A 113,265-nucleotide genomic window follows, 5' to 3' on the forward strand; every position below is an offset into this window, starting at 1 on the left:
GAGCGACGTACCGGTAACCCTGCTCCTGCCTGCTGACATGCCGTGGTGGTGCTCGGCGGGGACGGGTAGGAACCCGCGCGTACTCCAATAATCTCGGCCTTGACGTCGGCCAGCGCGGCCGTCAGGTTCTGCTCACGGGCGTTCATGCCGCAGCCCCCTTGCCGGAACGCGAGCGCCGGCGGCTCACGGACCGCGCCAGCGGGACGACGTTGAACAGCTCCGGGGCGTGCGCCTCGATCACCTCAACGGCGACACGGGCCACGTCGTCCGGGAGGCTGCGGTACTCCGGGGCGGCGAGGATGTCCCGCGCCGCGTCCAAGCGGGCCGCGCGCTCCATCTCGCTCTCGCCCTCCACCCCGAGCCACAGCTCAACCGGGGTGCCAAGGGCCAGTTCTACGAAGTCCTCAGCGGTTACGGCCTCTTGTCGGCCGACGTACAAGCGCATTGACGTTCTCCTCATCGATGGGCAGGGAGAACCGCGGCGGCGGGCGACCTTGCTGGGGATTCCCGACGCCACGGCAACGCCACACCTTGGAGCGTGGTGTGTATTACCTACCACTCACGTTGGCAGATCGATTCCGGGCCGTCAAGCGCTCTGTCTTTGAACCCGAACCGCCGGTCTGTCTCGCGGTGATGACTCAACCTTCGCCAAAGGGAGGGGAGTTCGGGAGCGTGCACTTGGGGGTGCACTCGTGCACCCCCAAGTGCAAACCCCCTGCACCCCGGCACTGACCTGCGTAGAGTGACGTTGAGTCAAGCTGGTACTACGGCCGCTCTCTGGGGGTGCGATGGCAGACCGGAACGCCAGGCTGGCCGCGCTCATGGAGGAAGCCGACTTCTCACACAAGTCGCTTGCTCGCGCCGTGGTAGCCGCCGCCGCTCGGTCGGGTGAGGACATCACCTGTGACCACACGTACGTGACCAGGTGGCTCAAGGGCTCCATCCCGCGCGGCAGCATGCCGCAGTTCATCGCCGACGCAATCGGGCGCAAGTTGGGGCGTCACGTCACGATCGACGACACCGGGATGGGCGAGGCGGCAGTGTCCGCGATAACGCCGGAGTTGGGGCTTGACTTCGCGGATCAGCCGGAGAGCACAGCCAAGACCGTGACCGATCTGTGGCGCGCCGACCTGGCCGACGCTGAGGCACTGGTTCGGACACTGCCCGATTCAGCGGCTTGGAACGCTGCGTCTCTGCGTTGGATCGTGGCACCGCCGGACGGAGAACTGACGCGAGCGGGCAACCTTGCGGTCGGCGCCATAGACGTGGCAATGGTGCGCTCAACAACCGACGCGTTCAGCATGCTTGACGGGAAATTCGGCGGTGGCCACGCCCGGCGGGCGCTGATTCAATACCTGCACACGGATGTCCGGCCGATGTTGGACGGGACATATTCCGATTCCGTGGGCAAACAGCTCCACTCTGCTGTTGCCGAAGCGCTCTTGCTCGCCGGATTCATGTCGTACGACAGCGGATTGCACGGCATAGCGCAGCGCTACTTTATCCAAGGTCTACGTATGTCACAGACTGCCGGTGACAGGATTCTCGGCAGTAGCATTCTCTCTGCGATGAGCCATCAGGCCACGTTCCTGGGGCGATACCGGGATGCCGCGACTCTCGCCCGTGCTGCATACACAGGACCGGCCGGCAGCCTGGGGCCGACGATGACGGCGCACCACATCGCGATGGAAGCGCGAGCCCTCGCCCGCCTCGGGGATGAGCGCGGCTGTGACCTCGCTCTTGCGGAGGCGGAGCGCAAGCTGAGCCAGAGGACAATCGACAGTGATCCGCCATACATCGCCTACTTCGATGAGGTGGAACTCGCAGCCGAGATGGGCCATTGCTTCCGTGATCTGGGGCGCTCCATCGAAGCAACGGAGCGCGGCGCGGGCTCCATCTTCGGCGACGGCCTCAACAACCGAAGTGACTTCTTTGCGACCATGGTACAGGCGGAGTCATACATCATTCACGGCGAGATCGGCCGTGGTTTTGAGTTCGCGCTGAGTGCGCTACACCTTGGCGAGGGATTGAAGTCGGCGCGCTGTGTTCAGTACGTGCGTGAGTTCCAAGGGCGCGTCTCCGACGGGATGAGGCGAGCCGCGGAGTTCCGCGAGTTCGAAGAACAGGCCCGCGGCTTCCGCCTCTGGCAACAGACCACCTAATGGCCCTAGAAAGGCGCCCAGTCTCGGCGAGAGCCACCCGAGCGCAGGCTTTCCACCCGCTTCTCAACTTCCTCGGCCGCTAGCTGATTGGTGCTCGCGTTCTGCGAAAGCCAAGTAACCATCAGCAATTCGCGGACACTCCGAAGAATGTGGTATCCAGGCCACTCACGCACGTCGAACCCGTATCCGGCAACAAAATCGGCATACTCAGCCTCTGAGTGCCAACCAAAGCTGTCGTAGTACATGGCCGTCTGCATGAGGTCCCACTCGCGCGGCCCTGTAACGAAACCGTCCAGGTCGATGACCTTGGGGGTGCCGGTCCCATCATGGAGGACGTTGCCGACGTTGAAGTCTCCATGCAGATGACCGGCCGGAAGCGCGAACTTAAGCTCGCTGTACTTGGTAGCCAAATCGTCGGCCAAGGATCGGAGAAATGCGCGAGTAGCGTCCGGAATTCCAGCCCTTTCCAAACGCTGCGCTACCTTATCGAAAGGCTTTAGGTGCGGCAGAGAGAAAGGCGGCGGCGCCAATTCGTGAAGGTGTCGTAGCAGAACACCCATCTCGCCTGTACTCGCGTACTTTTCCCCGTCAGCGAGCGCTTCCCAGAAGGTCACGGGGTGACCATCGATGACAACCGGCTGTTTGGCCGCCGTGACGAGTCGAGCCGCCGGATAGTCCTCGGCAGCGAGCCATTGTGCCACGGCGACTTCCCGGCGCACGGAGGGAAGTCGATCGGGACTACGGCCGACCCGGGAGACGATACGGCCGTCGTCTACGCGGAACACTGCGTGATCCCCGAACCGCAGCATCTCGATCCCGTCCGGGTCCAAGTCAGCAATCTCGCACGCCTTGCGCAGGATGGCCGCTGCCGCATCCGCGTCGAATTCGGTCCGCTCGGTTGTTGTCATACCGTCCTAGCCCCCCGTCCGACCGGCAAGGATCGGACTTCCCGCCCTTTCCCGGCGCCCTTACCGATGAGCCCCTGCCCCTCCATCTGCGCGACGGCGGAACGGACGGCGGTCCGCGATGCGCCGAACCGCTCGCACAGTTCCTTCTCGGTGGGGAAGCTGTCGCCGACCTTGACCCCCTCGACCTTCAAGAGGTCGGTCACTCTCTCGATCAGCGGGCGACGGTCCCCGGTCCCCACCACGTACCAGCCGGCGCCCTGTACGGATTCGATCAGCCCTTCGGTCTTGAGCACTCCTAGGGCGCGTTCGATGGTGCTGCGACTGACGCTGTGGTCGCTCATGAGCCGTGCTTGAGACGGCAGAGCTTCTGTGATCTCGCCCTCTTTGATCTTCTGGCGTAGAGAATCAGAGACCTCCAAGTACGTACCTCGCGGACTCGCCTGCGGCACGTGGCCTCCCCTTCCAGTTACGTCGTGGCGGCTTTCTCTACCAGCGTCCCACTCGCCTGGTTGACCGACACCTAGTGTCCCACCTGTCCGGCTGTCCGGTTAACGCTCTCACCTGCACAAACACCCCGGACAGTCGGAACGGAGGCTGTCCGGGGTGTCCGGTCAGAGACGGACTCAGATGCCACGTACAAGTCGAGGCCTGGGGTAGGACCGATCCGCCGCGTCGATATGGGCGCATGCCCTCCCCCTGTTGGTAAGGGCTGCGCCGGTCTCCCTGGCGAGGGCTGGGAAGAACTGTTGCCCCTCCGGCGATTGGCCCGACGTGACCCAGTCGTAGCCCGGTCCCTCACGCAAGGCCCATCGCACGAGTCGGCGCCCGAGGCCCTGCCGCTGCCACTCAGGGATCATCGAAATCTTCGCGATCACTCCACGTCGGCACTCGTGACAGACGTTCCAGATCAGGATTGCGTGATCAAGGCCGTCCCGATCGACTACCCGCAGAACCCGGTGATCTGCCACCCCGCTGTTTGGGTAGTACAGGAAGAACCTCTCATCCCTCGGATTGTGTACCTTGATCCACCACCAACTGAACTCGCCTAAGCCCTCAGGCATTTGACCTCCATGAGTCCGTCTGCGTAGACCGTACGCTGCCTGGCTGACAACGAGTGGTCAGCCAGGGTCCAAGCGGCTGTACCACCCTGGAAACTGGGTGGTACAGCCATACCCCGGCTCACCGTCATCGCACTCACCAGGAAACAGTCGCCGTCGACAAGAGCGGGCACCCCGGCGGAGCCGGCAAAGAGCGTAGGAGCTGGAGGCGACTTCCGTTCTGTTGTGCTCTCGCGGGTGAGTGACGAACTGAGTCACAACGCGTGCGTACTCCGACGGACTCCCACGAACACTCGCAAAAGGTTTCCCCAGGTCAGGGCATGCGCTCTCGCAGCACGCACAAGCGATCAAATTACTTACTGGCAATGAGCGCAGGCAGCTTCTGATGAAGCTCGGCCAGCTTGGACAGCACAAGAGTGCCGCAGCGGGTGACGGCGCCAGATGTAGCCAGCTGAGCAGTCACGTGCTTATCGGCCATTACTACGTCGCAGTACGGGATAGCTAGCGCCATGGCATCGGCGTCATAAAGATCGTTGCCGGTCCAGGCCTTGTACGAGTTGCGGAAATTGCGCTCCATCAGGGTGACGTTGACAGCGGCGCTCGGGACGTCCTCCACGAATGCCGTGAGCCAGTCCGCACCTTGGTCAACGAACTGCTCCGCGGTCATGCCGTACTCCGGCGCGACTACTTTCACAAAGTCCAACAGCTCCCACACAATGTGCCGGGCACGAACGATGCGGTCTAGGCGGGGGCGCATGCTGGGATCAGCGGCCAGCATGTCGGCGAGCTGCTGCTCATGCGCAACACGCTTTGCATGGTGAGCGAGCACAAGATCAGGTCGGTATCCAGCCGCTCGCAGCTGAGCGATCTCGTGTGGAGCAGGGCCGATCAACAACATCATCTCTGCCAGCGCTCGGCCGCAGGTGGTCATCTCGTGGATCAGCTCAGGATCGACATTCGTCGCCTGCCCATCCGATCGGCGGAGGGTCAGCCGACGAGTGTCACCGACGGCAAAGAACATCCCGATCCCAAATGCGTCCAGAGGCGTCGGTTGCGGCAAGGCCTGTCGTGATGCCAATGCAACGCGCATCTGATGAGTGACCATGTTCTTCACACCGGTGAGCGCAACGAAACCACTGATTTCTGCAATAACCTCGGCAAGATCTGTGCGCTGCCGTCGCTGCGAGATCTTGCTTATCTCCTGGAAAAGGCTGCTCGTCAGGGGTACCAGAATTTTGCCTGCCTCAGCCCAGGCGCGCAGGTCTTCGTAGATGGGGCGATCCCTCTCAGAGCCAGGCCTGCCGAGACGAGCCTTGGCCAAGGTGATCCAGTCCTTCGTGTCAAGGTAAACCTTGACTTTGCGTTCGTGGCTGGCCCCGAGCAGAGGGAAGTTGTCGGCCTCACCTATGTAGCGAAGGGTCAGCGGCAGCGCCGCGGCATCAAACCCGAGGGAGTCAGCGGCGGCGCCCAGCTGTGGTGAGATCTTGAGCAAGGTTGCTTCCTGATGTGCGAACCGGGTAACGGCTCAGCCATTGTCCCGATCCGACCCGGGGCCCTGCACCTGATTTGCGTGGCAGGAGTGAGTGACTAACTGCGTGACAACGGGGGCGAACACTCGTGTACGTCCACGGACACTCAGGGACTGTTCGCACACCTCAGCGCCACGCGCGTGCCTGCACCATCGGGCACCAAGATTGCTTCGGGACGAAGAGGTCGTGGGTTCAAATCCCGCCACCCCGACGCCGTAGTACCAGGTCAGGGGCCTGATCCGCATTGCGGGTCGGGTCCCTGAGTGGTTTCTGGAGATCGGTTGGGAGAAATCCGCGGGAAGATCTTGGTCGGCTTCTCCCGGAGGGTGACCGGCGAGCTCGGGTGAGGTTCGGCTGTTGAGTCCACTCGGACCTGCACGTTCGCGAATCCGGCCCGCAGCTGACAAGGAACACCGTGCCCCTCCGCCTCAACGGCCATGAGGATCACGGCCCATGGCAGTCCGTCACTCAGCGCGTCCCCACGACCACGCGCGAGCACTCGCCCGGCGCGGGTGAGCGTTGCGGGAGGATCGTGGACGGACTCGCGAACGGCTCGCCGAGGAATCGGGCGTCGCCGTAGGGCTGGTCCGGTGGGTACGTGGGCCGGGACATCGACTCCTTCGTCGCCTCACTCCTCGACAGTCGCGTCGATGTCGTGGCCGGCATCGGCTGCACCCACCTGCGTGGCCTGGGAAATCCGAAGGACAACCGAGCCCCGTTCCGGGAGGGCCGCCTCGACGTGGGCAGGGCACGGTTCCGTGGCGTGCTGCGGTCCGAGGAAGCCCGGTCCGACCCCGATCGCCTTGCCGGGCATGCCCAGCAGTCCCAGGTCGCGGGTCGCGGTGCTGTCTCGGTCCGGACGGCTACAGAGCGCTGTTCGCCGCGCTGCGTGCCGCTCGGGCCCGCAATACCCGGGTGGTCGTCACACACGCCGACGAGCGGGCCTGGTCGATCCTGGACCAGGCAGGTGTCGCCCGTGTGCCGGCGGCGCAGCCGGGCAGTGGCTCCTGATCGTGCGTTCAGGCCGTCCCAGCCGGACGTTCCTCGTGGGTGTGGCCCGGACGGGGCCCGGGCACCCGGCCCATCTCCAGGGTGAAGGGCACCGGGTCGCTTTCGGACCCCCTGATCATCTCGTGCATCTCCCACACGCCGGAGCCGTCTCGGACGAACTCGGCCACGGTGGTGGCGGTGCAGTCGGCGACATGCGTGAAGTCGTCGGCCAGCAGTTCCGTGTAGCGCTGGACGACCAGCACCCCGGCGTTGTGGATGTCGCCGAAGGTCCGGCGTCCGCCGTCCTGGTGGATGACCACCCCCACCACGACCCGCCCGTAGGCGGCAGCAAGGCGGTCGAACTCCAGCACCATCACCTCGACGTAGCCGAAGCCCTGGCCGGTCTGGCTGTGCCGGGCCATGTTGATGGTGCCGTCGGGTGACCGGCTGTCGTAGTGGACGATGTACTCCGGCCGTCCGTGGGGATCGTCCGCGGAGTAGGTCGCGGCGACGATGTCGAGATGCCGGGCCGGTTCCCCGAAAGGACTCGGGTCCCATTTCAGCCGCACCTCGACCTTGCCGAGTCCCTCGCCGACACTGCTCGCCACCGGTTGTCGCCTCCCCGTACCGGACCGCTGAGGGCCCAGTCGGGCCCCACCCGTGAAGTATGGCCTGTGACCAGCTAATTGATGCTTCCTTGATGCCCTTCTCGACGAGCGGTGCGGAGGGACGGGACGGGGGTCGCCCCTGACGGTGTTCAGGTTGCGTATGTTTCTGCCCGATGGCCTGGCGTCCCGGGCGGGACGCGTACGACGCTGGGCACGGATGCGTTTCGGACAACGGGAGTCGGCCGTGCGGGCACGTGATCTGGCGGTGGAGTACCAGTCGGTGAGCGTCGACAGCGACGCGCTGGAGGCGGCGCGGCTGATGGCCGAGCACAAGCTGCCGGCACTGCTCGTGCTGGACGGGCGCGGGGAGCCGAAGGCGATCCTGCCGGCCTCCCAGATGGTCAAGGTGCTGGTCCCGGCCTATGTCGTCGAGGACCCCGCGCTCGCGGCGGTGGTCGACGAGCAGCACGCCGACCGGCTCTGCCAGGCGCTGGCCGGCCGCCGGGTCGGCGACTGCCTGTCGAACACGGCGCCCGCGCCGCCGATCGCCGACCCGGACGACACCGCGCTGCAGGTCGCCGCGCTGATGGCCCGGGTGCGCAGCCCCCTGGTCGCCGTCGCCACGAAGGACAAGGCCGGCACACATCTGCTCGGCGTCGTCACCGCCTCGCACCTGCTGCACGAGCTGCTGGGCAAGGCGGGCGCGGCGAGTACGCCGACCCCTTGAGCGGCCCGCGCCGGCGGCCGGCTCAGGCCAGGGCGAAGTACCGCAGCCACAGGTACAGAGCGCTGATCAGCACGGTCACCGCCGTGACGACGAGGCCGTACCTGGTGAACTCCCAGAAGGAGATGGGCTGCCGGTTGCGTTCGGCGATGCCGAGGACGACGACGTTGGCGCTGGCGCCGATCGCGGTGGCGTTGCCGCCCAGGTCGGCGCCCAGGGCCAGCGCCCACCACAGCACGTGGTGGCCGCCGGCCGCACCGCCCATGTCCTTGACGAGGTCGGCGGTGATGGGTGCCATGGTGGCCACGTAGGGGATGTTGTCGACGACTCCCGACAGCACCGCCGAGCCGCCCAGCAGGGTGAGCGTTGCGCCGAGTTCCCGGCCGCCGGTGGCGTCCGCCAGGGCGCGGGACAGCTCCCCGATGACCCCGCTCTCGATCAGGGCGCCGACCATCACGAACAGGCCGGCGAAGAAGGCGAGGGTGGGCCACTCCACCTCGCGCAGGACGTCCCGGGTGTCCACCTTCGACACGGCGACCAGCAGGCCCGCGCCGAGCAGGGCGACGACGCTCGGTTCGTAGTGCAGCACCGGGTGCAGGACGAAGCCCGCGACGACGAGCGCCAGGACGGCCAGCCCCTGCCACAGCAGCCGTGGGTCGCGGATCGCCTCGCGTTCCGTCAGGGCCATGACCTGCGCGGCGCGCTCCTCGTCGTAGACGAACACTGCGCGGAACATCACCCGGCACAGCGCCAGCAGCACCACCGTCAGGACGGCGGCGACCGGGGCGAGGTGTACCAGGAAGTCGTTGAAGGTCAGTCCGGCGCGACTCGCGATGATGATGTTGGGCGGATCGCCGACCAGGGTCGCGGTGCCGCCGATGTTGGAGGCGAACACCTCGGCGATCAGGAACGGCGCGGAGGGCAGGGCGAGCCGCTCACACACCAGCAGGGTGACCGGGGCGACGAGCAGCACGGTGGTGACGTTGTCGAGGAGAGCGGACGCCGTCGCCGTGATCAGTATCAGCATCGCCATCACCCGGAAGGGCCTGCCCCGGGCCCGCTTGACCGACCAGATCGCCAGGTACTCGAACAGGCCGGTCTGCCGGAGCACGCCGACGATCGCCATCATCCCGAGCAGCAGGAAGATCACGTTCCAGTCGATGCCGGTGTGCTCGGAGTAGAACGCGGCCTTGTCGTCGGTGGCGCTGATGACGAGCATCAGTCCGGCGCCGCCGAGGGCCGCGGCCGTCCGGTGCACGCGCTCGCTGATGATCAGGACGTACGCGCCCACGAAGACGGCTACGGCCGTCCAGCTCTGCCAGTCGCTCATACGGCGGTCTTTCTCTCCACTTCGGCCGGCGGGTCTGCGTGGTCGGGCTCGTCGTCGGAGAAGGCCACGCCGAGGCCGAGTTCGAGTTCGAGTGCGATCCGACCGATCGGCGCCTCGTCCGTGTGACCGGCGGCAGTGGGTCCCGCGGCGGTGGGTCCCGCGGCGGTGGGTCCCGCGGCGGTGATCAGGAGTGGCACGACGGGCAGCGCGAGGCCGTCGTTGACGCCGCTCTCGACGTCGAGGAACTCGCGCAGCCTGGCCGGGACCTCCTTACGGCCCACGATCGCCGAGGCGAACACCGGGCCGGCCGGCGCCAGGACCGCGCCCACCAGGAAGGAGGTCGTCCGGTCTCGGCCCACCAGCCAGTGGGTCACCAGTGCCATGAAGACGAACGCCGGCGGCATCCCCAGGCCCAGTGCGCGGGCCGGGCCCACCCGGTTGGCCCGCAGCTTGGCGAAGGAGACGTGCCGGCCGCCGGAGAGCAGTACCGCGATCAGCAGCGCCACTCCGAAGACGGCGACGAATAGCACCGGTCACACCCCGATCGGAAGAGAGAACACCTCTGTTCGCCGACCAGGCTTCCCGGCACACCGGTGGGAACCCTACCCGTTCTTGATGCGTCTTTGACAGAACGCTTACCCGCACCGTCGCGGACGCCAGGTTGCCGGTGCCCGGCAACGAGCCCCGCACGCGTGGCTACTTGGCGGCCGTCGACGGTGGGGGGCGGCCACACCGGCTGCCACCGTTTCGTCCCTGTGTTCCGTCGTCGCCGTTCGGAGGTCGGGCGCACCGGCGTCCGCAGATCAGTCCTGCTCATGCGGGAACCCGCTCCGGTGGGCCCGTGCCGTCCGACGCCGGTCCCGGCGTACCAGTGCGCTCGTGCACGCCGCCACGACCAGTACGGCGGCGGCGACGGGGATCAGGAAAGACGTCACGGGCTCTCCTTCCGCGCGGCCGTGTGCCCGGTGCCGTGGGCGGCGGCCCGGTCGATCGCCGTCTCCACGGCCGCGATCCGGTCGGCGAGCAGTGCGAGAGCGGAGACCGCGCGGGTGAGCGGGTCGCTCTCCGGGCCGCCGAGGGACTGGCCGCGGACGTACGCGGTTTTCACTTCGCTCCACCGCACGGCCTGCTCGGCGGTCAGGGTGCCGCGCAGCTCGGCCAGTTTCAGCAGGCCGGCCTCGGCACCGGAGGTGAGGGTGCGGGCGTCGGCGGTGTAGTGGTCGTCGAGGACGGCGGCGAGTTCGGCGCGGTCCATGACCGGCTGGATGCGCTGGGCGATCCTGTTCATGGTGCGGTAGGAGCCCTGGAGCCGGAAAGGCGGTTCGGTGCGGGTGGCGTCGGACTGGGCGGCCGAGGCGATGTAGGCGGCGTTGACCGCGAGGACCGTCTCCCGGGCGGCCAGCAGATGGCGCAGCACCGCCAGGATCCGCTCCAGCTCGGCAGGCGGGTACGGGTGCAGGAGGCGGTCCGCGCGGGCCGTGGGGTCGCCCTCCGCCCTGCGGACCAGCAGGTCGAGGTCGGCCCGGTCGCGACCGGCGAGCGGGGCGAGGTCCGGGTTGGCGGTCAGGGCGTTCTCGATGAAGCTGAACGCGAAGGCGTCCTCCCTGCCCGTCAGGACGTCGCCCAGGTTCCACACGTCGGCGCGGTTGGCGAGCATGTCGGGGACCTGGAAGCGGTCGCCGGACCCGGTGTAGGGGTTTCCGGCCATGCAGACGGCGAAGCGCTTGCCCCTGAGGTCGTAGGTGTGCGGCTCCCCGTCCCGTACGCCCTCGATGCGGCGGGTGGCGTCGCACAACGGGATGAACCTCTGGAGCAGTTCGGGCGAGGTGTGCTGGATGTCGTCCAGGTAGAGGAGGGTGTTGTTCCCGGCCTCCAGCGCGAAGTTGATCTTCTCGACCTCCCGGCGGGCCGTGACGTTCGGAGCCTCGGCGGGGTCGAGCGAGGTGACCGCGGGCCCGAGCGCCGGGCCGTCGACCTTGACGAGAAGCAGGCCGAGGCGGTCGGCGACGTACTCGACGAGGGTCGTCTTGCCGTAGCCCGGCGGGGAGACGAGCAGCAGGAGACCGCCGGTGTCGGTGCGCTTCGTCCCGCCGGTGGTGCCGAGCTGCCCGGCGAGGCTGTCCCCGATCAGCGGCAGGTAGACCTCGTCGATGAGCCGGTTGCGGACGAACGTCGACATCACCCGCGGCCGGTGCTCGTCCAGCCGGATCCGCGTGCGCTCGGCGGCCACCAGTGCCGTGCGGCGCCGTTGGCAGGCGCGCTGCGCGGGCATCTCGTGGGTGCGGAACTCCCTGGTGCGGGCGAGGAGTTCATCGATCCGGACGGTGAGCGTACGGCGGCTGATGCGCGGGTGGGTGCCGAGCAGCCCTTCGACGGTCTCGGTCAGCGGTGCGTCGGATTCGTAGCGGGGAAGCTCCGGGCAGAGCTCGGCCGCCACCGCCTCCGCGAGGTCTCCGGCGTCGACGTCCGCGCCGGTTGCCGTGGTGTACGACGTCAGCCACCCCTCGACGAGTTGCCGGCGGTCGGCCAGGGGGCCGAGGGCCGCGAGGTCGTCGTCGTACGCCGACGTACCCACGGCACGGCGGAACTTGTCGAGCAGCGTGCGGGCGCCGGTACTGATGACGAACCCGGCGGGCCCGGTGGTGAGTTCCTCGAAGAGGTAGCCGGCGGCGGTGGTCGCGGTCGGGTTGCCGATCGCCGCCGCCAGTTCCTCTTCCAGGTCGGCGATGGCCGGGGCGAGGCCGAAGGTGTCGCGTGCGCGGGCCAGGGAGCAGGCCCGGGTGGTCCAGGCCGTGCGCTCGCCGGGGGTGGTTCCGTGCGCCCAGAACAGCTGGGCGGCGGCACGGGCGGCGGGCCGGTGGCGGAGCGGGCCCGCGCCGTCGTGCAGACGCAGCAGGGCCGCGAGGATCAGTGCGGCGTCGTGGTCGTGGACGCCTCGCTCGTACCCTTCGTCGTAGGCCGCCTCCGCCGCCTGCCGGACCAGGTCGGGCAGATCGGCCTCCGCGAGCGCGGCCGGGCCGTGCTCGTCCAGGAGCCGGGAGGCGAGGTGTTCGGCGCGGTAGACCTCCGGGGACTCCGAGGGCAGCGGGCGGTCCCAGAAGGGGCGGGTGGCCGCGAAGTCCGGGTCGGTGACCGGCGCGCGGTAGTCGGTGCCGGTGACGGCGAAGGCGAGGCCGTCGCCGTGCGGGACCAGGGTGAGTTCCAGGGGCTGGGTGTTGACGGCGAAGCGGTGGGTGCCGAGGCGGAGGGTACGGCCGTCGTCGGCGTACAGGTCACCGCGGTCGCGCAGGGCACGCAGGGCTTCCTGGCGGGCTGCCCTGAGGCGGCCGTCGAGTTCCTCCGCCTTTACCTGGTCGCCGAGTTCGCGGAGTTCGCCGATGGTGCGGCGGATCTTGGCGGGCAGCGGGTCGGAGGTGAAGTACGTGGTGACGGCGTCCGTGTCCGCGAGGGTCGCGGCACGCCGGGTCACCGTGCCGAGGACGCGGGCGGCGGAGTCGGCGAGGCGTTCGGCGCGGCGGGCGCGGGCGTCGGCGAGGCTCTGCTTGCGGGCGGCGAACGCCTCGTGGACCTCGTCGCGCCTTTCGGCGAGCGTGCCGAGGAAGTCGTCGAACTCGGCGAACCGCGACTCCAGGTCCTCGATGTGCACGAGAACCCGGGCCAGTTGCTCGTCGCACGTCTCGGGGCTGCCGGCGGCGGCGAACGCGCCGGTGACGGTCTGGCCGAGCAGGGCGGACTCGGCGGCGAACGCGGCGCGACCCTCGTGGTCGAGGAGGTCGCGGCGGCGGCCGTCGAGGGTGGCGCGGGCGCGGTTGAGACCGCCGAGGATCTCGGCGATCCGCTCCAGGACGCCGGTACGCACGGTGGCGTCCCCGCCGTCGAGCCCGGAGACGACCTCGGTCACCGTCCGCAGCCCGTCGGCGAATTCGTCGAGGTGCGCGGAGACCGGCGCGGCCTCGGCGACCGTGCCGATGGCCCCGGCGTCAGCGGTGAGCCGCTCGACGTCTGCCCGGTGCTCGGCGAAGGCGTCCTCGCGGGCGAGGTGGGTGACGGCCCGCCGGCCGAAGGCGGCGAGGTCGGCCTCGGTGGCGGTGGCCAGCTCGTCGATGCGGGCGGTGTCCGCGTACCGCATGTCCCGGACGGTGAGCAGGTGCCCCTGGGCATGTCGGAGTTCGGTCAGGCCGGCAACCCAGCCTGCGGCGCCTCGCGGGGCCTCGCCGCGCAGACGTCGTACGACCGCGGCGATCCGCGTGTCGGCCTCGGTGAGCGCGGCGGCGGCCTGCCGGGTGAGGGCCTGCACGGTCGCGAACTCGGTCAGCACCTGTTCTGCCGTGGCGCGGACCTGTGCGAGCGGCTCGTTCAGGTCGCCGAGTTCCGGATCGCCCAGCCAGTGGTGGATGTCGGCCGCGCGAACACACGCGGCGGCCAGTGCTTCGTACACCTCGCTCGTAGGCGTCGACTCGGCGACCGCGCGGGTGATGGACAGGCAGTCGGAGATGCCCCGCACCAGGTCGGCGTTGCCCACCCGGGCGAGCGGACCGGTGCCGAGTGGCCGCGCGGCCTCGTGGGTGTCCGAGACGTACGGGGAGTTCCACAGCTGGAGCGGGTGCACGCGCCGGGCGTCGTCGCCGTCGGCGTGCAGGACCGTCAGCGTGCCGTCCTCGAACAGGGCCCAGCCGTGGCCGGACAGCGGGGCGGCGACCTCCTTGCGGATCAGGTTGTAGGGCAGCAGCAGGCTGCGGCCCGTGACCCGCGCGTGGAAGGCGTACAGCACGTCCTCGCCGTTCGGCGAGCGCACCTCACGCTCGAACTCCAGGTCCGCGATGTCGAGGTCGTAGGTGCGGTGGGTGCCTGTGGCCAGGCAGTAGCCTCCGGGGAAGACGACGCCCTGGTCCTCGGGCAGGCGGCGGCAGGCCAGGCCGATGCCGTCCAGGCGGACGACGTTCCCGGTCAGCGTGTTGAAGACCAGGTGCCGGTCGGAGTCCTCCTTGTAGGGGCGGATCCGCAGCAGGACCAACGGGCCCACGCGGGCGTAGGCGATGTCCGCGTCGCCGAGGGACTGCAGCGGCTCGTCGACCGGCTCGGAGTGGATACCCTCGGCCGTCTCGGTGTCGTTCTCGGCCTTGACGGTCAGCGTCCCGCCGAGCGTGTCGACGAAGACCTCGCCTTCGACGGAGACGTGCGGGTGGCGGCCCAGGACGTGGTCCTCGCGGGTCGTCGCGGTCCACTCGACGTCGTGGGACGGTGGCGGGACGTGGTCACGGTCGCGGTCGCCGCGCGCGTCCACGAACGACGCCCGGCCGTCGTCGGTGAGCGCCCAGCGCAGGACGCGGGTGTCGACGGCCTGCTCACCGGTCTGGAAGACGGCGAACAGCTTGCCGTCCACCCGGTGGAGCCGGAGCAGCCGGGCCTGGCGGTAGTAGCGGTGGAGGTCGGCCGTCTCGCGGACGAACGCCGGGTCGTCGAGCAGGCCGGGGACGGTGTCGTCGGGCAGCCGGTTCAGGCGCCGGTCGTAGAGCGCGAAGACGTCGCCGACCGCGTTCCCGTTCCCGGGCGCGGGGTTGTGGCCGAGGAGGAGCGTGTCGCCCACGGCGACGAGGTCGCGGGGCACACTCGCGTGCCCGGTACGCAGCTGTCCGGTGCCGGCGAGTTCGAGGCGCGTCGAGCCGAACTGCTCGGTGCGGCGGACGTTCAGGGCCTCGGCGCGGCGGGCGAGTTCGCCGGCCTGGGCGGTGAGCCGGGCCCGCAGCACCTCGTAGGCGCCGGCGTCCGGGGCGTCGGCGCCCGGAGTTCCGTAGGCGCCGGTGTCCGGCTTGTCGGTCCCCTGTGCCTCGTACGTCCCGGTGTCCTGACCGGTGCTCATGGATCCCTCTCAGCAGATCGAAGGAGATACACGGTCCGGAGCCGCCGTCCCCTGTGCGGCGGCTCCGGACCACGAACCGGTCAGCCCCTGGCACTGCCGTTCAGGGCGGCGAGCGGGGTGTCGGCGAGCCCCAGTTCGCCTGCCCTGTCGAGCAGTTGCTGGAGCTGCCCGGGGTTCGCGGCGCCCGACGTCATGAGCTTCGTCAGCAGCGCGGACACGGTCAGGTCCCGGATGCCGGCCGCCGAGACGGAGCCGAGGGCACGGCCGAGGTCGTCGGGAAAGCTCGCGGATCCGTCCAGCCAGGGCCCGGCGAGCGCCTGCGCGGTGTCGGAGTTCTGGACGAACCCGTCGACGCTCTTGCCGAGCGAGATCGCGGAGACGAGCCGGTCGAAGAAGAGGGACTCGCCGCCGACGATGTCGATGTCGGCGTTCTCCAGGCCGGTGGCGAGCACCGTGGCCTGCGCCTCGGCGATGTGCCGCTGCGCGTCCAGCCCGGCGAGCCGGATGTCCTTCTCGGCCGCCAGCCGCAGCCGGTACTCCTCGTGGCCGCGGGAGGCGTCGTCCAGGGCGGCCATGGCTGCCGCCTTCTCGGTGAGGCCGGCGGCCTCCGCCTTCAGCTTCTCGCCGATGCCCTCGGCCTCGGCGAGCGCCTTGGCCCGGGTGCCCTCCGCCTCGGCGCGCAGCCGTGCCTCGGACGCGGCGGCCTCCGCCCGCCCGGCCTTCTCAGTGACGTCGGCCTCCTTGTCGCGGACCTGCACGGCAGCCAGTCCCTCGGCGGCGGCCTCGGCACGCACGCCCTCGGCGAGCCGCAGCTTGGCCTGGGCGTCCAGGTCGGCGGTCTTCAACCGGGCCTCGGCGAGCGTCAGTTCCTCCGCGGCGCGGTGCACGGCGGCCTGCTCGGCAGCCTCGGCGGCCTTGATGTCCTTGACCAGCTTCTCCTGAGCCTCGGCCTCGGCGGCGATGACGACCGCCTGCCGCTCCCGCTCGGCCTCCTCCACGGCCCGCAGCTTCTTGATGGCCTCCTCCTGCTCGGCGACCGTACGGTCCACGGCCACCCGCTCCCGGACGACCTCGGCGATCTCCCGCTTCTCGGCCTCGACCTCCTTGTCGGCGGCGATCCGGGTCAGCTGGGTCTCCCGCTCCCGCGCGATGACCTCGAGGAGGCGGTCCTTCTCGACCCGCTCGCCCTCGACGGCGATGACCCGCTCGCGGTTCTTCGCGGCGACGGCGATCTCCCGGGCCTGGTTCTCGCGCTGCACACCGAGCAGTTCCTCGGTCTTCAGGAACGCCCCCTGCGCCCGCAGCCGCTCCTCCTCCACCACCCGGGCGGTCTCGGCCTCCTCGCGGGCCCGCACGGTCTCGATCTCCCGCTTCTGCTTGATCTCCGCGTCCGTCTGCCGGCGCTCCAGCTCCAGAATCGCCTCGCGGGCGTCGACGTTCTGCCGGGTGATCTCCTTCTCCTCGGTGCGCTGGGCCTCGTTGGTGCGCACGTGCTCCACGGCCGTCAGCTCGGTGATCTTCCGGATGCCCTGGGCGTCGAGGACGTTCGCCGGGTCGAGCTGGGACAGCGGCGTCTGCTCCAGGTAGTCGATCGCCGCGTCCTCCAGGTGGTAGCCGCTGAGGTCCACGCCGATCAACTCGATGATCTTGTACCGGAGTTCCTCGCGCTTGGTGTAGAGGTCGGTGAAGTCCAGCTGCTTGCCGACGGTCTTCAGCGCTTCGGAGAACTTCGCGTGGAAGAGTTCCTGGAGCGTCTTCTGGTCGCTGGCTCTCGCCGTGCCGACGGCCTGGGCGACCTTCACGACGTCCTGGGCGCTCTTGTTGACCTTCACGAAGAACGAGATCCGGATGTCGGCACGGATGTTGTCCCGGCAGATCAGCCCGTCCCGCCCGGCTCTGGTGATCTCGATGGCCTTCACCGAGATGTCCATCATCTCGGCCTTGTGCAGCACCGGCAGCACGATCTGCCCGGTGAACGTCACGTCTACCCTGCGCAGCTTGGAGACGATCAGCGCCTTGCCCTGCTCCACCTTGCGGAACAGCAGGGAGACGACGGCGACGGCGAGCAGGCAGACGGCGATGAGCACGCCGATGCCCATGGTCATGGGAGTCATGGCATACGTCCTTGAGGCGTAAGGGAGTTCGAGCGTTTCCGGCGCGAAGGAGAGAGAAGAAAAGGGCGCCGGGCGGGGCGTGGCTCAGGCGGCGCGGGCCCGCCGCGCACGCGAGGTCGCCACGGGTTCGTCCGGGTCGTCCTGCGCATCCGAGAAGAACCGGTGCAGCGGGCGCACGAGCAGGCGGGTGGCGGTCCAGGCGATGAGCAGCGCTCCTGCGGGTACGGCCAGGCGCAGCGGCCCGGCGACCGGCCCCGGGGGCCCGACGGCGGTGAGCACCACCACGGCCGAGACACTCAGGGTCCAGCCGAGCACCGTCAACAGTGAGAGGGCGACCGCCACGGGGACCCCGTCCATGCGCCACGCCCGCAGATCCACGTCCGCGTCGAAGCTGCCGGCGTCGGCCAGATGCGCCAGGGCCAGCAGCCAGAAACACACCACCGCCACCATGGCCGTGGTCGGGAGAATCGTGGGCAGGCCGGTGGCGGCCACCAGAAACGTCCGCATGCCCCGCCCCCTCTCGGCCCGCGCCGCTCGTGTCCGTGGGGGCCGCGGAATCAGATCCTGGTTCCGGTGCGGTCACCTGCCGGTGTCCGGCACCGGAACCATCCGCGGTGCTCCCCGCGACCCATGTTCCACGACCGGAGCCACCCCGCGCATTGCCGGTGTCCGGCAGTGTTCATTAGGGTCTGCATGCCGGTGACCCGCTAAGAAACCGTCAGCGGCGCGTCAAGATTTCGGGGGACCACGTGACGGACCGACAGATACCTGAGCGGTATCTCGACGGCTATGCCCGCATACTGGCCGAGGTCTGCGCCACCGGCCGACGCCTCTCCCGGGACGAGATCGCCTCCCGGCGCGCCCTGGGAGAACAGGCGGCCGAGGCAGGTCACGGACTGCGCGCCCTGGTCAGCGCCCACCTCACAGCCGCCCGCACGGCCTGGCCGGCCGCCACCGGCTCGGCAGACGAGGCGCTCGCCGCCGTCCAGCAGGCCGTCGACGCGTTCGCGGAGGGCTTCGAGCGCGCCCAACTGCTGGCGGTGCGTCAGGAGGAGGCGGCCCGGCGGGAGTTCATCGACGACCTCCTCTACGGCCGCAGCAATCTGGGCCGGCTCTCCGAACGAGCCGAACGCTTCGGCCTCCGCCTGTCCCACGCCCATGCGGTCGCCGTCGCCCAGGGCACCACCGCCTACGGTGAGGGCGACCCGGTCCCGAGACAGGTGGAACAGGCCGTCATCGCCCGGTTCGGCGACCGCAGCGTCCTGCTCACCACCAAGGACGGCCGGCTGCTGTGCATCGCGCCCGGCCACCAGGCCGATGTCCTCACCCACTTCGCCAAACAGGCGCACGTCGCCACCGACGGCGGCCGGGTCGCCATCGGCCGCCCCCAGCCCGGCCCCGGCGGGGTCGTCCAGTCGTACGAGGAGGCGCTCAACGCGCTCGAAATGGCCGAGCGCCTCGACCTCGACGAGCCGGTCCTGCGCGCCGCCGACCTGTTGGTCTACCCCGTCCTCACCCGCGACCGGCAGGCCATGGCAGACCTCGTCCAGGGCACCCTGGGCCCGCTCGTCACCGCCCGCGGCGGCGCCGGGCCCCTCCTCGACACCCTGACCGCCTACTTCGACTCCGGCTGCGTGGCCACCGAGGCGGCCCGGCGTCTCTCCCTGAGCGTGCGCGCCCTGACGTACCGCCTGGATCGCATCCACAAGCTCACCGGGGCGAACCCCGCGGACCCGACCCACCGCTACATGCTCCAGACGGCGGTCATCGGGGCACGGCTGCTGGACTGGCCCGCGACGGCTCTGTGACGCCCTGGGCGCCGGGGACGAACGAGGGCCGACCTCGGCAAAGGACCGCTCCGCGAGGACGCGGCAGGCCGACGGCGCCTGATGGCTGCTGGTCGTTCACATGACCACGACCCCGGCCTCAGGGTGAGCCATGCTGATCGAACCGAACGAGGACATCGCGATCCGCCACGTCATCGACCGCCTCAGGACCGCTTACGGCGACAGCCGCACACCCGACGAGATCGAGACCGCGGTCGCCCCACGGCGTACACCTCTTTCAACAGCCTGCCCGTCCGGGCCTGCCTCCCGGTGCTCGCGGAAAGGCGGGCTCGCCGGATCCCTGGTGAGGATTCCCCCACGCCCGAGCACACCTGACGCTCCGGCAGACCGGACGGGGCCGAGCGACACCTGCAACAGCCCGGGCGCACGGGCCGCCCTCGATGCGACCGCACGGCGCGCCGCATCCCGCCCGGAGGCGACCTTCACCCCGCTTGCACATTCAGGCCCGGCAGAGCGGTGCGCGCGGTGCACCCGGCAGGCGCAGCCGTTCCGGAGTCCACCTGCCGCACCTCCACGATTCGTTCACATGTACGCCGACGCCTGAGAGTTGTACTCTGCAAAAGTGGAGGGGGACAAGTATCGCTTCGGAGATTTCGAGCTCGACGTGGCCGGGCATCTCCTCCGCCGTGCCGGTGAGCCGGTCCATGTCGAACCCCGGGCCCTGGACCTGCTGTGCCATCTGGTCGAGCACCGGGACCGGGTGGTGCCGAAGAACGAACTCCTCGACGAGATATGGGGAGACCGCTTCGTCAGCGAGGCGGCGCTCACGACGGCGCTGCGGACCGCGCGCCTGGCCGTCGGGGACACGGGCAGTCGCCAGGACCTGATCCGCACCGTCCACCGGCGAGGCTACCGGTTCGTGGCCACGGCGACGGTCCTCGGGGACGAAGTGCCCGCCGGCGCCTTGGGGCAGGCCGACTCCGCCTCTGCGCCGACCGACGGGCCGAGCGGCCCCGACAGCCAGACGATCCGGTTCTGCCGGGCCGCCGACGGCACCCGCATCGCCTACGCCACCGTCGGCTCGGGTCCTCCCCTGCTCAAGGCCGCCAACTGGATGTCGCACCTCGACCTGGAATGGACGACCCCGGTGTGGTCCCACTGGCTGGGCGGTCTGGCACGCAACCGCCGACTGGTCCGCTACGACGAACGCGGCTGCGGTCTCTCGGACTGGACCGTGCCGGGCTTCACGTTCGACGACTGGGTGGACGATCTCCACACCGTGGTCGAGGCCGCAGGGCTCGACCGCTTCCCGTTGCTCGGGGTGTCCCAAGGCGCCGCGGTGGCCGTGGCCTACGCCGTGCGCCACCCGGAACGGGTGAGCCGGCTCGTCCTCGCCGGAGCGTACGCCCGGGGCCGGCAGGTCCGGGCCCGGACCGAGGCCGAACGCGAGGAGGCGGCCCTCGACCTGGACGTTGCCCGCGTGGGATGGCTCCACCAGGACCCGAGGTTCCTGCGGGTCTTCGCCTCCCAGTTCCTGCCTGAGGGCACACCGGAGGACTGGGCCGAGTTCACCGCCTACCAGAGGCAGACGACCTCACCCTCCAACGGGGTCCGCTTTCTGGAGGAGTTCGCCCGGATCGACGTCTCCACGATCGCCCACCGGGTGGCCTGTCCCACGCTGATCATCCACTCCCGCGACGACGAGCGGGTACCGGTGGCTCAGGCCGGCGAGATGGCCGCGCTCATTCCCGACAGCCGACTGGTCCTGCTCAAGAGCCGCAACCACCTGCTCACCGCGTTCGAGCCGGCCTGGGACGAGTTCCTCGCCCATATCGACGCCTTCCTGGCGGAGTAAGACGCCTTCGTGGCCGAGCAAGACGCCTTCGTGGCCGAGTAACCGGACGGTGGAACCGGCGCGTGTGCGCTGAGGACGCCCTCAGCCTGCCCTCAGGGAAGCCTCAGACCTCCCCCAAGTCCCGGCACCGCGACCGGCCCGATTCTTGGAACACGCCGGGCCGAGCGGCACTCGACCGAGAACGCGCTCCGTCCCGGCACCCAGAAAGAGCCACGACGCGAGAGATCGCGCGAGAACGCGCGAGAAAAGGACAGAACATGCGAGTCGACAACACCAGGACGTCCGGCCGGGCCCGGAGTCGACGGGGGCTGGCGCTGCTGATCGCCTCGGGGGCCGCGTTGGGCTCCCTGCTGCTGGGCACCGTTCCCGCGCAGGCCAACGACACCACCAAGGAGGTCTCGGCCGACGGCCAGTCGATCACGTTCGCGACGAGCGACAGCAGCCGGAACGTCAGCGGGGACGTGACGTTCGTGGTGTACGCGGACGGCAACTGGTCCATCACCGGGACCGCCCACAACTCGAACCTCCTCGTCCGCACGTTCCACTGGACGTGCGACCTGACATGGGACGCCGCCGAGGTCACGCACGCGACCGCGAAGAAGGCCGTGCCGGGCAAGACGACCCGGACCGTCAGCTCGGCGGCCTACGACCCCGACATCCAGGGCGACTTCGCCGCCATCGCCGACCACGGCAGGGCCGACTGCGACATCGTCATCGGCTGAGCGCCTCCGCCCGAAGTCCGGTGCGTCGTCTGCGGAACCGCTGTGGCTGGTCGCGGAGTTCCGCATGCCGCTCGAGGGAGCTGCCGGACCGCACCGGGCTTCACCGGACCGGCTCGGCGCACCGTCAGGCCGTGGAATGAAACCCGGAGCAATGCGGCCGGGAAGTCGGTCAGCGCGGCGCGCCCGGGGGCGAGCCTCCCGGCCGAGCCGTGTCCGGCACCGGAGCCCGGATCGCCGATGCCACCCCTGACAGGGAGCCGCTCGCCCCGCAGCTGAGCCCGGCCCGCGCGCAGCCGGCCGGGCTCACCGGCGAAGGTACAGACCATTGGCCGAGAACAGTGTCCCGACGGTCGGCGCGCCGCCGGACGACCCCGCGGGCGCAGGGGTCCGCTCGGCGGGTGCGGGACGCGACCGGACGGGATCCCCGTCCGCTCACCCCTCGGCGAGGAAAGCGTCGAGGTGGTTGAGAAACGTCGGCCAGGCGGGATCGTCGGCGGTGAAGAGGTGGTTGCGGCTTTCGAGAAGGATCAGCCGGCTGTCGGGAATGCGCGTCGCCAGCTCCAGTGCCTGCGCGACGGGGACTCGCGCGTCGTCGCGGGCGTGGACGATCAGGGTGGGGCAGGTCACCCGGTGGGCGATACCGGAGACGTCGATACGGCTGAACTCCTCCAGAAAGCGCAGGCCGTTGGCCGGCGAGGTCGTCTGCCGCTGGTAGGCGGCGAACGCGTCCCAGTCCGCAGGCATGGCGTCGGCGAGAAACTGGGAGGCGAAGTAGCGCAGGAAGCTGCTGTCCTGGGAGCGCCATCCGGCGCGGGCGATGTTCAGATCGACCTGGGCGGCGTCCCGCTCGGCGTCACCGGCGGCCCAGACCAGCTGCCCGCGGGCATAGGCGGAGGTGAGGACCAGCCGGCTGACCCGCTCGGGGTGGCGCGCTGCATAGGCGACCGCCACCGCGGCGCCCTGAGACACACCTAGCAGCGGGAAGCGGGCGAGGCCGGTGGCGTCGGCCACGGAGTCGAGGTCGGCGACGAGGTCGTCGAGGGTGAAGCTGCGCAGCGTCCGCTCGGACAGGCCGCAGCCTCGTTCGTCGTAGCGGATGAGTTGCCGGCCGCGGGTGAGCCCGTCGAACCAGTGCGCCCACATCGGTGTGGTCCGGTCGAGGTCGAGGTGCGTCAGCCAGTTGGCCGTCTTCACCAGGGACGGCCCCTCGCCGGTCAGCGCGTACGCGATACGGGTGCCGTCGGCGGACCGGCAGAAACGGATGACCTCGTGGTCCGCCTCTGTCGCCGGCCCATCGGCAGGGGCAGTGGGCGGCGTGCCGGGGACGGCCGTGGCACGCGCGACGAACCGGTAGCCGTCCGGCGGCACGGCGCGGATGAGCCGCTGCCGCCGGTCGTCGTCACCGATCGCGAGACGGGCGGTGCGCAGCCAGTCGGCGAACACCTCCCGGCCGGCCTCACTCCCGTGCCCCATCCGGTCGAGCAGTTCCGCCTCGGGTACGACACGGTCGCGGCACCCGACAAGATGGCACAGCAGCTCCAGGGCGCGGGAATCGACGTCGACCGGCTGCCCGTCACGGCTGAGCCGACGGCGTTCCTCGTCCAACGCGTACTGCCCGAACCGGTAAACCGCGCCGCTCACTCTCCGACTATATAACTGCACTTCGCAGTAAGGGAGTTGATGAAACGGCGCGCCGGAGAATACGGCCACCGCTCAGGAACGCCCCGCTTCCCGGTCCCGCAGCTCACACCGCAGGATCCTGCCGGACGCCGGCACCACGAACGCCTTGGGCACCTCGTTGCCCTCCTCGTCGGCGCCGCCGATCACAGCTGCGTCGGCCACTGCGGGGTGCTGCACCAGGACGGCTTCGAGTTCGGCCGGCGCCACCTGGTACCCCTTGTACTTGATGAGTTCCTTGACCCGGTCGACGATGAACCAGTTGCCGTCCGCGTCGACCGTGGCGTCGGTGTCCTCCGGGCGTCCGAGGTAGCCCTTCATCACCTGCGGTCCGTGGATCCACACCTCGTCTGGCTCACCCGCGACCGCGTCCTGTCCGGTGGCCGGATCGACCAGCCGGGCCCGGGTCGACGGGAGCAGACGCCCCACGCTCCCGAAGGGCTCGTCGCGGGCGCCGTCGGCGTGCAGATGGCTGACGGGGGACAGCTCGGTCATGCCGTATCCCTGCCCGACCTCCGCGCTCAGCCGGGCGGCCACCGCCGCCTGCACCCCGGCGTCGAGCGGTGCCGCCGCGCAGACGACATGCCGCAGCTGCGACAGGTCCAGGCCGTCCACAGCGGGGTGCTTGGCCAGTGCCGGCATCACCGGCGGAGCGACGTTATCCCGCCACCCCGACAGCCGTAACACCAGGTCAGGCCCGGTACTGAGAGATCAGTACCGGGCCTGATTTGCGTTGCGGCCTTGTTTTGGGAGCCATTTGGGAACCGTCTTCAGAGAGTGGCTCCCCGGCGGTCGGTCAGACCCGCTAGGGCCGCCCACGCGTACGACCTCCACCTGACGAACCACACCGCCCAGCTCCTTCAGCCTCGCGCGGCAGGCCGGTGGGCCCAGTGGTGGTCCATCTCCATATGCCCGTTGAGTCAGGTCTGTTGGACCCACCGTCGGACGTTTGCCATAACTACCGGCGCAAGCCGCTCAGCACCAGGCTGACGCCGCCCTGCGAAGCATCGCGCGAGATGCCTTCGCCCTGCAGCAACTGCTCCGGCCATCCGCGCGGTCCCTCGTAGCGTTTCTTCCCGGACGACGTTCCCTCCCCGTACAAGACTCGCTCGCCGACCAGTTCACCGGTCGAGGACTTCGTCGCGTTTCCACTTGGAATCCGTGGCCCTCCCCCAGAGAGACCCTCACGCATAGTCACAGGGTGATTACGAAGTGGAATATGCGGGTGATCAAGTGGCTGATGGGCAAGAAAATGTCACCCTACGTTTGCCGGGAATGTCCGGTGCCCTGTGTGCTGGGGAGCCTCAGGGGCGAGGGGGTGGGGAATGACTACTTACCGTTTCAATCCGCCGCCGGGTTGGCCTGTGCCACCCGCGGGATGGATGCCGCCGCCGGACTGGCGGCCCGACCCCACGTGGCCCCCGATGCCGGCGGGATGGCAGCTGTGGGTTCCCGAGGCCGGCTCCGACACCGACGCCCTCGCTGCCGGGAGCACGACCGCGGTGCCGGCGCCTCGGAAGGGAGGGCTGTTCGGGCGCAGGCGTTCGGATGCGGTGTCCGAGGCCGAGGAGCTGCGGGCGTGGATCGCGAGGACACAGGGGCTGGATGCCGCGCAGGTCGCCGGTCTTGTGCGGCAGGTCGAGGCGGAGGCCGCGGCACTGCGTGATCGGATGTCCGCCGAAGCCGCCGAGGAGGCCGAGGGGATCCTCAAGGACGCCCGTGAGACGGCGAAGGAGATTCTCAGCGACGCGCGTCGGACGGCGAAGGAGACCGAGCGAGTCCGTAAAGACGCCGACCGGCATCGCAAAGACGCCTTCGACGCCGAGCGGCGGCTTGCCGAGCTGCAGGGCCGGATCGTCAACGCCGACGAGACCGCCATGCTGCAGGAGGCCGGGATCTATGCCTACCGGCATGCGCTGCACGACGCGATCGCCTACCGCAGCCGGCTCGACACGCTGCAGAACGAGATCAAGGCGCTCACCCGTGCGGGCCGCGCCGTCCAAGCAGCCACGGACTGGACGGTCAACGGCTCCAAGCGCGAGGGCCAGAAGATGGTCCGCGACTTCTCCAAGCTCATGCTGCGCGCCTACAACGCCGAAGCCGACTACGCCGTGCGGTCCATGCGGCCGCACCGGCTGAGCTCCCTCGTCGACCGTCTCTACAAGAGCCGCGAGACGATCGCCCGGCTCGGTGCCACCATGCACATCCGGATCACCGACGAGTACCACAACGCGCGCGTACGGGAGTTGGAGCTGACTGCTGACTTCCTGCAGAAGAAGGACGAGGAGAAGGAAGCCCAGCGCGAGGTACGCGCCCGGGAGCGTGAGGAAGCGGCGGTCCAGCGGGAACTCGACCGGCAGCGCGAGAAGCTGAACAAGGAACTCGGCCACTATCAGTCAGCCCTTGACCGCCTGCGCGAGCGCGGTGACGAGGCGGGTGTGGCGGAGATGGAGGCCAAACTGGCCGAGATCGAGAACGCTCTACAGGACGTCGAGTCCCGCGCGGCGAACATCCGCGCCGGTTACGTGTACGTCATCTCGAACATCGGCGCCTTCGGCGATCGCATGGTGAAGATCGGCATGACCCGTCGGCTCGAACCTCTGGAGCGGGTCTACGAGTTGAGTGGCGCGGCCGTGCCCTTCCGGTTCGACGTGCACGCGCTGATCTTCAGCAAGGACGCGGTCGGCCTGGAGACGGAACTCCACCGGCAGTTCGCCTCGAAACGGGTCAACCAGGTCAACAGTCGCAAGGAGTTCTTCTACGCCACCCCGGCGGAGGTACGCGACGCACTGCAACGGTTCGCCGGACAGCACCTGATCGAGTTCACCGAGGAACCCCAGGCGCTGGAATGGCGGGCCGGCAGGCGAACGAGCGGAGCCGGTACGCCCGTCGCAGGCGCAGCATGAGCTGCCACCAGGCATCACTACGATCACCGTCATGGATTGGCTGGAGCGGGCCGCGAAGTTGAGGCAGTGGAGTCGGGACGGGGTGCGGGCGCCGCACAAGCCGTTGCTGCTGCTGTACGCGCTGGGCCGGTTTCAGGCGGATGCCGCGGACGAGTTGCCGTACAGCGCGGTAGAGGCGGATCTGAAGCAATTGCTGGTGGAGTACGGTCCGCCGCGCGGGACCACGCCCGCCTACCCCTTCCATCATCTGGTCAGCGACGGGGTGTGGGAGGTGCGGACCGATCGCGGCGCCGGCAGCCCGGGCACCGGAGTGCGGGAACTGCGGGCCAGCCGGGCCACCGGACGGCTGGCCCCGGACCTTCAGGTGGCGCTCCAGCGGGAACCGTCGCTGCTGGGCCGCATGGCAAGGGTGCTGCTTGATCTGCACTTCCCGGCGTCACTGCACCAGGACCTGTGCGACGCGGTGGGCCTGGAACTGGAGCTCGCGGAGACCGATGCTCTGGCAGTGCCCGGGAGGCGGCAGCGGGACCGCCGGATGCGGGAGACGGTCCTGACCGCGTACGAGTACCAGTGCGCCTTCTGCGGCTACGACGGCATGATCGGCTCGGCGCCCGTCGGGCTGGAGGCCGCGCACGTGCGCTGGTGGGCGTTCGACGGCCCGGACGAGGTCGACAACGGGCTGTGCCTGTGCTCGCTGCACCACAAGCTGTTCGACAAAGGCGTGCTCGGTATAGGCGACGGCCACCGCATCCTGGTCTCACAGAGCTTTGTCGGCCGCAGTCAGGCTGCTCGTGAGCATGTCACCGCACTCGCGGGCCGTCCGCTCATAGGCCCTCAACCCGGCATGCCGGCCATCGCGGCAGCGCACCGCGCCTGGCACACCAGCCAGGTCTTCCACGGCAGCCCGCGCCTCGTGGCCTCCTGACGTGTATCGCACCGGCATACCTGCCTGTTTGCGAACGTGCCAGGCTGTCGTCAAGGCAACATGGATCGGCTCCAGTTGCTCGTCAAGGGGGAATGGTGGCAGGGCGCTCGCCGACACCGGCTCCAAGGCCGTCTCTGTGCGTGGACATCTTCATCGAGCGTGGCTGGGGAGACCTTCGCAGGGCCCGTGACGGCCCGAGGTTCGGTCACGGCCTCCCCGTCGTGGCTGCCAACCGCGTCACGGTGAGGGCGATCATCGGCCTGTGGGAGGCCGGGGAAGCCGTCGAAGACATCGCGTACGACTACGACATGACGCCTGAGCAGGTGGACGCGCTGTGCCAGGCAGTGGTGCACCTTGCCGCCTGAGTTCTTCCTCGACCGGAATCCCGGTCGTCGTGTGGCGGAGGGATTGAGGGCCTGCGGGTGGACGGTTCTCCGCATCGGGGATGCCTCCGCGAGCGTTCCTGGGTTCCCCCCTCGAATGACGGGCGGATCAAGACCCGGGACCTGGAGATCCGACCTGTCCTGGAGCGCGAGGCCGTGCTGTTCTACCTGGACAACCAGCAGCTTCGCAGCGCGGAGAAGGGCGGTCCCGCCGCGTACGCCGTACGGCACGAGCGTATGGAGCGCACATGGCTCTGACGGGCGGATGCCGCTGGGGACACCCGGGTAGTCGAATCTCGTCGGCACGTGGCGGATACGGGTGCGGAGCGCGGCGGCGTGGAAGGCCGGCTCGGCGCGGGCCAGTGGGGGCAGGGCGAAAGGTGGGCCGCCTACTGAGGACGCTGGCATGATGCGGGCTTGTGGGAGCGGGAGACGGCAGTGACGAGGCGTACGTTGTCGGTCTGTGCAACCGGGTGCTCGGGGAGAGCGCGCTGACCCAGCACACGTTCGACTGGCTGCGGGGCGACCCCGGGGTGGGTGGGCGGCGTGCCAAGTTGCCGGTCGACGCGTACTGGCCCGGGCATCGACTCGTCGTCGAGTACCGGGAACTCCAGCACGACCGGCCCACGCCCCACTTCGACAAGCCCGACAGGCTCACTGTCAGCGGGGTCCACCGGGGCGAGCAGCGGGCGCTGTACGACGCCCGGCGTGAGACGGAGATTCCCGCGCACGGGCTGCGGCTGGTCGTGATCCGGCCGGCCGACCTCGACGCGGACGGGCGGGGACGGCTGCGTCGCCGTGACCAGGAGTCGGATCTGGACGCGCTGAAGAAGATCCTGGCCCGTGCCAGCGACGAGGACCGGGTCACCGACGCCTTCCGTACCTGGCTTCTTGCCGAGGGCTGGACTCCGGTCGATCCCACCGACCGCTGGACCGATCTCGAAGCCGTGCGTGGCGATGAGCGGCTGATCTGCGAGGCCAAGGGCCGCACCAGCGAGAAGGGAGTCGACGCCGACACCGCCTACGGGCAGTTGCTGCGGCGGATGACGAGCCAGGAGCCCCATGTCCGGTACGCGCTGGTGGTGCCGTCCTCGTCCGTCGTGGCCGTCGAGCGCGTTCCGGCGCAGGTCCGCGCGCTGTTGCGCATCGACGTGTACGAGGTGACGGACGGCGACGCGGTACGCCGACGGCCGGTGTAGGGGTTCCCGGCCCGGACCCGCAGCGGACCTACGTTTGAGTAAGCCGTGTGCCGTGAGTGAGCCCGCGTACTCATGAAGCGCCGGACGGCCTCCGCCAGCCTTGTTCTCACACCGACCGAGCACATCGCCGAAGGAGCTTCCACCATGGGCAAGCGCACACGGGCCACGGTTCTCGCTTCCGGACTGGCCCTTGCGGCCGGGCTGCTGTCCGCCTGTTCGTTCTCGACGGCGGACGCCATCTGCAACACGGGCGAAGACCCGGTCATAGCCGTGGGCAGCACCGCCGGGGCCTGCGTGAAGAGCGGCGAGGCCGCGCCGAAGGGGTATCTGCGCTACCCCGCGGGGAAGGTGCCGCAGCACGTCGGGGACAAGTGGGACACGTACTGGGAGTCCCACACGCTCGACAAGAACGGGAAGATCGTCCCGGCCTCGTAGTCGAGCCGCTAGGCGATCTCGTAGTCGATGCGCGGTGCATCCAGCGGTGCATCCAGCCGGATGCGGGAGGAGTTCTACGCGGACTCCAGGCCGTCGCCCTGGTCCTTGGCCCACCAGAGGAACGCGGCGGAGTGCTGCTGGTTGGCGAAGCCGTCGCCGACGAGCGTGTGCAGGAGGTCGTTGCTCCAGAGGATGAGGCGGCCGAGGGTCCAGTTCACCGACTCGGGTGCCGGCAGTTCGAGTCCGTAGACGGTACGGGCTATCTCGCGCTTGCCGCCTGCCTCCGTCGTGTACTTCAGGATCGACAGGAAGCGCTCGGGCTGCACCACGCACAGGACCCGGGTGAGGAGCGCCTCCTTGAAACCGGTCATGGCGAACGGCTTCGTCCCGGTCAGCAGTTGCTGGAGCCGGTCTTCCAGGGGTTCGTCGTCCGGTCCGTAGAGGAGGTACTCGACCGTCTGCCGGGTCGACTCCCCGGCTGCCGCGTCGCCCATCGCGTTCCAGGCCGAGTTGAAGGTGGCCTGGTTGCCGGGGTGGGCTCCGACATCGGAGTTGGCGAAGTCCTTGAGGACTCTGGGGTCGCAGCCGTACAGCCCGTCCCGGGAGAAGATCTGCTGGTATCTCGCCCAGTACTCGGCGACCCGGGCGTCGAAGTCGGGCCGGGTGGCCAGGTACTGCGCCTTGAGGCGGGCGGCTCGCTCCAGCCGCCCGGGGGTGACGTCGTCCGGTCCCGGAAAGCGGGCCTTGAGGTCGTCGAAGGTACGGGGCAGCTCCTTCGGGGCGGGGGGCTCACCGTGCTCCCACGCATAGCCGCACCGGTGCTTCACGACCCGTCTCCCGTCGTCGAGCACACGAACCACTTCGATGTCCTCGTCGTCACTGCACAACGGGCACATGGCCAGTGCCATGATGTCCCCCCCACTCCGTCGCTCTGTCGCTCTGTCGCGCTGTCGCGCTGTCCCTCTGGCGGGCTCCGCATCGCGGGCCGGTACGTGCCTGACCTACCCCAGGGCAGCATCCTCGTATCCGGAGGGCGCCGTGCCAGCGGTGGCTAGAAGAGGCCTGCCGAAATGTGCTGGGCCAGGTTGTCGTGGATCTCGCGCAGCCATGGGCTGCGAACGGCCGGCAGGCGGGCCAAGGTGCGCTGGAAGGTTCGCGGGTCCGCCCGGAACAGCTGCCGGGGACGCGGCGGGAGCGGGTTGTCACGGAGGACGTCGTAGGGCAGGCCGCCCGACGCCGGGACCGGCAGGTCCGGCTGGGGGAAGGCCATCCACTGCCACACCCCCAGGGGGATCGGCACCGGATGGGCCGATGCCGCCGGGCCGTCGGTTGTCCAGGTCCGGCCTGTCTGCGGATGGACCGGGACGAGGAGGATGTCGACGTCCGGGTCGGGGGCGGGCAGACCCGGGCCCGCGAGCGCGGCGCGGCGCCGTGGCTCTCCCGTGGGCAGCAGGGCGTCGAGGGCGCGCCGGAACACATCCGCGGCCAGACCGTCGGGTACGGTCACCGGCCGGCCTTCGGAGGCAGCCAGCAGGTGCGCGAGCGCTCGGCCGACTGCGGCCTGCCAGCGCGGGCTCCATGACCAGAAGTGGTCGGACCCGCGCCGTCCGCCCCAGGTCGCGACCGGCTCGAAGGGGGGTGTGCTCATGTCTTCCGCCAGCAGCTCCGGCCAGGACAGTGGTGGGGCGTCGACGCCCTCGACGGGACGGCGGCGCACGGCGTCCGGGGCGAGCCACAGCGCCTGCCAGAGCGAGCAGTCGTCGACCCTGGTCGCCACGGCCAGGCCGCACGCCTCGCACGCCGTGTTGAGACCGTCGCCGCCGTCGAGGCCGCAGCAGGCACCGCTGACCTTCCCGGGAATCAGCCTGGTTCCGCGCGTGTCACCGGGTGCGATCACGGTGACGCCCGGTGGACCGTCGGACAGGGCGGGCACGGGCGCATGGATTCCGCGGGCCTCGGCCTCGTCCGGGGTGACCACGTCCCACGGCCGCCACGGCGGTCCCCACGGGTCGGGGTCCACGGCGAACGTCCCCGGCTCCATCAGTACCGGCAGCTGGATCCCGTTCCCGTAGCGCTGATGGGCGTGGGCCGGAAGGCAGACCTCGGACAGTGGTGCCGTCAGCTCGGCATCACACCTCGCGCAGACGAAGACGACGAACAAGAGCCCTCCGCAGGGGAATCAGCCGCATCGTCGCACCTCGGTCGCGTCCGGCCAACGTGTTTTCCGTCCGGCGCCGGTGGCCGTCGGCCTGCCCGCAGCGCCGTGCGCGTCACAGTCGGCGCCCTACCGCCCTACCGCCCATCCGGCGCCGTACCCGCGTACACCGTCGCCCACCCCGAAAACCCGGCCACCTCGGCGACGTCATGAGTCCGCCACGCGTCCCCGCGCGCCCCGCCACCGGCGGCGGATCTGCGGGACCAGCCCCCTCGGGAATAGCCTGGGGAGGAGAGCGGTACCGGATGGAACGGGCCCTCCAGCGGCATTCCCTTCGCCGATGGGGAGGTAGAGCGATGGCCTGGAATCTGAACGGCACGTATCTGGAGAGTTGCAACTGCGACGTGGTCTGTCCCTGTACCACCTCGGGGCTCACCGCGCCGGCCGATCACGAGCGCTGTCAGGTGACCTTCGCCTTCCACGTGGACAGCGGGAACGTGGACGGCGTGGACGTCTCCGACCACAGTGTCGCCGTCGTCGTCGACGCGCCCCGGGTGATGGCCGAGGGCGGCTGGCAGGTGGCGCTGTATCTCGACGCGGCGGCCGACGACAGCCAGGCCGATGCCCTGGGCCGGGTCTTCTCCGGCGAGGCCGGCGGGCCGATGGCCGCGCTCGCCCCGCTCATCGGCAAGGTGCTCGGCGTGCAGCGCGTTCCCATCGAGTACCGGGACGACGGCCGCCGCCACACCGCGCGGGTCGGCGACGTCATCGACATCGAGATCGAGGACCAGGTCGCCCCGCAGTTCGGCGAGGACGGTCCGGTCATGCACCTGACCGGCATATTTCACCCCGCGAACAGCACGCTGACCGTCGCCCGGTCCACCCGGGCGCGGGGCGGCGGCGTGTACGGCCGGTCCTGGGACTTCTCCGGCGGCAACGCGCACTCGGCGCCCTTCGCGTGGTCCGCGTGACCGGTCGGCCGGTCACCGTCGGCCGCGGGACGGCCCCCGCCGGGCTGCTCCTGGTCGCCGCGGCGGCTGCCTGGGTCTGGGTGGTGGCACGCTGGGGCGGCATGGCGGCGATGCCGGGCACCATGGGCCTGGGCCTCCCCGCCTTCCTGGCCGTGTGGACCCTGATGATGGCCGCGATGATGCTGCCGGGCACGGCGCCCGTCGCCGCGCTCTACGCACGCACCATCACCGTGCACCGGACGCCGCGCATGGTCGTCTTCACGGTCGCCTACCTGCTCGTCTGGGCCGCCGCCGGGCTGCTGGCGTACGGGCTGGTCAGCGGCCTGGGCCGGGTGGCGAGCCTGCCCACCTCGACGGGGACCGCGGTGGCCGCGGCCGTCTTCCTCGTCAGCGGCGTCTACCAGCTCACGCCCCTCAAGGACCGCTGCCTGGCGAGGTGCCGCTCGCCGGTCGGGCAGCTGCTGCGCTACGCCTCGTACCCGGGGCGCTCCCGTGACCTGCGTGCCGGAACCCACCACGGGGCCTTCTGCCTGGGCTGCTGCTGGTCGCTGATGGTGCTGCTGGCGGCGTTCGGCGTGATGAACCTGTGGGCCATGGTGGGCCTGACCGCCGTGATCAGCGCCGAGAAGCTCGCCCCGGCCGGCCACCTGGTGGCCCGTGCCGTGGGGATCGCCTCGCTCGCGCTGGCCGTCGCCGTCTTCTGGTTCCCGCAGCTGGCTCCGGGACTCACCGGCGGCGGTGCGGGTATGGCCGGGATGTGATGCCGGGACGTGGTGCCGGGGTGTGAGGGCCGTGGTCTGAGGCAGCCGTCTCAGGCCGTGGCCTGAACTCGGCGGCTTTGGCCAGAACCAGTACCGTTTCCCCTGCGTCGTACGGCATGTGTGCCGATGGCCTGACCTGTGGGGGGACCACATGAGCGCCGAGATCTACTTCAGCAACAACTACCGGGACCTGTGCGAGCGGAACGGGACCGGTGCCGGGTTCCAGTTCGAGTTCTCCTGCTCGCGCTGTTACGACACCTGGCGTTCGCCGTTCGAGCCGTACACCGGGGAGCGGGCCGCCACCTGGCTCCGCAAGGGCGTCGACGTGGCCTGGGGGCTGCTCGGCCGTACCGGCACCGGGCTGACGTCGGCGGCCGACGGGCTGGCGGGGGCCGGGTACGGGCGCTCCCGCGACGAGGCGTTCCAGCGGGCCATCGACAACGCGCAGGGGCACTTCAACCGCTGTGCGCGCTGCACCGACTACGTGTGCGGCCGTTGCTGGAACGCGGCCCAGGGCCTGTGTCTGCGCTGCGCTCCGGACACGGCCGCCGAGGCCATGGCGGCCCAGCAGCGCGGCCTCAACGACATGGCCTCGCAGCGCGCGTACGCGGCGGGGCAGCAGGCCGGACAGGGCTACGACCCCCACACGCCCCGCCAGTTGGTCTGCCCGCAGTGCCGCACCGAGACGCACGGCGCCGCGTTCTGCTCCGGCTGCGGTTACCAACTGGCCCAGTCCGACCGGTGTTCGTCCTGCTCCGCGGTCGTACCCAGCGGGTCCGCCTTCTGCCCGGGGTGCGGTTCACGCAGGTAGCCGACCGGCGCCGCGGCAGTGGGTGAGCGGGGTCGTCGTCGTGCGTTCGAGCCAACGGGCGTCGATCTCACGGCCGTTCGGGAGGGTGTGGCGTGGCGGTCCGTCGGCCGCCACGAAGCCGGCCTTCGCCAGGGCCCGGCCGCTCGCGGTGTTCTCGGGTTCGTGTCCGGCGCGCACCGTCCGCATTCCCAGGTGGCCGTGGCCGAGGACCGCGGCGGCCCGGAACAGTTCCGCGCCGAGCCCGAGGCCCCGGGCCTCGGGCGCCAGCCAGCCGCCGATCTCCCCGGTGTCGGGGTGCAGCATCGTGCAACCGGCGTACCGGCCGTCGTCCAGGCGTACGCCGACCAGCACCTCCGCCCCGTCGCCGACGTGGGGTTCGAAGGGCCGGGCCAGCAGGTTCTGAAGGAGCCGAGACGTCGGTGGCGCCCCAGTCCCACCGGTGTCACCGATGTCGCCGGGGCGCAGCCTCAGCAGGGCCGCGCGGACGTCCGCGTCGGCGACGATGATGTCGCCCCAGCCGAGCCATCGCTGGGCCTCGGGGTCGGAGGCGGCAGCCGCGGCGGCGGCGAGGTCCAGCGTCGTCTCCGGGGTGTAGAGCAGCAGGCGCTCCGTGCGCAGGGTGTGCCGCCGGTGCCCGCACGGGCCGGGCAGCGGAAGCCTCGGAGCGGCCGTCCGCCCGCGCCGGAACCGTGACCAGACCATGCGACTCGCTCCCCCCGTCACCCCAGCACCCACGCAGCCGCGGCGGAGTCTACCGCCGGCCACACGGCCACCCCCGGATGCCGTGGCACCACTGGCCTGCATACCCTCCAGGGGTATATAAACAGAGGGCCGCGGTCGGCTGCGAAGGGTGGACACCATGCATGCGGTCGGGCACGCGCTCTCCATCGCCGGGTCGATGACCTGGGAGATCACCTGGGCGCTGATCCTCGGCTTCGCCCTCTCCGCGGTGGTGCAGGCGGTGGTGCGCCGGGAGACGGTCGTACGGCTGCTCGGCGACGACCGGCCCCGTACGCTCGCGCTCTCCGCGGGGTTCGGCGCCGCCTCCTCGTCCTGCTCCTACGCCGCCGTCGCGCTCGCCCGCTCCCTGTTCCGCAAAGGCGCGAACTTCACCGCGGCCATGGCCTTCGAGATCGCCTCCACCAACCTCGTGATCGAACTGGGCGTGATCCTGGCCCTGCTGATGGGGTGGCAGTTCACCGCGGCGGAGTTCGTCGGCGGCCCGGTCATGATCGTCGTCCTCGCCGTGCTCTTCCGCGTGCTGCTGCGGGAGCGGCTGCTGCGCCAGGCACGGGAGCAGGCCGAGCGCGGGCTGGCGGGCTCGATGGAGGGGCACGCGGCGATGGACATGTCCGTGGGCGGCGAGGGCGGTTTCGCGCGCCGGCTGTTCTCCCGGGCCGGGTTCACGTCCGTCTCCCACATCTTCGTCATGGAGTGGGCGGCGATCCTGCGCGACCTGGTGGTGGGGCTGCTGATCGCCGGCGCGATCGCCGCGTGGGTGCCGGACGACTTCTGGCAGAGCTTCTTCCTGGCCGGTCATCCGCTCGCGGCCAAGCTGACCGGGCCGCTGATCGGGCCGGTGGTGGCCATCGTGTCGTTCGTCTGCTCCATCGGGAACGTGCCGCTGGCCGTGGTGCTGTGGAAGGGCGGCATCAGCTTCGGCGGCGTCATCGCCTTCATCTACGCCGACCTGCTGATCCTGCCGATCCTCAACATCTACCGGAAGTACTACGGCGCCCGGACGGCCGCGTTCCTGCTGGGCACCTTCTACGCCTCGATGGTGGTGGCCGGCTATGTCGTGGAACTCGTCTTCGGGGGCCTCGGGCTGATCCCCGACCAGGCCGACGCGAAGATCCCCGACGAGGGGATCAGCTGGAACTACACCACCTACCTCAACATCGCCTTCCTGCTGCTGGCCGCTGCGCTGGTCGTACGGTTCCTGCGCACCGGCGGCCCGATGATGCTGCGGATGATGGGGGGTTCGCCGGAGAGCGAGGACGGCCACTCCCACGGGCAGCACGCGGACTGAGGGGCCGGGGAAGGGGGGAGAACGTCCGGGTCGGGCCCGTTCGCCCCACATTCGCCGTGGCGCGTCACCGCATTCGCCGTGGCGCATCACCGCGCAGAAGGAGATCACGTGGACCGCAGCCAGGACCTCGCCGTCGCGCCCGCCGTGCGTGCCGTCTACGGACCGCAGGACCTCAGCTCCGCACCGGCGTTCGCGGGCGGGTTCATCAACTTCGGCCACTGGGCCCGGATCCCGCTCGACCGTCCGCTGACCGCCGAGGACCGGGTACGCAGCCAGCGCGACCTCTACCGCCACCTGTTCGGCGCCCTCGACGGGGCGGACGCCCGTGCCGTCGAGGTCGGCTGCGGGCTGGGGGTCGGCGCCGCGCTCGCGCTGGAGGAGTTCGGCTTCGCCGCCGTGACCGGTCTGGACATCCACCCCGAGCAACTGGAACGGGCCCGCCGGGCCAACGCGGACCTGCTCGCCCGGGCGCCGGAGCGGCTCGGTTTCGCGCACGGGGCGGCGGAGCGGATGCCGTTCGAGGACGGCCGCTTCGACCGGCTGTACTCGGTGGAGGCCGCCCAGCACTTCCGTGACCTGACCGCGTTCGTCCGGGAGGCCGCGCGCGTGCTGCGCCCCGGCGGCCGGCTGGCCGTCACGAGCTTCTTCCTGCCGGCCGGCGCCGAGGACGCGGGCGGCGAACTGGCCGCACGCCTGGAGAGCTTCGCGTCCGGCCTGGACGTGGCCCACCCGCTGGGGACCCTGCTCGACGCCCTCGGCGGCGCCGGCCTGACCGGCGTACGGGCCGAGTCGATCGGCGACCACGTCTGGCCGGGCCTGGACCGCTTCCTCGCCGGCATCGACCTGCCCGTGCAGTGGCCGCGGAACTTCCTGCCGGCCTACCGCGACGGCCTGCTGGACTACTACGTCGTCACGGCGGACCGCCCGGCAGCCGACGCCTGACCTCCCGACGGCCGACGCCGGACGGGCGACCGTCCCGGCGCCCGAAGCCCGACCACCGCGCCTGGCCGACCCCCGCGGCCATCGCACCGCACCGCGCTGCGCCCGCTCGGGTGGCTCTGTGGTGCGTGCCGCGTGGCTGTCCGGCCGCGACCGGGCCGACTTGATGATCATCGGTCCGTGACGACCTACGACGGCGCTCGCACCGCCGGCCACCCACGCCGCACGGCGCCCGCCGTCGCAGCCGCCTCCGGGCACCCGGCCCTCGCCCGCATCCCCGCCCGCGCCCTCGCCGCGGCCCTGGCCCTGCTCTGCTGCTGCCTGCTGACCGGTCTCCCGGCTGCGGCACCCGCCGCCGCGCTGTCCCGCCCCCGAGCCGTGCCGCGCCCCACGACGGAGGCCGAGGCCCGCACGGACGCGTACCTGGCGTCGCTGCGGACGGCGGGCCCGGACCGGGCGCAGGCCCTGCGGAGGTTCTTCCTGAGGCTGCCCAAGGGCGGTGACCTGCACAACCACCTGTTCGGTGCGGTCAGGACCGAGTACCTGATCGCGCTCGCCGCCGCGGACGGCCTGTGCGTCGAGACGGCGACGCTGACCGCCGTCGTACCGCCCTGCGGCCCCGGCACCCGGCCGGCCGACGATGTCCGCGTCGACCGGGGCTTCCGCGAGGCGATCCTGCGGGCCTGGTCGATGTACGGCTTCCCGCCGGACCGGAGCGGGCACGACCACTTCTTCGCCACGTTCGACAAGTTCGGGCTGGTGCCCGCGCTGCACCCGGGCCAGGTGCTCGCCGAGGTCGCCGACTCGGTGGCGGCGCAGCACCAGTTCTATCTGGAGACGATGGTCAACCCGGCCTCCGACCGCGCCGAGCAGCTGGCCGACGAGGTCGGCTGGGACCCCGACCTCGCCGAGATGTACGCGAGGCTCGTGGCAAACGGCCGGCTCGACGAGGTGGTCGCCGAGGCGCGCCGGGCGACGGACGACGCGGAGGCCGGGTTCCGGGCCGCCGCCCGCTGCGGCACCGACCGGCCCCGCCCCGGCTGCCGCCTCACCGTGCGCTACGTCTACCAGGCCTTCCGCGGCGAGTCCCGCGAACGCGTCTTCACCCAGCTGGCCCTCGGCATGCGGCTCGCCGAGACCGACCCCCGCTTCCTCGCCGTCAACCTCGTCCAGCCCGAGGACGGGCCCGTCGCGCTGGCCGACTACACCGTGCAGATGCGCATGGTGAGGTTCCTGCACTCGGTCTACCCGAGCGCCCATGTCACTCTGCACGCGGGCGAGTTGCGGCCCGGCCTGGTCGACCCCGAGGACCTGCGGTTCCACGTCCGGGAGGCCGTGGACATCGCCGGCACCGAGCGCGTCGGCCACGGCGTCGACCTCCGGCACGAGGACGACTGGCAGCGGACGGCCCGCACGATGGCCGCCCGGCAGACCGCCGTCGAGGTGCCGTTCACCAGCAACGCCCAGATCCTCGGCGTGCGCGGCGCCGCGCACCCCTTCGACACGTACCGGGCGTACGGGGTGCCGGTCGTGCTGGCCACCGACGACCCCGGTGTCTCCCGCACCGACATCAGCCACGAGTACCAGTACGCCGCCGAGACGTACGGCCTGACGTACCCGGAGCTCAAGGACCTGGCCCGGGCCTCCCTGCAGTACGCCTTCCTGCCCGGCCGGAGCCTGTGGCAGGGCAACCCCACGCGCGACGGGTACCGGCCGGTCGCCGCGTGCGCGGGGCAGCTGCCCGGCAGTGGGCGGGCGCCGGGCGCGGAGTGCCGGGCCCTGCTCGACACAAGCGTGAAGGCCGCGGTCCAGTGGCGCGAGGAAGTCGCCTACGCGTCCTTCGAGCGCACCTTCGGTCGGGCCGCCACACGGCCCTGAAAAGCGGGTCGCGATGCGCCGTGTGTCGGCTGCGGCACCGTCGTGGCCGGTCGCGCAGTTCCCCGCGCCCCTGACGGGGCGCTGGCCGGCACCCTTACTCTGCACGGGTGACCACCGACACCCCCGAGCTCACCCTGCTGACCCGAGTCGCGTGTCGGGGGCGGGAGATCACCGCGCCGCGGCTGCGCGGGCTGCTGGCCTTGCTCGCCGCGGAGCTGCGCGCCGGGTGCAGTACCGGGCGGCTGGTGGAGGGGCTGTGGCCGGACGAGCTGCCGGAGCGGCCGGGCAAGGCGGTGCAGATCCTGGTGTCGCGGCTGAGGTCGCAGCTGGGTGCCGAGCTGGTCGTGAGCACGCCGACGGGGTACCGGCTGGGGCTCGGCGAGACGCAGGTCGACAGTTCCGCGCTGCTCGTGCACGAGGCTGCCGCCGCCGAACGGGCGCGGGCCGGCGACCACGAGGGCGCCCTCGCGCGGGCCGGGGCGGGGCTGGCGCTGTGGGACGGGAACGTGGGCGCCGGGGCGGGCGAGGAGCTGCACGACCCGGTGGCGGCGCTGCGGGCCGAGCGGCTGCCGGCGTACCGGGCGCTGGTGCGCTCGCACGCCCTCGCGCTGGCCCGGCTGGGCCGGTGGGCGGAGGCCACCGCGCCGCTGGCCGAGCTGAACCGGGAGCTGCCCCGGGACGAGGAGGTGCTCGCGGAGCTGCTGCGCTGCGAGGCGGCCGGCGCCGGGCGGGCCGTGGCGCTGACCCGGTACGACGGCTACCGGCGCCGGCTCCGGGACGAGCTGGGCAGTGATCCGGGGGCCCGACTCCGGGCCGTGCACCAGGAGTTGCTGAGCGCGGACGCGGCACCGGTCCGGCACGGGGTGCCGCACGAGCCGAACCCGCTGCTGGGGCGGGACGCCGACATCGCCGCCGTGGCCGGGCTGCTGCGCGGCGCCCGGGTGGTCACCGTCGTCGGCCCGGGCGGGCTCGGCAAGACCCGGCTCGCGCACGCGGTGAGCCGGGCGGCCGAACAGCTCGTCGTGCACTTCGTCGCCCTGGCCGGTGTCACCGACGAGGACGTGGCCGACGAGGTCGCCTCGGCAGTAGGCGGCGGGGAGGGCGGCCGACTCCCGGGCGGCGGCAAGGACGCGGTGAGCGGGATCGTCGCCGCGCTGGGTCCGGGCCCCGCGCTGCTGGTCCTCGACAACTGCGAGCACGTGATCGCGGGTGCGTCCGCCCTCGTCCAGGCGCTGGTGTCACGGTCGAGGGAGCTGCGCGTCCTGGCCACCAGCCGGGCCCCGCTCGGGCTGACCTCGGAGTCCGTGTACGCCCTGCCGGAGCTGTCCCTGGCGACCTCCGTCGAGCTCTTCGGGCAGCGGGCGCGGGCCGCCCGGCCCGGCGTGGAGCTGCCCGCGGACCGGGTCGCCGAGATCTGCCGCCACCTGGACGGGTTGCCGCTGGCCGTGGAACTCGCCGCGGCCCGGGTCCGGGTGCTCTCCGTGGCCGACATCGCACACCGGCTGCGGGACCGTTTCGCGCTGCTGCGCGGCGGGCCCCGGGACGCCCCCGAACGGCACCGCACGCTGCGGGCCGTGGTCGAGTGGAGCTGGAACCTGCTGGAGCCGGAGGGCCGGGCGGCGCTCCGCGCGCTGTCGGTGTTCCCCGGGGGCTTCGACGCGGACGCGGCGGCATACGTGCTCGGCGACACCGTCGGCGAGGGCGGCGACGGGGACAGGGACGGCGGCAGGGACGGGGACGGCGGCGGGGGCAGGGACAGGGACAGGGATGGCGGCAGGGACGGGGACGGGGACGGGGGCGCGACGGAGTTGCTGGAGCAGCTGGCCGACCAGTCCCTGGTCAAGGTCGGCGAGAGCGGTGCCGGGGTACGTTTCCACATGCTGGAGACGCTGCGGGAGTTCGGCGCCGCCCGGCGGGCGGAGGCGGGCGAGGACGAGGCCGTGACGGGCGGGTTCCTCGCCTGGGCCCGGGACTTCGGCCGGGCCCACCACGCCGGGATGTACGGCACGAACGCGCCGGCCTCCTTCGACCGGGTCCGCGCCGAGCAGGACAACCTGGTCCTCGCGCTGCGGCACGCCCTGGCCCGCGCCGACGGGCCGGCCACCGCGGCCGTCACCGCCGTCCTGGCCTCCCTGTGGTCGGTCGGCAACAGCTACACCCGGTTCGTCACCCTCGCCGCCGAGACCGGCGGGCCGCTCTCCCACTTCCGGCCCGGCCCCGGGCACCCCGAGGACGTGGAGACCGCCCGGAGCGCGGCGGCGGTGTGCGCGGCCGGACTCTTCATGGGCTACGGCCCGCACGCCGTACGCCAGCTCGTCACGCTGCGCCGCCTGCCGCCCGCCCCGGCGGACACCGTGCCGCGGGCGCTGGCCGCCGTGCTGTGCGCGGTCCCGGAGATGCGCCCGCCGCAGTACGCGCGGCTGGAGGAGCTGTGCGACGCCCGCGAGCCGCTGCTGGCCGGCCTCGCGGCGGGCGTCGCCAGCTATCTGTGGGAGTCCGCGTACGAGACGGAACGCGCGCTGCGGTACGCCCGCCGGATGCTCGCCGCGGTGGGGCCGCTCGGCAACCCGATCACGACGCTGCTCAGCCACGGGCGGATCGGCGAGCTGTGCCTCAAGACGGAGCGCGGCGCGGAGGCGTACGAGCATCTCCGGGCCGCCGACGCGCTCAGCGGGGCCGGTACCTGGTCGGACGCGATCGGCGTCCGCTACGGGCTGGTCTCCGCCTGTCTTCAGCGCGGGGAGGTCGAGGAGGCGGAGTACTGGCTGGGCCGCGCCGCCCCGGACCGGCAGCCGGAGTCCGCACAGGCCTTCAGTCCCGAACTGCTCCAGGCCCGGGCGGAGATCGCGCTGGCCCGGGGGCTGACCGAGGTCGGCCTGGGGCTGTGGCGGCAGGCGGCGGCCGGGATCCGCGAGGCCGGTGCGCTGGCCCCGGACGACCCCTTCCTGGACTCGTGGTCGCTCCAGGTGCAGGCCGCCGCGCTCGCGGCGCACGCGCAGCACGGCCGCCTCGAACCGGTGGCCGAGCTCGCCGGGCACCTGCGGGAACGGCTGCTCGGGATGCTGTCGGGCGACGCTTCCGGCGCCGGGGACCTGCTGGAACTGCCGGTCTACGGCTCGGTGCTGCTCGCGCTCGGCCACGCCGGGCTGGCCCGGGGCGACACGGCCGCGGTACGGCTGCTGGCGCTGGCGGAGGTGCTGCCGGTGATGCGGGACCTGCCCACGCTCTCCTCGGCCCGGTCGCGGGAGGCGGCCGAGAAAGCGGACGGGGCCGCGTACGCCGACGCGAGGTCGGGGTACGCGGCCCTGGGGCGGGACCAGCTGCGGGCGGCGGCCCGGCAGGCGCTGCACGAGGTCACTGCCGGGGCTCACGGCTGAACCGGGCCTTGGACCACAGGTAGCCGAGCACGCTCAGCCCGAGGCCCCAGCCGAGGGCCAGCACCGCGTTCTCCGTGCCGATCCCACTGCCCAGCAGCAGACCGCGCAGGGTCTCGATGAAGGGCGAGAACGGCTGGTACTCGGCGAACCAGCGGAACCAGCCCGGCATGGCGTCCACCGGCACGAACGCGCTGGACAGGAAGGGCAGCATCACCAGCGGGGTGCCGATGTTGCTGGCGCCCTCGGCGTTGGGGCTGATCAGGCCGATGCCGACGGCGAGCCAGGTGAGCGCGAGGCTGACCAGGGCCATCAGCCCGGCCGCGGCGAGCCACTCCACCGGCGAGGCGTCGGGCCGGAACCCGATGGCGAGTCCGATGCCCAGCACCAGGACCAGGGCCGCCATCGTCTGGATCACGCTGCCGACCACGTGTCCGATCAGCACCGAGGCGCGGGAGATCGCCATGGTCCGGAAACGGGCCATGATGCCCTCGGTCATGTCGGTGGCGACGGACACGGCGGTGCCCAGCGAGGTCATGGCGGCGGTCAGGAAGAGGATGCCGGGGACGAGGTAGGCGACGTACTCGGACCGGTCGGCGTGGCCGCCGGTGAGGCCGGCGCTCATCACGTTGCCGAAGACGTAGACGAACAGGAGCAGCAGGATGACCGGGGTGAGCAGGAGGTTCAGGGTGAGGGAGGGGTAGCGGCGGGCGTGCAGGAGGTTGCGCCGCAGCATGGTGAGGTTGTCGCGGAGGGCGTAGGAAGCGGTGCTCATCGGACGGTCTCCTTGTCGGTCGAATCGTCGGTCGAATCGTCGGTCGGATTGCCGGTCGGATTGCCGGTCGAGTGGTCGGGCGGGCGGTGGGTCGAGGCCACGGGGTTGCCGGTCAGGGCGAAGAACACGTCGTCCAGGTCGGGGGTGTGCACGGAGAGTTCGTCGGCCTCGATGCCGGCGGCGTCCAGCCAGTCGAGGATGGCGCGCAGCTCCCGCTGGGTGCCGCCGCTGGGGATCTGGAGGGCGAGGGCCTCGTCGTCCCGGGTGGTCTCGCGCAGTTCGGTCGCCGCCCGCTCGTAGGCCGCCGGGTCGGAGAACCGCAGCCGTACGTGGCCGCCGGGCACCAGCCGCTTCAGTTCTTCGGCGCTGCCCTCGGCGACGAGCCGGCCGCCGTTGAGCACCGCGATGCGGTCGGCGAGCTGGTCGGCCTCGTCCAGGTACTGGGTGGTGAGGAAGACGGTGGTGCCGCCGGAGACCAGTTCGCGGATGATCTGCCACATGGTGTGGCGGGAGCGCGGGTCGAGTCCGGTGGTCGGCTCGTCGAGGAAGATGATCCGCGGGCGGCCGACCAGGGTCATGGCGATGTCGAGGCGGCGCTTCATGCCGCCGGAGTAGGTGGAGGCGGGCTTCCTCGCGGCCTCGGTGAGGTCGAACCGCTCCAGCAGGCCGGCGGTGACCTGCCGTCCCTCGCTCTTGGAGAGGTGGTGCAGGTCGGCCATGAGGAGCATGTTCTCCTCGCCGGTGATCAGCCCGTCCACGGCGGAGAACTGGCCGGTGACCCCGATGGCGGCCCGTACCTTCTGGGCCTCGGCGGTGAGGTCGTGCCCGGCGATCCGGGCGGTGCCGCCGTCGGCGGAGATCAGGGTGGACAGGATGTTGACCGCCGTGGTCTTGCCGGCGCCGTTCGGTCCGAGGAGCGAGAAGACCGTGCCGGCGGGGACCCGGATGTCGATGCCGTCGAGGACGGTCTTGTCCCCGTAGGCCTTGCGCAGCCCGGTGGCCGCGATCGCGAGTTCGCGTTCGTTCGTCGTCATGCCGCAGAGCTTGCGGCCGGGGCGGTTCAGCCCGGCTTCAGCCCGGTTTCAGCGGGGCCGCACTCGGTTCCATACATTTCCCATAGGAATGGTGGCTAAGGTCCCCCACCATGGATTCCACCGTTCCGATCGTCGTCGCGGGAGCCCTGGTCGGCTTCGCCGTAGGGCTCACCGGCATGGGCGGCGGGGCCCTCATGACGCCGATCATGGTGATGGTGTTCGGGGTGAATCCCACCGCGGCCATCGGCAGCGACCTGGCCGCGTCCGTGTTCATGAAGCCGTTCGGCGCGGTGGTCCACCAGCGGGCCGGGACCGTGCGCTGGGACATCGTGCGCTGGCTGCTGCCGACCGCCGTCCCGGCCGCCTTCGGCGGGGTGTTCCTGCTCCGGGCGCTCGGCGACGGCGCCGACCTGGAGCAGCGCGTCAAGTACGTCGTCGGTACGGCGCTGATGCTCGCCGTCGCCGGCATGCTCGCCCGCATGTGGCTCGACCGCCGCCGCACCGCCGCGGACGGCGCGGCCGGGGAGGACGCGCACGTGCCCGTCCGGCCGGTGGCCACGCTGCTCATCGGGCTGGTGGGCGGGGTGATCGTCGGGATGACCTCGGTCGGCTCGGGCTCCCTGATCATCGTGATGCTGATGCTGGCCCACCCGCGGCTGAGGGCCAACCATCTCGTCGGCACGGACCTGGTGCAGGCCGTCCCCATGGTGGCCGCGGCGGCCCTGGGCCATCTGCTGGTCGGCGACGCCGACCTGGGGCTCGCCGCGACGCTGCTGATCGGCGCCGTCCCCGGGGTCGTCCTCGGCTCGCTGGTCTCCAGCCGGGTCTCGGGCTCCGCGGTGCGCTGGGCGCTGGTCGTGCTGCTCACCGGCTCCGGCCTGTCGATGCTGAAGGCGTCGTCCACCGTCATCCTGCTCGGCTGCCTGGCCATGGCACTGCTCGCCACGGCCACCGTCGTACGCGACCGGCGCTCGGCACGCTCCACGGCGGCGGAGACGGCGGAGACGACCGGGAAAGCGGAAACGGCGGAAACGGCGGGAACGGCCGGGATGGCGGGCCTGCCGGGCCCCAGGTGACCGGGGGCTCCCGACTCGCGAGGGTCACCGCTCCCGCGCGACCATGGGCAGAAGTCGAGTCGCCCCCTAAGGAGCGGGCATGAGACGGAACCGACTGCTCACCTCGGCCGCGGCACTGGGCGCGGCCGTCGCGCTGGGCCCGGCGCTGCCCCACACCGCGGCGGCCTCCCCCGGCCGGAGCTGCTCCTACGTGGTGTCGGGCTACCGGCCGACGCTCGCGTACGGCGACACCGGAGCCGCCGTCAGGCAGGCGCAGTGCCTCAGCAACGCGTGGGGCGGACAGCCGCCCCGGGTCGCCGCCGACGGGGTCTACGGCACGGTCACGCAGCGGAAGATCGAGTGGATCCAGACCTGCCACGGCCTGCCGGCGAGCGGAGTCGTCGAGGGCCGCACCTGGCACGTGCTGTACCACCCGGCCCTGGACTGCTACGTCCCCTACCCGTCGGCCTGAGCCGCCCGGGCCGCCTGCCCCGCCGCCCCTCCCCCGCGGTTCCGCCCGCTCGCCCGTTAGGGTGTTGTTAAAGAAAGCGCAAAGAACCAGCGGGACGAGACGACGAGACAGGGGAGACAGCCGTGGGGGCTCCACGCCTGAGCAGGACGCCGTTGCCGGGAATCGGGGTGCGTTATGACCTCGCGACACGTGAGCAGGGCCGGGTGTCCGTGGTCGCGCACCGGGACGGCTCACGGATCCTGAGCGCCTACCACCGGGACGACCCCGACGCCTGCGCGCTGTCGCTCAGGCTGTCCTCGGGGGAGACGGCGGCGCTCATCGACGCGCTGATGCCGACGCACCACAGCCCGAACCTGCTCTCCACCACCGACCTGGGGCTGGTGGCCGAGCGGATCGAGCTCTCCGCCACCTCGTACTGGAACGGCCGGCTGCTCGGCGAGACGCGGATGCGGACCGAGACGGGGGTGTCCATCGTCGCCGTGCTGCGCCGCGCCGAGGCGGTGCCCTCCCCCACGCCCGGTTTCCGCCTCGCGGGCGGCGACACGCTCATCGTCATCGGCACCCGTGAGGGCGTCGACGCCGCCGCCTCCATACTCGGGCGGGAGTGAGGCAGCCGTGCACGACTCCTCCGTCTTCCTGATCGAGTTCGGTGCGATCATCCTCGGCCTCGGCCTGCTGGGGCGGCTCGCCGGGCGCCTCCGTTTCTCGCCCATCCCCCTCTACCTGCTGGCCGGGCTCGCCTTCGGCGAGGGCGGGCTCTACCCGCTCGGCACCAGCGAGGAGTTCGTCGCGATCGGCGCCGAGATCGGCGTCGTACTCCTGCTCCTCATGCTGGGCCTGGAGTACACCGCCAGCGATCTCGTCTCCAACCTCAAGACCCAGTACCCGGCGGGCCTGGTCGACGCGGCGCTCAACGCGCTGCCCGGTGCCGCCATGGCCCTGCTGCTCGGCTGGGGCCCGGTGGCGGCCGTGGTGCTGGCCGGCGTCACCTGGATCTCCTCGTCCGGGGTGATCGCGAAGGTGCTCGGGGACCTGGGGCGGCTCGGCAACCGGGAGACCCCGGTGATTCTGAGCATCCTGGTCCTGGAGGACCTCTCCATGGCCGTCTACCTGCCGATCATCACCGCGCTGCTGGCCGGCGTCGGACTCGCGGCGGGCAGCCTCACCCTGGCGGTCGCCCTCGGGGTCGCCGGACTGGTCCTGCTGATCGCCGTCCGCTACGGCAGGCACATCTCCCGCTTCGTCTCCAGCGACGACTCGGAGAAGCTGCTCCTGGTGGTCCTGGGGCTGACCCTGCTGGTCGCGGGCATCGCGCAGAAGCTCCAGGTCTCCGCCGCGGTGGGCGCGTTCCTCGTCGGCATCGCGCTCTCCGGCGAGGTGGCGGAGGGCGCCCACCACCTCCTCGCTCCCCTCCGCGACCTGTTCGCCGCGGTCTTCTTCGTCTTCTTCGGCCTGCACACCGACCCGTCGAGCATCCCGCCGGTGCTGCTGCCCGCGCTCGCCCTGGCGGTCGTCACCTCGCTCACGAAGATCGCCACCGGCTACTGGGCCGCGAAACGCGCCGGCATCTCGGTCAAGGGCCGCTGGCGGGCCGGCGGCACCCTGGTCGCCCGCGGCGAGTTCTCCATCGTCATCGCGGGCCTCGCCGTCACCGCCGGCATCGAACCCTCCCTGGGCCCCCTGGCCACGGCCTACGTCCTCATCCTCGTCATCGTGGGCCCCCTCACCGCCCGCTACACCGAGCCCCTCGCCCGCCGCCTCACCCGCCGCCCGGAACCGGAACAGCCCCTCGCCGTACCGGCCCCGGCCACCCCGGCCGACGACCAGGACGCGGTCAACCGGGCGTGACCGCGTTCTTCGGGGAGCGGTAGGGGCGGGGGCGGTCCCGTGGGTGTCAGTTGTTCCAGGTCTCGTCGTACGGGTCGGCCGGGGTCGGGATCGGCTTGGCCTCGGTGACCTGGAGGTACGGGATCGGGCCGTTGTTGACCGGGTCGTGGGTCCGGCGGGCGGTGTAGGTGCCGGTCACCTGGAGCCAGGCGTCCGGCTGGAGCACCGGCGGGATCTTCCCGGTCAGGGCCACCTTCACCGGCTGGGCGTCCGCCGCGCAGCAGTTGAGCGCCATCCGGACGAGGTACGGGGTGCCGGCCGAGTCGACGGCCACGAAGCCGGCGATCCGGACCTGGTGGCCGGCGAGCGAACGCCCGTGGTCGTAGACGGCGCGGCCCGCGTAGTCGACCAAGTTGAGGGGTATCGGGTCGGACTTGGGCAACTTGTTGTAGCCGTACGGCTGTTGCAGGGCCGTACCGGTGCGCATCGCGCTGTAGGAGCCGAGCGCGGGGGGCGCGATCAGGATCAGGGCGAGGAGGGGGAGGACCAGCAGCCAGGAGATGCGGGGTTCGCGGTGGACATGCCCCTCGGTCGCGGCCTCCTGCCCGGCCGCCTCTGCGGCGTCCGGTACGGCTCCCGGTGCGGCCTCCTTGCGGGTGCGGGCGCGCTGCCACTCGTACCACGCCGTCGCCAGCGCCGAGACGATCAGGACCACGCCCGCCGCCAGCAGCAACGGCTGCAGACCCGCCTTGACGTAACGGAGATACAGGTCGGTCAGGCCCGCGTGCAGCAGGGCCGCGCCCACCAGGAACATCACCGCCGCCTGTGCCTGCCGGTTCACAGCAGCACCGCCCCGGTCAGGACCGCGCCCGCGATCGCCGCCACGAAGGTGGCCGGGGCGAAGCGCAGGGCGAAGCCGCGGCCGAAGGTGCCGGCCTGCATCGCGAAGAGCTTGAGGTCGATCATCGGGCCCACGATCAGGAAGGCCAGCTTCGCGGTGAGCGAGAACTGGGTGAGGGAGGCCGCCACGAACGCGTCCGCCTCCGAGCAGATGGACAGCAGCACGGCCAGGACCGACAGGGCGAGGATCGCGACCACCGGGTTGGCGGCAGCGGTGCGCAGCCACTCCGCCGGGGCCACCGCCTTCAGCGTCGCCGCGGCCATCGCGCCGAGCACCAGGAAGCCGCCCGCCTGCATGGTGTCGTGCCGGACCGAGGACCAGAACGCCTCGCCCTTGGTCTCGCCCTCGTGGTGCGCGTGCGCCGGCAGCCGCAGCCAGTCGGTGCGGCCGAGCCGCTGCCACAGCCAGCCCATCGCGCACGCCACCAGCAGGCTGCCGGCGAACCGCCCCACCACCATCTCGGGGTTGCGCGGGAACGCCACCGCCGTCGCCGTCAGCACGATCGGGTTGATCGCGGGCGCGGAGAGCAGGAACGCGATGGCCGCGGCCGGGGTCACGCCCCGGCGGACCAGGGCACCGGCCACCGGCACCGACGCGCACTCGCAGCCCGGCAGAACCACCCCGGCCAGGCCCGCGACCGGTACCGCCAGGGCGGGGTGACCGGGCAGGGCGCGGGCGAAGAAGGACGGCGGGACGAAGACCGCGATCGCCGCGGACAGCAGCACGCCGAGGACGAGGAACGGCAGCGCCTGCACGACCACCGCCACGAACACCGTCATCCAGCTCTGCATCACCGGCTTGGACAGCGCGCCGCGCACCGGGCCCTGGAACACCACGACCAGCAGCAGGAGCAGGGTCAGCGCCAGCGGCGAGTTGAGGTGCCAGCCCTCCCGGTCAGGCGGGGTGCCGGTACCGTCGGCGCCGGGAGTCCCGTCCGCGGGCGCGGCGCCGGGCGGGGCGGCTTTCTCGGTGATGGCCACGGGTCGGATACCTCCGGCACTTCGGTCAGATCCGGGATTATGCTCCCTTCCCTTCCCCTACGGGCGGTCAGGGGCAGCTGTTCACTTCGTTGCTGGAACCATGCGTTGCGTTGAGGCAGTCTTTTCCCTCGTGGCGAGCGTTCCGTATCAGGCGTATCAGGGTGGTGGGACTCGGGCGCCCATGGTGGTGTGCGGGGACGACGGGCTCGCGCACCGGCTGGCCGCCGAGTTGCGCACCGTGTACGGAGAACAGGTCACCCTTGTCGTACCGCCGAACGTGCGCGTCGCACGGCCGCCGGTCGTCGGACGCGCCCGGGCCGCCTCGGCCGCGCTGTTCGACCGCGTGGTCAGTGCGACCGTGGGGCGGACGGGCGGCAACGGGGGCGGGGCCGGTGGCGGCGGTGGTTCCGGCGGTGGCGGTTCGGTCTCCGGGGTCGGCGAAGGGCCGCGCGGGGAACGGGTGCTGGAGGCCGACGAGGCCGGTGAGGCCGTGCTCGCCGAGGCCGGGGTGGAGCGGGCCGCGGCGCTCGCGCTCGTGTACGACGACGACGAGACCAACATCCGGGCCGCCCTCACCGCCCGCCGGCTCAATCCGCGGCTGCGGCTCGTCCTGCGGCTGTACAACCGGCGGCTGGGACAGCACATCGAGGAACTCCTCGACCAGGCCGCCGCGTTGGCGGTCGGAAACGCGGACGGCGGTGACGGCGGTGACGGCGGCGGCGCCGGGGGCTCGGTGGGGGACGCCTCCACGATCGTGCTGTCCGACGCCGACACCGCGGCGCCCGCGCTCGCCGCCACCGCGCTCGCCGGGCGCGGCAAGGTCATCCACACGGACGGCCTGGTGCTGCGGGCGGTGGATCTGCCGCCGGGTGCCGACGCGGGGCAGGACGCCGCCGAGCGGGGGCTGTTCCCGCTGGCGCTGCTCTCCCCCAACGGCACCGGGCCCGAGCCGGCCGAGGGCGGCCGGGAACGGGGGCCGCTGCTGCTGCCGGACGGGGAGCAGGTACGGGCGTCCGCGGGTGAGCGGGGCGTGATGGTGCTGGAGCACGTGTCGTCGTCGGCGGGGGCCGCGGAGCCGGCCGGGCGCGGGGTCGGGGTCGTACCGCCGCTCGCCTCGCTGTTCTCGCGGCGGCTCCGGTGGTCGCTGGCCGGGATCGTGGGGTGCGTGGTCGCGCTCGCGGTCGCGTTGTCGGTGGTGACGCACATGCATCCGGTACGGGCCTTCTACTACACGCTCCTCGACCTGTTCGCCATCGACAATCCCGCGATCGGGGCACCGCTCGGCCGGCAGCTCCTGCAACTCCTTTCCGGTCTTGTCGGGTTGCTGCTGCTGCCGGTGCTGCTGGCGGCGGTGCTGGAGGCGCTCGGCACCTTCCGGACCGCTTCCGCGCTGCGCAAGCCGCCTCGGGGGCTGGGTGGTCATGTGGTGCTCCTCGGGTTGGGGAAGATCGGTACGCGGGTGCTGACGCGGTTGCGGGAGCTGCACGTGCCCGTGGTGTGCGTGGAGGCCGATCCCGAGGCGCGCGGTCTCGCGGTGGCGCGGCGGCTTCGGGTGCCGGTGGTGCTCGGGGACGTGACCCAGGAGGGGGTCCTGGAGGCCGCCAAGATCCATCGGGCGCAGGCGCTGCTCGCGGTGACCAGCGCGGACACGACGAATCTGGAGGCCGTGCTGTACGCGCGGTCCGTGCGGCCCGACCTGACGGCGGTGCTGCGGCTGTACGACGACGACTTCGCGACCGCCGTGTACCGGACCCTGCGGGCGGCGCATCCGCGGGCGATCACCAGGAGCCGGAGTGTCTCCTACCTGGCGGCGCCGTCCTTCGCGGGGGCGATGCTGGGGCGGCAGATCCTCGGGGCGATCCCGGTGGAGCGGAAGGTGTTGCTGGTGGCGGTGGTGGAGGTGGGCGGGCATCCGCAGTTGGAGGGGCGGACGGTGGAGGGGGCGTTTCGGGCGGGGGCGTGGCGGGTGCTGGCGCTGGAGGGTCGGCAGGGGGTTGCGGCGGGGGAGTACGTGATGCGGGGCGGGGACCGGGTGGTGGTCGTCGCCACCCGCCGAGGCCTCGCGGAGCTGTCCGGCCGCCGCCCCTCCCCCACCTGACCCGCCCGGTTGAGGGCGGGGCCCCACCCTTTCCCCGCCACGACGGTGCGATTCGGCGGTGCCGAACGACCGCGACCCGCCATCGGACTGACGGCCGGTCGCGGAGTGACGCGCCGTCGTGGTTGCTCGCGCAGTTCCCCGCGCCCCCTACGGGGCGCACCCCGCCGTAGTCCGCTGACGCGCCGTCGTGGTTGCTCGCGCAGTTCCCCGCGCCCCTGACGGGGCGCACCCGTCGTGGTTGCTCGCGCCCACGCGGCGGAGCCGCATATCGGGCACAGCCCCGCGCCCCTTACGGGGCGCGGGGGTGATGGGCTCGCCTCTTGGCGGGGCGAGTCGGGTGGGTGGGTGGGAGAAGGTGGGGTCAGTCTGTCGGGGTGCTGGCCGTAGGCGTGAGGTGGCGTTCGGCGAATTCCATTTCCAGGCGGAGTTGCTTGATGCGTTCGTCGACGACCAGGGAGCCGTGGCCGGCGTCGTAGCGGTAGACCTCGTGGGGGGCCGAGCGGGCCGCCAGGCGGTTGACGTAGTTGTCGATCTGGCGGATGGGGCAGCGGGGGTCGTTGAGGCCGGCCGAGATGTAGACCGGGGCCTTGACGTCGTCGACGTAGGTGAGGGGGGAGGAGGCGGCGAACCGCTCGGGGACCTCTTCCGGCGTGCCGCCGAGCAGCGTGCGGTCCATCGCCTTCAGGGACTCCATCTCGTCGTGGTACGCCGTGACGTAGTCGGCGACCGGGACGACCGCGATGCCCACCGCCCAGGAGTCCGGCTGGGTGCCGAGGCCCAGGAGCGTGAGGTAGCCGCCCCAGGAGCCGCCGGTCAGGATCAGGCGGTCCGGGTCGGCGAGGCCGGACTCGACCGCCCAGTCCCGGACCGCCGCCACGTCCTCCAGCTCGATCAGGCCCACCCGGTGCTTCAGCGCGTCCGTCCAGGCCCGCCCGTACCCCGTGGAGCCGCGGTAGTTGATGCGGACCACCGCGTACCCGTGGTCCACCCAGGCCGCCGGGCCGGCCGCGAAGCCGTCGCTGTCGTGCCAGGTCGGGCCGCCGTGCAGGTCGAAGACGGTGGGGAGGGGGCCGGTGGCCCCGGCCGGCTTCTGGATCAGGGCGTGGATGGGGCCGCCGGGGCCCTCCACCCACGCGTCCGAGACCGGCACCGACGGCGGGCACTTCATGCCCGGCGGGTCGAGGACGACCGCGCCGGTCGTCGAGCGGACCACCGGCGGCTCGGCGGCCGACGACCAGAGGTACTCGACGGTGCCGTCGGGGCGTGCCGTGGCCCCGGAGACGGAGCCCGGCGGGGTCGGGATGCGCGCCAGCTCGCCCGTGGCCAGCTCGTAGCGGAACAGGTCGCTGCGGGCCTTGTGGCTGTGCGCGATGAGCAGCGCGCCGCCGTCCGGGTACCACTCCGCGCTCACGTCGCCCGGCAGGTCGAGCGTCAGGTCCGTCTGCGTGCCGGAGACGACGTCCCAGACCAGGGGCTCCCAGCGGCCCCGCCGCTGGTGGCCGATGAGCAGCCGCGGGTCGCCCTCGACGGGGGCGAAGCCCAGCACCTCCAGGCCCAGTTCCTCGGTACCGCCGTCGGTGTCGTCGAGCTCGGCGACCGTCGACCCGTCCGGGCGGAGCACGCGCAGCGCCGAGTGCATCGCGTCGCCGTGCTCGGTGTGCTCGATCGCGATCAGGGAGCCGTCGTGGGAGAGGTCGCCGACCCCCGCCGACTCGGCGTGCCGGTAGATCTCCAGCGGCTCCTCCCCCGCTCTGACCAGGTAGATCGTCGTACCCTCGTCGTCCGTCGAGCGGCCCACGACCGCCGTACGGCCGTCCCGGCCCAGCGCGAGACCCGAGGGGTAGGACGGTTCGAGACCCGGCGTCGCCTCCTGGTCCGCGCCGCCGCCGAAGGGCTGACGGCGCCAGACGCCGAACTCGTCGCCGTCCTTGTCGTCGAACCACCAGATCCACGCGCCGTCCGGGGAGAGCAGCCCGTCCGTCGTGCCGTTCGGCCGGTTCGTCGCCTGGCGCTGCTCTCCGCTCGCGCGGTCCCAGGCGTACAGCTCGTACGTCCCCGTCGCGTTCGACACGAACAGGGAACGGTCGGGGGCGTCCTCCGCCCAGTCCGGCAGGGAGACCCGAGGGGCGCGGAAGCGCTTCTCCCAGTCCGGCATGTCGCTCTCACTCATGGCCGCAGTCATGGCCCCATAGTGCCCGTCCCCGCCCACAATGCGTCGAGCGGTGCCCGCGGCCTGTGGACAACTTTGCGAAGCTCCAGGTGGACATCGGTGCCGGCAGAGCCGCCCGAACGCGCCCACCCCGCCCGTAAACCGCCATGAACCGCCCCGTACCGTGGACGGCGTGTACCGCTTTCTGCTGACACCCCGCTGGTGGGGCATCAACGTCTTCGTGCTGCTCGCCATCCCGTTCTGCATCTTCATGGGGTCGTGGCAGCTGAGCCGCTTCGAGGCGCGGGTCGAGGCGCATCGCAGCGCCGACAGGCAGGTCGAGACGGCGAAGACGGAAGCCGCGCGGCCACTGGCCGACCTGCTGCCCGTCGACCAGTCGACGTCCGGCAAGCGGGCCACCGCCACCGGCCGGTACGCCAGGCAGCTGCTCGTGCCCGACCGCCAGGTCGACGGGAAGAACGGCTTCTACGTCCTGACCCTGCTGCGCACCGACTCCGGCAAGGCCCTGCCCGTCGTACGCGGCTGGCTGCCCGGCAAGGCGGATGCCGCCCGGGTGCCGGCGCCGCCCGCGGGCGAGGTCACCGTCACCGGCGCGCTGCAGGCCTCCGAGACACCGGGCGACAACGGCATCAGCAACCAGGGCGGCCTGCCGTCGGGGCAGACGGCGGCGATCAGCGCGGCCTCGCTGGTCAACCTGGTGCCGTACCCGGTGTACGACGCGTGGATCACCCTGGAGAAGGCCGACTCGGGGATGACGGCCGTACCGGCGACCGCGCCGGACAACTCGGGGCTCGACCTGAAGGCGTTCCAGAACCTCGGCTACACCGGTGAGTGGTTCGTGTTCGCGGGGTTCGTGGTGTTCATGTGGTTCCGGCTGCTGCGCCGTGAGGCGGAGTTCGCCCGGGACGCGGCGCTCGGCCTGGTCCCGGACCTGGAAGAGGAAGCCCGGCAGCAGCCGACCGCCGTCTGACGGCCGCCGCCGGTCCCGCCGGTCACTGGGCCGTCAGGACCCCGGTCCAGTAGACCGTCCCGGCGCACGCGTTCGTCACCGTGGCCGAGCCGGTCGGGGATCCGGCCTGCGGGGTGTACGAGACCGCGACGCTGCCGTCGGCCGTGCCGCCGTCCTCGGTGAGCAGCTGGGTGGTGGTGCCGTCCGACGTCCCGGAGGTGGTCGTACCGGCGCTGCTGCTCGCGCCGTCGGAGGGGCTCGGCGAGGCCGTGCCGCCGGTGGTGCCGCCGGTGTCGGTGGTGCCGCCGGTGCTGGTGCCGCTGGTCGGGCAGGTCGCCGAGGGGACGAAGCCGAACTTCTCCGCGTAGGCCGCGCCGGGCGCCAGGACCAGGCCGGTGAGCTCGGTGGTCGGGTCGGGCAGCCCGGCCGCCGCGTCGCCCGAGATGTGCCGGGCGGTGAGGACCTTCGTGCTGTCGGCCGCGCCCTGCGCGAGGACGCCCACGCTGCCGGGGCCGCCGACGGTGCAGCTCGTCGTCGAGACGTTGACGACGCGGAAGGTGCCGTAGACGACACCCGCCGAGTCGGGGGCGTCGACGCTGGAGGTCGGGGTGGAGAGCTGGGCCGAGGTGCACACGGGGGCGCTGCTGGCGGCGCTCGCGGTGGGGACGACCTTGGTGCCGGAAACGGCTCCGGTGCTCTCGTTCCGGCCGCCGTCCTTGGTGCCGCCGGGGCTCTGGTCGGCGGCCTGGCCGCCGCTGCCGCCCGCGGTGCCGGCACCGCCGTCGGGGTTCTTGCCGCCGGTCGCGCCGCCCTGCGCCTGGGAGGCCTGGCCGGCCATGGAGGTGTTGGGGTCGGTGCCGCCGGCGTTGGAGACGTGGATGAGGGCGGGGATCGCGGTGCCGATGAACAGGGCCGCGGCGGCCATGCCGACGGCGGCCTGCCGCTTGCGGGCCCGGCGGGCGGGCACCGCGCGGCGCAGGTGGTCGAGGCTGCCGTCGCGCGGCGCGAGGTCGTCCACGGCGGAGTGCAGCAGCCGGCGCAGGGCCAGCTCGTCCGTCTCCAGCCCGTCGAGGATTTCAGGGCCGGAGCCGGGGCCGGGGCCGCGGTCAGGGTCGGGGCCGTCGGCTCCGAAACCGGGGCCGAGCCCGCTCCGGAGCCCTTCAGGGCCCTGTTCCAGGCCCTCGGGACCCTTTTCGTCGGGGCCGTGGTTCACAGTTCCGTTCCCAGCGTGCGATTGCGTGTGCTCTTGCTCGTGCTGCTGTTCCGGCGTCGGCTCGTGCCAGGCGTAGGGCTCGTGGCGATCATGTGAGTCGCCTCCCTCGGGGCTGTCCGTCATGCCGCCGACTCCATCGCCACTCGCAGTGCCGCGATCCCGCGCGAGCCGTACGCCTTCACCGAGCCCAGCGAGATGCCGAGGGTCTCGGCGACCTGGGCCTCGGTCATGTCGGCGAAGTAGCGCAGGACGAGGACCTCGCGCTGGCGGCGCTGGAGGCCCTTCATCGCCTTGATCAGGTCGCGCCGCTCCAGCTGGTCGTAGGCGCCTTCCTCGGCGCTGGCCGCGTCCGGCATCGGCTTGGAGAGGAGCTTGAGGCCGAGGATGCGGCGGCGCAGCGCGGAGCGGGAGAGGTTGACGACCGTCTGGCGCAGGTAGGCCAGGGTCTTCTCCGGGTCGCGGACGCGTTTGCGGGCGGAGTGGACGCGGATGAACGCCTCCTGGACGACGTCCTCGCAGGAGGCGGTGTCGTCGAGGAGGAGCGCCGCGAGGCCGAGGAGCGAGCGGTAGTGCGCCCGGTAGGTCTCGGTGAGGTGGTCGACGGTGGTGCCGGCCGCCTCCGTCGCCTCCTCGGCGCCGTCGCGCTGGCTGGGTATGCGGGTGGGCCGCGCTGCGGGCATGGGCGCGATCACCGGCATGCCGCCGGGCGCGCCGGGCATGCGGGGGCGCAGGCCGGCGCGGGGCGGCCGTAGGGCCGTCGCGCCGCGGGGCGCACTGAGTTCGAGTACCTCTGCCACGTCAGTTGGACACGGCTACCCCCCGTGGGGTTGTACGTGCCGGGCATCACTTTTGCGTCGGTCGCGCCGGACGGGCGTACGCCGAGGCCGCCGGACGGGCTCACCCCGGGTCCACCGGCCGCACGCGCACCGGGCCCGACGGCCGCGCGCACGCCGGACCCGACGGCCGCACGCAGGCCGGATCGGCCGGGTGGGCCGGCCGGCGCGGTGGGCGCCGTTCTGTGCGCGTCCGGCAGCACACCCGACGGTGCGTCAATTGCCGCCATGCGTCCCGCTCTTCCCTTATATCCCATTATGAACGGGCGTCCCCACGCCCCGATCACAGCGTCCCCACGCCAGGATCATGCGTCTCCGCGCCCCCAAGGCCCGGTTGCGTAAGCGCCCGGTAAGTGGGCGACCGCAAAGACGCTCCCCGCCGCCCGCATGGTTGCGGAGGACGGGGAGGAAAATCTTCGAACGCGGACGGGTACCGGTTCAAGAGGTTCGGACCATGCTCCGGGACACATTTCTTACACGGATCCTACCCGTGGGCCCGCTCCCACCCAGGGTCCGTCACAGGACGTTTGCCGTGGTCACCGGGTGTTCACACGATGTCCGCCGTACCTGAACGGCCGGTCAGTTCCGCCGCCACCAGCTCGGCGATCTGCGCGGTGTTCAGAGCGGCCCCTTTGCGAAGGTTGTCCCCGCACACGAAGAGCTCCAGCGCGGTCGGGTCGTCGAGCGCCCGCCGCACCCGTCCGACCCAGGTCGGGTCGGTGCCCACCACGTCGGCGGGCGTCGGGAACTCCCCGGCGGCCGGGTTGTCGAAAAGGACGACGCCCGGGGCCGTGTCGAGGATCTCCCGGGCCCCGTCGACCGTGACCGCGCCCTGGAACCTGGCGTGGACCGTCAGCGAGTGCGTGGTGACCACCGGCACCCGGACACACGTCACCGCGACCGGCAGCTTCGGCAGCCCGAGGATCTTGCGGGACTCGTCCCGCACCTTCATCTCCTCCGACGACCAGCCGTCCTCCCGCAGCGACCCGGCCCACGGTACGACGTTGAGCGCGACCGGCTCCGGGAACGGCCCGGTCAGGTCCCCGACCGCCCGCCGTACGTCACCGGGCTTGGTGCCCAGCTCGGTACCGGCGACCATCGACAGCTGGGCCCGCAGCGTCTCCACGCCGGCCCGGCCGGCCCCGCTCACCGCCTGGTACGACGACACCACCAGCTCGCGCAGCCCGAACTCGGCGTGCAGCGCGCCCAGGGCGACGATCATCGACAGGGTGGTGCAGTTGGGGTTGGCGATGATCCCGCGCGGCCGGTTGCGGGCACAGTGCGGGTTGACCTCGGGGACCACCAGCGGCACCTCGGGGTCCATCCGGAAGGCCCCGGAGTTGTCCACCACGACCACACCGCGCGCGGCGGCGACCGGCGCCCAGCGCGCGGACACCTCGTCGGGCACGTCGAACATCGCGACGTCGATGCCGTCGAAGGCCTCCTCCGACAGCGCGACGACCTCGACCTCCGCCCCGCGCACGGTCAGCTTGCGGCCGGCCGAGCGCGGGGTGGCGATCAGGCGGATCTCGCCCCAGACGTCCGCCCGCTGGGACAGGATCTGGAGCATCACCGTGCCGACGGCCCCGGTCGCACCCACGACCGCGAGCGCCGGCTTGGCAGTCATCGGCCGGTGCCTCCGTAGACCACGGCCTCGTCGGTGTCGGAGTCGAGACCGAAGGCGGTGTGCACGGCGCGCACGGCCTCCGGCACGTCGTCGGCCCGGGTGACGACCGAGATGCGGATCTCGGAGGTCGAGATCAGCTCGATGTTGACCCCGGCGTCGGACAGCGCCTCGAAGAACGACGCGGTGACCCCCGGGTTGGTCTTCATCCCGGCGCCGACCAGCGAGATCTTGCCGATCTGGTCGTCGTAGCGCAGCGAGTCGAAGCCGATGCCCGCGCGGTTGCGCTCCAGCGCGTCGATGGCCTTGCGGCCCTCGGTCTTCGGGAGCGTGAAGGAGATGTCCGTCAGGCCGGTGGCCGCGGCGGACACGTTCTGCACGACCATGTCGATGTTGATCTCGGCATCGGCGATGGTCCGGAAGATGGCGGCGGCCTCGCCCGGCTTGTCCGGTACACCGACGACCGTGACCTTGGCCTCGGAGGTGTCGTGCGCGACACCGGAGATGATGGCCTGTTCCACCTTCTTGTCCCCAATCGGCTTGCTGCTGACCCACGTGCCCTGCAGTCCGCTGAAGCTGGACCGGACGTGGATCGGGATGTTGTAGCGGCGCGCGTACTCCACACAGCGGTGGAGCAGCACCTTGGAACCGGAGGCGGCGAGCTCCAGCATGTCCTCGAAGGAGATCCAGTCGATCTTCCGCGCCTTCGTCACCACGCGCGGGTCGGCGGTGAACACGCCGTCGACGTCGGTGTAGATCTCGCAGACCTCGGCGTCGAGGGCGGCGGCGAGCGCCACGGCGGTCGTGTCGGACCCGCCGCGCCCCAGCGTGGTGATGTCCTTCTTGTCCGCGCTGACGCCCTGGAACCCCGCCACGATGGCGATGTTGCCCTCGTCGAGCGCCGTCCGGATCCGGCCCGGCGTGACGTCGATGATCCGGGCTTTGTTGTGGACCGAGTCGGTGATGACGCCTGCCTGGCTGCCGGTGAACGACTGGGCCTCGTGGCCCAGGTTTTTGATCGCCATGGCCAGCAGGGCCATGGAGATACGCTCTCCGGCGGTCAGCAGCATGTCGAACTCACGCCCGGCAGGCATCGGGGATACCTGCTCGGCGAGATCGATCAGCTCGTCCGTCGTGTCGCCCATCGCGGAAACGACGACAACCACCTGGTTGCCGTTCTTCTTCGCTTCCACGATTCGCTTGGCGACGCGCTTGATGCCCTCGGCATCGGCAACGGAGGAGCCTCCGTACTTCTGCACGACAAGGCCCACGTGCGCTCCTCGCTCGGTTTGTTGTGTCGGCTCAGTTTAACGAGCGTCCGAATTCCACCGGCCTGCTCCCGCATGGTGAGACTGCCGGGATCTTCGCCGCTCGCGACCGGTACCTGCCCAGACAACGGGACGCCACGCGGGAAAGTGCCCCGGCTCACAGTCGGCCCTGTACCTGAGTTTTCAAGCACTAGAGTTTTCAAGCACTAGGGTGCAGAACGTGCGCGTACTCCTGGTGGAAGACGACGAACCGGTCGCCGAATCCCTCCGGCGCGGCCTGAAGCGGTACGGCTTCGAGGTCGAGTGGGTGACGACGGGCGCCGCCGCGCTCGCCCACCCCGGCCCCTACGACGTCGTACTCCTCGACCTCGGTCTGCCCGACGGCGACGGCCTGGACATCTGCAAGGCGCTGCGCGGGCGCGTCTCCGGTGGGGATGTGCCGATCATCGTGATCAGCGCGCGCAGCGACGAGACGGACCGGGTGGTCGGCCTGGAGCTGGGCGCCGACGACTACGTCTCCAAGCCGTTCGGGGTCCGCGAGGTGATCGCCCGGATCAGGGCGGTGCTGCGCCGGACGCAGCCCCGGCCGCCGGACGCCGGTCCCGACCGCTACGGCTCCCGGCTCACCGTCGACCGCAAGGCGGCCCGCGTCCACCTGGACGGCGCGGAGGTGGCGCTGGCCCCCAAGGAGTACGACCTGCTGGCCTTCCTCACCGAGGAGCCGGGCGCGCTGATGTCGCGCGAGCAGATCATGGAGGCCGTCTGGGACGCGAACTGGTTCGGCCCGACCAAGACCCTGGACGTGCACGTGGCGGCCCTGCGCCGCAAACTCGCCGGCGCGATCACCATCGAGGCCGTCCGGGGCGTCGGCTTCCGCCTGGAGGTAACCCCGGAGGTAACCGGGGACACCCGGTGAACCGCCAGCTCATCCGCAGCTACATCCTGCTCGTGGCGGTCGCCATCCTCCTCTTCACGGTCCCGGTCGCCTTCACCCTCACCAAGCAGCTCCGCGACGACACGGAACTCTCCGTCCTGCGCGAGGCCAAGACGATGGCGCTGCTGCTGGGCGGCAGCGACCGCGTCTCCTGCGAGGCGCTGACCGAGGTGGCGAAGGCGTACGACCGTGAGACGCCCGGCAGGGTCCAGGTGTCCCCCGGCGACCGCTGCGCCCCGGACCTGCCGAAGCCCGCCACCGACCCGGCGCTCACCCGGGCGGTGACGGACAACACCCAGACGACCGACTGGGGTTCGGACTTCATATGGGGCAGGCACCTGACGGTGACCGTGCCCGCCGAGGGCGACGCGGCCGTACGGATCGTCTACTCGACCTCCGACATGACCACCCGGTTCTGGCAGATCTGGGGCTTCCGGGCCGGCCTGGCCGTGCTCGTGCTGGCGGCGGCAGCCGCGATCGGCGCGGTGGCCGCCCGCCGGATCACCCGCCCGCTGCGCGAACTCAACTCCATGGCGAGCAGGTTCAGCGACGGCGACCTCACCGCCCGCTCCCCGGTGACCGGCCCCGCGGAGACCCAGACCCTGGCCCGCACCCTCAACCAGGGCGCGGAACGCCTGGACACCCTGGTCGCCTCGCAGCGCCGTTTCGTCGCCGACGCCTCCCACCAACTGCGCACCCCGCTGACGGCGTTGCGGCTGTCCCTCGACAACATCGCGGACGGCGTCGACGACGAGTTCGTCCGCGAGGACGTGGAACAGGCGACGGCCGAGGTGGTCCGGATGAGCCGCCTGGTGAACGGCCTGCTGGTGCTGGCGCGGGCGGAGGCGAAGGTGACGGCGCCCGAGCCGCTGCCGCTGACGGACATCGTGTCGGAACGCCTCGCCGTCTGGAGACCGGCCGCCGACGAGCGCGGAGTCCACATCGCGCTCAGGGGGAGTGCCGGCGGCCGGCCGTTCGTGCTGGCCAGTCCCGGTCACCTGGACCAGGTACTGGACAACGTGCTCTCCAACGCCCTGGAGGTCTCCCCGGACGGCGCCACGATCACCGTGCGCGTCGAGGCCGACGCCGGCGAGGTGACGCTCTCCGTCCTGGACGAGGGCCCCGGCATGACCGACGCGGAGAAGTCCCGCGCCTTCGACCGCTTCTGGCGCGGCCAGGGCCTGACGGGCCGCTCGGGCTCGGGCCTGGGCCTCTCCGTCGTACGCCAGTTGGTGACCGACGACGGCGGCACGGTGGCCCTGCGGGACGCGCCCGGCGGCGGCCTGTGGGTGGCGGTCACCCTTCGGGCATCGCCGAGGAGTGGTGGTTGACGATCAGCCACTTCCCGCCGCGCTTCTCGTACTCGTAGGTGTAGCGGGCCTCGACGACCCGCTTGGCGCCGGTCTTCGGGTCGGTGAGGGTGAACGCGTAGACGCCCGTGTCGATGGCGGAGTTCGCGTCGAGGACGTTGACGATGGTCCGCTTCTTCTCACCCACCGGCTTGTTCTGCAGGAAGTGCTCGAAGTAGTCGACGATCTCGGCGTGGTTGGTACGGATCTTGTTGCTGACGGTCGGCAGCAGTACCGCGTCCTTGGCGTACAGGTCGGCGACCTTCTCCGGGTCACCGGTCCGAAGGGCCGCGTTCCACCGGTCGAACAGGGCGGCGATCTGCTTCTTGCCGGGCTCGTGCGCGGTCCGCGAGCCACCGGCCTGGCTCACCCCCACGCTCACCGTGGCGGCGGTGACGACGGCGGTTGCGGTGACGACGGCGGCGCGTATGCGGTTCGTTCTGGTCATGACCCAAGACTCGCTTTCCGCTGGTTAACGCCCGTGCAGCCGACGTACAGCGCAGGTGCAGGGCTGGGCCAATTCCCTCAGGAGCGCAGGAGACTGACCCCGGCACCGAGGGACACGACCCCCATGCCGACGGCCGTCAGCACGCCCTGCGTGCCGTCGACGACGAACGGCGCGGCGGCGGCTACGACGAGGTTGAAGAGGAAGAGGAACCACAGGACGGGACGGGAGGAGAGCAGCGGCTTCACGGCGTGATCCTTGTTTCTCGGCTTGGCTGTCGGTCTGGCTGACCTGGTGAGATCAACGATCCCGGCTCCCGGCGGCGGTAACGAGGAAGCGCACTCCCGAACCGTTGGTGTAGGCAGGTACACCGTGACGGCGCTGATACTTCTGACCGGCATCGTGCTGCTGGGCGCGAGCGTGCAGTGGCTGACCGGCATGGGCTTCGCCCTGGTCGCCGTGCCGGCCCTGATCCTCCTCCTCGGCCCGGCCGAGGGCGTCGCGCTCGCCAACTGCGCGGCGGGCGCGATCAGTGTGGTGGGCCTGGCCGGCGGCTGGCGCCGGGTCCGCCCGGCCGCGATGGTCCCGCTGTGCGCGGCGGCAGCCTGCACGGTCCCGGCCGGCACCTGGCTGACCCACCGGCTCCCGCCGCCGCTCCTCCTCCTGACCATGGGAGCCCTGGTCACCTCGGCCGTGCTCCTGGTGATGCGGGGCGCCCGCCTCCCCGCCCTCGGCGGCCGGGGCGGCGCGCTGACGGCGGGCGCGGTGGGCGGCTTCATGAACTCGGCGGCGGGCGTGGGCGGCCCGCCGATCTCCCTCTACGCCCTCAACGCGGGCTGGACGGTACGGGAGTTCGTCCCCAACGCCCAGTTCTACGGCGTCGTCGTCAACGCCTTCTCGGTCACGGCGAACGGCGTGCCGGCACTGAGCGCGGCGCAGTGGACGGCGGTGGGCGCCGCGCTGCTGACGGGCGGCCTCATGGGCACCGCGGTGGCCGACCGCATCCCCGAACACCACGCCCGCCGCCTGGTCCTCCTCCTCGCCCTGACGGGCGGGGTCACCGCGGTGGCGAAGGGCGTATGGACGCTGTGACCCGCACGGGAGCGCTCCCGAACAGCTCGCCGACGACCGTAGGGACCGCTCAGGACAGTGGGTGTCCTGCTTGCCTACTTGGCGGGGGAGCGCACTCCGAGTGAGTCGCCGATCTCCTGCTGCATGACCTGGCCCGCCTCGAACTCCAGGGTTTCGTCGCCCATGGTGGCCTGGTCGGTGTCGAGGCCGTCCAGTTCCTCCAGGGGCTGGTTGAGGCGGACGTGGATCAGGACGGACTGGAGGGCGCGGAGGACCGCGGAGGCCGTGGGGCCCCAGTTGGAGAAGTAGGAGAACTGCCACCACCACAGGGCCTCCGTGGTGCGGCCCGCGCGGTAGTGGGCCATGCCGTGGCGGAGGTCGGTGATGATGTCGGCCAGGTCGTCCGAGATGCGGGCCGGGACGGGCGCCTTGCGGGGCTCGTACGGGTCGAAGACCTCGGAGTAGACGTCGATGGGGTCGAGGAGGCGTCCGAAGTTCTCGCGGAGCTGGTCGACGTCCGGCTCCGGGCCCAGGTCCGGCTCGTAGCGCTCGTCGGGGACGATGTCCTCGTGCGCGCCGAGACGGCCGCCGGCCAGCAGCAGCTGGGAGACCTCCAGGAGGAGGAAGGGGACCGCCGAGTCCGGCTCGTCGCCCTTCGACACCTCCGTGACGGCCACCAGGAAACTCTCCACCTGGTCGGCGATCTGGACCGCGAAGTCGTCGGGGTTCTGCGCGGTCGCGTGCAGCGTGGCGTCAGACATCTAGGAGTCGTCTCCCCTCGAAGGCGCGGCCGAGTGTGACCTCGTCCGCGTATTCCAGGTCGCCACCCACCGGGAGGCCGCTGGCCAGGCGGGTGACCTTCAGGCCCATGGGTTTGATCATGCGGGCGAGGTAGGTGGCGGTCGCCTCGCCCTCCAGGTTCGGGTCCGTGGCGAGGATCAGCTCGGTGACCGTGCCGTCGGCCAGGCGGGCCAGCAGCTCCCTTATCCGCAGGTCGTCGGGGCCGACGCCCTCGATCGGGCTGATCGCCCCGCCGAGGACGTGGTACCGGCCGCGGAACTCACGCGTGCGTTCGACCGCGACGACGTCCTTCGGCTCCTCCACGACGCAGATCACCGTCGGGTCGCGGCGGCTGTCGCGGCAGATGTTGCACAGTTCCTCCTGTGCCACGTTGCCGCAGGTCGCGCAGAAGCGGACCTTCGCCTTCACCTCCAGGAGGGCCTGCGCGAGACGCCGTACGTCCGTCGGCTCGGCCTGGAGGATGTGGAAGGCGATCCGCTGCGCGCTCTTCGGACCGACGCCGGGCAACCGACCCAGCTCGTCGATGAGGTCCTGGACCACGCCTTCGTACAACGGACTGCCCTTCCTGGAGTCTTTCGGTACGTACGGTAGTTGGCTGCCGCCTGTCCTAGGAAGGCGGTGCGGGTGTCGCGCGGGCGACGAACATCAGAACGGCAGGCCGGGGATGCCGCTGCCGCCGCCCAGACCCTGTGCCAGCGGGCCGAGCTTCTGCTGCTGGAGCGCCTGGGCGTTCTCGTTGGCCGCCTGGACCGCCGCGATGATCAGGTCGGCGAGGGTCTCGGTGTCCTCCGGGTCCACCGCCTTCGGGTCGATCTTCAGCGCGCGCAGCTCGCCGGAACCGGTCACGGTGGCCTTCACCAGACCGCCGCCGGCCTGTCCGTCGACCTCCGTGGCCGCCAGTTCCTCCTGGGCCCGCGCCAGGTCCTGCTGCATCTTCTGGGCCTGCTGGAGCAGCTGCTGCATGTTGGGCTGGCCACCACCGGGGATCACGATCAGCTCCTGGGTCGGGTCCGGATTTTCTCTGTTGTGCATGAGCCTACGTGGTTGACGCAGCCATCGCCCCGCCACTCTTTCGAGTGAGATTCCCCGGGGCCCTATACCTGATCAAGGCCCACTTCCGGGCGGAAAAGAGGCGAAAGCCAGGCCTTCGCCACCCATTGGGCGGTAGGAAGGGTTCCCGTCGTCAGCATCCATTGTCAGGTCCAGTGCCAGATCCGTTGTCACGGACAGTGACCGCCCGGGAGCAGTTCCGGGATCGGTTTCGAGATCAGTTCGGGATCAGTTAAGGAGTGCCGGGTGGGTCAGCCGGAGATGCAGCCCGAGGGACCGCCTCAGGACGGGCGGGGCGACGAGGGCGCGGCCGGACTGCGGCCGGGTGATCTGACCGGGCGGGCGTTCCCGCTCGGCGACTGGGGCGAGCCGGCCGAGCGGCTCGACGAGCTGTACCGGTGGGTGGAGCGCGGGGCGCTGGAGACGGCCGGGTGGTACCTGGCGGACCGGGTCTGGAAGCGGCGCGGGGCGCGGGCGCTGCGGTGCGGGGCGGCGGTGGGAGCGGTGCTGGGGGCCGCGCTGCCGCTGCTCGACCTCACCGGGGTGGTGGGCGGGGTGGCGCCCTGGGGGTATCTCGCGCTGCTGCTGGCGGTGTCCTGCGTCGGCATCGACCGGTTCTTCGGGGTGACGTCCGGGTGGATAAGGGACATGGCGACAGCGCAGGCGGTGCAGCGGCGGTTGCAGGTGCTGCAGTTCGACTGGGCGTCGGAGAGTGTGCGGGAGGTGCTGGGTCCTGCGGAGGGCACGGCGAGTGAGGCGGCGGAGCGGTGTCTGGGGGTGCTGCGGAGGTTCTCGGAGGACGTGACGGAGCTGGTCCGTACGGAGACGGCCGACTGGATGGTGGAGTTCCGGACGGGGCCGGCGCCGCTGGGCATGCAGGCGACGGTGACGGCGGGGCCGCGGGCGGACGCGGGGCACCTGAACGGCCGCTTTCCGCTGCCGCCGAGCACGAACGGGGCTCGCCCGAACATGCCGAGACAACGCCCTCCCGAGCCCCGGTGAGGGGGGCGCGCGTGCCGTCGGTCCGGCGCGGCGTCGCGGGGGTCCTCGCGCAGTTCCCCGCGCCCCTAGGGGGTGGGTTGCTTCCGGCCGTGGTTCAGTGACGCCTCGTGGGGGCCGGTCGCGCAGTTCCCCGCGCCCCTGACGGGGCGCTGGAGCGGGCGGCGCCACAGACGCGCCCCCAAAGGGGCGCGGGGAACTGCGCGAGCAACCACGACGGACCCGCAGTCGACAGCGCACCCCGTCAGGGCCACGGAGGACGGGTCGTCGGGATTGTACGGACGCCCGAATGTCTTGACATCTGGAGAAGTGGCGCCGCATCGTGGGCACGCAGGGTCTGGACGGTCCAAGGAGGGGCAGCCCCATGGTGCGTACGCTCGGCGTCGCCGTCGTCGGATTCGGGTGGATGGGGCGGGTGCACTCGCAGGCCTACCGGCGGGTCCCCCACCACTACCCGGAGCTTCCGGTACGCGCCGAGCTGGTGAGCGTCGCCGAGGAGGTGCCGGGGCGGGCGGAAGAGGCCGCCGCGCAGTTCGGCTTCGCGTCCACCACCCGGGACTGGCGCGAGGTCGCCGCCGACCCGCGGGTGCACGCCGTCAGCATCACCGCCCCGAACTTCCTGCACCGCGAGATCGGCGTCGCCATGGCGGAGGCCGGCAAGCACGTGTGGATCGAGAAGCCGGTCGGGCTGACCGCGGAGGACGCCCGCGCGGTCGCGGAGGCGGTCGCGAAGGCCGGCGTGCAGGGGACCGTCGGGTTCAACTACCGCAACGCCCCCGCCGTCGCCCACGCCCGCGAGCTGATCGCCTCCGGCGAACTGGGCACCGTGACGCATGTCCGCGTCCGGCTGTTCAGCGACTACGCCGCACATCCCGACGGTGCCCTGACCTGGCGGTACGAGCGTGCCCGCGGCGGCGGTGGGGTGCTCGGCGACCTCGCCTCGCACGGCGTCGACCTGGCCCGCTTCCTGCTCGGCGACATCGAGTCGCTGGCCGCCGACACCGCCGTGTTCATCCCGGAGCGCGCGCGGCCCGCCGGTGCCACCGCCGGCCACACCCTCGCCACCGGCGGCGAACTCGGCCCGGTCGAGAACGAGGACTACGTCAACTGCCTGCTGCGCTTCGCCTCCGGCGCCCGCGGTGTCCTGGAGGCCTCCCGGGTCTCGGTGGGCGAGCAGAACAACTACGGCTTCGAGGTGCACGGCACCAGGGGCGCCGTCTTCTGGGACTACCGGCGGATGGGCGAGCTGGGCGTCAGCCTCGGCAGCTCCTACCAGGACCAGCCCGTCTCCACGGTCTTCGTCGGCCCCGGCCACGGCGAGTACGGTGCCTTCCAGCCCGGCGCCGCCAACGCCATGGGCTACGACGACCTCAAGGTGATCGAGGCCCGCAACTTCCTGCGGTCCGTCGCCGAGGGCACCGCCCACGGCCCGACCCTCCAGGACGCCGTGCACAGCGCGACCGCCCTCGACGCGATGAGCCGCTCGGCCGCGCAGGGGACGTGGGTCGCCCTCGGCTGACCGGCGCGGGCGGCGGGCGTCAGGCGCAGAGCTTCATGCCCACCGGCGCGTAGCAGGCCACATGTCCGTACGAGCGGATCACGTCCTGGCCGTTGCCCTTCTCGACGTACGACAGGAAGCTCGACGCCAGCGAGTCCGCCGCGGGCTGGCGGTAGGTGTACGCGTACTCGATCTCGCGGTACGGGTAGGTGCTGATGCCGCGCTCGATCGTGTCCACCGACGGGGCGATGGCGTCCAGGGAGAGGATGTGCAGGCCCTTCGCGCCCTCCGCCACGTTCAGCTCGGCGTAGCCGACCGCGCCCTTCAGCTCGGCCACCTCCGACAGCACCTGGTCGGTGGAGTCCAGCTCGCAGCGGATCACCTTGGCCGTCGGGTCGTCCTTGTGCACGCAGTCCACGGAGGAGTTGGCGATCTCGCCGCGCTTCAGCACCCGCCGCTGGAAGACCTGCCGGGTCCCGGAGTTGGCGTCCCGGCTGACCAGCACCACCGGCAGGTCGGGGCCGCCCAGCTGCTTCCAGTTGGTGATCTCGCCCCGGTACAGCCGTCGTACGTCGGCCGTGGTGAGGTTCCGCAGCGGCACGTCGTCGTTCACGACCAGGGCGAAGACCACCAGGGCGACCCGGTTCTCCTTCAGGTCGGGCATGTCGGTGGGCTTGGGCCCGTCGGAGAGGGCGATGACCGACGGTGAGCCCTTCTTCGTGGCGGCGCCGTCGCCGTTCAGCTCGCGGATCCCGGCGGTCGAGCCGTGCGCGTCCACGGTGATCGAGGCGCCCTCGCAGTCCTTCTCGTACTTCTTCGCCGCGTCCTGCATCACGGGGGCGAAGGCGGTCGAGCCGATGACCCGCAGCGAGCCCTTGGCGCAGCCGATCGGCGGCGGGGTGTCGTCGCGGGCCACCACGATCGTGGCGAGGGTGAGGACACTGAGCGTCAGCATGATGGTGATCAGCCGGGAGGCGCGGCTGAACAGGGGCGTGGCGTCGTCGGGCGTGGCGCTGCGGTTGGGGTGCACCTCGCCGTCGTGGATCCCGCCGACGATCCTGATGTCCCGGCCGACGTCACCGCCGGAGAGCAGCACGAGCAGTTTGAAGTGCTCGCCGTGGTTGAGCGGGACCCGCGGGATGCGCAGGGTGTTGCCCGAGTAGCCGAAGCCGCGGTCCGGGGTGAAGTGCGGCATGAGGTGGTCGCTGTCGGTGGGCTGGGTGACCGAGACGCCGCGGATGATGCGGTCGGTGAACACCGCGGTGAGGCCGTGCAGTTCGGGGCTGGTGTAGTCGTCGCGCCCGATGCCCTGGGAGCCGTCGTTCTCGATGCGCAGCAGGACCAGGGTGGCGTCGGCCATGTCCGGGGCCTCGTCGAAGAGGCCCAGCCGTCTGCCGATCCGGCCCGAACGGGCGTCGTCGCCGATCGGGTTGTCCATCTGGACGCGGTAGCCGATGCGTTTGCGGCGCGGGACGCGGCGCTCGTACCAGAAGATGCCCGCGGACGCGACGATGCCGAGCACCGCGGTGCCCACGGCGACGATGTTCTCCGCGCTCAGCCACTCCATGTGGGTGCCCCCGCCACTCCCCGGAGTCGAATGGTGGGGTCACCGTAAGGGGCCGGATGCGGCCGTGAAGGGACATATCGGTCGCCCGCACTGTTGTTCGCCGAACGTTCAACTGACGTGGAGAGACCGGCAGTTCACTGCTTGCTGTAGGTCAGGCTCTCGTCGCCGCCCTTCGTCACGCGCTTCAGCTTGCCGGCCGAGAGCAGGGTCACCTCGGTGGCCTCTCCCGCGGTGCACGACGAACGGGGCTTGCCCGCCGTGACCGTGGAGGGTCCGATCTCCAACGGGCCGTCCGAGCCCGGCTTCCCGGCGAGCTTCGCCGCGAACTCGCAGTGGTAGCCGGGGCCGTCCGCGACCAGGGTGAGGACCGTGTCGCCCACGGCGCCCTGGCGGATGGTGAGTTCGCGGGTGTTGTGGCCGGTGTCGTTGTCTATCGAGGTGGCCCAGGTGCCGAGGAAGCCGCTCGGGACGGTGCCTTTCGCGGCGGCCGAGGGAGAGGGCGACTCGGCGGGCGTCGACTCCGAGGAGGCGGTCGGGGCGGTGGCCGACGGGGCGCGGGTGCCCTGGCCGGCCGCCTTGTCGTCCGCGCCGTCGCCGCCGCTGTTCATGAGCCCGTAGACCGAGCCGCCCGCGGCGAGCAGCACGATCAGGGCGATGGTGACGAGCAGGGCGGTGGAGCGGGTGGTGCGGCGGGGCTCCTCTGCGGGGAGGGGGTCGTAGAGCGGGGGCGGGGGAACGGGAGGGTAGATCTGGGTGGGGTCGGGAGCGGGTTCCGGGGCGGTCGCGGCGTAGGGGTTGTACGGGTTCGGCGAGGACTGCGGGTGCTGGTGGGGCTGGTTCGGGTAGCCGTAGGCCGGGTGGGCGGGGGCGTGTTCAGGGGACGGCGGGTCGAGTGTCGGCTGCGGGTGGGTGGGGGCCGGTCGCGCAGTTCCTCGCGCCCCTTGGTCTGCCGGCCCTTGCGTCCATTGATTCGTGGCCGCGGATGCCGACCCCCCGTGCAACGCCCCGGAGACCGTCGGGTCCTCCGCCTCCAGCAGTTCGACGGCGTGGCGGCCGAGCTGGGCCACCAGGCTGCCGGGGAGCCACGGGTCCCTGGAGCGGCCCTCCCAGACCGTGGCGCCGGCGCCCGTCCGGGTCAGGATCGCGTCGAGGGACGGACGGGCCGCCGGGTCCTTGCGGAGGCAGTCGCGGACCACGTCGGCGATGTCCTCGGGGAGGCCGGAGAGGTCCGGGTCCTCCTGGGCGATCCGGAACATCAGGGCGTGGGCGCCGCCCTCCGTGGAGCCGAAGGGGAGCCGGCCGGTGGCCGCGTAGGCGAGCACCGAGCCGAGGCAGAAGATGTCGCAGGCCGGCGTGATCCGGTCGCCGCGCACCTGCTCGGGGGCCATGAACCCGGGCGAGCCGAGAAGGGAGCCGGTCTGGGTGAGCCCTTCGCCGGGCAGTGTCTCCAGCGCCCGGGCGATGCCGAAGTCGATGACCCGGGGTCCCTCTATGGTGAGCATCACGTTGGACGGCTTGAGGTCCCGGTGGATGATCCCGGCCGCGTGGATGTTGCCCAGCGCGTGCGCGAGCCCGGCGGCGAGGATGCGCACCGACCGCTCGGGCAGCGGCCCGTGGTCGTGCTCGACGACCCGCTGGAGGCTCGGCCCGGCCACGTAGCCGGTGGCCACCCACGGCACGGCGGCCTCGGTGTCGGCGTCGAGCACCGGCGCGGTCCAGAACCCGCCGACCCGCTGCGCGTTGCGGACCTCCTGCCGGAAACGCGCCCGGAACTCCTCCTGCTGGGCGAGTTCCGCCCGCACCAGCTTCACGGCGACGGTACGGCCGCGCTCCGACCGGGCGAGGTACACGTGCCCCATCCCGCCCGCGCCCAGCCGTGCCAGCAGCCGATAGCTCCCGATGTGCTGCGGATCCCCCGGCCCCAGCTTCTCCATGGCAGATCCGCCCCTCGCTCACACTTGTGATCGAGCCGAGAATAATGCGGCCGTTCCAGGGATCGCGCAGCGCCATGTCTACGGTTACGTAACAGGCACCGGAAGCGGGCCGTGTCCCCAGGCTGTGGACAACCTGTCGCGGAATCCCCCCGGCCACGGAACAGGTCGCCGATACCGCTCCCCCACCGGTCGCTCCTACGCTCCCCCGCATGACCCCTCAGCCCAGTCCCCAGGCCGGCGCCGCCGTGAAGGCGGCCGATCGTGCGCACGTCTTCCACTCCTGGTCCGCGCAGGACCTCATCGACCCGCTTGCCGTGGCCGGCGCCGAGGGGTCGTACTTCTGGGACTACGACGGCCGCCGCTACCTGGACTTCACCAGCGGGCTCGTCTTCACCAACATCGGGTACCAGCACCCGAAGGTCGTCGCCGCCATCCAGGAGCAGGCCGCGCGGATGACGACCTTCGCGCCCGCCTTCGCCGTCGAGGCGCGGTCGGAGGCGGCCCGGCTGATCGCCGAGCGGACGCCCGGCGACCTGGACAAGATCTTCTTCACCAACGGGGGCGCGGACGCGATCGAGCACGCCGTGCGGATGGCCCGGCTGCACACCGGCCGCCCGAAGGTGCTGTCCGCGTACCGCTCGTACCACGGCGGCACCCAGCAGGCGATCAACCTCACCGGCGACCCGCGCCGCTGGGCCTCCGACGGGGCCGCCGCCGGGGTCGTGCACTTCTGGGCGCCCTTCCTCTACCGCTCCCGGTTCTACGCGGAGACCGAGGAGCAGGAGACCGCGCGGGCGCTGGAGCACCTGGAGACGACGATCGCCTTCGAGGGGCCGGGTACGGTCGCGGCGATCGTGCTGGAGACCATCCCCGGCACCGCCGGGATCATGGTGCCGCCGGCCGGGTACCTCGCCGGGGTCCGGGAGATCTGCGACAAGTACGGGATCGTCTTCGTCCTGGACGAGGTGATGGCCGGGTTCGGGCGGACGGGTGAGTGGTTCGCCGCCGACCTGTTCGGGGTCGTACCCGATCTGATGACCTTCGCCAAGGGCGTGAACAGCGGCTATGTGCCGCTCGGCGGGGTGGCCATCGGCGCGAAGATCGCCGAGACCTTCGCCAAGCGGGCCTACCCGGGCGGGCTGACGTACTCCGGGCACCCGCTGGCCTGTGCCGCCGCGGTCGCCACCATCAACGTGATGGCGGAGGAAGGGGTCGTCGAGAACGCGAAGCGGCTGGGTGCCGAGGTGGTCGGACCGGCGCTCGCCGCGCTCGCCGAGCGGCATCCGAGCGTCGGCGAGGTCCGCGGGGTCGGCATGTTCTGGGCGCTCGACCTCGTGAAGAGCCGGGAGACCCGGGAGCCGCTGGTGCCGTACAACGCGGCCGGGGAGGCCAACGCGGCGATGGCCGCGTTCGGGGCGGCGGCGAAGGAGCACGGGGTGTGGCCGTTCGTGAACATGAACCGGACGCATGTCGTACCGCCGTGCAATGTGAGCGAGGCCGAGCTGAAGGAAGGGTTCGCGGCGCTGGACGCGGCACTGAGCGTGGCCGACGAGTTCACGGTGGCTTGAGGTCGCGTGTCGGGTGCGGGTGCGTGGGGGCTGGCCGCGCAGTTCCCCGCACCCCTGAAGGGGCGCCCCCGCACCCGTAGGGACTGGGCACGCCCACGCGGCGGCAGCCATGAATCCGGCACAGCGCCCCGCACCCCTGAAGGGGCGCCCCCGCGCCGTAGGGACTGGGCGCGCCCACGCGGCGGCAGCCGCAGATCCGGCACAGCCCCGCGCCCCTGAAGGGGCGCCTCGGCGGAGCGCTTCTCGCAGGCGTTCGCCACAGACAGCTCACAGGAGCCGTAGAAGAGACCCATGGGTAGCTTCGCTGGGCCGGAAGGAGTACACGCGGAACCCGAACGCGTAAGGTGGCGTGCTCGTACATGTACGTGTAAGCGAGCACGTCACCCGAACGCGTGAGGAGAGGCACCCCACGATGCCCGGCAACGGCGCTGTGACGCGCAGTACCCTGCGCCAGCAGATCGCGGACGCGCTACGCGACGAGGTGCTCGCCGGGCGGCTCCAGCCGGGCCGGGAGTTCACGGTCAAGGAGATCGCCGAGCAGTACGGGGTCTCCGCCACACCGGTCCGCGAGGCGCTGGTCGACCTGTCCGCGCAGGGCATCCTCGATGCCGACCAGCACCGCGGCTTCCGGGTGCCGGAGTACACGCTCGCCGACTACCGGGGCATGATCGAGGCCCGCAGCCTGGTCACCGACGGCATGTTCCAGGCGCTCGCCGACGGCCTCCACCCCGCCTTCAAGGACCCCGAGGAGCCCCGGGTGGCCGCCGCCCTCGCCGCGGTCCGGCGGCGCGGCGAGGAGGCGCAGCGCGCCGCGACCGCCGGTGACCTGACCGTCCTCATCGGCTACGACCTCCGGTTCTGGCGGGAGCTGTCCGCCCTCTTCGGCAACCCCTACCTCGCCGACTTCCTGCACCGGCTGCGTGTGCAGTCCTGGGTGTGCGCGGTGCGGCACCTGCGCCGGCTGCCCGATCTACGCGGGTATCTGTGGTCCCGGCACACCGAGTTGGTCGACGCGCTGTCGCGCCGGGACGCGGAGGCCGCCCGGGGGATCGTCACCGCGTACAACACGCACTCTCTCGCCCTGATCGAGCGACTGGCGGAGAAGGACGGATGACCGCGCCCACGACCGTCGACCTTTCCGTCGTCATCCCGGCGTACAACGAGGAGGAGCGGCTCGGCCCGACCCTCGACGCCGTCACCCGCTACCTCGCCGACAACGAGAGCCGCTTCGGGTCCTGGGAAGTGATCGTCTCCGACGACGGCTCGACGGACGGGACCCGCGAGGTCGCTGCCTTACAGCACCCGAAGGTCCGGCTGGTCGCCGCCGACCGCAACCGGGGCAAGGGCAGCGCCCTGCGCCTCGGCGTGGCCGCGACCGCCGGCAGCCGGGTGCTGGTCACCGACGCCGACCTCGCGGCGCCGATCGAGGAGCTGGAGCGGCTGGACAAGGCGCTCAGCGAGGGCGGCGCCGCGGCGATCGGCTCGCGGGCGGTGCCGGGCGCGGAGATAGCCGACCGCCAGCACCGGCTGCGCGAGCTGCTCGGCCGCGCCGGGAACCTGCTGATACGCGCGACCGCCGTGCCGGGGCTCAGGGACACCCAGTGCGGGTTCAAGCTCTTCGACGGCGACCTCGCCCGCGAGGCCTTCGCCGACTCCCGGCTCGACGGCTGGGGCATCGACGTCGAGGTCCTCCAGTACCTGCACCGCGACGGCCACGTGATCACCGAGGTCCCGGTCCGCTGGAGCCACCGGCCCGGCTCGAAGGTGGGCCCGCTGGACTACCCGAAGGTCCTCGCCGACCTGGCCCGGCTCCGCGTCCGCCGGGTGCGCCCGGCCGACCTGCTGGTCGCCGTCCTCTTCCTCGTCCTCTCCGTCGCCCTCTACTCGGGCCGTTTCTTCGACCCCGGCCACCGCTACCTCACCGACTCCATCCAGGACCAGAACCAGTGGGAGTGGTTCTTCGCGGTGACCGCGGACAACCTCGCGCACCTGCGCAACCCGCTCTTCTCCGACTTCCAGAACTTCCCCGACGGCGTCAACCTCATGGCCAACACGGTCATGCTGGGCCTGTCCGTCCCCTTCGCCCCGCTGACCCTCCTGGCCGGTCCGGCGGTCTCGCTCTCCGTCTGCATGGCGCTGGGCCTCGCCGCGACCGCCGTCGCCTGGTACTGGCTGATCGTCAGGCGGGTGGTGCGGCACCGGGGCGCCGCCTTCGTCGGCGCGGCCCTCGCGGCCTTCGCGCCGCCGATGGTCAGCCACGCCAACGCGCACCCCAACTTCGTGATCCTGTTCATGATCCCGCTGGTCATCGACCGCGCCCTGCGTCTCGCCACCGGGGAGCGGGTCAGGCGGGACGGGATCGTGCTCGGCCTGATGGCGGCCTACCAGGTCTTCCTGGGCGAGGAGCCCTTCCTGCTGGCGGCGCTCGGGATGACCCTGTTCGCCCTCGCCTACACGGTGGTCCGCCCCGAGGTGGCCAAGCAGGCCTGGCGTCCGCTGGGCAAGGGCCTGCTGATCGCCGGGGCGGTCTGCCTCCCGCTCGTCGCCTTCCCGCTCTACTGGCAGTTCTCGGGCCCGCAGAGCTACCACAGCATCCTGCACGGCGACAACGCCGGAAACAGCCCCCTCTCGCTCCTCGCCTTCGCCGAACGCTCGATGCTCTACGGGGACGCGGGCCGCGCCAACGAGCTCTCCCTCAACCCCACCGAGCAGAACGCCTTCTACGGCTGGCCGCTGGTCCTGGTCGCCTTCGGGATCGTCGTACGGCTGTGGGAACGGCCGCTGGTCAAGGCGCTCGCGTTCACGTCGGTCACCGCGGCCGTGCTGTCCATGGGCCCGGAGATCCGCATCCCGCTCACGGAGACGGTGTATCCGGGGCCCTGGGCCCTGGTGCGGAAGTTCCCGCTCTTCGAGTCCGTCATCGAGGGCCGGGTGGCGATGATCTGCGCACCCGTGCTGGGCGTCCTGCTCGCGGTCGCGGTCGAGAAGGTGCTGGCCACCCGCCGCGTCGGCGCCCAGTACTTCGGCCTGCTGGCCGTCGCCCTGGCCCTGCTCCCGATCGTCCCCGCCCCGCTCAAGTCCGAACAGCGGGAGGCGGTCCCGTCGTTCATCAGCAGCGGGGCGTGGAAGTCGTACGTGGGCAAGGGCGAGTCCCTCGTCCCCGTCCCGCTCCCGGACCCCGGCTACGCGGAGGCCCTGCACTGGCAGACCAGCACCGGTCTCGGCTTCAAGATGCCCGGCGGGTACTTCAACGGCCCCTACGGCGCCGACCGCATCGGCATCTACGGCGCCGTCCCGCGCTTCACCTCCAGCATGCTGCGGGACGTCCGCTACAGCGGGAAGGTGCCGGTGATCGGCAAGAACTGGCGCGCTCAGGCGAAGAAGGACTTCGCGTACTGGAAAGCGGGGGCCCTGGTGGTCGCCCCGCAACCCAATGACGAGAAACTACGACAGGCGGTGGAGGCCCTGACCGGAAAACCCGGTAAGTGGACCGGTGGGGTCTGGGTATGGGACCTGCACGAGGGGAGCTGACCGGCGCCGCACGGACTACTCTTCCCTGACCACCTAGCTGAGCACTCGCTGTGAACGCGCTGATATGAGGAGCCCTCTTTGGCCTGTGACCTCTGGCTGGTACCGCTGGTCGACGTGTTGTGCCACACCCCCGACAATCCGTTCGCCGAGGAACTCGCGCAATACAACAAGGTGCTCGCCGAGGCCGGGCTGCCCCCGGTGCCGGTGTACCAGTACATGCCGGGCCTGTCCGGCGAGGTCGCCCCGGTGGCCGGCTTCGACTACGACGCACTCCATTTCCTCCGCCGCGCCTACCTCCTCCAGGTCTGCGGGCTGCCCGTCTCCCCCGTGGACGACCTCGGCGGCGACTACGAGCAGCTGCTGGAGATGTTCGAGTCGACGGCCCAGCAGTCCCACTTGGTCTGGCACTACGACCACGCGGGCGCCTACGTCCCGGTCGACTTCCCGAGGCCGCTCTCCAGCGACGAACTCCTCGCCAGCGGTGGCCCGCTGGGCTCCTCCCACGCCCTGCTGCGCGAGCTGGAGTACGTCGCCCCGTCGATCGGCATCGACCCGGCCAACCCTCCGGCCCCGCCGCAACCTCCGGCCGCCCCCACCGACTTGGAGGAGCCGGCGGTCCCCGCCCCCTACGACCCGAGCCCCTTCGCCCGGGAACGGCACGTGTGGCTGGGCCTGCACGCGGCGGCCACCCGCAGCCTGGCCCAGGGCTCGATGATCGTCTTCAGCTGACGCCGGATCACGCTGACACCCGATCACCCTGACGTCCACTCACCCTGACGACCGGTCACCCGTATGCCGGTGCCCCCGTATGGCTCCTCCGAAGAGCGCCGCGCGCGATGTCGATCTAGCCTCCGAATTGAGCGCTTATCAGTTCATATGACCACGCGCTCCCATCAGCTCAAGGAGGAGAACATGCGCAAGCTCCACAAGGCAGCCGCCGTGATCGCCATCGTCGGCGGCGTCGGCTTCCTGGGCGCCGTCCCGGCCACCGCCCTGCCGGCGCAGCAGCACGCGTACGGCGGCGGCGGTGGCTGCCGGTCCCACGACTTGAACCTCGACATCCTCGGCAACGTCGGCATCCTCAACGGCCTCGCCGGCAACCTCATCAACGGCGAGGGCAGCCCGGGCGGGCAGGTCACCGACCTCGGTTCCGACTGCGGTCGCGGCGGCTGGTAGGCGGCACGCACCACTGAAGCGGCCGTAAGCCGCGTATTCATCTCTGTGTGAGTGAAAAAGGCTCCGGACCGTTTCCCGGTCCGGAGCCTTGGGGTGTGCCCGCGGGGCCGCGGTCAGCCCTGCTCGACGATCCGGATGGTGCGGATGCCCGTGCCCCGGTACCGCATCGGGGTCCTGGTCAGGACGGGACGGCCACGCGGCCACTCGACGGTCGGCAGAGCGAGGTGCAGCACATGGGCGCCGCTCCAGTCCGGCTCGTCCTTCCCCTCCTCCGGCTCACCGTTCGCGGCCCGCAGTCGCTTGCCCACAGCCGTGGCCGCCGCGAAGTCGAGCCCCTCGATATTGACGGACGGCAGCGCACCGACGTGCTCCGCGACCCCGGCCCGCTCCCGCTCCGCGGCAGCCAGGCTCACCGCGGGGATGTAGACCCGCAACGCGGCGTCCTTCTCCGCCTCCACGACCAGCCGGGAGGCCATGCTGTTACCGGCACCGAGCGCCAGGGCCGCCGTGTCGTCGAAGATGACGGCACGCGGCAGCGGGTACCGCTCCCCCTCGGTCACTGGACCTCCCCGATACGCCCGGACTCGATGTCGGCCCACAGCTTCTCGCCGGCCTTCTCGTCCTCTTCCGTGTAGGGCCGCCCGAGGAAGTGCTCCTCGACGTAAGCCCTGGTCTCCTCGTACCGCTTGCGCAGCTCGTCCTTGGTGGGCGTGGCCCCGGCCAGCTCCGCCACGAAGTCCCGCATGCTCATCCCGCGTTCCCGGGCGAGCTCCTGGAGACGGTCACGGACAGCGGGGTCGACCTTGATCGTGGTGTCAGCCATGAGCACAGTATACCGTCGGTATACCACCTCGGGGCGTACGAGTGTGACAGTCAACGACGTTCCCTTCTCTGCTTTCTAGGCCGCCATCAGGCGAACTTTTTGCATTTCACCCGCCGGTGTCGCGGATTCGTACGGCCTCTCGAACACCTCGCAGACCGTCGAGTACTGCCGGGTCACCGGGTCCCGCGACACCACCCGCCGCAGATACCGCCGTTCCTCCAGCTCACGCAGGGAAGCGACGACCGACATGCACCCTTCCCGCCGCCGCTCGGCAAGAATGCGCTCCGTGATCCAGGCCCCGTCCGGCAGCCCCAGGAGGTACGCCAGTACGCCCGCCGCTCCCCCGGACAGACGTCGGCACCCGAAACGGGACTGGGCAAGGGCTGCGAAGGCGCGCACAGGCGCCATACGATGAACGCGCATCCGGAGTTGCTCTCTCCCGGTGTCGAGCCCCCGGGTGTTGGCGCACCGCGGGGGCAATCTGTTGATCGCGACTCTAGGGCCCCGCAAAGCAGCGAACGCAAGCCGCAATCCCTTTTTCCTGGCCCTGTGTTGACGATTTTCACTCCGCCGAGTGAAGCGCGGAACGCAACAACCGCGTGTGCACGAAACGGCCGTGCGCGGTCGGCCGGTACCGCCACGACAGCGGCCACGTCATGTCGTCCAGCGCGGGAACCGGGACGTACGACACCCGCGCCGGAACGGCGGTCAGCCTGGTCACCTCCGCAGGCCAGGGCAGATGGTCCGTGCTCCCGGCCGATACCAGGAAGTACACACACCGCCGCCCGCTGGCGACCTCGATGACGGGCCCGGGATCACCCCCGGTCATCTCCGCGAGCCGATCGGCGAGCCGCCGCCCCCACTCCCCGTCGTCCACCCGGACCGCGTCGAACTGGACACCGGCTTTGCGAAGTTGAACGCCGGCTGCGGGCAGCCAGGCGAGGTTTAAAGGGTCACTTTGGGTGTTCATGGGACCAGTTTCGGCAGGTCCGGCTACCGTCGCCATAACCCAGAGTCAAGAGCCGCAAACTCTGGGAATTCGGGGTCCGCTGGTTGTGACCGGTTGAGTTCGGTTGAGTTCGGGGGTGACCGCAATGGCACGGGCCGAGAACAAGGCGGAGGCGGGCAGCACGGCACAGCTCCTGGCCGCCCTCGCGAAGGCCTTTCGCGAGCAACAGGAACTGACACAGGAGGAATTGGGCAAACGCATCGGCTACACCGGCTCCGCGATCAGCGCGATGGAGACGGGAGCGCAGCCCGCCAGCGACAAGATGCTCGCCAAGCTGGAGGAGACGATCGGCGGCGGCCTGGGCATCTTCGAGAAGGCCCGCAGGTTCGTGCTGCTGGACAGGTATCCGGCCCAGTTCAAGAACTTCGCGCTGGTGGAGCAGGAGGCGGTGACGTTGTCGTCGTACCAGACGGTCGTGGTCGACGGCCTGTTCCAGACACCGGAGTACGCGCGTGCGCTGATCGGCGGGGGCTTCCCGAAACTGCCGGAGGAGAAGGTGGAGGAGCTGGTCGAGGCACGGGTGGCACGGCGGGCGCTGTTCGACCGGGCAGACCCGACGGCCATGATCGAGGTGATCCTGGAGGAGTCGGTACTGCGGAGGCCGTTCGGGAGCTGGGAGGTGATGCGTGACCAATTGCGGTCGCTTGGGGAGGACGCCCAGAGGGACAATGTCAGTATCCAAGTGCTGCCAGCAGACCGGGGGTTGAGGGCCGGACACGCGGGCGCACGCGGCGATATGCAACTGGTGGAGACCAAGGAACACCACCGCTTGGTCTACATGGAGATCGAGGACGAAAGTGTGCTGGTCAGCGATCCCGCAAAGGTCGCTCGGCTCATGCACCGGTATGCGAAGATCCGAACTCAGGCGCTGAGCTCGGACGACTCGCTGAGCCTCATCCGGAAGTTGGCAGGAGAAGAGCGGACATGACGAGCACCCTGCGTTGGTTCAAGTCGAGCTACAGCAACGACAGCGGCGGGCAGTGCGTCGAAACCGCCTACACCTGGCGCAAGTCGTCGTACAGCAACGACAGCGGCGGCGACTGCCTCGAAATATCCCCCTGCCCCCAAGCCATCCACATCCGCGACTCCAAGACGGCCCCCGACGGCCCCCACCTCACCCTCTCCCCGGCCGCCTGGGCCGCCTTCCTGGAGGACACCGCCCCGTAAGGGGCGCGGGGAACTGCGCGACCAACCACGACGGCGCCGCAGACGAATAACGGCGAGGCGTCTAACCGAAGACGGTGAACAGGGCGAGCGCGGGCCCCGCCGCGTACACGAGCACCCCCACCGCCAGGGCGGTCCACGGTCGCCGCATCTGTACCGCCCCGAGCACGACCGTGACGACCGCGACGCCCAGCGCGACCCACGGCCCGAGCATCGCGACGAGGATCCAGACGCCGGAGTCGTCGCAGAACCGCGCTGTCCCGGCCGAGGTGCCGCAGCTGTCACCGGCGAAGGCCATGCCGAAGAACAACAGCCCGTTGACGGCGACGGCGACCGCGAGCAGCAGTCCGGCCACCAGGGCGAAGACGACCCCGAACGGCCTGCGCGGCACGGGACGCGGCGCCGGGTACGGCGGGTACGGCGGGTAAGCAAGCGGCGGAAAGCTCATGTCCCCCATCTCACCGCCCTCGGCGCGTCCCCGCCTGAGTAGAGCTACTCAACAGCGGTGAGCTCGTGCCCCGGGGTGGGTCACCAGGGCACCTCCCCGTCGTCGTCGAAGAAGCGGCCGGTCGGACCGTCGTCGGGCAGGGTGGCGAGGCGGATGGCGGTCGCCGCGCCCTGCTGCGGGGTGCGGTGGCCCTGGAAGCCGTTGAGGTCGGTGGCGCAGTAGCCGGGGCAGGCGAGGTTGATCAGGATGTTCGTGCCCTGGAATTCCCTGGCGTACTGGACGGTGACGCCGTTGAGGAACGTCTTGGACGGCGAGTAGGCGACGGCGACCGGGCCCATCTGCGCGCCCGGCGTGGTCTGCCGGGTGAGGGAGCCGACGCTGCTGGACACGTTGACGATCCGCGGGGACGGCGAGCGGCGCAGCAGCGGCAGCATCGCGTTGGTGACGCGGATGACGCCGATGACGTTGGTCTCGACGGCCTCCCGTACCGTCGCGAGGTCGGCGGTGGTCGGTGTCTGGGCCGTGCCGCCGGTGACACCGGCGTTGTTGACGAGCGTGTCGAGGCGGCCGGCGAGGTCCTCGACCAGCGCGGCGGCAGCCGCCACGCTCGCGTCGTCGGTGACGTCGAGCGGCACGCCGAACGCGTCGACGCCCGCCGCCCGCAGCTTCGCGACGGCGGTCTCCCGGCGCTCCGCGTCGCGCGCGCCGACGCCGACGCGCCAGCCGAGGGCGCCGAGGCCGGCCGCGATCTCGTAGCCGATGCCCTTGTTCGCGCCGGTGACCAGCGCGGTCTTCTGCTGTTCGGTCATGCCTCGATCCTGTCCGGGCACAGGCCGGGGCGGCCAACACCGATCGGGTGAGGATCGATACCGCAGGGGTATCGGTCCCGGCCGGATCGCTAGCATGGGGGTGTGGAGACGCGGGAGTTGCGGTACTTCGTGGCCGTCGCCGAGGAGCTGCACTTCGGGCGGGCGGCCCAGCGGCTCGGGATGGCGCAGCCCCCGCTGTCGCGGGCGATCAGCCAACTGGAACGGCGGCTCGGGGCGAAGCTGCTGGAACGCACCAGCCGTGCGGTCGCCCTGACCGAGGCCGGGTCGGTGCTGCTGCGGGAGGCCCGGGCGGCGCTGGACGCCGTCGAGGCCGCCGAGCAGCGGACCCGGCGCGCGGCGCTCGCCGCCACCGGCAGGCCGGGGGTGGTGCTGGCCACGAAGGCGGGCGCGTCCGGCGAGCTGCTGGCGAAGCTGCTCGACGCCTACGCCGCCGAACCGGACGCGGTCACCGTCGATCTGCTGCTGTGCGGGGTCGGCGAGCAGGAGCGGATGCTGCGTGACGGACGGGCCGACGTGGCGTTGCTGCACCTGCCGTTCGACTCCACGGCGGGCTTCGACAGCGAGGAACTGCTGACGGAGGGCCAGGTGCTGGTGGTGCCGGCCGGGCATCCCCTCGCCGTCCGCGATCAGGTGCGGACGGCCGAGGTCGCCGAGCAGCCCGGGCTGCCCCCGGCGCGCTGGCGAGGCCGCGACGGCAGGTACCCCGAGGGGCCCGGTCCGGAGGTCCGGGACCAGGCCCAGCTGTACCAGTTGGTCGCGCTGGGCCGCGCCTGCTGCGTGGTGCCGGAGTCCGTCAGGACCCAGTTGCGCGAGGACCTCGCCGCCGTCCCGGTGGTGGACGCGCCGCCGGTCACCACCGTGATCGCGTGGCCGCCGCACAGCCGCTCCCGGGCCGTCGCCGGACTGGTCGGCGCCGCCACGCAGCTCACGAGCGGTCCGGGGCCGCGCGCCATCGGAGCGGTCTGAGTCCGCCCTGCGGTGTGTTGCGGATGCGGGTGGTCAGGGACCACGCGGTGCTGGTGAGGGCGCCCAGCGTCAGGACGGCCAGCAGCAGCGTGGTGTGGGAGCCCGCGCTGTCGGCCGCGCGGGCGACCGGGTTGGGCAGGCCGAGGCGGTCGGCCAGCCAGCCGAGGGCCGCGATGCCGGTGAGTGTCGCGCCGGTGAGACGGAGGGCGGGCTGGACGCGGACGCGGGCCAGGACCAGGAGCGAGGGCAGGGCGAGGCAGACCAGCAGCAGCTGGACCAGTTCGATGCCGAGGTTGAAGCCGAGCAGGCTGGTGACCAACTGGCCGGTGGAGAGGTGCATCTCGGCGAGCACGAAGGAGAACGCCATGCCGTGGCCCAGGCCGAAGACGCCCGCCACGACCGCTTCCCGCCCGGGGAACAGGGGCCGGATCGCGTGGATCGCGCCGACCAGGATGCTCGCCGCGATGAACGCCTCCACCGGCCAGGACGGGATGTCGAGCCGGCCCAGGGAGCTCGCGGCGAGGGCGACCGAGTGGCCGGCGGTGAAGGCGAGGGTGATGCCGCCGATGCGGGCGAGTGCCTTGCGGGGGCCGACCAGGCCGGTCCACCGGCCGCCGGTCGCGGCGAGGGGGGCCGGCAGGAGCAGGATCAGCAGGAAGAGCAGGTGGTCGGTGCCGGTGAGGATGTGGTTGCCGCCGAGTCCGACCATCGCGACGAAGCCGCGCCAGGTGCTGCCGGGGCCGAGGTCGACCTTGAGGGCCGGGACCTTCATGTGCCGGACGTCGAGCTCGATGGTGCCGACCTGGGTGGTGCCTTCGCCGTCGACCTGGCCGTTCGCCCAGTCCTGGCGGACCGTCACGAGAGTGACGTGGGTGACGACCTGGTGCACGATCACGTCGTAGCGGAAGGTGAAGTGGCGTACGTCGGCGCCGGCGGGCGGGGTGAGGACCGCGGCGACGGTCAGTTCGCGGTAGGGGCCGGTGGACGTCTGCTGGGTGGCGCTCAGGCGCATGGAGCCGACGGCGACCCGCCAGGCCCTGCCGCCGGTCGTGGTCGGGTGGATGTGCTTGAGCAGGTACGCGCGGACGGCGGCGGCCCGGGACGGCAGTTGGGCCTTGGTCGTGCCGGTGAGGTCGATCCCGCTGGCCCGGGAGAAGTCGCTGACCGGCAGCTCCAGGCGGGCGGAGACCGAGGACCGGTAGACGTCGAGCTGCACCACCGAGTGCGGCATCGGATGCGCGGCGGCCGGCGACGCCCCGAGCAGGAGCGCCGCCGGTACCACGATCGCGATCCCGGCCACCAGGCGTGCGAGCGCTGCGGTCAGCCAGTTTCGCGGTCCGGTCATGAGAAGGAGAACTCGCTGCCGTAGTCGCGGGTGTGGTCGCGGTACACGGTGTGGTAGTGGACCTGGTTCCGGAACACGACACCGTCCTGGCAGACGAACTCGATCCAGACGCTGGGGCCGTCGATGCGGACGTAGTCGCCCTGGGTGTCCAGGCCCGTGCCTCCGGAGTAGGAGATGTAGGTCTGGTCGAGCTCCTTGGCGTACGTCTTCATGAGCTGCGCGGCGGTGGCGTCGTCCGCGTCCGCGACCCAGGGGCGCATCGCGGCGAGGACCAGCTTCTTCTGCTTCGGCGACAGCTCGCTGACCTTGATGCCTTCCTTGGTCTCCGGGAAGTCGCCGTCCTTGTTCGGGCCGAGCAGCACGTCGCTGAACGACTCGGACAGCTTGGCCTCGGCCAGCTGCGCCGTGCTCAGGCTGGCGGTCAGCTTGAGCATGCCGTCACGGAACCTGTTCAGCGGCGCGACCGTGGTGCCGTCGGTCGTGGTCCAGCTGGAGGGCTCGACGCCGGTGAAGTACGGGCTGGCGCCGACGACCTTGCCGTGCTTGTACGTGATGTTCACGGCGAGGTGGTGACCGCCGAAGTGCAGCTGCCAGGTGCCGGTCGCCGACGGGGTGCCGAGGAACGCCAGGAAGTACTGGCTGCTGCCGTACCCGCCGCCACCGCCGCCGGTGCCGCCGGAGGGCGGGGCGCCCGTGGGGGCGTCGGTGGGGACGGCGGTGTCGGTGGCCGTCGCGCTCGGGTCCGCCGAGGCGGAGCCGGTGGGGGCGTCCGTGGGCGCGCCGGCAGAGCTGGTGGCCTGGGCCGAGGCGAGCACGTCGTCGGCCGCGAGGGTCTGCAGGACGTGCTGGTAGCCGGTGTCCTTGCCGGTGCCCAGGGCCTCCTTCAGGACCGCCTCGGCCGCGGCGATCTGGTCGGTGGTCAGCGAGCTGAACTCGATGCCGACGCGGCAGGAGGAGCCGCACGGCAGGTTCGACCAGGCGGTCGCGTTGGCCTGGCTGAAGTCCAGCAGCATCGCCGACTGCTCGTCGGAGGTGAGCGTGTTGAGGAACGCGTTGGCGGCACTGACCACGGCCGCGGTGCCCTTGGCCTTCTTGTTCACCGGGCGCTGGACACCCACGCCGGATTTCTGGGCTCCTTCGGTCGAGGCGTTCGCCACGGCGAATCCGCCGCCGACCAGGACTATGGCCGTGGCGGCACCGGCCACACCCCGCCATGTCCGCACCGTACGCACCCGACGGGTTCTTTCTCGACTCACGAATCTCTCCTTCGGAGACAGGGGGAGAAAGGCATGAAAAAGCGCAACAGCCGTACGGGAGATACCCGTTGGCCTGCTGTGACGCCACGGACAGTACCAACAAGGCCGTTGACACTCAATGCATGAAAGGCGACTGAAGAATAGCTTCCAATGACCTTCTAAATCCTTCAGAATTCACAGCTTTTCAGAATTCACAGATTGGTTTGGATTCGCTGGGAGAATTGACAGGTTCCACTTGTCGCGCAAACAAAAAAATGGCGGCCCCACACGAGGTGGGACCGCCACGAAGCCGCAGCAGGCGAGCGCTAGAAGACGGGCGTGCCGCCCTGCGTCAGCTTCCAGTTGACGGCCGCGAAGGCCGCCGGGTCGATGGTGCCCTTGGCCGTGGCGTAGGCGACCATCAGGTCGCGGACCTGGTTGGTGGAGCTGTAGGCGATCTCGGCGGCGGCGATGTGCGGGTAGCCGGAGCCGCCGTTGGCACGGTAGTTGTTGACGGCGACGACGAAGACCTGGTCGTCGGCGACCGCGGTGCCGTTGTAGCTCAGGTTCTTGATGCGGGAACCCTCGGCCGCGGCGATGTCGATCTCGTAGTCGACGCCGGCCGCCATGTCGTACATGTAGTCCCAGAAGCTGTTGGCGTTGGTGAGCGTGGCGGTGTCGACCGCCGTGCCCGCCGGGACCTGGTGGTAGTACTTCGCCGCGTACTCCAGGTAGTCCTTGAGCTGGGCGCCGGTGAGCTTCTTGCCGTAGAGGGTGTTCTCGTAGACGTAGAGGCCCGCGACGTCGCGGATGGTCACGTCGCCGGCCGGGATGGTGGCGGTGCGGCTGAAGCACGCGGCCACCGAGATCAGCGGGAGGGCGGCGTCCGCCGCGGACAGGCCCGCCTTCACCGCGTCCATCTGGACCTGCTGGATGAAGTCGATCGCGGGGACGTCCTTCCAGCAGGCCTCCGCCGTCGTCATCGCCGCGGTGCAGGTGCCGATCGCGGTGTTGACGTACGTGACGACCAGCTGGTGGTCGGCGGTGAGGAGTTCGGTGATCCGCGGGTCCTCGGCGACCGTGTTGCTGTTCAGGGTGGTGGCGGTCTTCTTGGTGATCTTCCAGGAGTGGTTGACCAGCTCCAGCTCGAAGTCGAAGCGGGAGAGGCGGTAGCCGTAGCAGTACGGCTCGGAGAGGAGGACGTCCTCGCCGGTCTCCGCGTTCTTCACCGTGTACGTCGGGACGTCGACGTGGGTGTGGCCGACGAGGATCGCGTCGATGCCGGGGACCTGCTCGGCGACCAGGTTCGACGCGTTCTCCACGTAGGGGAGTTCGTCGCCCCACGAGGTCGAGCCGTCCAGGCCCGAGTGGTCGGTGAGGAAGACGACGTCGCAGCCGAGGGCGCGCAGCCGCGGCACGTACTTCTTCGCCTGCTCGACCAGGCCCGTGAAGGCCATCTTCCCGGAGACGTTGTCCTTGTCCCACAGGGCGATGCCCGGGTTGGTGAGGCCGAGGATGCCGACCTTGATGTCGGGGCCGTGCGGGACCTTGATGTGCTTGACCGTGTAGGGCCGGAAGGCGGGCCGCAGCGTCTTGGCGTCCAGCGCATTGGCGCCGAGCAGCGGGAAGTCGCACTGCTTCTCGAAGGTGCGGACCGTCTCGATGCCGTAGTTGAACTCGTGGTTGCCGAGGGCCGCCGCGTCGTACCGCATCTCGTTCATGGCGATGGCCATGGGGTGCTTGGGGCCGCGCTTGCCGTTCTTGCCGGTGATCGGGTCGACGCTCGCGTAGTAGGAGGCGAGCGAGGTGCCCTGGATGATGTCGCCGGCGTCGACGAGGAGGACCCGGTCCGCGCCCTCTTCCTTGCGGATGTTCTTCACCAGGGTGGCGATGCGGGCGATGCCGTAGGTGTTGCCCTTGGAGTCCACGGGCGCCGCGTTGGTGTAGTAGTCCCAGTTGAAGACGTGGCTGTGCAGGTCGGTGGTGCCCAGGATGGAGAAGCTCCAGGTCTTGGGCGCCTTCGGCGGCTTGGCGTGGCCGTGGCCGGCCTCGGCGGCCTCGGCACTGCCGGTACCGACCGTTCCCGCGACGGCCACGGCAGCGCCGGTGACGGCCGACTTCTGCACGAACTCACGGCGGTTCATGGGATTGACGGGCATTCAGGGCTCCTGGGATGGCGGAGAGGACGGGTGTGGCATGCGGGAGGCGGCGGGCTACCCGCGTAGATGCTGACCGTCGCCCGTTACCGGCGTAACCACGGAAAGCCCAAGGGCCGGTCAAGGATTACCAAGACCGGCCCAAGTGTGTCGTCCAACCGCGGCCCTACAGGAACGAGTTGATCTCGATCGTCTCGTCCCGGCCCGGGCCCACGCCGATCGCGGAGATCGGGGCGCCGGACATCTCCTCCAGCGCCTTGACGTAGTCCTGCGCGTTCTTCGGCAGGTCCGCGAAGGACTTGGCCTTGGTGATGTCCTCGGACCAGCCCGGCAGCGTCTCGTAGATCGGCTTCGCGTGGTGGAAGTCGGTCTGCGAGTACGGGAGTTCCTCGACCCGCTTGCCGTCGATGTCGTAGGCGACGCAGACCGGGATCTGCTCCCAGCCGGTCAGCACGTCGAGCTTGGTGAGGAAGAAGTCGGTCAGGCCGTTCACGCGGGTCGCGTAGCGGGCGATGACCGCGTCGAACCAGCCGCAGCGACGGTCCCGGCCGGTGGTGACACCGCGCTCCCCGCCGATCCTCCGCAGCGCCTCGCCGTCCGCGTCGAAGAGCTCGGTCGGGAACGGGCCGGCGCCGACACGGGTCGTGTACGCCTTGAGGATGCCGATGACCCGGCTGATCTTCGTCGGACCGACACCGGAACCGGTGCAGGCGCCGCCCGCGGTCGGGTTCGACGAGGTGACGAAAGGGTACGTGCCGTGGTCGATGTCGAGGAGCGTGCCCTGCCCGCCCTCGAAGAGGACGACCTTGTCCTCCTCCAGCGCCTGGTTGAGGACCAGGACCGTGTCGGCGACGAACGGAGCGAGCTTCTCCGCGTAGCCGAGCAGCTCCCCGACGACCTGCTCGACGGCGATCGCGCGCCGGTTGTAGAGCTTGGTCAGCATCTGGTTCTTGACGTCGAGGGCCGCCTCGACCTTCTGGGTCAGGATCGACTCGTCGTACAGGTCCTGGACCCGGATGCCGACGCGGTTGATCTTGTCCGAGTAGGTGGGACCGATGCCGCGCCCCGTCGTACCGATCTTGCGCTTGCCGAGGAAGCGTTCCGTCACCTTGTCGACGGTCACGTTGTACGGCGTGATGATGTGCGCGTTACCGCTGATGAGGAGCTTGGACGTGTCTACGCCACGCTCGTTCAGACCGCTCAGCTCGGAGAGCAGGACCGACGGGTCGACGACGACACCGTTGCCGATGACCGGGACACACGTGGGCGAGAGGATTCCGGAAGGGAGGAGGTGCAGTGCGTACTTCTGGTCGCCTACGACGACCGTGTGGCCGGCGTTGTTGCCGCCCTGATAACGCACCACGTAGTCGACGGATCCGCCTAGCAGGTCCGTCGCCTTTCCCTTGCCTTCGTCACCCCACTGAGCACCGAGCAGCACAAGTGCGGGCACGCGCGTACACCCCTTCCGGGCGGGGCATGTCCAAGGTCAGGGGCGTACGCGTAAGGTTCGTCGCCGCGTACCACCGCGACCGTCGTTGGCCGCACAACCGTCGGACCGGATGCCCCGGAATAGACGAAGCCCCTGGCGCAATAGCGCAAGGGGCTCTTGCACAGTGATGCTACCCGAGGAAGCGAGGCACGACCGAGGTGGCGACATTCGCGAGGGCCGATCAGCTGCTGGTGATCATCGATCCGGCGGCACGGGAGACGGACGGCGAATCCGTCCGGATCGCGAAAGACGTGCTCAGCGCGGGTGCTGCCGCGAAGGTGTGCATGCCGGACGGCCCCGAGGAATTCGCCCGCGTGCTGTCCCGCAGGGGCTCGCGGCGGCCGGTGGTCGTCGGGGACGACGGCGCGCTGGTCCGTGCCGTGACCTTCCTGCACCGCAGGCGGGAGCTGGCCGACTGCGTGCTGTCCATGGTCCCGGTCGGGGGTGCGCTGGGCGTCGCGCACGCGCTGGGGGTGCCCGCCGGTGCGGTGGCGGCGGCCCGGGCGGTCCTGGACGGGGTGGAGCGCCGGATGGACCTCCTCGTCGACGACAGCGACGGGGTGGTGCTGGGCGCGCTGCGGATCCCGCCGCCGGCGGTCGCGGCGGCCAGGGCCCCGGAGCCGGTGCCGGCCAAGGGGTGGCTGCGGCCCTACCAGCACCTCGTGCGCTCCCTGTCCGCGCGCCCGGCCTCCGTCCCTGCCGTGCCCGGACCGCCCGCGCGGCTGCGGGTGGAGGTCGACGGGGAGACGGTCGTGGACCTGGACCAGCCGGTCGAGGGCATCTCGGTGACCCCGGGCGGCCCCGACGGCCTCGCCGAGGTGGAGGTACGCCCGCTGTCGGTGGGCGCGGAGGCGACCCCGGTACGGGCCGCGGGGCGCACGGTGACGGTGGCGGGCGCGGACTTCCGGTACCGGGCCGACGGCGGCCTCGCCGGTCCGGTACGGCGCCGGACCTGGCGGGTGGTGGAGGGCGGGTGGGGGCTCACGGTGCCGGGGGCGTGAGCTGTCGGGACGCGCCGGGCAGGCGTGGTCTCCGCGCAGCGGACCGGCCGGAACTCAGGGCGTCCGCTCGACCACCGGTCCGTGACCGGTTTCATCCTTGAGGTCCACCCCGGTCCGTCCCAGCTCCCGCGCCCTCCTCATCAGGTCCGCCAGCTTCGCCGCCGCCGTCTCGTACGGCAGCCCCAGGGGTGGCCGGATGTTGGACAGGCAGTTGCGGTCGGCGTCCGTCGTGGTGCCCGGCACCGGCCGGTAGGTCAGGTAGGCGCCCAGGGAGTCCGCCGCCGACATGCCGGGGCGTTCGCCGACGAGGACGACCACCATCGGCGTGCCCATCGCCGACGCGATGTCGTCGCCGAGGGCCACCCTGGCCTGTTCGGCGAGGACCACCGGGGCGATGCGCCGGTCCGGGAGGCGGGCCGTCGTCGCCCGGATCATCGGCGCCGCGTGTTCGTGCACCGCGCGGCTGGAGAGCCCGTCGGCGACGACGAAGACGACGTCCCAGTCGCCGGCCGGGAGGTGGGCGCGGTCCACGGGGTCGAGGCGGCGGCCCAGGTCGGGGCGCTGGAGGTAGGTCAGCCGGTCACCGGCCGCGCTGCGGACCCGTACCGTCGGCATGCCCCGCAGCCCGGCCGTCACGGTGTCCGGGACGAACGGCGAGTGCACCGCGTCCCGGGCCGCCGCGTGGGCCGCCTGGAGGCCGAGGCGGTGGCGGGTGGGGAGGGCGGAGCCGGCGCGGCCGAGGCCGATCCTGGCCTGGGTGCGGCGGCGGAGCAGCGGCCACAGTTCGTCGTTCCTGACAGCCGTCCCGGTCATGCGGCCAGTTCCCTTCCGATGGCCGTCAGCGGGTGGCCGCCGACCTCGCGTACGCCGCCGTCCTCGGCCAGCAGCCCGATCGACTCCAGCCACGCCTCGAACTCCGGTGCCGGGCGCAGGCCCAGGACCTCGCGCAGGTACAACGCGTCGTGGTACGAGGCCGACTGGTAGTTGAGCATGATGTCGTCGCCGCCCGGCGTGCAGATCACGAAGGACGCGCCCGCGACGGCGAGCACGGTCAGCATGGTCGCGATGTCGTCGTCATCGGCGTCGGCGTGGTTCGTGTAGCAGATGTCCAGGCCCATCGGCAGGCCGAGGAGCTTGCCGCAGAAGTGGTCCTCCAGGGCGGCCCGCAGGATCTGCCGCCCGTCGTAGAGGTACTCGGGGCCGATGAAGCCGACGACGGTGTTGACCAGGAGCGGGCGGTAGCGGCGGGCGACCGCGTACGCGCGCGCCTCCACCGTCTGCTGGTCCACCCCGTGGTGCGCGTCCGCGGACAGGGCGCTGCCCTGCCCGGTCTCGAAGTACATGACGTTGTCGCCGACGGTTCCGCGGCCGAGCGCGCGTGCCGCCTCGTACGCCTCGTCGAGCAGGCCGAGGGTCACGCCGAAGGAGGCGTTCGCGGCCTGGGTGCCCGCGACGGACTGGAAGACCAGGTCGACCGGGGCGCCGCGCTCCATGAGGTCCACGCTGGTGGTGACGTGGCAGAGCACGCAGGACTGGGTGGGGATCGAGTAGCGGGTGATCACGCCGTCCAGGAGCTCCAGCAGGTCGCGGACCGCCCTGGGGCTGTCGGTCGCCGGGTTGATGCCGATCACCGCGTCGCCGGAGCCGAGGAGGAGGCCGTCGAGGAGGGCTGCCGCCACGCCCGCCGGGTCGTCGGTGGGGTGGTTGGGCTGCAACCGCGTGGCGAGCCGTCCCGGCAGGCCGATCGTGGAGCGGAACGCGGTGACCACCCGGACCTTGCGGGCGACGGCGACCAGGTCCGCGTTCCCCATCAGCTTGGACACGGCGGCGGCCATCTCCGGCGTGACCCCGGGCGCCACCGCGGCCAGCGCCGCGGTGTCCGCCGTCAGCAGCCACTCCCGGAACTCGCCGACCGTGAGGCCCGCGACGGGTGCGAAGGCGGCCGTGTCGTGCGTGTCCAGGATCAGCCGGGTCACGTCGTCGTCCTCGTACGGGATCACCGGCTCGGTCAGGAAGGCGGTGAGCGGCACCTCCGCCAGCGCCCAGCGCGCCGCGACCCGTTCCCGTGCGCTCGCGGCGGCGAGACCGGCCAGCCGGTCGCCGGAGCGTTCGGGGCTCGCGGCGGCCAGCAGGCGGGCCAGGGAGCCGAAGCGGTGGCGTTCGCCACCGAGGGTGGCCGTGTACGTGGTCATGGCGGCGACCGTACGAGCCGGGTGTTGCCGACAGATTGCGCCAGATTTCTAAAGGTCTGGTTGACAAACATTTAACGCGCCAAGACCCTCGGCGGACTCATTCGGCCTACAGAGTTCCGGTTCGTCACAGCAGGCCGGCAGCAGGAGAGGGGCCACCCCGATGGCAGTGGACGAGGGAGTCGCCCCGGCGACGGAATCAGGCGGGAGCACCGGCGGCGAAGGCGCCGTCCACCGGCTCAAGCCGAACGCGATCGGTTTGCTCGGGGTGGTCTTCATGGCCGTCGCGACCGCCGCGCCGATCACCGCGATGACCGGCAACGTGCCCTTCATGGTGTCGTCGGGCAACGGCATCGGCGCCCCGGCGAGCTATCTCGTCGCAATGGTCGTCCTGGCAATCTTTTCCGTCGGCTTCACGTCGATGGCGAAGCACATCACCTCGACGGGCGCCTTCTACGGCTTCATCTCCTACGGCCTCGGCCGCACCGCGGGCCTCGCCTCGGGGCTGCTCGCGACCTTCGCGTACGCCGTCTTCGAACCGGCGCTGATCGGCATCTTCTCGGTCTTCGCCAACACGACGCTCAAGGACCAGACCGGGCTCGACGTCCCGTGGTGGGCGTTCGCGATCCTGATGCTCGCGATCAACGCGACCGGCACCTGGTTCGGCGTCAGCGTCGCCGAGAAGCTGCTCGTCGTGCTGCTCGGCACCGAGGTGACCGTCCTCGCGGCGATGGCGGTCTCGGTCGCCCTGCACGGCGGCGGCCCGCACGGCTTCACCTTCGGCCCGGTCAACCCGGTCAACGCCTTCAAGGGCACCTCGGCGGGCCTCGGCCTCTTCTTCGCCTTCTGGTCCTGGGTCGGCTTCGAGTCGACGGCGATGTACGGCGAGGAGTCCCGCGACCCGAAGAGGATCATCCCCAAGGCGACGATGATCTCGGTCCTCGGCGTCGGCGTCTTCTACGTCTTCGTCTCCTGGATGGCCATCATCGGCAACGGCGAGTCGGAGGCGGTGAAGGCGGCCTCCTCCGCGAACCCGCTCGCGCTCTTCTTCGACCCGACCGAGCACTACGTCGGCCACTGGGCGGTCGTCCTCATGCAGTGGCTGATGGTCACCGGCTCGCTGGCCTGCGGCATGGCCTTCCACAACTGCGCCGCCCGCTACATGTACGCGCTGGGCCGCGAGGGCGTCCTGCCGAAGCTCCAGCACACCATCGGCCGCACCCACGACAGGCACGGCTCCCCGCACATCGCGGGCCTGGTGCAGACGGTGGTCTCCGCCGTCCTGATCGCCGCGTTCTGGGTCGCGGGCAAGGACCCGTACAACGCCCTCTACGTCCTGCTGGCCATCCTCGGCACGATGGCGATCCTGGTCGTGCAGGCGGTCTGCTCCTTCGCGGTCCTCGTCTACTTCCGCAAGAACCACCCCGAGAGCCGGCACTGGTTCCGGACCTTCACCGCCCCGCTCGTCGGCGGTGTCGCGATGCTCGCCGTGGTCGTCCTGCTGGTGTCCAACATGGGCGTCGCGGCCGGCACCGAGTCCGGCTCACTGCTGCTGAAGGCGACGCCGTGGCTGGTGGCACTGGTGGCGGCGACGGGCATCGGCTACGCCCAGTACCTCAAGCGACGCTCACCGGAGCGGTACGCACTGCTGGGACGCACGGTGCTGGAGGAGACGCGGGAGCGGTAGCGGGCGGCAGGCGAGGGGCGGGGGGTAGCCAGGCTCTGCGTTCCTCGGTGCGGGGTCACCCCTCGCCGAAGAGCCGGTCGCGGTGGACGCGCCAGCGCTCCATCATCCTGGCGATCTCGTCGTCGACGAACTCGAAGAACGCGAGCGTCTCGGCCATCCGCCGCCCCGCCGGGGTGTCGGGGCCGAGGCTGCTCACGCCCTCCCGCAGCGCCCCCTCCCACCGCTTGATCACGGCCTCCCGGTTGGTGAGGGCCTCGTACCACTGGTTGCTGTGCACCCGGTACAGCTCCCGCCGGGAGCCCGGTTCCCGCTCGCGCGCGACCATGTGCTGCTGGGCCAGATAGCGCACCCCGCCGGACACCGCCGCCGGGCTGACCTGCAACTGCTCCCCCAGTTCCGCCGAGGTCAGGGCGCCCGAGTCGGACGACAGCAGGGCCGCGAAGATCCGGGCCGGCATGCGCTGCATCCCGGCCTCGACGAGCTGCGCCGCGAAGCTCTCGACGAACTTCGAGACGGCCTCCTGATCGCGCCCCATCGCATCCGTAGTCATGAGCACCAGCCTAGCGGGGGTTTCCACACTTCCTTAACTTCACAAATTTCTGAAGACAGCGTACGTTCTGAACCATGACGAAGGCCATCACGGTCGCCGGGCTCCACAAGTCCTTCGGCCGCACCCACGCCCTGGACGGCCTCGACCTGGCCGTCGAGGCCGGCGAGGTGCACGGCTTCCTCGGCCCCAACGGCGCCGGGAAGTCCACCACGATCCGGGTCCTGCTCGGCCTGCTGCGCGCCGACTCGGGCGCCGCGCAGATCCTCGGCCGCGATCCCTGGAAGGACGCCGTGGAGGTGCACCGCCGGATCGCCTACGTCCCCGGTGACGTGACCCTCTGGCGCAACCTCTCCGGCGGCGAGGTCATCGACCTCTACGGCCGCCTGCGCGGAGGCCTGGACAGGTCCCGCCGGGCCGACCTGATCGACCGGTTCGAACTCGACCCGACGAAAAAGGGCCGCACGTACTCCAAGGGCAACCGGCAGAAGGTCGCCCTGGTCGCCGCCTTCGCCTCCGACGTCGACCTGCTGATCCTCGACGAACCGACCTCCGGCCTCGACCCCCTGATGGAGGAGGTCTTCCAGCGCTGCGTCGAGGAGGAGCGGGACCGGGGCCGGACGATCCTGCTCTCCTCGCACATCCTCAGCGAGGTCGAGGAGCTCTGCGACCGGGTCAGCATCATCCGGGCCGGCCGGACCGTCGAGTCCGGCTCCCTCGCCGACCTGCGCCACCTCACCCGGACCAGCGTGACCGCCGAACTCGCCGGTCCGCCCAACGGGCTGGCGCACCTCCCCGGCGTCCACGGCCTCGACGTCCAGGGCCACCGGATCCGGCTCCAGGTCGACACCGACCAGCTCACCGCCGTACTCCGCTCGCTCGCCGAGACCGGGGTCCGCTCTCTCACCTCCACGCCCCCGACCCTGGAGGAACTCTTCCTGCGCCACTACCAGGACGAGACCGGCGACGAGACCGGGGACGCGGCCGGGGCCGAGGGCGGGGTGGCCGTCCGATGAGCACCCTCGCCGGCACCGGCACCCTGCTGCGCTTCGCGCTCCGCCGCGACCGCGTGACCACCCCGGTGTGGCTCGCGGTGAACGCGCTGATGGTCCTCTCCATGCCGAACACCCTGAAGAGCCTGTACGGCACGGAAGCCGAACGCACCGACCTGGTGCGCCAGTTGCAGGCCAACGCCTCCTACCGGGCGCTGATCGGCCCGCTCCACGACACCTCGCTCGGCGGCCTCACGGCATGGCGGGTCGGCGTGTACGCCGGGCTCCTCGCGGCCGTGACCGGCCTGCTCGTCGTCGTACGGCACACCCGGGACGAGGAGGAGACCGGCCGCGCGGAACTGGTGGCGTCGGGCGCGGTGGGCCGCCGGGCGTCGCTGACCGCGGCCCTGCTGGCGGCGGCGGTCGCGAACGCCGTGCTCGCCCTGCTCGTCACCGCGGGTCTTGCGGGCCAGGGCACGGCGGGTGCGCTCGCCTTCGGCCTCGGCCTGGGCGCGACCGGCATGGTCTTCGCGACGACGGCGGCGATCGTCGCCCAGCTCACCGAGAGCGCCCGGCTGGCGCGGGGCCTGACGTCGGCGGTCCTGGGCGCGGCCTTCGTGCTCCGGGCGGCGGGCGACGCGGCGGGCGACGACGGCTCGTCGCCGTGGACCTGGCTCTCCCCGCTCGGCTGGCTGGAGAACCTGCGCCCGTTCGCCGCCGAACGCTGGTGGGTGCTCCTGGTCTTCGCGGCGGCGGTGCTGCTGCAGGGCCTCGCGGCCTACGCCCTGGCCGGGCGCCGGGACCTCGGCATGAGCTTCTTCCCCGCCCGCCCCGGCCCGGCCGCAGGCCGCCTAGGCTCCGCCGCCGCGCTCGCCTGGCGGCTCCAGCGGGGCGGTGTGCTCGGCTGGTCGCTCGGCTTCTTCCTGGCCGGCGTGGTCTACGGCGGCCTGACGGACGGCGCGGCCGACCTGGTCGGCGACAACAGGAACGCCCGGGAGATCTTCGAGCGGATGGGCGGCCGGAGCGGGCTGACGGACGCGTTCCTCGCCGCGATGGTCGGGACGCTGGGCCTGGTCGCCGCGCTGTACGTCGTCGCCTCGGTGCTCCGCCTGCACGGCGAGGAGACCTCGGGTCGCGCCGAGCCCCTCCTCGCAGGACCGGTGGGCCGCCTGCGCTGGGCGGCCGGTCACCTGACGATCGCCTTCGCGGGCGCCGCCCTGATCATGCTCCTCGCCGGGGCGGGCTTCGCCGTCGGCTACGGCAGACAGGTCGGCCCGGTCCTGGGCGCCTGCCTGGTCCAGCTCCCGGCGGTGTGGGTGATCGGCGGGGTCGCGGTCCTGCTGTACGGCCTGACGCCCCGCCTCGCCCCGGCCGCCTGGGGCGTCGCCGTGGCCGCCCTCCTGATCGGCTGGGTCGGCCCGGCCCTGAACGCCCCCCGACTCGTCCTGGACCTCTCCCCCTTCGGCCACCTGCCCAAGCTGCCGGGCGGGGGGATGGCGTGGGCGCCGGTGCTGACCCTGACCGGGCTCGCGGTGGTGCTGGCGGGGGCGGGGCTGGCGGGGTTGCGGAGGCGGGATGTGATCAGCTGACGCTGCTCAGTCGATGTAGTCCTTCAGCGTCTCGGTGTCGAGTTCGATGGTGACGGGATCGGGGAGCGTGACCTTGCCACCGAGCTTCACGACATGGATGTCCCGGTATCCGTCCTCCGGGTCGGGCTCGCTGTGCACGAGGATCGACAGGTTGTCGCGGTCGATCAGCAGATAGACCGGGATACCGGCCTCGGCATAGGCGCGAGGTTTCTCGACCCGGTCCCGGTTGTGAGTATCCGAGTCGTACGACGTGATCTCGACGACCATCAGCACGCCACGGGTTTCAGCCCAGTCTCCCTGTCCTGCGAAGTGACCCACCGGTGCGAGCGCGCCGTCGGGGCGGGCCCGTCCCTTGCGGTACGCCTCCACCTTCAGCCCCTGAGTCGGGTTGAGATCGAGCTCCGGCCTGGCCTGCATGCACTGGCGGAGCAACCACATGATGATCGAGCCGTGGTTGCCGTTCGTCACCTTCTTGACTCCGATCCGTCCGTCGATGAACTCGAGCCTGACGGTGTCGTCGACATGTTCGGCGAATTCCGCGATCCGCTCGAACACGTCCACCGACATCTGGGACGACGCGCGCTCTGCCATAACCGTCATGGTGCCTCCCTTCGCAGGCAGGCACCAGCGTGACGGGGCAGCCGCACCGATCAGGCGGAATGGGTAGGTGATCATCCGAACGGGTGATCACCTACACCTCCACGCGCAGCCCCTCCAGACCCCGGATCACGAAGTTCGGTTTCCGCTCCGGCTCCGCCGCCAGGGTCAGGGTGGGGGCCTGCTCCAGCAGGGCCGTCATCGAGGCCGCCAACTCGATGCGGGCCAGCGGGGCGCCGATGCAGTAGTGGATGCCGGCGCTGAAGGAGATGTGGGGGTTGTCGCGGCGGGTGAGGTCGAGGCGGCCGGGGTCCGGGAAGACGGCGGGGTCGTGGTTGGCGGAGCCGAAGAGCAGGGCGATCTCGGCGCCGCGGGGGACGGTCGTACCGTCGATCTCGATGTCGTCCAGCACCCAGCGTTCGAAGAGCTGGAGCGGGGTGTCGTAGCGCATCAGCTCCTCGATCGCGGTGGGGACCAGGGAGTGGTCGGCGCGCAGGGCGGCGAGCTGGGCGGGGTTGCGGAAGAGGGCGTACCAGCCGTTGACCGTGGCGTTGACGGTCGCCTCGTGGCCTGCGTTGAGGAGCAGGACGGCCGTGGAGATCATCTCCTGCTCGGTGAGGCGGTCGTCGTCCTCGTCGTGGGCGGCGATGAGTCCCGAGATCAGGTCGTCGCCGGGCTCCTTGCGCCGCTCCGCGATGAGTTCGCGCAGGTAGTCGGAGAACTCGACCGAGGCCCGGACCGCCTTCGCCGCCGTGTCCTCGGACGGTTTCAGCTCGTACATGCCGCAGATGTCGGCCGACCAGGGGCGCAGCGGCGCGCGGTCCGCCTCCGGGATGCCCAGCATCTCGGCGATGACGGCGACGGGGAGCGGTTCGGCGACGTCGGCGAGCAGATCGCCGCCGCCCCGCCGGACGAGCCCGTCGACCAGTTCGCCCGCCAGTTTCGCCACGTACGGCTTGAGTCGTTCGACCGTGCGCGGGGTGAACGCCTTCGAGACCAGCCGGCGGATGCGGGTGTGGTCCGGCGGTTCGAGGTCGAGCATGCCGTGGTCGTTGAGCGTGTGGAACGGCTCGTGCTCCGGCACGGGCGCGGTCCGCCCGAACTCCTCGTGCGTGAACCGGTGCTGGTACGCCCGCCCCAGCCGCCGGTCGCGCAGCAGCGCCGAGACGTCGGTGTGGTGCGGAACCAGCCACTGGTTCGTGGGCTCGAAGTACCGCACCCGGCCCTGGGCGCGGAGCTCGGCGTAGGAGGGGTACGGGTCGGCCAGGAAGTCCGGGTCCCAGGGGTCGAAGGCTGCCATGGACGGACGTTAGACCGCCGGTCCCGGCCCTGACCAGGGGGGTCCGGAGGGAGCGGGGTCGACAGCACGTACGTATGGTGCGAACCGGCAGCAAAAACCCGCAGCGCATATAAAATGACGGCGTCGCATCACGGCGGGTTTCCGCCACGGGGGCCGAGCCACGGGGGCCGGGGGACGGGGGCTCGCTTGCCCGCAGCAGAGGGTGACCGGAGCAGAGGCGCGAGAGAACCCACCTTCCAGGAACGCGTCGACGCGCTGTGCGTGTCGGTCGGGGACGGCACCCGGCGGGTGGACCTCAACTCCCTCCGGGAACTGGTCGAGTCCGACCCGGAGCAGACCGCGGTCACGTGCAGGTCGTGTGTCCGCAGGGCCGTCGAGCGGGGCCGCCACTGGCACGGGTACGCGCAGGTCGCACTGACCCTGGCCCAGCTCTACGAGAGCATCTTCGACGACGACACCCTGACCATCTGGGTCACCGACGAGTTCGAGCGGGCCGGTGTCACCGTACGGGAGCCCCGCATGGCCGTCCTCGACCCGGAGACCGGCGGCCTGTCCCGTCCCGAGGACCACCCCGACGACCGTCCCGTGGTCCTCGACGTCGAACGGCGGCTGATCGACTCCGGGGACATCTATCCGCTGGTCTCGTTCTTCTCCCACCACCCCGACCCCGACGGCCAGGACCGGGACCAGGTGCGGCGGCTCCGCGAGCACCGGTGCCGGGTGATGTTCACCTTCGACATCCCGACGACGGACCCCAGGGAGGTGTGGGAGGTTCCGGAGGTGCGGGCCTACGTCGCCCAGCTCGCCGAGCGGATGCCGTACCTCCCCTACTACTTCCTGCCCCGCGAGTTCGGCACGCTGTTCACCTGGCTGGCCTGTCTGGCACCGCAGGAGGCCAGATCCGGCGGCGGCATCCAGCTCCTGCATCCCGACGTCCTGCTGCATGCCGCCCTCGCCTACCACTACACCTGGCGCTTCGCGCAGTGGCTCGGCGACGACCCCGACGCGGTGGTGCGGGACGTGTTCTCGACGCTGCCCGAGGCGTTCATGCCGTACGTCCGCGAGATGCACCGCCGACTGGAGGAGCAGCTCGGCGATGCCCTCTGACGACACCTACGCCCAGCCGTACGCCGACGGGGTCGAGATCGTGACCGCCGTCCTGGACGGGCGGCTGGCCAGGGCCGACGCGGCGGAACTGCTGCGGCGCCCGCTGGCCGGCACGGCCCGGCTGCACCTGCGGCACGCCGAGGTCGTCCGGCTCGGGGAACTCGTCGAGCAGGCGCAGAGCATCGAGCGGACCCGCGCGCTCACCGACCTGGCCGCCGTGGCCGCCGAGCCCCTCGGAGCCGGGGCGCGCGGGAACGTCCTGGGCCAGGGAGCGGCCCGGCTGCTCGACCTCGGGGCGCCGGAGACGGCCCTGGCACTGCTCGACGAGGCCCGGCCGCTGCTGGCCGGCGACGCCCTCCTCGCGCTGGAGGCCGGGAAACTCCGGCTGCGGGCCCTGTGCGACCTCGACCGCCGCACGGACTTCGAACGCGACCTGCCGGCGTTCCTGGCGGAGGCGGAACGCGTCGGCAGCGGCGTCGATCTCTGCACGGTCCTGTACGACCGGGCGCTGCTGGCCTCCCGCGCCGGGGACCACGCAAGCGCCCTGCACAGCGTGCGCGAGGCCCGCCGGATCCGCGCGACGGTCGCCGAGGAGGACAGCGGGTACGTGCGCGGCCCCGCCTCGTTCGCGCTCCAGCACGCCCTGATCGCCCGGCAGAGCGGACGGTTCGAGGAGGCGCTCGGCGCCCTGGAGGACATGCGGGGCCTCGCGCTCGCGGCCGGGCAGCGGCCGGCCGCGGCCTGGGCCCTCAGCGAGCTGGGCATCACCTGGGACCTGCTCGGCGACGCCGGGCGGGCCGAGGAACTCCTGACGGAGGCGGCCGGGGAGGCCGAGCGGATCGGCCGCCGGGACTGGGCCGACCACTGGCGGCACCGGACCCCCGACCAGCCGCGGTACGGCGACGGCGAGGAGTCCGCGCCCTGGCACCGCGCCGCGTCCCTCATGCTCACGGCGCCCGACCGGGCCGCGGACGCCATCCCCCTGCTGCGTACGGCGATCGCCGCGGCGCGCGCCTCCCACCAGCCGGATCTGGAGGCGGACGCCCGCAACCAGCTCGCCGCCGCGTTCCAGCAGTGCGGCCGGCCGGAGCAGGCGCAGCTGGCGCTGCGGGCGGCCGTCGCCGTCACCCGGCGCTCCGGCGACCTGCTGCGCGAGGTCCGCTACGTCACCAACCTCGCCCGCCACCTCCTGTTCGAGGGCGACACCGAGGACGACGTCGAGGACGCCCGGAAGGAGATCGCGTCGGCCCTCGAACTCGGTGAGCGGCTGCGCGCGGACGCGGCCACCGTCGAACTCGGCCAGAACGTCGCCATCACCCTCGCCCGCGCCTACGACACCGCGATCCTCGTCGCCGCCGCCCTGTACGAGGTCGGGCTCGACGCGGCCGACCCGGTCTATGCCGGCCTCGCGCGCAGGCAGCCCGAGGCGCTGCTGGAGCTGGGCCAGCGGGCCCGTGCCGCCACGATGACCGAGGCGCTGCGCGTCGGGCAGGTCGTGGAGCGCCATGCCGACGCGGCCCCCGAGCTGGTGCCGGCGATGCTCGAACTGCGCGCCGCGGAGGCCGCCGTACAGCTGGCAGCTGCGCGGTCCGGGAACCTGGCGCCGGCGCTCTCGGCACGGGACCGGTCCGCGGCACGGCTCACGGCCACCGCTGGTTCCGCCGGGGTGTCCCTGGCGGTGAGCGCCGAGCCGGTACCGGGCGGCGAACTCGCCGCCGCGCTGCGGGCGGGTGAAGTCCTCGTCGACCTGCTCACCGTCCCCGAGGGCGTGGTCATCACCTGCCTCACCCCCGCCGGGCGGTCCGCGGTCGAACTCGTCCGGTGGCCGGAGGAGGACCGGCGCGGCATGCTCCTGCGGCTCAGGCGCGCCTACCGGGAGCGGCTGGGCGCCCACCCCGACGACCTGGCGGAGACCCGGCTGCTGCTCCGGTCCGCCCTGGCCGACCTGGACACGGCCCTGCTGGCCGCGGTGCGGGACACCGTACGGCGGGTGTCCCCCGCCCCGCCCCGGCGGATGCTGGTCAGCCCGGAGAACGAGCTGTTCCATCTGCCGTTCTGGCAGCTGTCGTCCGGGCCGTCCGGGCCGTCCGGCTGCGTTGTGAGCGTCCTGCCCACCCCGGGCGCCCTGCCGCTGCTGCGGGCCCGGCGCCGCGACGGGCGGCGCCCGTGGATCTCGGTGGGCGACCCGTCGGGGACGCTGCGCCATGCCGCCCGGGACCTCTCCCCCGAGCTGGGCTACCGGCCGTGTCCCCCGGAGACCGGGGCGCTGCTGAGCGCGCTGCCCGGCGCAGGCCGCGTCCACTTCGCCTGCCACGGGAGCTTCGACGAGGACAACTCGCACCTGTCGGGGCTGGAGGTGCTCCCGGCCCCTGACGCGGGATCCGATCCGCTGGGGGCGCCACCGCAGGACGGCACCAACCCCCTGGGCCGCTTCACGGTGGCGCAGATCTCCGGCCGGCTGCACCTGCCGCACTGCGCCCTGGTGGTCCTCTCCGCCTGCACGTCGGGCCTGCCCCGGCTGCACCCGGCGAGCGAGTTCACCGGCCTGCCCGGGGCGTTCCTGATGTCCGGCACGCGCAACGTCGTCGCCTCCCTGTGGCCGGCCAGCGACGCGGCGGCGGCCCTGCTGATGCGCTCCTTCTACGCCGCACTGGACGACGACCGTCCCCCCGCCCCCGCCCCCGCCACCCCCACCGGCCCCACCGGCAACCCGTCCGCCGCGCTGGCCGCGGCGCGGCGGCGGCTGGCCGGGACGAGCCGCGCGGAGGCGGCGGAGCTGCTGGGCACCGACGAACTCCCGCCCTTCGACCCGCCGTTCGCGGAGACCGTGTACACCGACTGCTTCCAGCACTACGGAGTCGACTGATGAACGACCCCTCCCGCGCGTTCGTCCGCGCCCTCGCCGGTGTGTGGGGCCCTGACTACTGGGTCACCTGGCATCCCTCGTCCCGGCTGGCGCTCGGCGCCGTCGGCCCGGCCCGGTATCCCGGGATCGTCCCCATCGACAGGCTCCCGGACGACGGCACCGTGCCGCCCGAGGTGCCGCCGAACGGCCGCTCCACCCTGACCTGGAACACGGAGGGGGCCGTCAAGGTCTCCTTCCGGGGGACGGCGGGGGCCGCCGACCCGGTCGGCGCTCTCGCGGACGTGCGGGCGGGCGCCGTCGTGGAGTTCACCCGCAAGAACGCCCTGCTCGTCGTCTACCGGGGGCTGACCGAGACCCGGCTCGCCGACCAGCCGCGGCTGGCGCAGGCGCTGGTCAGGCGCTACTGGGCCGGTGACTGGGACCCCGACTGGTGTGTCGTCAGCCACCTGGTGACGGCGCGGTCCGGCACCGTGCTCATGGCCGCCGACAAGGGCGCCACGGTCGAGCTCGGCGCGAGCGGCTCCGCCACCGCCGGGCCCGCCGCTCTGGCCGACCTGGCCACGCAGGTCAGCGCTACCCGGTCCACCGCGTTGCAGTGCGAGCTGGTCGGCCGGGAGCTGACCCCCTTCTACCGGGTGCTCCGGCTGCGCCGCAGGTTCCTGCGCGGCATCGAAGCCGAGTACGGAGCCCGCGGCCTGCGAACCCCGGCCGACCGCCCGGCCGAAGTACCGCCGAACCTCCTGCACGAGATCGAGAACGCCCCGGACGCCGCCCTGGAACACCCACCCCAGCCGACGCCCCCGCCGGACACCGAGGGAAACCCGGGCTGACACGGGCCGCCCGGCAGGGCTCGGACAGCGGGCAGGTCACCGCTGTTCTGGATGCTCAGGCACCGGTTGTCGGCCTCGGTGCGCAGCCGGTCGCCGTCCTTGCACCAGCGCTGGTTGCCGGTACCGGCGTTGCAGGTCTGCACCTCGACGTTGTCGCCGTCGGAGGCGAGGCACGTGCCGTTGAGGTGCGTGGTGATCTGGAAGTACTGCGGCACCGCCGCCGCCCGGCGGAGCGGTTTCACCGGGTCCGGTTGATCGTCGCGTGGGCCGGCTTCACTCGTCCGACGCGGCCTTGAGGTGCCCGACGAGCGCGGCGAAGGCGGGGGCGGGGAAGGTGAGGGGGGCGCGGGTGGGGGCCTTGGAGTCGCGGACGGCTATGCGGGTGGGGGTGATGGCGATCTCGACACAGGCGTCGCCGTCGCCTCCGCCGGAGTGGCTGGACTTCCGCCAGTTCATCGCAGTTCCTTGGCCAGTCGGTGAATGAAGTCACGCGACGCGGTGGGGTCCAGCGACGCTGACTGCACCCTACGGAAGAGCGTACGAAGCTGTTCCAGTCGTGGCTGCTCATCGATGTACCGCGCGCCCGTGGGGGCATCCCTGAGTGCCGTGTCCAACTGGTGCACCGGAGCGCCCAGATACAGCATCGAGGCCCCGGCGCCCGCGAAGTGCTCCCGCTCGACGGGGATGACCCGCACGGTCACCTGCCTCGCCTCGATCTTGTCCAGGATGAAGCGGAGTTGGGTCAGCGAGGCCTGACGGTCGGACACGTGCACCCGCAGGCCGAACTCGTGGACGATCGTCTCGTACGGGGTCGGGTCGTCGCGCTCGATGACAGCGCGACGCTGCATACGGTGCTCCGCTCTGAGGGCCACTTCTTCCTCTGACAGGCCCGGATTCGTGTAGCCGAACACCGAACGCGCGTAATCGGCGGTCTGCAGCAGCCCAGGGACGTAGTGGATCACTACCTCGCGCAGGTAAGCCGCATGATGCTCGACCTCGGCTCCGTCCAGGAACGCCTGGGGAAGGACGTCCCGGTAGTCCTCCCACCAGCCCCGCGTGCGATCCGTCGCCATCGCGACCAGCGCCTCGACCAAAGGCTCGTCCGTGCAGGCGTAGTTGGCGGCGAGGCGGCGCACCCGCTTGGCGCTCACCCCTACGGTGCCGGACTCGATCTGGCTCATCTGGACGGCGTCGGCCTCCAGCAGCCCGGCCGCTTCCTTGGCCGTCATGCCCGTCGCCTCGCGCAGTTTCCGCAGTTCAGCGCCTAGCCGCACCCGCCGGGCGGTGAGATGCCTCTTCGGCGGCAACCGGGCCTCCTCACTCCAACTTCCCCGTGGACGTACCTCGTTAGAGGGCCAGAATACGGCAGCGGGTTGCACTTTCCTAAGCATAGGAAATACCGTCAGTGACGCGACGCACACGCTGCGAAACCCGGGCCCCCGGAAGCGCACCGCTCCGCCCTGCCACGGCGGCTGCGGCAATGCCACCGTCCGGCGACCGCAACCCCCCACCACCCGAACGGAGTTCACGCATGCCCGAAAGCGGCTCCTGGGAGTACTCCCTCTACCTCCCCAACGACCCCCGAGCCGTCCCGATCTGCCGCCGTACCCTGCGGCTGATCCTCACGATGCACGGCCTGATCTCGCTGGCCGACACGGCGGAACTGCTCGCGGCGGAGCTGGTCACCAACGCCGTACGGCACACCAAGGGTCCGGTGGCCCTGCGGGTGCGCCGGTCGGCCGGGGTGCTGCGGGTGGGCGCATGGGACGCGGATCCCGAGCCTCCCGTCTTTCCCAGCGGGTCGAACGTGCCCGCCGAGGGCGACGAAGAGGACGGCGGCAGAGGCCTCACCCTCGTCCGGGCCTGCTCCGACCTGTGGGGGTGGCAGCCGTTGTCGCGGTTCGGGAACCGGGGCAAGTACGTGTGGTGTGACCTTGTCGCGGCGTGAGGCGCCTGCCGAGGTCCGCCGCCCACGGAGGCGGCCCGGTACGGTGAGAGTCACATCGCGAAACGGAGCCGACGCCATGACCACCCAACCGGAAGCGCCCGGCCAGTCCCAGCTCCCCCCCATGCGCACCATCGGAGAACTCCGTGCCGCGCTCACCATGGGCTACGGCTTTCCCGGCGACGCCGACGACTTCGAGGCCGAGCTGGCGCGCGAGATCAACCATGCCGATCCCGCGGATCTCTCCGGGGTGGTCCGCGTCGTGGAGGAGTTCCGCGGTCGCGTCGTCGCGCGCCAGGACCCCGAGTTCGACACAGCCGTTGCCGCGGCCGTCGCCGGAATCCGCAAGACCCGGGAAAGCGGCCGGTGAGCGACGACCGGTTGCCGGTCGTCGCCGAGATCACCGGCGAGGCGCACGCTCGCTGTCTCGCCATCGGCGGCGGAGCACTGCAGGCGGTCGAGGCGCTGCGAGCCGAACTGGAGAAGAGCCCGGAACTCGGCCGCCGAGCACAGAGCGCCGTCGGGGGCATGAAGATCTACACGACCCGCCTGGAAGGCAACGGAGTCCGGCCCGCGCTCACCGTCACCTACGTCTACGACGCTCCTCCTCCCGAGCCGGGCCTGATCCGTATCGCTCTCGTCTCGCCCGTGCGCTTCGCCGGTGGTGACACCGGACTCTGAGGCGCTCGGGGTCAGGACGTGTAGCGCCGGTCCGCCAGGGACTGCTGGGGGCGGTCGGTGGGGGGCCAGGGCGGGGTGGCGGGGGTGAGGGGTTCCGGGGTGGTCCAGTCGCGTTGGCCGCCCACGACCTCCGGGTCGAACATGACGATCGCCGCCGCCAGGACCAGGGCCGCCACCGGGCCGGCCAGCATGACCAGGAGGAAGGCGAGCAGGCTGGTGGAGGACTGGCCGCCGTTCTGCGCCTGGGCGACGTGGACGCTCACCGCGGCCATGCCGGTGTAGTGCATGGTCGCGACGGCCGCGCCCATCACCAGGCTGGCGCCGACGGTCGCCCAGACCGCGCTGATCGACACCGCCGCCCAGAGCGCGGCGGTCGCGGCGACCACGGCGATCACCACGGAGAGGACGACCACCGCGGTGTTGTAGTGCACGGTGCCGCCGGTGTTCATGGCGGTCATGCCGAGGTAGTGCATCGCCGCGACGCCCAGGCCGGTGAGGACGCCCGCGGTGCCGAGGGTGACGGGGCCCGAACCCCGGTAGCCGACCAGGAAGACGCCGACGGCGACCACCGCGATGCAGACGAGGAGGCTCAGCACCGTCCGGCCCGCGTCGTAGCTGACCAGAGCGCCGTCCACGCTGAAGCCGATCATCGCGATGAAGTGCATGGTCCAGATGCCGCACCCCAGGGAGACCGCGCCCAGGGCAAGCCAGCCGAATCGTTTCTCCCCACGGCCGCGGCCGAGGGAGCGGGTCGTGCAGCGCAAGGCCAGCACGGCACCCAGGCAGGCCATCAGGTACGCGGCTATCGGGGTGATCAGGCCGTAGTGGAATTCGGACACGTCTGCGGTCATCGCGGCAACTTTCTTCACGCGAAACGGGGACGATGGGGAGTGGGAAAGGGTGGGGACGGGAGACAGCGGGAACCAGCCACGTGGCTGGTTCCTTCACCATTCAAACACAACTGGAGCACTCTGTATCCACACCGGTACCGCCCGCGATCGAATCGCAACAACGACTGTGCGCGCCGACTGTGCGCATGGCATGTGCGTTTCCTGTGCGCCCTGCTCGCCCGCACTCCCCCGCACTCCCCGGCGCTACCCCGGTGTCACCAGCCGTGCCTCGTAGGCGAACACCGCCGCCTGCGTACGGTCCCTGAGGCCCAGCTTCACCAGGATCCGGCTGACGTGGGTCTTCACGGTCGACTCGGCCACCACCAGCCGCTCCGCCATCTCCGCGTTGGACAGGCCCTGCGCGATGAGGACCAGGACCTCGGTCTCGCGGTCGGTGAGGCCGCCGTAGGCCGCGTGGGCCGCCGGCATCAGGCGCGGGGTGTCGGAGAGCCTGGAGAACTCCGTGATCAGGCGCCTGGTGACCGAAGGGGCCAGGAGGGCCTCGCCGGCGGCCACCACCCGGACGCCGTCGGCGAGTTGGCGGGCCGAGGCGTCCTTGAGGAGGAAGCCCGAGGCCCCGGCGCGCAGGGCCTGGTAGACGTACTCGTCGAGGTCGAAGGTGGTCAGCACGAGGACCTTCGCCGTGCCGTCGGCGGCGACTATCTCGCGGGTCGCCTCGATGCCGTTCAGCTCGGGCATGCGGATGTCCATCAGGACCACGTCGGGGGCGAGTTCCCGGACCCGGTCCACCGCCTCACGGCCGTTGACCGCCTCGCCGACGACCTCGATGTCCGGCATCGCGTTCAGCAGGACCGAGAAGCCCTCGCGCACCATCATCTGGTCGTCCGCGATCAGTACGCGGATGGCTCGGTCGGTCATGCGTCGCCTTCACGGGTGGTGGCGACGGGGAGGAAGACCGTCACCTCGTAGCCCCCCTCGGGGGTCGGGGCCGCCGTCATCTCGCCGTTCAGCATGGAGACCCGCTCCCGCATGCCGGTGATGCCGTGGCCGGCGCCGGAGCCGGTTCCGGGGGACGGTTCGACGAGGCCGGTCCGCGGCGGCGGGCCGTTGACCACGCGCAGACCCAGGCCGCCGATGACATAGCCGATCTCGACGCGGGCGCCCGCTCCCGGCGCATGGCGCAGGGTGTTGCTCAGCGCCTCCTGGACGATCCGGTACGCCGACAGCTCCACGCCCTGCGGGAGTTCACGGACCGCGCCGGTCACCCCCTTGTCCACGGTGAGGCCCGCCTCCCGCACGTTGTCGAGCAGCGCGTCCAGGTCGGCGAGGGTGGGCTGCGGGGCGTCCGGCGCCTCGTAGTCCTCCGCGCGGACCACGCCCAGCACGCGGCGCAGTTCGGTGAGCGCCGCCACCGCGTTCTCCCGGATCGTGACGAACGCCTTCTCCAGCTCCGGCGGCGGGTTCTCCACCCGGTAGGGGGCGGCCTCCGCCTGGATGGCGACGACGGACATGTGATGGGCCACCACGTCGTGCAGTTCCCGGGCGATCGTCGTGCGCTCTTCGAGGAGCGTGCGCCGGGAACGCTCGTGCGCGGTCACCGTCCGCTGGGCGGTCACCTCCTGCCGGGCCGCGCTGCGGATGTGCCAGACGCTCACGCCGAGCAGGGACAGCGCGGACACGAACAGCAACTGCACGGTGTCGGTGCCGAAGTAGTGGCCGTTGCGGAAACCCGTCTCCGCCATGACGCCGTACACCGCCGTCAGCACCCACATCCAGGTCGCCGTGCGCGGCCTGGTGCGTATCGCCACGATGGTGAGCACGAACAGGTGGCAGGCGAAACTCCCGGGCAGCCAGGGCCACTCGCTGCCCCACTCGCTGCCCAGGACGGCCGCGACCGGGGTCGCCGCCATCGACAGCCAGAACGCGCCGACGGGCCGCACCATGGTCAGCAGCACCGGGACCAGGGCGAGCAGGCCCAGACCCAGGTTGAGCGCCGCGCCGTTGAAGTCGTCGGCGGAGGCGATGAACATCGCGAGGAGACCGGCCGCGCCGATCAGGGCGCGCGGCGCCCAGGCCGCGTACCCCCGCAGCCGGCCGGGGAGAAGGCGGGCGAGGCGGCCGTCGCTGCTCGCCGGGGGCAACGGCCGGTAGGCGAAGGCATCGTGGAACAGGTCCTGCCGCAGCCCGCGCAGGGCGTCCATCGCCGCCCGGAACTCCGGGCTGCGCGGCTTGTACGGCTCGAACGCGCCGTCGGGTGGCTGCGGCGGCAGCGGCTGCGTGTGGGTCGTCTCGGTCACGTACCCGACCGTAGGCGCAGGACGGGGTCACCGTCGTCACCAGTGAGAAGGGTCCTGCGGCCTCCCTCTCAGGGACTACGCGGGGCCGGCCGGGCTCACCAGGCCAGTTGGGCGATCTCCTCCGCCGCCACCGCGCAGGCGTCCGCCGCCGGGTCGATGAGGGGGAAGTGGCCGACCTCCTCCAGGAGCGTCAGGCCCACCACCTCGCCCGCCTTCGCCGCCGCGTCCGCGTAGGACTCGGCGACCGCCTGCGGGACGACCACGTCCGTGCGGCCCTGCACCAGGGTGGTCGCGATGCCGGTCGGGAGCAGCAGCGCGGGGTCCGCGTACGGCTGGCGGTCGGCGAACTTCTCGTCGCCGCCGAGGAGTTGAAGCGCCGCGTTGCCGCAGACGTCCAGCTTCTCGGCCATCGCGAAGTCCGCGATCGGCGCCAGCGCCACGACACCCCGCAGCGGAGCGGGACCCGAGATGCGCCAGCCGGCGTCCGCCGGGAGGACGTGCCGTGCCGCCGCCCACAGCGCCAGGTGGCCGCCCGCCGAGTGGCCGGTGAGGACCGTACGGCGCAGGTCCGCCCGCGGTACCGCCGTACGGGCCAGGTCCGGCAGGGCGTCCAGCGCCGCCGCCACGTCGTCGAAGGTGTCCGGCCAGCGGCCCGCCACCGGGGCCGTACCGCCCTGCGCCGGGAGCTTCGCGCCGCGCCGGTACTCGACGTTGGCCACCGCGAAACCGCGCCGGGCCAGGTAGTCGGCGAACGGGGTGATGTGGCCGCGGTCGTACGGCGCACGCCACGCGCCGCCGTGCAGGACCACCACCAGCGGGGCCAGCGGGTCCTCGGTGCGCGGGGCGTAGAAGTCGATCACCTGGTCGGGATGGTCACCGTAGGCGGCCGTGGCGTCGGGCGCGACATGCGGGTGCGAGAAGGCCGACTCCTCCTCGGCGGCGGCCCGGGCTGCTGCGTCGTCGTCCGGCATGCTCCAACCTCTCAGGGACGTAAGTGTGTTGGCCGACCAGGTGGGGAAATCTGCCGTTGGCCGGGACGGTATCAGGCCGGTGACGTGCGCGGACACGCGGATGTCACGCACGGTGAGGATTGCTCGGTTCTGTACCGTCCCGGTCCCTGCCCGGGGATGACTATGTCGCCAAGTCGCTAGGCGAGCAGCACCTCTCCCAGCACCCGGGCCGCCCGCTCCGTGTCCGCGAAACCGACGTACAGCGGGGTGAAGCCGAAGCGGAGCACGTCGGGGTGGCGGAAGTCGCCGACCACGCCCCGTTCGATCAGCCGCTTCATCACGTCCCCCGCGTCGGGGCAGCGCAGCGCGATCTGGCTGCCGCGCCGCTCGTGGGCCACCGGGGTCACGCACTCGACGCGGCCCGCCGGGACGTACGCCTCGACGCACTCCAGGAAGAAGTCCGTCAGGGCGAGCGACTTGGCGCGTACGGCCGCCACCGGCACCTCGTCCCACACCTCCAGCGCCGCCTCCAGGGCGAGCATGGAGAGGATGTCCGGGGTGCCGACGCGACCGCGCACCGCCCCGGCCGCCGGTTCGTACCCCGGGCGCATCCCGAACGGCTCCGCGTGGGAGTTCCAGCCGGGCAGCGGGGAGTCGAAGCGGTCCTGCAACTCCCGTCGCACGTAGAGGTACGCCGGTGAACCCGGGCCGCCGTTCAGGTACTTGTAGGTGCAGCCGACCGCCAGGTCGACCCCGTGCTCGTCGAGGCCGACGGGCAGCGCGCCCGCGCTGTGGCACAGGTCCCAGACGGACACGGCCCCGGCCGCGCGGATCGCGGCCGTGAGGGAGGGCAGGTCGTGGAGGCGTCCGGTGCGGTAGTCGACGTGGTTGAGGAGGACGGCCGCGGTGCGGTCGCCGAGCGCCGCGGGGACCTCGGCGGGCGTGACCGGCCGCAGGGTGCAGCCCGTCAGACGGGCCACCGAGCCGGCGATGTAGCCGTCCGTGGGGAAGGTCGTCGCGTCGGCCAGGATCTCGTCGCGGCCCTCCCCCGCCAGCCGCACCGCACCGACAAGTGCCTTGAAAACGTTGACACTTGTCGAGTCGCCGACCACGATCTGCCCGGCCGCCGCGCCGACCAGCGGGGCGATCCGGTCGCCGATCCGCTCCGGCGCCGTCCACCAGCCGCTCTCGTCCCAGGACCGGATCCGCAGCTCGCCCCACTGCCGCCGGACGACGTCCTCGACGCGGCCGGGGACGTGCGCGGGCAGGGCGCCCAGGGAGTTGCCGTCCAGGTAGACGACCTCGTCCAGGACGAAGCGGTCGCGCAGCCCCGCCAGCCCGTCCTCCGCGTCCAGCTTCTCCGCCCTCAGGGTCAACTCAGACATGGGACCTCGCCGTCCACAGCTCCGGGAACACGTTTTTACGGGCGCGCTTCTCCAGCCAGGCGACCCCGGCCGAGCCGCCGGTGCCGGGCTTGGCGCCCATCGCGCGGCGGGTGGCGACCAGGTGGTCGTTGCGCCAGCGCCAGACGAGCTCGGCGACGTCGGTCAGCGCCTCGCCGAGACGGGCCAGGTCGGTGTCCTCGGTGCCGGAGTAGACGGAGGTCCAGGCGGCCTCGACGGCGTCGGAAGGTGTGTACGCCAGCGATATGTCACGTTCCACCAGCACCGAGTCCGGGATCGGGTACCCCCGCCGCCCCAGCAGCCGCACCACCTCGTCGTACAGGCTCGGCTCGTGCAGCGCCTTCTCCAGTTCCGCGTGGACGCGGGGCGCGCCGCGGTGCGGGACGAGCATGGACGCGGACTTCTCGCCGAGCAGGAACTCCATCCGCCGGTACATCGCCGACTGGAAGCCGGAGCCCTCGCCGAGGGCGGACCGGTAGGAGTTGAACTGGGCCGGGGTGAGCTGGCCGAGCGGCTTCCACGAGGCGTTCAGCGCCTCCAGCTCGCGGGTGGAACGCTTCAGCGCGGCGATCGCGGTCGGGATGTCGTCGCCGCGCAGCGCCGCCGCGGCCGTCTCCCACTCGTGCACGATGACGGTGAACCACAGCTCCATCACCTGGGTCGTGACCAGGAAGACCATCTCTCCGGGATCGTCGGAGAGGGTGTGCTGGAGGTGGGTGAGCACGTCCGCCTTGACGTAGTCCTCGTACGGCGTCGTGCCGGCGAAGTCGAGATGCGGGGTCTCGGGCTCGTTCGTCTCTAGAGCCTCATGGGACATCGCTGTCTCCTGTTGTACTCCGGGTAGCGGTCCGCCCCTGCCGATGCCGACACGGGGGCCCCGGTCCCCACCGGCATCTTCCGCAACGTACCCCGGAAACGGCAAGGCCTGCCCGTCGGGACCCCCCGTCCGGCGGCCTGCGGTCCAGGCGGTGCGGTCGGCGGCCGTCCACAGGGTCAGGGCGTTCCAGGCGGCGACCAGGACGAGGCAGACCGCCCAGAGGAGGCGTGCGGGCAGCCGGTGTCCGGTCGGGGTGTACCGGGCGCCCTCGATGCGCAGGGCGGTGAGTTCGCCGTCGGGGGCCGTCTGGACCCAGGCCCGCACCCGGCCCGCGCTGCCGGACACGATCAGCCCGTCCGGGCCGTCCGTCACGGTGCCGAACTCGCCGATCCGGGCGGCGGTGGCGTGCACGATCCGCTCCAGCGTCGCGACCCCGACGGCTTCCGTGACCCGCGGGGCGAGCCGCGGCCACTGCTCCGGACCTGCCGTGAGGAACCGGGTCAGAGCGAGGGCCTCCGGCGGCTGCCCGCCGGTCATCGGATCAGGCATGTGTGCTCCCCCTGCCGTCCTGCCTGCGGTCACGCCTGCCGTCACCTGCGGGACGGGCGTTCTGGAAGACGACGGGACGCGGGGTGGGGTTCTCGGCGGTGGCAGACTGGCGGCATGACGACGCACAAGAACCTGCTCGGTGGTCCGGAGCCGACGTATCTGCCGGAGAACGAAGAGGCGTACCGCCTGCTGGACGAGGAGTCCCTGCCCGCCGTCGAGGTCGCGGCACGGTTCCCGACCTTCTCGCCGGCCTGGGCGCTGCTCGCCGAGGAGGCGTTCGGGCGCGGCGCGGTCGTCGAGTCGTACGCGTACGCCCGCACCGGCTACCACCGTGGTCTTGATGCCCTGCGCCGCGCCGGCTGGAAGGGGCACGGCCCCATCCCGTGGGAG

The 113,265-nt window shown here is 71.4% G+C and carries 100 protein-coding genes and 3 pseudogenes (1 of these 103 only partly in view); 47 read left to right on the forward strand and 56 right to left on the reverse strand.

The annotated features are described in order from the left end of the window. Positions 1-142: 142 nt before the first annotated feature. Positions 143-445, reverse strand: coding sequence for a hypothetical protein (locus AB0D74_RS29845; protein ID WP_362593753.1), 303 nt, complete (start codon positions 443-445; stop codon positions 143-145). Positions 446-821: 376 nt separating this feature from the next. On the opposite strand from AB0D74_RS29845, the gene AB0D74_RS29850 reads away from it, so the two are divergent. Next, entirely contained in the window at positions 822-2,162 is a 1,341-nt protein-coding gene (locus AB0D74_RS29850; protein WP_362593756.1) for a hypothetical protein, read from the forward strand. Between the two features lie 5 nt (positions 2,163-2,167). Here AB0D74_RS29850 and AB0D74_RS29855 read toward each other — a convergent pair whose 3' ends face one another. From AB0D74_RS29855 to AB0D74_RS29870, 4 genes are all read right to left on the reverse strand, one after another. Continuing rightward, complete coding sequence (locus tag AB0D74_RS29855; protein WP_362593759.1) at positions 2,168-3,070, reverse strand: aminoglycoside phosphotransferase family protein; 903 nt, start codon at positions 3,068-3,070, stop codon at positions 2,168-2,170. Next, positions 3,067-3,519 (reverse strand): GntR family transcriptional regulator, encoded by a 453-nt coding sequence (locus tag AB0D74_RS29860; RefSeq protein WP_362593761.1) that lies wholly within the window; start codon positions 3,517-3,519, stop codon positions 3,067-3,069. The genes AB0D74_RS29855 and AB0D74_RS29860 overlap by 4 nt, the downstream gene beginning before the upstream one ends. Positions 3,520-4,480: 961 nt before the next feature. Continuing rightward, the gene (locus AB0D74_RS29865; protein WP_362593764.1) at positions 4,481-5,620 is read right to left on the reverse strand and encodes a hypothetical protein; all 1,140 of its coding nucleotides are present in this window, start codon (positions 5,618-5,620) and stop codon (positions 4,481-4,483) included. Positions 5,621-6,676: 1,056 nt separating this feature from the next. Further along, the gene (locus AB0D74_RS29870; RefSeq protein WP_362593767.1) at positions 6,677-7,255 is read right to left on the reverse strand and encodes a TerD family protein; all 579 of its coding nucleotides are present in this window, start codon (positions 7,253-7,255) and stop codon (positions 6,677-6,679) included. A gap of 244 nt (positions 7,256-7,499) precedes the next feature. Here AB0D74_RS29870 and AB0D74_RS29875 point away from each other — a divergent pair, with 244 nt between their 5' ends. Then, positions 7,500-7,982 (forward strand): CBS domain-containing protein, encoded by a 483-nt coding sequence (locus AB0D74_RS29875; protein WP_362593769.1) that lies wholly within the window; start codon positions 7,500-7,502, stop codon positions 7,980-7,982. Between the two features lie 22 nt (positions 7,983-8,004). On the opposite strand, the gene AB0D74_RS29880 is transcribed toward AB0D74_RS29875, so the two are convergent. The 6 genes and pseudogenes from AB0D74_RS29880 to AB0D74_RS29905 all read right to left on the reverse strand — a co-directional run bounded on the left by AB0D74_RS29880 (position 8,005) and on the right by AB0D74_RS29905 (position 17,790). Further along, complete coding sequence (locus AB0D74_RS29880; protein ID WP_362593772.1) at positions 8,005-9,309, reverse strand: ArsB/NhaD family transporter; 1,305 nt, start codon at positions 9,307-9,309, stop codon at positions 8,005-8,007. A gap of 71 nt (positions 9,310-9,380) precedes the next feature. Further along, positions 9,381-9,839: pseudogene (locus AB0D74_RS29885) on the reverse strand (cation:proton antiporter); the annotation flags it as partial. 273 nt (positions 9,840-10,112) lie between these two features. Next, positions 10,113-10,244: a hypothetical protein gene (locus AB0D74_RS29890; RefSeq protein ID WP_362593774.1), complete on the reverse strand. Its 132-nt coding sequence runs from the start codon at positions 10,242-10,244 to the stop codon at positions 10,113-10,115. Then, positions 10,241-15,169: a DNA repair ATPase gene (locus AB0D74_RS29895; protein WP_362593777.1), complete on the reverse strand. Its 4,929-nt coding sequence runs from the start codon at positions 15,167-15,169 to the stop codon at positions 10,241-10,243. The genes AB0D74_RS29890 and AB0D74_RS29895 overlap by 4 nt, the downstream gene beginning before the upstream one ends. An 80-nt stretch (positions 15,170-15,249) precedes the next feature. Beyond that, positions 15,250-17,283, reverse strand: a complete 2,034-nt coding sequence (locus AB0D74_RS29900; RefSeq protein WP_362593780.1) for an SPFH domain-containing protein — start codon at positions 17,281-17,283, stop codon at positions 15,250-15,252. A gap of 84 nt (positions 17,284-17,367) precedes the next feature. Further along, positions 17,368-17,790 carry a hypothetical protein gene (locus AB0D74_RS29905; protein ID WP_362593783.1) on the reverse strand — a complete coding sequence of 141 codons (423 nt, stop codon included), beginning with the start codon at positions 17,788-17,790 and terminating at the stop codon, positions 17,368-17,370. A gap of 242 nt (positions 17,791-18,032) precedes the next feature. Here AB0D74_RS29905 and AB0D74_RS29910 point away from each other — a divergent pair, with 242 nt between their 5' ends. From AB0D74_RS29910 to AB0D74_RS29920, 3 genes are all read left to right on the forward strand, one after another. Beyond that, positions 18,033-19,091, forward strand: a complete 1,059-nt coding sequence (locus AB0D74_RS29910) for a helix-turn-helix domain-containing protein (RefSeq protein ID WP_362593786.1) — start codon at positions 18,033-18,035, stop codon at positions 19,089-19,091. A 601-nt stretch (positions 19,092-19,692) separates the two neighbouring features. Continuing rightward, positions 19,693-20,925, forward strand: coding sequence for an alpha/beta fold hydrolase (locus AB0D74_RS29915; RefSeq protein WP_362593789.1), 1,233 nt, complete (start codon positions 19,693-19,695; stop codon positions 20,923-20,925). Positions 20,926-21,182: 257 nt separating this feature from the next. Beyond that, complete coding sequence (locus tag AB0D74_RS29920; protein WP_362593792.1) at positions 21,183-21,647, forward strand: hypothetical protein; 465 nt, start codon at positions 21,183-21,185, stop codon at positions 21,645-21,647. A 432-nt stretch (positions 21,648-22,079) separates the two neighbouring features. Here the strand turns inward: AB0D74_RS29920 and AB0D74_RS29925 are convergent, their stop codons facing one another. Together AB0D74_RS29925 and AB0D74_RS29930 are read right to left on the reverse strand one after the other, a co-directional pair. After that, positions 22,080-23,288 carry an alpha/beta fold hydrolase gene (locus AB0D74_RS29925; protein WP_362593794.1) on the reverse strand — a complete coding sequence of 403 codons (1,209 nt, stop codon included), beginning with the start codon at positions 23,286-23,288 and terminating at the stop codon, positions 22,080-22,082. 72 nt (positions 23,289-23,360) lie between these two features. Then, positions 23,361-23,981, reverse strand: a pseudogene (locus AB0D74_RS29930) (AMP-binding protein); the annotation flags it as partial. A gap of 896 nt (positions 23,982-24,877) precedes the next feature. On the opposite strand from AB0D74_RS29930, the gene AB0D74_RS29935 reads away from it, so the two are divergent. From AB0D74_RS29935 to AB0D74_RS29955, 5 genes are all read left to right on the forward strand, one after another. Beyond that, positions 24,878-26,230 (forward strand): DUF4041 domain-containing protein, encoded by a 1,353-nt coding sequence (locus tag AB0D74_RS29935; protein WP_362593797.1) that lies wholly within the window; start codon positions 24,878-24,880, stop codon positions 26,228-26,230. 31 nt (positions 26,231-26,261) lie between these two features. Continuing rightward, entirely contained in the window at positions 26,262-27,155 is an 894-nt protein-coding gene (locus AB0D74_RS29940) for a phosphorothioated DNA-binding restriction endonuclease (RefSeq protein ID WP_362593800.1), read from the forward strand. Positions 27,156-27,295: 140 nt separating this feature from the next. Then, positions 27,296-27,520, forward strand: coding sequence for a DUF433 domain-containing protein (locus tag AB0D74_RS29945; protein WP_362593802.1), 225 nt, complete (start codon positions 27,296-27,298; stop codon positions 27,518-27,520). A gap of 437 nt (positions 27,521-27,957) precedes the next feature. Then, a complete protein-coding gene (locus AB0D74_RS29950; RefSeq protein ID WP_362593805.1) occupies positions 27,958-28,737 on the forward strand; it encodes a hypothetical protein in 780 nt (259 codons plus the stop codon). A gap of 144 nt (positions 28,738-28,881) precedes the next feature. Next, a complete protein-coding gene (locus AB0D74_RS29955) occupies positions 28,882-29,172 on the forward strand; it encodes a hypothetical protein (protein ID WP_362593808.1) in 291 nt (96 codons plus the stop codon). A gap of 74 nt (positions 29,173-29,246) precedes the next feature. On the opposite strand, the gene AB0D74_RS29960 is transcribed toward AB0D74_RS29955, so the two are convergent. Both AB0D74_RS29960 and AB0D74_RS29965 read right to left on the reverse strand, forming a co-directional pair. After that, positions 29,247-30,080, reverse strand: a complete 834-nt coding sequence (locus tag AB0D74_RS29960) for a hypothetical protein (RefSeq protein ID WP_362593810.1) — start codon at positions 30,078-30,080, stop codon at positions 29,247-29,249. Between the two features lie 143 nt (positions 30,081-30,223). Beyond that, positions 30,224-31,333, reverse strand: a complete 1,110-nt coding sequence (locus AB0D74_RS29965) for a hypothetical protein (RefSeq protein ID WP_362593813.1) — start codon at positions 31,331-31,333, stop codon at positions 30,224-30,226. Positions 31,334-31,683: 350 nt separating this feature from the next. On the opposite strand from AB0D74_RS29965, the gene AB0D74_RS29970 reads away from it, so the two are divergent. The 3 genes from AB0D74_RS29970 to AB0D74_RS29980 all read left to right on the forward strand — a co-directional run bounded on the left by AB0D74_RS29970 (position 31,684) and on the right by AB0D74_RS29980 (position 33,870). Then, positions 31,684-32,298: a DUF1326 domain-containing protein gene (locus AB0D74_RS29970; protein WP_362593816.1), complete on the forward strand. Its 615-nt coding sequence runs from the start codon at positions 31,684-31,686 to the stop codon at positions 32,296-32,298. After that, complete coding sequence (locus tag AB0D74_RS29975; RefSeq protein ID WP_362593819.1) at positions 32,295-33,059, forward strand: DUF2182 domain-containing protein; 765 nt, start codon at positions 32,295-32,297, stop codon at positions 33,057-33,059. The genes AB0D74_RS29970 and AB0D74_RS29975 overlap by 4 nt, the downstream gene beginning before the upstream one ends. A gap of 151 nt (positions 33,060-33,210) precedes the next feature. Then, a complete protein-coding gene (locus tag AB0D74_RS29980) occupies positions 33,211-33,870 on the forward strand; it encodes a zinc ribbon domain-containing protein (RefSeq protein ID WP_362593822.1) in 660 nt (219 codons plus the stop codon). Here AB0D74_RS29980 and AB0D74_RS29985 read toward each other — a convergent pair. Beyond that, a complete protein-coding gene (locus AB0D74_RS29985; protein ID WP_362593825.1) occupies positions 33,859-34,572 on the reverse strand; it encodes a GNAT family protein in 714 nt (237 codons plus the stop codon). The genes AB0D74_RS29980 and AB0D74_RS29985 overlap by 12 nt on opposite strands. Before the next feature lie 157 nt (positions 34,573-34,729). Here AB0D74_RS29985 and AB0D74_RS29990 point away from each other — a divergent pair, with 157 nt between their 5' ends. The 4 genes from AB0D74_RS29990 to AB0D74_RS30005 all read left to right on the forward strand — a co-directional run bounded on the left by AB0D74_RS29990 (position 34,730) and on the right by AB0D74_RS30005 (position 42,093). Next, positions 34,730-35,899 (forward strand): permease, encoded by a 1,170-nt coding sequence (locus AB0D74_RS29990; RefSeq protein WP_362594239.1) that lies wholly within the window; start codon positions 34,730-34,732, stop codon positions 35,897-35,899. A gap of 108 nt (positions 35,900-36,007) precedes the next feature. Then, positions 36,008-36,841 (forward strand): class I SAM-dependent methyltransferase, encoded by an 834-nt coding sequence (locus tag AB0D74_RS29995; RefSeq protein WP_362593828.1) that lies wholly within the window; start codon positions 36,008-36,010, stop codon positions 36,839-36,841. Positions 36,842-37,162: 321 nt separating this feature from the next. Then, on the forward strand, positions 37,163-38,716 hold the full coding sequence (locus AB0D74_RS30000) for an adenosine deaminase (RefSeq protein ID WP_362594241.1): 1,554 nt from the start codon (positions 37,163-37,165) through the stop codon (positions 38,714-38,716). A gap of 107 nt (positions 38,717-38,823) precedes the next feature. Beyond that, complete coding sequence (locus AB0D74_RS30005) at positions 38,824-42,093, forward strand: BTAD domain-containing putative transcriptional regulator (protein ID WP_362593831.1); 3,270 nt, start codon at positions 38,824-38,826, stop codon at positions 42,091-42,093. On the opposite strand, the gene AB0D74_RS30010 is transcribed toward AB0D74_RS30005, so the two are convergent. Both AB0D74_RS30010 and AB0D74_RS30015 read right to left on the reverse strand, forming a co-directional pair. Next, positions 42,071-42,865: an ABC transporter permease gene (locus tag AB0D74_RS30010; RefSeq protein ID WP_362593834.1), complete on the reverse strand. Its 795-nt coding sequence runs from the start codon at positions 42,863-42,865 to the stop codon at positions 42,071-42,073. The genes AB0D74_RS30005 and AB0D74_RS30010 overlap by 23 nt on opposite strands. Further along, a complete protein-coding gene (locus tag AB0D74_RS30015) occupies positions 42,862-43,899 on the reverse strand; it encodes an ATP-binding cassette domain-containing protein (RefSeq protein WP_362593837.1) in 1,038 nt (345 codons plus the stop codon). Before AB0D74_RS30015 ends, AB0D74_RS30010 begins: the two co-directional genes overlap by 4 nt. A gap of 110 nt (positions 43,900-44,009) precedes the next feature. On the opposite strand from AB0D74_RS30015, the gene AB0D74_RS30020 reads away from it, so the two are divergent. The 4 genes from AB0D74_RS30020 to AB0D74_RS30035 all read left to right on the forward strand — a co-directional run bounded on the left by AB0D74_RS30020 (position 44,010) and on the right by AB0D74_RS30035 (position 47,274). Then, complete coding sequence (locus AB0D74_RS30020; protein WP_362593840.1) at positions 44,010-44,975, forward strand: sulfite exporter TauE/SafE family protein; 966 nt, start codon at positions 44,010-44,012, stop codon at positions 44,973-44,975. Between the two features lie 79 nt (positions 44,976-45,054). After that, positions 45,055-45,426, forward strand: a complete 372-nt coding sequence (locus AB0D74_RS30025; protein WP_362593843.1) for a peptidoglycan-binding domain-containing protein — start codon at positions 45,055-45,057, stop codon at positions 45,424-45,426. Positions 45,427-45,548: 122 nt separating this feature from the next. Continuing rightward, positions 45,549-46,034 carry a TrkA C-terminal domain-containing protein gene (locus AB0D74_RS30030; protein ID WP_362593846.1) on the forward strand — a complete coding sequence of 162 codons (486 nt, stop codon included), beginning with the start codon at positions 45,549-45,551 and terminating at the stop codon, positions 46,032-46,034. 7 nt (positions 46,035-46,041) lie between these two features. Then, complete coding sequence (locus tag AB0D74_RS30035) at positions 46,042-47,274, forward strand: cation:proton antiporter (RefSeq protein WP_362593849.1); 1,233 nt, start codon at positions 46,042-46,044, stop codon at positions 47,272-47,274. A 46-nt stretch (positions 47,275-47,320) separates the two neighbouring features. On the opposite strand, the gene AB0D74_RS30040 is transcribed toward AB0D74_RS30035, so the two are convergent. Next, positions 47,321-48,094 (reverse strand): TIGR03943 family protein, encoded by a 774-nt coding sequence (locus tag AB0D74_RS30040; protein WP_362593852.1) that lies wholly within the window; start codon positions 48,092-48,094, stop codon positions 47,321-47,323. Next, a complete protein-coding gene (locus AB0D74_RS30045; RefSeq protein WP_362593855.1) occupies positions 48,091-49,134 on the reverse strand; it encodes a permease in 1,044 nt (347 codons plus the stop codon). The genes AB0D74_RS30040 and AB0D74_RS30045 overlap by 4 nt, the downstream gene beginning before the upstream one ends. Before the next feature lie 181 nt (positions 49,135-49,315). Here AB0D74_RS30045 and AB0D74_RS30050 point away from each other — a divergent pair, with 181 nt between their 5' ends. Beyond that, positions 49,316-51,232 carry an NAD-binding protein gene (locus AB0D74_RS30050; protein ID WP_362593858.1) on the forward strand — a complete coding sequence of 639 codons (1,917 nt, stop codon included), beginning with the start codon at positions 49,316-49,318 and terminating at the stop codon, positions 51,230-51,232. A 361-nt stretch (positions 51,233-51,593) separates the two neighbouring features. Here the strand turns inward: AB0D74_RS30050 and AB0D74_RS30055 are convergent, their stop codons facing one another. Further along, positions 51,594-53,402, reverse strand: a complete 1,809-nt coding sequence (locus AB0D74_RS30055) for a prolyl oligopeptidase family serine peptidase (protein WP_362593861.1) — start codon at positions 53,400-53,402, stop codon at positions 51,594-51,596. 172 nt (positions 53,403-53,574) lie between these two features. On the opposite strand from AB0D74_RS30055, the gene AB0D74_RS30060 reads away from it, so the two are divergent. Next, the gene (locus tag AB0D74_RS30060) at positions 53,575-54,372 is read left to right on the forward strand and encodes an SURF1 family protein (protein WP_362593864.1); all 798 of its coding nucleotides are present in this window, start codon (positions 53,575-53,577) and stop codon (positions 54,370-54,372) included. 22 nt (positions 54,373-54,394) lie between these two features. Here the strand turns inward: AB0D74_RS30060 and AB0D74_RS30065 are convergent, their stop codons facing one another. The 4 genes from AB0D74_RS30065 to AB0D74_RS30080 form a co-directional block, all read right to left on the reverse strand. Then, on the reverse strand, positions 54,395-55,564 hold the full coding sequence (locus AB0D74_RS30065) for a hypothetical protein (protein WP_362593867.1): 1,170 nt from the start codon (positions 55,562-55,564) through the stop codon (positions 54,395-54,397). 119 nt (positions 55,565-55,683) lie between these two features. Next, entirely contained in the window at positions 55,684-56,361 is a 678-nt protein-coding gene (locus AB0D74_RS30070) for a SigE family RNA polymerase sigma factor (protein ID WP_362593870.1), read from the reverse strand. A 583-nt stretch (positions 56,362-56,944) separates the two neighbouring features. Next, complete coding sequence (locus AB0D74_RS30075) at positions 56,945-58,024, reverse strand: aspartate-semialdehyde dehydrogenase (RefSeq protein WP_362593874.1); 1,080 nt, start codon at positions 58,022-58,024, stop codon at positions 56,945-56,947. Beyond that, positions 58,021-59,292, reverse strand: a complete 1,272-nt coding sequence (locus tag AB0D74_RS30080) for an aspartate kinase (RefSeq protein ID WP_362593877.1) — start codon at positions 59,290-59,292, stop codon at positions 58,021-58,023. The genes AB0D74_RS30075 and AB0D74_RS30080 overlap by 4 nt, the downstream gene beginning before the upstream one ends. 217 nt (positions 59,293-59,509) lie before the next feature. On the opposite strand from AB0D74_RS30080, the gene AB0D74_RS30085 reads away from it, so the two are divergent. Together AB0D74_RS30085 and AB0D74_RS30090 are read left to right on the forward strand one after the other, a co-directional pair. Continuing rightward, positions 59,510-60,205: a response regulator transcription factor gene (locus AB0D74_RS30085; protein ID WP_362593880.1), complete on the forward strand. Its 696-nt coding sequence runs from the start codon at positions 59,510-59,512 to the stop codon at positions 60,203-60,205. Next, positions 60,202-61,554 carry a HAMP domain-containing sensor histidine kinase gene (locus AB0D74_RS30090; RefSeq protein WP_362593883.1) on the forward strand — a complete coding sequence of 451 codons (1,353 nt, stop codon included), beginning with the start codon at positions 60,202-60,204 and terminating at the stop codon, positions 61,552-61,554. The genes AB0D74_RS30085 and AB0D74_RS30090 overlap by 4 nt, the downstream gene beginning before the upstream one ends. Here the strand turns inward: AB0D74_RS30090 and AB0D74_RS30095 are convergent. Both AB0D74_RS30095 and AB0D74_RS30100 read right to left on the reverse strand, forming a co-directional pair. Further along, positions 61,520-62,020, reverse strand: a complete 501-nt coding sequence (locus AB0D74_RS30095; protein WP_362593914.1) for an SgcJ/EcaC family oxidoreductase — start codon at positions 62,018-62,020, stop codon at positions 61,520-61,522. The genes AB0D74_RS30090 and AB0D74_RS30095 overlap by 35 nt on opposite strands. A gap of 77 nt (positions 62,021-62,097) precedes the next feature. Beyond that, entirely contained in the window at positions 62,098-62,265 is a 168-nt protein-coding gene (locus AB0D74_RS30100; RefSeq protein ID WP_362593917.1) for a hypothetical protein, read from the reverse strand. A gap of 124 nt (positions 62,266-62,389) precedes the next feature. On the opposite strand from AB0D74_RS30100, the gene AB0D74_RS30105 reads away from it, so the two are divergent. Then, complete coding sequence (locus tag AB0D74_RS30105) at positions 62,390-63,109, forward strand: sulfite exporter TauE/SafE family protein (protein WP_362593920.1); 720 nt, start codon at positions 62,390-62,392, stop codon at positions 63,107-63,109. 74 nt (positions 63,110-63,183) lie between these two features. On the opposite strand, the gene AB0D74_RS30110 is transcribed toward AB0D74_RS30105, so the two are convergent. The 3 genes from AB0D74_RS30110 to AB0D74_RS30120 form a co-directional block, all read right to left on the reverse strand. Then, positions 63,184-63,849 (reverse strand): DUF5063 domain-containing protein, encoded by a 666-nt coding sequence (locus AB0D74_RS30110; protein WP_362593923.1) that lies wholly within the window; start codon positions 63,847-63,849, stop codon positions 63,184-63,186. Next, positions 63,842-64,441, reverse strand: a complete 600-nt coding sequence (gene recR, locus AB0D74_RS30115; protein WP_362593926.1) for a recombination mediator RecR — start codon at positions 64,439-64,441, stop codon at positions 63,842-63,844. Before recR ends, AB0D74_RS30110 begins: the two co-directional genes overlap by 8 nt. A 93-nt stretch (positions 64,442-64,534) precedes the next feature. Beyond that, positions 64,535-64,879 (reverse strand): YbaB/EbfC family nucleoid-associated protein, encoded by a 345-nt coding sequence (locus tag AB0D74_RS30120; protein WP_362594243.1) that lies wholly within the window; start codon positions 64,877-64,879, stop codon positions 64,535-64,537. Between the two features lie 306 nt (positions 64,880-65,185). Here AB0D74_RS30120 and AB0D74_RS30125 point away from each other — a divergent pair, with 306 nt between their 5' ends. After that, positions 65,186-65,941 (forward strand): SLATT domain-containing protein, encoded by a 756-nt coding sequence (locus AB0D74_RS30125; RefSeq protein WP_362593929.1) that lies wholly within the window; start codon positions 65,186-65,188, stop codon positions 65,939-65,941. Positions 65,942-66,302: 361 nt separating this feature from the next. Continuing rightward, positions 66,303-67,457 (forward strand): Gfo/Idh/MocA family oxidoreductase, encoded by a 1,155-nt coding sequence (locus AB0D74_RS30130; RefSeq protein ID WP_362593932.1) that lies wholly within the window; start codon positions 66,303-66,305, stop codon positions 67,455-67,457. Positions 67,458-67,476: 19 nt separating this feature from the next. Here the strand turns inward: AB0D74_RS30130 and AB0D74_RS30135 are convergent, their stop codons facing one another. Then, complete coding sequence (locus tag AB0D74_RS30135) at positions 67,477-69,003, reverse strand: substrate-binding domain-containing protein (protein ID WP_362593935.1); 1,527 nt, start codon at positions 69,001-69,003, stop codon at positions 67,477-67,479. 134 nt (positions 69,004-69,137) lie between these two features. Then, entirely contained in the window at positions 69,138-70,937 is a 1,800-nt protein-coding gene (locus AB0D74_RS30140) for a protein kinase (RefSeq protein WP_362593938.1), read from the reverse strand. A gap of 209 nt (positions 70,938-71,146) precedes the next feature. Here AB0D74_RS30140 and AB0D74_RS30145 point away from each other — a divergent pair, with 209 nt between their 5' ends. The 5 genes from AB0D74_RS30145 to AB0D74_RS30165 all read left to right on the forward strand — a co-directional run bounded on the left by AB0D74_RS30145 (position 71,147) and on the right by AB0D74_RS30165 (position 77,212). Next, positions 71,147-72,505, forward strand: a complete 1,359-nt coding sequence (locus AB0D74_RS30145; RefSeq protein WP_362593941.1) for an aspartate aminotransferase family protein — start codon at positions 71,147-71,149, stop codon at positions 72,503-72,505. Positions 72,506-72,917: 412 nt separating this feature from the next. Next, complete coding sequence (locus AB0D74_RS30150; RefSeq protein ID WP_362593944.1) at positions 72,918-73,619, forward strand: GntR family transcriptional regulator; 702 nt, start codon at positions 72,918-72,920, stop codon at positions 73,617-73,619. Continuing rightward, complete coding sequence (locus AB0D74_RS30155) at positions 73,616-76,036, forward strand: dolichyl-phosphate beta-glucosyltransferase (protein WP_362593947.1); 2,421 nt, start codon at positions 73,616-73,618, stop codon at positions 76,034-76,036. Before AB0D74_RS30150 ends, AB0D74_RS30155 begins: the two co-directional genes overlap by 4 nt. A gap of 78 nt (positions 76,037-76,114) precedes the next feature. After that, positions 76,115-76,765, forward strand: coding sequence for a hypothetical protein (locus AB0D74_RS30160; protein WP_294002930.1), 651 nt, complete (start codon positions 76,115-76,117; stop codon positions 76,763-76,765). Positions 76,766-76,948: 183 nt separating this feature from the next. Next, positions 76,949-77,212, forward strand: a complete 264-nt coding sequence (locus AB0D74_RS30165; protein ID WP_362593950.1) for a hypothetical protein — start codon at positions 76,949-76,951, stop codon at positions 77,210-77,212. Between the two features lie 113 nt (positions 77,213-77,325). On the opposite strand, the gene AB0D74_RS30170 is transcribed toward AB0D74_RS30165, so the two are convergent. From AB0D74_RS30170 to AB0D74_RS30185, 4 genes are all read right to left on the reverse strand, one after another. Next, positions 77,326-77,772: a hypothetical protein gene (locus tag AB0D74_RS30170; RefSeq protein WP_362593953.1), complete on the reverse strand. Its 447-nt coding sequence runs from the start codon at positions 77,770-77,772 to the stop codon at positions 77,326-77,328. Continuing rightward, a complete protein-coding gene (locus AB0D74_RS30175) occupies positions 77,769-78,035 on the reverse strand; it encodes a hypothetical protein (RefSeq protein WP_362593956.1) in 267 nt (88 codons plus the stop codon). The genes AB0D74_RS30170 and AB0D74_RS30175 overlap by 4 nt, the downstream gene beginning before the upstream one ends. Positions 78,036-78,110: 75 nt before the next feature. Further along, positions 78,111-78,284, reverse strand: coding sequence for a hypothetical protein (locus AB0D74_RS30180; RefSeq protein WP_362593958.1), 174 nt, complete (start codon positions 78,282-78,284; stop codon positions 78,111-78,113). Positions 78,285-78,597: 313 nt separating this feature from the next. After that, positions 78,598-79,005, reverse strand: coding sequence for a hypothetical protein (locus AB0D74_RS30185; protein ID WP_362593961.1), 408 nt, complete (start codon positions 79,003-79,005; stop codon positions 78,598-78,600). A gap of 124 nt (positions 79,006-79,129) precedes the next feature. On the opposite strand from AB0D74_RS30185, the gene AB0D74_RS30190 reads away from it, so the two are divergent. Both AB0D74_RS30190 and AB0D74_RS30195 read left to right on the forward strand, forming a co-directional pair. Beyond that, positions 79,130-79,972, forward strand: coding sequence for a helix-turn-helix transcriptional regulator (locus tag AB0D74_RS30190; protein ID WP_362593964.1), 843 nt, complete (start codon positions 79,130-79,132; stop codon positions 79,970-79,972). Further along, the gene (locus AB0D74_RS30195) at positions 79,969-80,211 is read left to right on the forward strand and encodes a DUF397 domain-containing protein (protein ID WP_362593967.1); all 243 of its coding nucleotides are present in this window, start codon (positions 79,969-79,971) and stop codon (positions 80,209-80,211) included. The genes AB0D74_RS30190 and AB0D74_RS30195 overlap by 4 nt, the downstream gene beginning before the upstream one ends. A gap of 61 nt (positions 80,212-80,272) precedes the next feature. Here the strand turns inward: AB0D74_RS30195 and AB0D74_RS30200 are convergent, their stop codons facing one another. Together AB0D74_RS30200 and AB0D74_RS30205 are read right to left on the reverse strand one after the other, a co-directional pair. Beyond that, complete coding sequence (locus AB0D74_RS30200) at positions 80,273-80,656, reverse strand: hypothetical protein (protein ID WP_362593969.1); 384 nt, start codon at positions 80,654-80,656, stop codon at positions 80,273-80,275. Positions 80,657-80,736: 80 nt separating this feature from the next. Next, entirely contained in the window at positions 80,737-81,465 is a 729-nt protein-coding gene (locus AB0D74_RS30205) for an SDR family oxidoreductase (RefSeq protein ID WP_362593972.1), read from the reverse strand. Positions 81,466-81,567: 102 nt separating this feature from the next. Between AB0D74_RS30205 and AB0D74_RS30210 the strand changes: the two genes are divergently transcribed. Beyond that, positions 81,568-82,452: a LysR family transcriptional regulator gene (locus AB0D74_RS30210; RefSeq protein WP_362593975.1), complete on the forward strand. Its 885-nt coding sequence runs from the start codon at positions 81,568-81,570 to the stop codon at positions 82,450-82,452. Here AB0D74_RS30210 and AB0D74_RS30215 read toward each other — a convergent pair. The 4 genes from AB0D74_RS30215 to AB0D74_RS30230 form a co-directional block, all read right to left on the reverse strand. Continuing rightward, positions 82,412-83,797 (reverse strand): HupE/UreJ family protein, encoded by a 1,386-nt coding sequence (locus AB0D74_RS30215; RefSeq protein WP_362593978.1) that lies wholly within the window; start codon positions 83,795-83,797, stop codon positions 82,412-82,414. The genes AB0D74_RS30210 and AB0D74_RS30215 overlap by 41 nt on opposite strands. Beyond that, a complete protein-coding gene (locus AB0D74_RS30220) occupies positions 83,794-85,053 on the reverse strand; it encodes a DUF3500 domain-containing protein (RefSeq protein WP_362593980.1) in 1,260 nt (419 codons plus the stop codon). The genes AB0D74_RS30215 and AB0D74_RS30220 overlap by 4 nt, the downstream gene beginning before the upstream one ends. 305 nt (positions 85,054-85,358) lie before the next feature. Continuing rightward, positions 85,359-87,191: a 5'-nucleotidase C-terminal domain-containing protein gene (locus tag AB0D74_RS30225; RefSeq protein ID WP_362593983.1), complete on the reverse strand. Its 1,833-nt coding sequence runs from the start codon at positions 87,189-87,191 to the stop codon at positions 85,359-85,361. A gap of 163 nt (positions 87,192-87,354) precedes the next feature. Next, on the reverse strand, positions 87,355-88,638 hold the full coding sequence (locus tag AB0D74_RS30230; RefSeq protein ID WP_362593986.1) for an adenylosuccinate synthase: 1,284 nt from the start codon (positions 88,636-88,638) through the stop codon (positions 87,355-87,357). Positions 88,639-88,835: 197 nt separating this feature from the next. Between AB0D74_RS30230 and AB0D74_RS30235 the strand changes: the two genes are divergently transcribed. After that, complete coding sequence (locus AB0D74_RS30235) at positions 88,836-89,678, forward strand: diacylglycerol kinase family protein (protein WP_362593989.1); 843 nt, start codon at positions 88,836-88,838, stop codon at positions 89,676-89,678. A 54-nt stretch (positions 89,679-89,732) separates the two neighbouring features. Here AB0D74_RS30235 and eutC read toward each other — a convergent pair whose 3' ends face one another. Then, positions 89,733-90,491, reverse strand: a complete 759-nt coding sequence (gene eutC / locus AB0D74_RS30240) for an ethanolamine ammonia-lyase subunit EutC (protein WP_362593991.1) — start codon at positions 90,489-90,491, stop codon at positions 89,733-89,735. Beyond that, entirely contained in the window at positions 90,488-91,870 is a 1,383-nt protein-coding gene (locus AB0D74_RS30245; protein ID WP_362593994.1) for an ethanolamine ammonia-lyase subunit EutB, read from the reverse strand. The genes eutC and AB0D74_RS30245 overlap by 4 nt, the downstream gene beginning before the upstream one ends. A 160-nt stretch (positions 91,871-92,030) precedes the next feature. Between AB0D74_RS30245 and AB0D74_RS30250 the strand changes: the two genes are divergently transcribed. Then, positions 92,031-93,554 (forward strand): APC family permease, encoded by a 1,524-nt coding sequence (locus AB0D74_RS30250; RefSeq protein ID WP_362593997.1) that lies wholly within the window; start codon positions 92,031-92,033, stop codon positions 93,552-93,554. Positions 93,555-93,609: 55 nt separating this feature from the next. Here the strand turns inward: AB0D74_RS30250 and AB0D74_RS30255 are convergent, their stop codons facing one another. Further along, positions 93,610-94,104: a MarR family transcriptional regulator gene (locus AB0D74_RS30255; protein WP_362594000.1), complete on the reverse strand. Its 495-nt coding sequence runs from the start codon at positions 94,102-94,104 to the stop codon at positions 93,610-93,612. A gap of 74 nt (positions 94,105-94,178) precedes the next feature. Between AB0D74_RS30255 and AB0D74_RS30260 the strand changes: the two genes are divergently transcribed. Both AB0D74_RS30260 and AB0D74_RS30265 read left to right on the forward strand, forming a co-directional pair. Then, the gene (locus AB0D74_RS30260) at positions 94,179-95,117 is read left to right on the forward strand and encodes an ABC transporter ATP-binding protein (protein ID WP_362594003.1); all 939 of its coding nucleotides are present in this window, start codon (positions 94,179-94,181) and stop codon (positions 95,115-95,117) included. Beyond that, complete coding sequence (locus tag AB0D74_RS30265; protein WP_362594006.1) at positions 95,114-96,682, forward strand: ABC transporter permease; 1,569 nt, start codon at positions 95,114-95,116, stop codon at positions 96,680-96,682. The genes AB0D74_RS30260 and AB0D74_RS30265 overlap by 4 nt, the downstream gene beginning before the upstream one ends. Positions 96,683-96,688: 6 nt before the next feature. Here AB0D74_RS30265 and AB0D74_RS30270 read toward each other — a convergent pair whose 3' ends face one another. Together AB0D74_RS30270 and AB0D74_RS30275 are read right to left on the reverse strand one after the other, a co-directional pair. Further along, positions 96,689-97,282 carry a Uma2 family endonuclease gene (locus AB0D74_RS30270; protein WP_362594245.1) on the reverse strand — a complete coding sequence of 198 codons (594 nt, stop codon included), beginning with the start codon at positions 97,280-97,282 and terminating at the stop codon, positions 96,689-96,691. A gap of 91 nt (positions 97,283-97,373) precedes the next feature. After that, positions 97,374-98,579, reverse strand: coding sequence for a cytochrome P450 (locus tag AB0D74_RS30275; RefSeq protein WP_362594009.1), 1,206 nt, complete (start codon positions 98,577-98,579; stop codon positions 97,374-97,376). Between the two features lie 186 nt (positions 98,580-98,765). Between AB0D74_RS30275 and AB0D74_RS30280 the strand changes: the two genes are divergently transcribed. From AB0D74_RS30280 to AB0D74_RS30290, 3 genes are read left to right on the forward strand one after another with little or no spacing between them, the layout of a single operon-like run. Next, positions 98,766-99,686: a chlororespiratory reduction 6 domain-containing protein gene (locus tag AB0D74_RS30280; RefSeq protein WP_362594012.1), complete on the forward strand. Its 921-nt coding sequence runs from the start codon at positions 98,766-98,768 to the stop codon at positions 99,684-99,686. Beyond that, a complete protein-coding gene (locus AB0D74_RS30285; RefSeq protein ID WP_362594015.1) occupies positions 99,676-102,552 on the forward strand; it encodes a CHAT domain-containing protein in 2,877 nt (958 codons plus the stop codon). Before AB0D74_RS30280 ends, AB0D74_RS30285 begins: the two co-directional genes overlap by 11 nt. Beyond that, a complete protein-coding gene (locus AB0D74_RS30290) occupies positions 102,552-103,382 on the forward strand; it encodes a hypothetical protein (RefSeq protein WP_362594017.1) in 831 nt (276 codons plus the stop codon). Before AB0D74_RS30285 ends, AB0D74_RS30290 begins: the two co-directional genes overlap by 1 nt. Before the next feature lie 47 nt (positions 103,383-103,429). Here AB0D74_RS30290 and AB0D74_RS30295 read toward each other — a convergent pair. From AB0D74_RS30295 to AB0D74_RS30305, 3 genes and pseudogenes are all read right to left on the reverse strand, one after another. Then, positions 103,430-103,624 (reverse strand): annotated as a pseudogene (locus tag AB0D74_RS30295) (RICIN domain-containing protein); the annotation flags it as partial. A 31-nt stretch (positions 103,625-103,655) separates the two neighbouring features. After that, entirely contained in the window at positions 103,656-103,838 is a 183-nt protein-coding gene (locus AB0D74_RS30300) for a DUF397 domain-containing protein (RefSeq protein ID WP_362594020.1), read from the reverse strand. Next, the gene (locus tag AB0D74_RS30305; protein ID WP_362594023.1) at positions 103,835-104,689 is read right to left on the reverse strand and encodes a helix-turn-helix transcriptional regulator; all 855 of its coding nucleotides are present in this window, start codon (positions 104,687-104,689) and stop codon (positions 103,835-103,837) included. Before AB0D74_RS30305 ends, AB0D74_RS30300 begins: the two co-directional genes overlap by 4 nt. A 224-nt stretch (positions 104,690-104,913) precedes the next feature. Between AB0D74_RS30305 and AB0D74_RS30310 the strand changes: the two genes are divergently transcribed. The 3 genes from AB0D74_RS30310 (at position 104,914) to AB0D74_RS30320 (ending at position 106,008) form a co-directional block, all read left to right on the forward strand. Then, positions 104,914-105,330: an ATP-binding protein gene (locus tag AB0D74_RS30310; protein ID WP_362594026.1), complete on the forward strand. Its 417-nt coding sequence runs from the start codon at positions 104,914-104,916 to the stop codon at positions 105,328-105,330. Between the two features lie 76 nt (positions 105,331-105,406). After that, positions 105,407-105,697 (forward strand): hypothetical protein, encoded by a 291-nt coding sequence (locus AB0D74_RS30315; protein ID WP_362594029.1) that lies wholly within the window; start codon positions 105,407-105,409, stop codon positions 105,695-105,697. Further along, positions 105,694-106,008, forward strand: a complete 315-nt coding sequence (locus tag AB0D74_RS30320) for a hypothetical protein (RefSeq protein WP_362594031.1) — start codon at positions 105,694-105,696, stop codon at positions 106,006-106,008. The genes AB0D74_RS30315 and AB0D74_RS30320 overlap by 4 nt, the downstream gene beginning before the upstream one ends. Positions 106,009-106,019: 11 nt before the next feature. Here AB0D74_RS30320 and AB0D74_RS30325 read toward each other — a convergent pair whose 3' ends face one another. The 6 genes from AB0D74_RS30325 to AB0D74_RS30350 form a co-directional block, all read right to left on the reverse strand. Beyond that, the gene (locus AB0D74_RS30325) at positions 106,020-106,859 is read right to left on the reverse strand and encodes an MHYT domain-containing protein (RefSeq protein WP_362594034.1); all 840 of its coding nucleotides are present in this window, start codon (positions 106,857-106,859) and stop codon (positions 106,020-106,022) included. A 243-nt stretch (positions 106,860-107,102) separates the two neighbouring features. After that, complete coding sequence (locus tag AB0D74_RS30330; protein WP_362594037.1) at positions 107,103-107,777, reverse strand: response regulator transcription factor; 675 nt, start codon at positions 107,775-107,777, stop codon at positions 107,103-107,105. Further along, positions 107,774-109,156, reverse strand: coding sequence for a histidine kinase (locus AB0D74_RS30335; protein WP_362594040.1), 1,383 nt, complete (start codon positions 109,154-109,156; stop codon positions 107,774-107,776). Before AB0D74_RS30335 ends, AB0D74_RS30330 begins: the two co-directional genes overlap by 4 nt. Before the next feature lie 95 nt (positions 109,157-109,251). Continuing rightward, positions 109,252-110,127, reverse strand: coding sequence for an alpha/beta hydrolase (locus tag AB0D74_RS30340; protein WP_362594043.1), 876 nt, complete (start codon positions 110,125-110,127; stop codon positions 109,252-109,254). A 176-nt stretch (positions 110,128-110,303) separates the two neighbouring features. Continuing rightward, complete coding sequence (gene kynU, locus AB0D74_RS30345; protein ID WP_362594046.1) at positions 110,304-111,491, reverse strand: kynureninase; 1,188 nt, start codon at positions 111,489-111,491, stop codon at positions 110,304-110,306. Further along, positions 111,484-112,326, reverse strand: coding sequence for a tryptophan 2,3-dioxygenase family protein (locus AB0D74_RS30350; protein WP_362594247.1), 843 nt, complete (start codon positions 112,324-112,326; stop codon positions 111,484-111,486). The genes kynU and AB0D74_RS30350 overlap by 8 nt, the downstream gene beginning before the upstream one ends. 663 nt (positions 112,327-112,989) lie before the next feature. Here AB0D74_RS30350 and AB0D74_RS30355 point away from each other — a divergent pair. Then, on the forward strand, positions 112,990-113,265 hold the 5' portion of the coding sequence (locus AB0D74_RS30355; RefSeq protein WP_362594049.1) for a DUF3151 domain-containing protein. Its footprint extends 144 nt past the window's final position; the window shows 276 of its 420 coding nt (coding positions 1-276); its start codon is at positions 112,990-112,992; its stop codon lies off the right edge, out of view.

The sequence above is a fragment of the Streptomyces sp. NPDC048278 genome (genome assembly GCF_040652195.1).
In the GTDB taxonomy this organism is placed as follows: domain Bacteria; phylum Actinomycetota; class Actinomycetes; order Streptomycetales; family Streptomycetaceae; genus Streptomyces.

What these genes read in the sequence shown, in the direction of transcription:
- AB0D74_RS29845 (WP_362593753.1), bottom strand. Translation starts at nt 445, where the DNA reads ATGCGCTTGTACGTCGGCCGACAAGAGGCCGTAACCGCTGAGGACTTC.
- AB0D74_RS29850 (WP_362593756.1), top strand. Translation starts at nt 822, where the DNA reads ATGGAGGAAGCCGACTTCTCACACAAGTCGCTTGCTCGCGCCGTGGTA.
- AB0D74_RS29855 (WP_362593759.1), bottom strand. Translation starts at nt 3,070, where the DNA reads ATGACAACAACCGAGCGGACCGAATTCGACGCGGATGCGGCAGCGGCC.
- AB0D74_RS29880 (WP_362593772.1), bottom strand. Translation starts at nt 9,309, where the DNA reads ATGAGCGACTGGCAGAGCTGGACGGCCGTAGCCGTCTTCGTGGGCGCG.
- AB0D74_RS29895 (WP_362593777.1), bottom strand. Translation starts at nt 15,169, where the DNA reads ATGAGCACCGGTCAGGACACCGGGACGTACGAGGCACAGGGGACCGAC.
- AB0D74_RS29900 (WP_362593780.1), bottom strand. Translation starts at nt 17,283, where the DNA reads ATGACTCCCATGACCATGGGCATCGGCGTGCTCATCGCCGTCTGCCTG.
- AB0D74_RS29905 (WP_362593783.1), bottom strand. Translation starts at nt 17,790, where the DNA reads ATGCGGACGTTTCTGGTGGCCGCCACCGGCCTGCCCACGATTCTCCCG.
- AB0D74_RS29920 (WP_362593792.1), top strand. Translation starts at nt 21,183, where the DNA reads ATGCGAGTCGACAACACCAGGACGTCCGGCCGGGCCCGGAGTCGACGG.
- AB0D74_RS29940 (WP_362593800.1), top strand. Translation starts at nt 26,262, where the DNA reads ATGGATTGGCTGGAGCGGGCCGCGAAGTTGAGGCAGTGGAGTCGGGAC.
- AB0D74_RS29955 (WP_362593808.1), top strand. Translation starts at nt 28,882, where the DNA reads ATGGGCAAGCGCACACGGGCCACGGTTCTCGCTTCCGGACTGGCCCTT.
- AB0D74_RS29960 (WP_362593810.1), bottom strand. Translation starts at nt 30,080, where the DNA reads ATGGCACTGGCCATGTGCCCGTTGTGCAGTGACGACGAGGACATCGAA.
- AB0D74_RS29970 (WP_362593816.1), top strand. Translation starts at nt 31,684, where the DNA reads ATGGCCTGGAATCTGAACGGCACGTATCTGGAGAGTTGCAACTGCGAC.
- AB0D74_RS29980 (WP_362593822.1), top strand. Translation starts at nt 33,211, where the DNA reads ATGAGCGCCGAGATCTACTTCAGCAACAACTACCGGGACCTGTGCGAG.
- AB0D74_RS29985 (WP_362593825.1), bottom strand. Translation starts at nt 34,572, where the DNA reads ATGGTCTGGTCACGGTTCCGGCGCGGGCGGACGGCCGCTCCGAGGCTT.
- AB0D74_RS29990 (WP_362594239.1), top strand. Translation starts at nt 34,730, where the DNA reads ATGCATGCGGTCGGGCACGCGCTCTCCATCGCCGGGTCGATGACCTGG.
- AB0D74_RS30010 (WP_362593834.1), bottom strand. Translation starts at nt 42,865, where the DNA reads ATGAGCACCGCTTCCTACGCCCTCCGCGACAACCTCACCATGCTGCGG.
- AB0D74_RS30015 (WP_362593837.1), bottom strand. Translation starts at nt 43,899, where the DNA reads ATGACGACGAACGAACGCGAACTCGCGATCGCGGCCACCGGGCTGCGC.
- AB0D74_RS30020 (WP_362593840.1), top strand. Translation starts at nt 44,010, where the DNA reads ATGGATTCCACCGTTCCGATCGTCGTCGCGGGAGCCCTGGTCGGCTTC.
- AB0D74_RS30025 (WP_362593843.1), top strand. Translation starts at nt 45,055, where the DNA reads ATGAGACGGAACCGACTGCTCACCTCGGCCGCGGCACTGGGCGCGGCC.
- AB0D74_RS30050 (WP_362593858.1), top strand. Translation starts at nt 49,316, where the DNA reads ATGGTGGTGTGCGGGGACGACGGGCTCGCGCACCGGCTGGCCGCCGAG.
- AB0D74_RS30055 (WP_362593861.1), bottom strand. Translation starts at nt 53,402, where the DNA reads ATGAGTGAGAGCGACATGCCGGACTGGGAGAAGCGCTTCCGCGCCCCT.
- AB0D74_RS30075 (WP_362593874.1), bottom strand. Translation starts at nt 58,024, where the DNA reads ATGACTGCCAAGCCGGCGCTCGCGGTCGTGGGTGCGACCGGGGCCGTC.
- AB0D74_RS30095 (WP_362593914.1), bottom strand. Translation starts at nt 62,020, where the DNA reads ATGACCAGAACGAACCGCATACGCGCCGCCGTCGTCACCGCAACCGCC.
- AB0D74_RS30110 (WP_362593923.1), bottom strand. Translation starts at nt 63,849, where the DNA reads ATGTCTGACGCCACGCTGCACGCGACCGCGCAGAACCCCGACGACTTC.
- AB0D74_RS30130 (WP_362593932.1), top strand. Translation starts at nt 66,303, where the DNA reads ATGGTGCGTACGCTCGGCGTCGCCGTCGTCGGATTCGGGTGGATGGGG.
- AB0D74_RS30135 (WP_362593935.1), bottom strand. Translation starts at nt 69,003, where the DNA reads ATGGAGTGGCTGAGCGCGGAGAACATCGTCGCCGTGGGCACCGCGGTG.
- AB0D74_RS30140 (WP_362593938.1), bottom strand. Translation starts at nt 70,937, where the DNA reads ATGGAGAAGCTGGGGCCGGGGGATCCGCAGCACATCGGGAGCTATCGG.
- AB0D74_RS30145 (WP_362593941.1), top strand. Translation starts at nt 71,147, where the DNA reads ATGACCCCTCAGCCCAGTCCCCAGGCCGGCGCCGCCGTGAAGGCGGCC.
- AB0D74_RS30150 (WP_362593944.1), top strand. Translation starts at nt 72,918, where the DNA reads ATGCCCGGCAACGGCGCTGTGACGCGCAGTACCCTGCGCCAGCAGATC.
- AB0D74_RS30155 (WP_362593947.1), top strand. Translation starts at nt 73,616, where the DNA reads ATGACCGCGCCCACGACCGTCGACCTTTCCGTCGTCATCCCGGCGTAC.
- AB0D74_RS30165 (WP_362593950.1), top strand. Translation starts at nt 76,949, where the DNA reads ATGCGCAAGCTCCACAAGGCAGCCGCCGTGATCGCCATCGTCGGCGGC.
- AB0D74_RS30175 (WP_362593956.1), bottom strand. Translation starts at nt 78,035, where the DNA reads ATGGCTGACACCACGATCAAGGTCGACCCCGCTGTCCGTGACCGTCTC.
- AB0D74_RS30180 (WP_362593958.1), bottom strand. Translation starts at nt 78,284, where the DNA reads ATGTCGGTCGTCGCTTCCCTGCGTGAGCTGGAGGAACGGCGGTATCTG.
- AB0D74_RS30185 (WP_362593961.1), bottom strand. Translation starts at nt 79,005, where the DNA reads ATGAACACCCAAAGTGACCCTTTAAACCTCGCCTGGCTGCCCGCAGCC.
- AB0D74_RS30190 (WP_362593964.1), top strand. Translation starts at nt 79,130, where the DNA reads ATGGCACGGGCCGAGAACAAGGCGGAGGCGGGCAGCACGGCACAGCTC.
- AB0D74_RS30195 (WP_362593967.1), top strand. Translation starts at nt 79,969, where the DNA reads ATGACGAGCACCCTGCGTTGGTTCAAGTCGAGCTACAGCAACGACAGC.
- AB0D74_RS30200 (WP_362593969.1), bottom strand. Translation starts at nt 80,656, where the DNA reads ATGAGCTTTCCGCCGCTTGCTTACCCGCCGTACCCGCCGTACCCGGCG.
- AB0D74_RS30205 (WP_362593972.1), bottom strand. Translation starts at nt 81,465, where the DNA reads ATGACCGAACAGCAGAAGACCGCGCTGGTCACCGGCGCGAACAAGGGC.
- AB0D74_RS30215 (WP_362593978.1), bottom strand. Translation starts at nt 83,797, where the DNA reads ATGACCGGACCGCGAAACTGGCTGACCGCAGCGCTCGCACGCCTGGTG.
- AB0D74_RS30225 (WP_362593983.1), bottom strand. Translation starts at nt 87,191, where the DNA reads ATGCCCGTCAATCCCATGAACCGCCGTGAGTTCGTGCAGAAGTCGGCC.
- eutC (WP_362593991.1), bottom strand. Translation starts at nt 90,491, where the DNA reads ATGACCGGGACGGCTGTCAGGAACGACGAACTGTGGCCGCTGCTCCGC.
- AB0D74_RS30245 (WP_362593994.1), bottom strand. Translation starts at nt 91,870, where the DNA reads ATGACCACGTACACGGCCACCCTCGGTGGCGAACGCCACCGCTTCGGC.
- AB0D74_RS30250 (WP_362593997.1), top strand. Translation starts at nt 92,031, where the DNA reads ATGGCAGTGGACGAGGGAGTCGCCCCGGCGACGGAATCAGGCGGGAGC.
- AB0D74_RS30255 (WP_362594000.1), bottom strand. Translation starts at nt 94,104, where the DNA reads ATGACTACGGATGCGATGGGGCGCGATCAGGAGGCCGTCTCGAAGTTC.
- AB0D74_RS30260 (WP_362594003.1), top strand. Translation starts at nt 94,179, where the DNA reads ATGACGAAGGCCATCACGGTCGCCGGGCTCCACAAGTCCTTCGGCCGC.
- AB0D74_RS30265 (WP_362594006.1), top strand. Translation starts at nt 95,114, where the DNA reads ATGAGCACCCTCGCCGGCACCGGCACCCTGCTGCGCTTCGCGCTCCGC.
- AB0D74_RS30270 (WP_362594245.1), bottom strand. Translation starts at nt 97,282, where the DNA reads ATGACGGTTATGGCAGAGCGCGCGTCGTCCCAGATGTCGGTGGACGTG.
- AB0D74_RS30275 (WP_362594009.1), bottom strand. Translation starts at nt 98,579, where the DNA reads ATGGCAGCCTTCGACCCCTGGGACCCGGACTTCCTGGCCGACCCGTAC.
- AB0D74_RS30285 (WP_362594015.1), top strand. Translation starts at nt 99,676, where the DNA reads ATGCCCTCTGACGACACCTACGCCCAGCCGTACGCCGACGGGGTCGAG.
- AB0D74_RS30290 (WP_362594017.1), top strand. Translation starts at nt 102,552, where the DNA reads ATGAACGACCCCTCCCGCGCGTTCGTCCGCGCCCTCGCCGGTGTGTGG.
- AB0D74_RS30300 (WP_362594020.1), bottom strand. Translation starts at nt 103,838, where the DNA reads ATGAACTGGCGGAAGTCCAGCCACTCCGGCGGAGGCGACGGCGACGCC.
- AB0D74_RS30310 (WP_362594026.1), top strand. Translation starts at nt 104,914, where the DNA reads ATGCCCGAAAGCGGCTCCTGGGAGTACTCCCTCTACCTCCCCAACGAC.
- AB0D74_RS30315 (WP_362594029.1), top strand. Translation starts at nt 105,407, where the DNA reads ATGACCACCCAACCGGAAGCGCCCGGCCAGTCCCAGCTCCCCCCCATG.
- AB0D74_RS30325 (WP_362594034.1), bottom strand. Translation starts at nt 106,859, where the DNA reads ATGACCGCAGACGTGTCCGAATTCCACTACGGCCTGATCACCCCGATA.
- AB0D74_RS30330 (WP_362594037.1), bottom strand. Translation starts at nt 107,777, where the DNA reads ATGACCGACCGAGCCATCCGCGTACTGATCGCGGACGACCAGATGATG.
- AB0D74_RS30340 (WP_362594043.1), bottom strand. Translation starts at nt 110,127, where the DNA reads ATGCCGGACGACGACGCAGCAGCCCGGGCCGCCGCCGAGGAGGAGTCG.
- kynU (WP_362594046.1), bottom strand. Translation starts at nt 111,491, where the DNA reads ATGTCTGAGTTGACCCTGAGGGCGGAGAAGCTGGACGCGGAGGACGGG.
- AB0D74_RS30350 (WP_362594247.1), bottom strand. Translation starts at nt 112,326, where the DNA reads ATGTCCCATGAGGCTCTAGAGACGAACGAGCCCGAGACCCCGCATCTC.